Below are 95,352 nucleotides of genomic sequence, written 5' to 3' on the forward strand. Positions count from 1 at the left end.
ACGCCGTCCTGCTCTGCCGCCACCACCACACCCTGATCCACCAGAGCAAGTGGGAAGTCAAGCTGGTCACCGGCATCCCGACGTTCTACCCACCAGCCTGGCTCGACCCGCAACAAAGACCCAGACGCAACCTCATCAACACCGCCTAACCACAACGAGGCGGTGTTGATCAAGGTGCCTGCCCACGACGAGGCGACATCGACGGCTACCGTCGTGGGCAGGGCGAAGCGGCATCAATGACTGGCGCTGTGGTCACCGCTGCCCGGCCATGGCGCGGCACCCTCGCCACCGCCGACGAACCTACGGCGGCATGGGCGGCCGTTTCTTCCCCCCGCGTGACGCTTCTTCCGAGTGGAGACTATTTCGCGAGAATAATCCCGCGAGGTCAATTCAGCGGGCTACGTCCAGTGCGGCCAATCTCGCGAAGCCGACGCCAAACGGCGATGGAGTAGCCGAGCCGAATCGGGCAATGCGAATGCAGGCAAGCGGTAATGACGTGAGCCGACCAACAAACGCAACCACGCACGATTGCGATTGGGGCTTGACTTTGGGTGCGAGGTGCTATGCTGGTTGGATCGGCCGGGCGCTTCTATGCCCGGCTTTTCAAGGCCGATGAGCGCCTCGCAAGGGCCCCGAAGTCAAGCCCCAATCGCAATCGTCGCGAAGCGGCGATGAAATGACCCGGCTCGTCAGGACCCGCGCAACCACCTACGCAAGGCGAGACGACCGCATAGGTGACCACCCCGCTGGAACCCGCGCCGAACCACCCCAAACCGACCCGCACACACCCCAACGCGAGCCCAAGGCGGCCCACAAAGCAGAGCGGGGCACGAACACCGCACCCCGCCCCACCCCAACTCAGAAAGTGCGCTGCACCCGATCCGCCACCAACTTGACGAACCGCGACGGATCCGAAAGCTCCCCACCCTCAGCCAGCAACGCCAGCCCGTAGATCAGCTCCACCGCGTCCTCCAGCGACGAGCGCTCCCCAGAGACGAACGCCGAGTGCAACCCCTCGACCAGCGGATGCGACGGATTGAGCTCCAGAATCCGCTTGATCTTCGGCAGCTCCTGCCCCATCGCCTTGTACATCTTCTCCAGCGTCGGCGTGATGTCGTGCGCATCGCCGACCACGCACGCCGGCGAAGTGGTCAGACGCGAGGACAGCCGCACCTCCTTCACGTCCTCCGACAGCGAGGAGGCCATCCACGACAGCAGGTCCGCGAACTCCGAAGCCTTGGCCGCGGCCGCGGACTTCTCCTCTTCCGTCTCCAGGTCGACCTGACCCTTCGCGACGGACTGGAGCTGCTTGCCGTCGAACGACGGCACCGCGTCGACCCACATCTCGTCGATCGGGTCGGTCAGGATCAGCACCTCGTAACCCTTGGCGCGCAAGGCTTCCATGTGCGGCGAGTTCTCCACGGCCGTGCGTGAGTCGCCGGTCATGAAGTAGATGTGCTCCTGGCCTTCCTTCATCCGCGACACGTAGTCGGCCAGCGTGGTCAGGTCCGAGTCGGAGTGCGTCGAGGCGAACGAGCAGACCTCGAGGATCGCGTCGCGGTTGTCGTGGTCGGAGAGCAGGCCCTCCTTCAGGGCCGCGCCCATCTCGCCCCAGAACTTCTTGTAGTCGTCCGGGCGGGCGCCCATCAACGACTTCAGAGAAGAAAGGACCTTCTTCACCAGGCGGCGGCGCATCAGCTGGATCTGGCGGTCCTGCTGCAGGATCTCGCGCGAGACGTTCAGCGAGAGGTCCGCGGCGTCGACCACGCCCTTCACGAAACGCAGGTACTCCGGCATCAGCTCGGCGCAGTCGTCCATGATGAAGACGCGCTTCACGTAGAGCTGCACGCCGCGCCTGCTGTCGCGCATGAACAGGTCCATCGGGGCCTGCGCCGGCAGGAACAGCAGCGCCTGGTACTCGAACGTGCCCTCCGCCTGCATGCGGATGGTCTCGAGCGGCGCGTTCCAGTCGTGGCTGATGTGCCGGTAGAACTCGGCGTACTCCTCCTCCGTCACCTCGGAGGCCGGGCGTGCCCACAGGGCCTTGCGGGAGTTGATCTCCTCGCCGCCCAGGCGCACGGGCCAGGTGATGAAGTCCGAGTAGCGCTTGACGATCTCGCGGATCTTCGCGGGCTCGGTGTAGTCCGGCAGCCGGTCCTCGTCGTCGGACGGCTTGAGGTGCAACGTGACCGAGGTGCCCTGCGGCGCGTCGTCGACGTCCTCGATCGTGTACGTGCTCTCGCCGGTCGACTCCCAGCGGACGCCCTTCTCGGCGTGCGGGTGCCGGGTCACGAGGGTGACCTTGTCCGCCACCATGAACGACGAGTAGAAGCCGATGCCGAACTGGCCGATCAGGTCGGACGACGACGACTGCTGTTCCTTGAGCTTGCGCAGGAACTCGGCGGTGCCGGACTTCGCGATCGTGCCGATGAGCCCGACGACGTCCTCACGCGTCATGCCGATGCCGTTGTCGCGCACGGTCAACGTGCGCTCAGCGGGATCGGACTCGATCACGATGTGCAGGTCGTCGACGTCGACCTTCATGTCCTTGTCGCGGAAGGACTCCAGCCTCAGCTTGTCCAGTGCGTCGGAGGCGTTCGACACCAGCTCGCGCAGGAACGTGTCCTTGTTCGAGTAGATCGAGTGGATCATCAACTGCAGCAGCTGACGCGCCTCGGACTGGAACTCCAGCGTTTCCATGCATCCCCACCGAAAACAGAAACGGAACGAACAGCCCTACAACTTAGCGACCCACCACGGTGAGTGCGCCTGGGACCGTGTGAACTGACACCGGCAACGCCTCCTGGCGTTCGCCGTCGGCGTAAGCCATCCACCCGTTGCCACCAGACAACGACACCTCACGCGCGCGGAACGTCCGCACGGCCGGATGCTCGGTGTGCGTGCCCGTGCGCAACGTAGGCAGCATGCGCATCAGCATCGCGCGGCTCGCGTGCTCCACGACCGTGACGTCGAACAGGCCGTCATGAGCGTCCGCGCCGGGGCACACGGGGATGCCCCCGCCGTAGTTCGGGGTGTTGCCGACCGCCACGAGCGTCGCGTCCAGCTCGAACGACTCGTCCTCGGTCGTCACGACCAGCGGCGCCGACCTCAGCGAGGCCAGCTCGGCCACGATCGCGAGGTCGTAGCGGCGTGGGCCGGACGGCCAGCGCATCGCGTTCGCCCGCTCGTTCACCGCGGAGTCGAACCCGGCGCACAGCACCGTCGCGAACCACTGGCCGGTCGACAGCCGTCCGAGGTCGAGGGTCTTGCGGGTGCCGTGGACGACGTCCTCGACCGACTGCGACCCGATCGCGGCGGCCAGGTCGTTGCCGGTACCGGCCGGCACGATGCCCAGCGCCGTCGACGTGCCCGCGCACGCCTGGATGCCCAGGTGCGCGGCCCCGTCACCGCCCAGGACGACGAGCAGGTCGACACCGTCGGCGACTGCCTCGCGCGCCATCGCGAGGGCCCCTGAGGCGTCGTGCGCCACCAATTGCGTCAACGACGACACGTGCGGGCGCAGCGCGGCGGCGGTCGACCCGGCCATCCGGGCCGCCCGCCCCTTGCCCGACGCGGGGCAGACCAGCAGGGCCGCCCGCGTCACGTGGCGTCGTCGTAGTTCACGCGCTTCGGGGGTTCCGAAGCGACGGCCTTCTCACCGGGCATGTTGCCGTCGGCATCGGACGGCGTGTAGTCGAACGGCGCAGCTTCGTTGTCGTCGAGCGCGTCCCAGCCCTCGGCCTTGCGCAGCCTGGCCTGGCGCCTGTCGTGCAGGCGCGCGAGCTGGATCGCCATCTCGAACAGCAGCGACAGCGCGAGCGCCAGCGCGACCATCGAGACCGGGTCGGTGCCCGGCGTCGCGATCGCCGCGAACACGAACAGGCCCATCAGCAGGCCACGCCGCCACTTGGACAGCGTGTCGTAGCTGACCACGCCCGCGCGGTTCAGCATCACGACCACCAGCGGCAGCTCGAAGCTCACGCCGAAGATGAACAGCATCGTGATGACGAACGAGACGTACTTCCCACCGGTCAGCGCGGTGATGAACTGGTCGCCACCGAAGCTGATCAGCACCTGCAGGCCCTGCGGCACGACCCAGTAGGCCAGCACCGCACCCGCCGCGAACAGGATCGCGGCGAAGAAGACGAAGGTGCGCGCGAACTTGCGTTCCTTCTGGTACAGGCCGGGCGTGATGAACGCCCAGAACTGGTACAGCCAGAAGGGGCTGAGCAGCACGGCACCCGCCGCGGCACCGACCTGCAACCGGATCATGAAGCTCTCGAACGGCTCCGTCTGCAACAGCCGGCAGCCGGTCTCACCGGGGAACTGGACCCGGTACGGCGCGAGGTCCGGCTGGCAGTAGGGGCCGGTCATGATGTCGCCCAGCGACGGGATCGGGCCCAGCTTCACGGCGAACCAGATCCAGCCGAAGATCGCACCGGCGGTGATGATCAACATCGCCATCGCGAGCCGGTGCCTCAGCTCGTAAAGGTGCTCTTTGAGCGACATGGTGCCGTCGGGGTTGCCCCGACGGCGCTTGCCGCGTTCCCGGCGCTCGGCAAACCACCGGAACGGACTTGCCACCGCGCGAACCGTCCTTACAAGTCAGATGACCGGCAGGTCAGTTGTTGGTAGCTTTGTTCTGCGCGGTCTGCTCGATCGGAGGAGCGACCTGGGGCTGCTGCTGCACCTGCGGCTGGGCCGGCGGGAGCTGCTGCACCGGCTGCTGCACGGGCTGCTGCTGGACGGGCGCGTCGTCCGCGTCCTGCTCGCGCAGGCCCTTCGTCTCGGCCTTGAAGATCTTCGCCGACCGGCCGAGCGAACGAGCCATGTCAGGCAGCTTCTTCGCACCGAACAGCAGAATGATCACCACTGCGATGATGATCAGCTCGGTGGGTCCGAGGTTACCCATTGGTGATCCTCCTGTCTCCCCCGCCACGACGATCGTACGCGGGGTTCGCCCTGGTACGGGCCTGTTCCGGGTGCCGCCGTGCGGCGAAGGCCACCTTCAGCGCAGCGGATCGCGCCTTCAGCAGTCCGACGCCGTCGCCGACCCTGTCCCTCACCAGAGTGCGGGCGCTGGCGAATCGACGCAAGGATCGGATGACTCGGACCGCGATCGCGACCAGCGCGACGAGGCCGAGCGCGATCAGCGCCAAGGTCGGTGTAGACGGCACGAGCACACGTTATACGTCTTGGGTGGACAGCAGGTGATCTGCCCGCATCAATGCTTCGCGAGCTTGGCGCGTCACCTCGTCCGCGAGTTCGGCCGGCTGTTCGACGTACACGTCCCCGCCCAGTCCCAGGAGCAGGCGCACCATCCACGACGGGTCGTCGTACCGCATGAGGACACGCGTGCGGCCGTCCGAGAGCTCTGCGGCGTGGTCGACCGGGTAGTACTCGGCGACCCAGTGCGCGTCCGGTTCGAGCAGAAGGACCGCGATCTTCTGATCGTCCCGCGGCTGGAACAAGCCCTCCGATGTATCCGTGAGCCTCGCGTGGGGCGGAGGCGACGACGGCTCGTCGAGGACCTCCACGTCGTCGATTCGATCGAGCCGGAACAGCCGCACGCCGAGCGCCGACCGGCACCACGCTTCGAGATAGCCGCGGCCTTCCACGAGCAGCAGACGCATCGGATCCACCACTCGGTCGCTCATCGCGTCGTGCGACTGAGAGTAGTAGCGGATGCGCACGGCCCGTTCGCGCTTCACGGCGTCTTGCACCGCGGCACGGACCTCCGCCGTCTCGCCGCGCTCGAACGCACCCAGCCCGACCACCATGCCCGCGGGCTGCGCCTTGCCGACCGCCGACTCGATCTTGGCCAGCGCGCGCTGCACGGCGTCCGTGTCGACCACACCGGGCGTGTCCGCCAGCGCCCTGAGCGCGACCAGCAGCGACGCCGCCTCGGCAGCCGTGAGCCGCAACGGCCGGTTCATGCCCGCGTCGAACGAGACGGTGATCGTCTCGCCCTCGAACGAGAGGTCGATCAGGTCGCCGGGACCGTAGCCGGGCAGGCCGCACATCCACAGCAGCTCGAGGTCCTTGCGCAGCTGCTTGGGCGTGATGCCGAAGTCGGCCGCGGCCTCCTTCACGGTGATCGCGGGCCGGTTGAGCAGGTACGGCACGAGTGCGAGCAGACGCGGCAGCCGTTCGTTCGACGCGGTCACCGCGCTCCTTCCAGTGCACCCTGCAGGCGGTCGCGGACGGACTTGGCCAGCACCTCGGGCTCCAGCACCACGACGTCGGGCCCGAACCCGGCGAGCCACTTGGCCGCGGAGTCGGGGAACTTCAGGTCGATCTCGACGACGTCGCCGCCGTCGCGTTCGTCGACGACCTTCGCGTGCCGGCGCACGCCCTGCGCCCTGCCCTTGGCCACCCAGATCCTGGCGGGCGCGGTCTGGTGCGGATCCGCCTCCGTGCGCGCGATGAGGCTCATCAGGTCGGTGCCCTCGGGCACCTTGAAGGCGCCCGGCTTGCCGACGGTCCGGACGGTGCCCACGACCCTGGACAGCCGGAAGCAGCGCGTGTCGTCGCGGTCGCGGTCCCAGCCCACGAGATACCACTTGCCGCGCCAGGCGACGACGCCCCACGGCTCGACCGTTCGTTCGCTCTGCCCGCCGGGAGGGGGCTTGCGGTAGGAGAACGTGACGACCTGGCCCGCCTGCACGGCCTGCAGCAGCGGCGGGAACGCGGGCTCGTTCGCGCGGACCTTGGGCTCGACGGTCGCGGGCGTGTCCTGGTCGACGTCCACGCCCGCCGCCCTGAGCTTGATCAACGCCCCGTGCACGGCACCCGTGAGCTGCGGCGAGTCCCACAGGCGTGCGGCCAGCGCCACCGCGGCGGCCTCGTCGGGTTCGAGGTCGATGTCGCCCAGCTCGTAGTCGCGCCGCGCGATCCGGTAGCCGTCCTCGGCGCCCTCCACGTTCGACTGCCGGCCGGTCTCGAGCGGCACGCCGAGGTCGCGCAGCTCGGACTTGTCCCTTTCGAACATGCGGAAGAACGCCTCGTCCGTCGGCGCTTCGTGATAGCCGGGGACGATGGCGCGGATGCGCTCCGCTGTCAGGTACTGACGGGTCGACAGCAGGCACAGCACCAGGTTGACAAGGCGTTCGGCACGGGCGATGGCCACGGACAAACCCTAACCCCGTGCGCTTCGAAACCCTGACATCACCTGTGGTGAACGGTCCGTTCAGAGCAGTGTGCGCAGCTCGCGCACCAGTTCCACGGGTGCTTCCTCGGCCATGTGGTGTCCACAGTCGATGGACCGAACCCGCACGTCATCCGCCCACTCGTCCCAGATCCCGGCCAGGTCCTCGTACAACTCGCCGAGGTCGTCCTTGGCCGACCGCAGGGCCAGCACCGGACAGGTGATCCTGCGACCGCGCGCCCGGTCCTCGTCGTCGTGTCCCCGGTCGACCTCCAGCCCGGCGCGGTAGTCGCCGCACATCGCGAGCACGGTCTCGGGGTCGTGGATGGCGCGCTGGTAGTCGGCCCAGTTCTCCACGCCCATCGCGAGCGGCGTGTCGTGGTAGCGCCCGCCGTACCAGAGGTCCGGGTCCTGGTTGATCATCGCTGCCGCGATCTCCTGCTGCGCCAGGAAGAACCAGTGGTACCAGGCCTGCGCGAACCGGGCGTCGCAGCGCTGCAGGTGGGCGCCGATCGGCAACCCGTCCAGCACGGCCAGCGCGGTGACGCGGCCGGGGTGGTCGAGCGCCAGCCGGATCGCCGCGGCCGCACCCCGGTCGTGGCCGGCGACCGCGAACCGCTCGTGGCCGAGCGCGCTCATCAGGTGGACGAAGTCGCGTGCCATGGCGCGTTTCGAGTAGTCGCCGGGTTTGCTGGACTCGCCGTAGCCGCGCAAGTCCGGGCACACGACCGTGTGGTCCTCGGCGAGCAACGGCGCGACGCGGTGCCACGTCGTGTGGGTTCGAGGGTGGCCGTGCAGGAGGAGGACCGGTGGCCCTGCCCCACCGATCCTCACTCGCAGCACGGCCTCGCCGACATCGATGCGGCGCAAGGTGAATCCCTCGAACACCTTCGTCATCTACCCGGCAGGGGCCACGAGGAAACGGCCGGGGCGACGACGATCTCAGAGTGTGGATCGTGCGGGAGTTCGGTCGTGCCGGCCACGACGAAGGTCGCCCTGCGCCACGGCTGTTCCCGGCGCAGGAACGGCAGCTCCTCGGCCAGCCACGCGGCGACGTGCTGCCGTTGGGCGGCGGAGTCACCGTCGCGGGCCACCAACCGGCGTTCCTGCTCGTCCAGATCTCCCTGGATCCAGATCGACGCGTCGATCCACGCCGCGAGCTCCTCGCGGATGATCCCGGTGCCCTCGATCCACACGACGTTCGTCCCGGCGGCGACCCGAATCGCACCGGGACGGTCGTGCTCGGCCCACGCCGGCGGCCGGAACTCCACCGCCTCACCCCGGTACAGCGGCCGCAGGACGTGCTCCAGCATCAGCTCGCCCCAGTCGAAGTAGGCCTGGTTCCACGCGACGTCGTCGGTGTGCACGACGGCCGACGCCGGGACGGCCGCCCGCAGCCGTTCGGCGAGGGCGGACTTCCCGGCGCCGCCACGTCCGTCGATGGCGACGACGAGCGGACGTCCGGCGGGTGCCGCGCCGCACAGCCGCCGGACGATCTCCGACAGCTGCGCGACCCGCCACCCCGAGGCCTCGGGCTCACCCGGGTGCAACCGCATCAGGTGCGACCGACCCGTCCCTTCTCACCGGCGGCCCAGCAGGTGAACCCGGCGCAGTCGACCGTGTCGAAGCTGCCCGTGTCCGCGACCTTCCAGTGCTCGCCGTCCTTGCTGACGTCCGTGCCCGACGGCCCGACCGCCACCAGCCCGTTGCCGCGGTAGGCGATGCCGGACCGGTAGCCGACCGGAGCCTGCTCGCCGGCCTTCCAGCCGCGCGGGTCGTAGGTCGCGAACGCCGGCGTCGGGTCGGTCGGCTTCAGGTAGTCGCCGCCGATCGCGACACCCCGCCACGGCGTCTTGAACGCGACCGCGAACACCCCGGCCGCCGCACCGCTGGGCAGCGGCACCTCGGAGGCCTTCCACGACCTGCCGCCGTCACGCGACTCCAGCACCCGTGCCTTCGCGCCGCCGCCGGTCGCGATCCACGCGTGGTTGCCGCTCGTCGTCACGCACTGCCCGGACGCCGCGAACGCGAACTCGCCCGGCAACGCGTCCGGCATGCCCTTCGTGTCGTTGACGTGCCACGACCGCCCACCGTCCCACGTGCGCAACACGCGGAATTTGCCGTCAACGGGGTCACTCAGCGCGAGCCCGCGGAACCGGTCGAAGAACGCCACACAGTCGTAGAACGCCTTCGGGTCGTTGTTGCGGAACGACTCCTGCCAGGTCTTGCCGCCGTCGGACGTGCGGTAGATCCGTGACGCCTCCCCCTCACCGATGGACAGCGCCACGGCGTTGCGCGCGTCGAACGCCTGGATGTCGCGGAAGTCCAGCGTCGCGGTGTCCGGCGGTGCCACGGACTCCCACGACCGGCCGCCGTTGGTCGTGCGCAGGACCGTGCCTTTCGAGCCGCTGACCCAGGCGACCTGGCCGTTGACGGCGGACAGGCCGCGCAGGCGTGCGTCCGTGCCGGTCGGTTTCAGCTCCCAGAAGGAGTCGGCCGAGGCGACTCCGGGGAGAACCAGGAAAGCGGCGAGTGCCGCCGCGATGATCCTCATGCCGACACTCTGGTCGAGCGGGGTGACCGGTTCCTACCCCCGATCGGACTGAGGCGGCTGAACGGGTGATCTGCTGCGTCGTTGCGGTACTTCCGTTCGGTCGCGGCCGAAGATCTCCGGCATGCAGGAGAACGACCCGCGCCTGGTGATCGGGGCGACGGCGCCTCGACGGTCACTCGCGGAGGTCACCACGCCGCACCCGTGGACGACGGCGGCACGCGAGCACCTCGGCCCGTCGAACACGATGCGCAACGCCTGCGCGGCGGTGGTGTCGGAGCTGGCTGCGTCGTGGACTGGCCACCGCGCGGGCTCGGCGGATGATCCCTGGCTCGACGACGGGTTCGCGGACCGGTTCACGCTGCGGCTGCGCTGGCTGACCCTGAGCGTGCTGCGGCCGGACGAGCTGCGCCTGTCCGACGCCGAGACCGCCCTGCTCGTCACGTTCCCCTACCTGCACCAGGCGTTCTGGGCGAAGCAGGCCGTGACCGTGCTGCGGGGCGCCGATCCCGCGGTCGCGGCCTTCTCCGGGAGCGCCGAGCTGCCGAAGTTCAGCGGGTTCGCGGCCGGGTTCGGCGCCCTGCACCGCCGGGGCGTGCGCGCGCTCTCCTCGGGCGACCCCGCGGCCACCGGCATCGGGTGGTGGCTCTTCCACCAGTGGCTCGTCCGGCAGCCCGAGTGCTACGGCCAGGCGAACATCACCTCGCTGTTGCCGGCCTCGATCCCGCCGCCGTTGAACGCCGTGCTCACCGCGCCGCGGCTGATGGAACTGATGCGCGCGGTCCAGCTCGACCCCGCGTACCTGCGCCGCGTCGACCGTCCGGCGAGGCTGAGGCCGACGGTCCGCGTCGTCGGTGGTACCGAGTTGGAGCAGGACCTGCGCGAGCAACTGCTCGGCTACCTGCTCGTCGTCGCCCACCGCACGGCCATCGACCCCACCGTGCTGCCGCGCGTGATCGCCGACCACCTCGGCATCGACGACGGCATCACGCCCGGCGAGGTGCTGACGTCCATCCGCGAGGCGACGTGGGACGGCAACCGCACCCGAGTCCTCACCACGCGCTGCCTCCACCCGGCGACAGCGCTCGCCCTGCACGACCGTGCCGCCGCGGTCGACGCCGTGCTCACGGAGATCGTGCGCGCCGCCGAGGACTCCCCCACGCTCGCACCGCTGAGGGTCATGCCCGTCCACGCCTCGGCCGACGGCACGAGCCCGACCACCTCCGAGGGCCACCGGTTCCGCCTGGCGGACGACCAGATCCAGGCGTTGCTCATGGGCGAACAGCTCTACGGCACACCGGACCTCGCGATCCGCGAGCTCTACCAGAACGCGCTGGACGCCTGCCGCTACCGCCAGGCCAGGACCTCCTACCTGACCGCGACGGGCACCGCCCTGCCACCGTGGCAGGGCAGGATCGGCTTCCGGCAGGGCGTCGACGAGCAGGGACGGCCGTTCCTCGAGTGCTCCGACAACGGCATCGGCATGGGCGACCGCGAGCTCGTGGACGTGTTCGCCCACGCCGGCGTGCGGTTCACCGACATGCCGGAGTACGTCGAGGAACAGGCCGACTGGGCCTCGGTGGGCATCGAGTCGTTCCCCAACAGCCGGTTCGGCATCGGGGTGCTGAGCTACTTCATGCTCGCCGACGAGATCACCGTGACGACGTGCCGCCTGAGCCGCTCCGGATGTCCGGGGCAGCGGCTGGAGGTGCACATCGCGGGCCCGGACGCGCTGTTCCGCGTGCGCGACCTGGGGCCGGGCGAGGACGCGGGCACGGTCGTGCGCCTTCGGCTGCGGCCGACGGAGAACCCGGTGCGCTGCACGGAACTGCTCCGCCGGATCCTGTGGGTGAGCGACTTCGCCGTGACGTCGGAGGACGACAACAGCTGGCAGACCTGGGAACCTCGCCGGTTGTCGGACACCGCGCCGGTGGGCTCGGACGACCCGTTTCCCCCGCACGCCGCCAGATCCGCAGAGAAACTCGCCCCCGCGGACGGCGGCAGGGTGTGGTGGTGCGACACCGAGGGCGCAGTCCTCGCGGACGGGCTTTGGGCGGGGATCACCACGTTCGGTGCCGTCGTCGACATGTCCGGCAGCGACCAGCCGCGGCTCACCGTGGACCGCAACGAGATCATCGACCTCGACGACGCGCGGGTCGAGGAGCTCATGCGGTCCGCCATCCCGGCGCTGATCGACTCGCCGGACACCCCGCTGTCCCACAGCTGGCTCTCGGAGCTCGCCGAGACGACACCGCGGCTCGCCGACGAGATCTGCGAACGCGCGATCGAGGCCCGGTACCGCCCGTGGCTGGTCGGCGGCGTCGAAGCGCCGATCGAGGTCGTCGGCTGCTACCCGCCCGACGCCGGCGCACTGGCGCACGACGGCAGAACCGCGGCTGTCGAGTGGAACGACGCGGTCAGCAGGTGGCGGCTCGCAGCGTGGCTTCGCGCCGGAGCCGGACCGGATTCCCCGGCGGTCGTGTCGGCTCGTCCGTCGGACGAGATCCTGCTCGAAGACAACCGGAGCACAGTCTTCCCGGGCTACGTGCTGGACGTGGCGATCCGGGCACAGCGTTCGCCGGCCGAGGTCGTGGCGCGACTCGCCGAGCTCGGTCTTCCTGTCCCCGATCCGGTGTCGGTGCCCAACGAGATCGTCGAGTCCGACCGGGATCTACTGGCCGGCCAGTACGAGGCGTCCGGACTCTACCTCTCGCGGGACGAGCCCGTGCCGCATGCTCACGTGCTGGCGGCCGCCGCCGCGACCGGCCTGACGCCATCTGCCGTCGTCGAAAGACTGACGGAACTCGGGTACGACACCTCCAGGACCGGCCGACTTCCCGCCGAGGTCGACGTCAGCGATCAGCGCCTGCTGAAGACCGCGGCCACACCCGCAGCGCTCCCGGTCGAAGAGGTCGTCCCGGTCGCGCACGTGATGGTCGCGGCCGCTGACGAGCACCGGACACCCGCTGAGGCCGCGATGAGGCTCGCCGAGCTCGGTTACGTGACGCCTGACCCCGAAACGTTGCCGTCGGACGTTGATCGCAACGACGCGCAGATCTTCACCACGCAGCAGGGTGAGTCGACGTCGTACGTCCAGAACCCCGTCTCGGCACTGCACGTCGTTCTCGTCGCCCTTGCGACGAACACTCCTCCGGCCGACGTCGCCGCCCGGCTCGCGGCAGCCGGGTTCGAGATCGCCGGGACGCTTCCCGACCAGCTCACGCCGTTCGACGACAAGATCACCCGGAGACGCCACCGGTCCCTCTACGACTCGCGCGACCCGTACATCGGCGCGGTCGCCACCATCGGGCACGTGGTGAATGTGGCTCTGGAGATGGACGAACGACCTGCGACAGTCGCACGAAGGCTGGCCGAGTTCGGCATCAGCACGCCCTCGCCCGACTTCCTCCCGGAGGACGCGGACACCACGGACCTGCCGCTGCTCAGCGCCTCGATCGATGTGGAGAGTCACCTCTACGGCTGGGAACCCGCGTGGCTGAGCACCGGCCAGTCCCTGAGCTTCCAGCACGTCCTGATCGCTGCCGCGAAGACATCACGCAGTCCCCGCTCGATCGCCCGCAGACTGGCCGAGTTCGGCTTCGGCACCCCGCCCGACCAAATGCTCGACTTCGACGTGCGGGTGGAGGACCCGCTGCTGCTGAGCCGCAATCTGGACGGAAAACCGCCGTGGCTGACCGACGAGCGGCTGGTGGTGCCGCTCGGTCACGTGCTCGCCGCGGCTGCCAGGCTCGCCAAGCCACCGGTCGAGATCGCCGCGAGGCTGAGCGATCTCGGTCTGCGCACCGAGGACGCCCCACTGCCGGACAAGGTCGAGCGGTACGACAGCAAGCTGCTCGCCCAGGTGCGGCGAGGCGACCGGTCCGACGAGGCCCGCTGGATCGGTGTGGCGACGCCGGCAGACAGGGTGCACCTGCTCGTTACCGCCGGGACCACCGGGATGACACCTCTCGAAGTGGCCAGACGGTTGTCGGCGCTCGGCGTTCCCGTCGCGAGCCCGCGCGGCCTCCCGCTGTCGATCGACCAGATCGACCTGGTCCTGCTGAACCAGGACCTCCTCGGCGATGCCGGGTACCGCGACCTGGACGCGGAGTTTCCGCGTGAGGACGTCATGCGCGCGGTGGTCGCCACGAAGCTGATGCCGGGTGAGGTGTTCGAGCGGCTCGCCCGGCTCGGCATCACGGTCGGCGAATGACGAAGCGGCGGGCCCCAGACGGGACCCGCCGCTTCGTCAAAAGCCTGGTCAGAGCGATGAGATGAGCCGCTCCACCCGCTCGTCCACCGCGCGGAACGGGTCCTTGCACAGCACGGTGCGCTGCGCCTGGTCGTTCAGCTTCAGGTGCACCCAGTCGACGGTGAAGTCGCGTCCGGCGGCCTGGGCCGCCGCGATGAAGTCACCGCGCAGCTTCGCCCGCGTGGTCTGCGGCGGGGTGTCCTTCGCGGCCTCGATCTCGCCGTCGTCGGTCACGCGTTCGACCTGGCCCTTGCGCTGCAGCAGGTCGAACACGCCTCGGCCGCGCCTGATGTCGTGGTAGGCGAGGTCGAGCTGGGCGATGCGCGGGTTCGACAGGTCCATGTTGTGCTTGGCCATGTACCGCTCCATCAGGCGGTTCTTGATGGCCCAGTCGATCTCGCGGTCGATCTTCGTGAGGTCCTGCGACTCGACGGCGTCGAGCGTGCGGCCCCACAGTTCGATCACGCGCTGCGCCATCGGGTCCGGCGAGCGCTTGGCCGTGTGCTCGACGGCCTTCTCGTAGTACTCGCGCTGGATGTCGAGCGCCGAGGCCTCCTTGCCGCCCGCCAGGCGCACCGTGCGGCGGCCGGTCAGGTCGTGGGAGATCTCGCGGATGGCGCGGATGGGGTTGTCCAGGGAGAAGTCGCGGAACTGGACGCCCTGCTCGATCATCTCCAGCACGAGGTTCGCGCTGCCGACCTTGAGCAGCGTCGTCACCTCGGACATGTTCGAGTCGCCCACGATGACGTGCAGGCGCCGGTAGCGCTCGGCGTCTGCATGAGGCTCGTCGCGGGTGTTGATGATCGGGCGGGAGCGCGTGGTCGCGGACGACACGCCCTCCCAGATGTGCTCGGCGCGCTGCGAGAGGCAGTACACGGCGCCGCGCGGGGTCTGCAGCACCTTGCCGGCGCCGCAGATCAGCTGGCGGGTGACCAGGAACGGCAGCAGCACGTCCGCGATGCGGGAGAACTCGCCGGCCCGTGCGACCAGGTAGTTCTCGTGGCAGCCGTAGGAGTTGCCCGCAGAGTCGGTGTTGTTCTTGAACAGGAAGATGTCGCCGCCGATGCCCTCGTCGGCCAGTCTGCGCTCGGCGTCGACGAGCAGGTCCTCGAGAATCCGCTCACCCGCCTTGTCGTGCGTGACCAGCTGGGCCAGGTCGTCGCACTCGGCCGTGGCGTACTCCGGGTGTGAGCCGACGTCGAGGTAGAGCCGAGAACCGTTGCGCAGGAAGACGTTCGAGGAACGCCCCCACGACACGACCCGGCGGAACAAGTACCGCGCGACCTCGTCCGGGGAGAGACGCCGCTGCCCGTGGAAGGTGCAGGTCACCCCGAACTCTGTCTCAATGCCGAAGATCCGCCGCTGCATCCCTCAACAGTAGGCGACTTCCGGCCGCACGCGGGTGATCCGTTCGGGCGGCACGCCGGTTGCGGTTTAGTGTCGGTGGGGTGTGGAAACGGGTCAGCGCTCTCGACAAGAAGCTCATGAGCTCCTCTGCCGGACTGCCTCCGAGCAGGCTCGACAGGGGTTTGAAGAGGCTTTCCAAAGCCGCCAACCACAGCCTGCTGTGGTTCGTCGTCGCGGCCATTCTGGCAACGGGGAAGGGATCGTTCCGGCGCGGTGCACTGAGGGGTGTCGCGGCCATTGCCGGGGCCTCTGCCAGCGCGAACCTCGTCGGGAAGTCACTTTTTCCGCGACGCAGGCCCGCTGCGGATCTGATCGCGGTGGAACGTCGCCTGTCCAAACGGCCGACCTCGTCGTCATTCCCGTCGGGGCACTCCGCGTCCGCCGCCGCTTTCGCCACGGCGGTCGCCATGGAATCCCCCAAAGCAGGCGCGGTGGTGGCACCGATCGCGGCCGCCGTGGCTTATTCACGCGTCCACACAGGCGTGCATTGGCCGACTGACGTCGCGGCAGGTGCGGCGGTCGGTGTCGGGGCCGCGATGCTGACCCGCCGGTGGTGGCCGCTCGGGTTGAACGAGCCCGCGTCGGCCTACGAGCACGCCGACCTCACGTCGTTGCAGGAGGGCGACGGGCTGGTCGTGGTGGTGAACCCGCACTCGGGGATCGGGCCGGACCCGACGCCGCAGATCGTCGAGGAGTGGCCGAAGGCCCAGGTCGTGCAGATCGAGGAGCTCGACTCGCTGCCGGACGCGAAAGCGCTGGGTGTGGCCGGTGGCGACGGGACGGTGGCCGCGGTGGCCGCCATCGCGGCCGAGCGCGACCTGCCGCTCGTGCTCATCCCGTCCGGCACGTTGAACCACTTCGCGCGCGACGTCGGCATCACCGGCCTGCACGACACGGCCCAGGCGGTGGCGGACGGTGTGGGCGTGCGGGTGGACCTCGCGCAGGTCAACGGCCAGTGGTTCGTGAACACGGCGTCGCTGGGCGGCTACCCCGACATGGTGCGGATCCGCGAGAAGCTGCAGAAGCGCTGGGGCAAGTGGCCGGCCGCGGCGATCGCGCTGGGCCGGGTGTTGCAGCGCGCGCGTCCGTTGGAGATGACCATCGACGGCGACAAGCACCTCGTGTGGTTGTTGTTCGTCGGCAACGGGCCGTATCGGCCCAAGGGGTTCGCACCGACGATGCGTCCGCGTCTGAACGATGGACTGCTCGACGTGCGGTACGTCCGTGCGGATCGCCGCTTCTCACGGACCAGGTTCTTCCTGGGCGCCTTGCTCGGGGCGTTGGAGCACTCACGCACGTACACACACCTCGAGGTCGCGTCGCTGAACGTGAAGGTGCACGGTGCGCCCGTGTCCATCGCAACGGACGGAGAGGTCCGCGAGAGAGACACGCAGTTCCTGTTCCGCTCCCGAGCCGCCGCCCTAGGCATCTACCGCCCTTGATTTCGACACGCGGGGCCCTTTCGTTCACTCCTGGTGCACGAAAGCTCCCCGCGTGCACAACGGTGTTCGACATTGTCGAATGGTTGCAGCTAGGGTGGGGTGCGTGCCCGGACCCATTCAGTCCATCCAGCGCGCGGCGGAGGTCCTCAAGCTGCTCGCCCACGGCGGCGCGCACCAGCTGAGCGTCGGCGAGATCGCCCGCGCCCTCGACCTCGCGAAACCGACGGCGCACGGCATCCTGCGGACGTTGCAGGAGGTCGGGTTCGTCGAGCAGGAGGTGGAGGGCGGCAAGTACCGCCTCGGCGCCGCCCTGTTCCAGATCGGCACCTCCTACCTCGACGGCAACGAGCTGCGCGCGAAGGCGTTGAACTGGTCGGACACGTTGGCGATGCGTGCGCGCGAGGCGGTGCGCATCGGCGTGATGCACGGCAAGCACGTGCTCGTGGTGCATCACGTGTTCCGGCCGGACAACAGCCGGCAGACGCTCGACACCGGCGCGCTGCTGCCGTGGCACGCCACTGCCCTGGGCAAGGCGCTGGTGGCGTTCGGCGAGTGGCCCGACGGTGATCTTCAGCGGTTCACCCGGCACACGCTCAACCCCGACGAGCTGGCCGTCGCCATGAATGAGGTCCGCGACCGCGACTGGGCCTACGACCTGCACGAACTCGTCGAGGGCGAGGCGTCGGTCGCCGCGCCGATCCGCGACAGGCGCGGTGCGGTCGTCGGTGCGATCGGGATCTCCGGGCCCGTCGAGCGGTTGTGCGACTCCCCCGACCAGCCGCCGCGGCTCGAGCTCGTCTCGTACGTACGTGAGGCAGCTCGCAGTGTCTCCAGGGAGCTGGGCGGCCTCTCCTGGTAGTAGTGTGAGACCGTTCGACATTGTCGAATGGTTCACACAGAGGAGTGTGCACGTGGGCTACATCGCGGCGATCGACCAGGGCACGACGTCGTCCCGGTGCATCGTGTTCGACCAGTCCGGCGGGATCGTGTCGGTCGCTCAGCGAGAGCACCGGCAGATCTTCCCCAAGCCCGGCTGGGTGGAGCACGACGCGACCGAGATCTGGACGAACGTGCAGGCCGTCGTTCGCGACGCCCTGGCACAGGCATCCCTCACACACACGGACATCGCCGCGTTCGGCATCACCAACCAGCGCGAGACGACGGTCGTGTGGGACAAGGCGACCGGCGAACCCGTCCACAACGCGATCGTCTGGCAGGACACGCGCACAGACGCGGTGATCAAACAGCTCGGCGACCAGGACAGGTTCCGCGAACGCTCCGGCCTGCCGCTCGCGACGTACTTCTCCGGCCCGAAGCTGCGGTGGCTGCTCGACAACGTCGAGGGCCTGCGCGCACGGGCCGAACGCGGCGAGGTCCTGTTCGGCACCATGGACACCTGGTTGATCTGGAACCTGACCGGCCGCCACGTCACCGACGTGACCAACGCGTCGCGCACCATGCTGATGAACCTGGAGACCCTGGACTGGGACCCGGAGCTGGTGGCCGCGATGGACGTCCCGCGCGAGATGCTCCCCGAGATCCGTTCGTCGTCGGAGGTCTACGGCACCCACGAGGGCGTGCCGGTCGCGTCGGCGCTCGGCGACCAGCAGGCGGCACTGTTCGGCCAGACCTGCTTCGCACCCGGCGAGGGCAAGTGCACGTACGGCACGGGCGCGTTCCTGCTGATCAACACCGGTGACAAGCCGGTGCACTCGCAGAACGGCCTGCTGACCACCGTGGGCTACAAGATCGGCGACGAGCCCGCCGCGTACGCGCTGGAGGGCGCGATCGCGGTGACCGGCGCGCTGGTGCAGTGGTTCCGCGACAAGGTCGGGCTGATCTCGTCGGCGGCGGAGATCGAGACGCTGGCCCGCACGGTCGACGACAACGGCGGAGCGTACTTCGTGCCCGCGTTCTCCGGACTGTTCGCACCGCACTGGCGCAGTGATGCGCGCGGCGTGATCGCCGGCCTGACGGGCTACATCTCGCGCGGACACCTCGCACGGGCCGTGCTGGAGGCATCGGCGTGGCAGACCAAAGAGGTCGTGGACGCGATGAACGCCGACTCCGGTGTGGACCTCACGACGTTGCGGGTCGACGGCGGCATGACCGCGAACAACCTGCTCATGCAGTTCCTGGCGGACGTGCTCGACGTGCCGGTGGTGCGCCCGATCGTCGCCGAGACGACGTGCCTCGGCGCGGCGTACGCGGCCGGTCTGGCGGTGGGCTACTGGCCGGACACGGACGCGTTGAAGGCGAACTGGCACAAGGCGGCCGAGTGGGAGCCGTCGATGGAACCGGCCGCCCGCGACAAGGGCTACCGGAAGTGGAAGAAGGCGGTCGAGCGGACCGTCGGGTGGATGGACGAGGACGATGACTGACCTGACACAGCGGGAACGGGCTCGCGAAGAGCTCCAGCACGGCAAGTTCGACGTCGTCGTGATCGGCGGCGGCATCCTGGGCATCGCGACCACGTGGGCCGCGGCCCGCTCCGGCCTGCGGGTCGCCCTGGTCGAGAGCGGTGACTTCGCGGGCGCCACCTCGTCCGCGTCGTCGAAGCTCGTGCACGGCGGCCTGCGCTACCTCGCGATGGGCCCGTCGGCCGTGCCGATGGTGCACGAGAACCACAAGGAGCGGCGGGCGCTGGGCGACCGCCTGGCCCCGCACCTGGTGCGCCCGCTGCCGTTCCTCGTCCCCGTCTACAAGGGAGGCCCGCACAGCCGTTTCGTGCTCGGTGCGGGCGTGACGCTGTACTCCGCGCTGTCGGGCTTCGGCGACGGCATGGGGAAGGTGCTGTCGGCGCGCAGGGCTGTGGAGTGGGTGCCTGACCTGCGCGCCGACGGTTTGCGCGGTGCCGCGATGTACTACGACCACCAGATGAACGACAGCCGCGTGGCGATCACCGCCGCGCGCGCCGCCGCCGAGGCCGGTGCCGTGCTGCTCAACCACATCTCGGTCGTGGGACTGCGCAAGACCGGTGAGAAGGTGACGGGCGTCGACCTGCGTGACGAGCAGGGCGAGTTCGGCGTGGACGCGCGCGTCGTCGTGAACGCGACCGGCCCGTGGCTGGACGTGCTGCGGCGCATGGAGGATCCCGCCGCCGCGCCGTCGATCCGCCTGTCCAAGGGCTCGCACCTGGTGCTGCGGACGTCGTCGGAGTGGAAGGCCGCGCTGACGATCCCGGTCGACGACGTGCGCGTGTCGTTCGCGATCCCGTGGGAGGGCCACCTGCTGCTCGGCACCACCGACGAGGCGTACGACGACGACCCGGCCAAGGTCGCCTGCACGGACGCCGACGTCGACCAGATCCTGGGCGAGGCGGGCGTCGCGGTGTCCGGCCTGGACCGTTCGCGCATCGCGTACACGTTCGCGGGCCTGCGGGTTCTGCCCGGTGGCCCTGGCGACACCTCGCACGCCAAGCGCGAGACGGTGATCACCGCGGGCTCCGGCGGCATGATCAGCGTGGCCGGCGGCAAGTGGACGACGTTCCGCAAGATCGGCGCCACCGTTCTGGCCCGCGTGAACTCCGAGCTCGGCCGCACGTTCGACGGCCCGCTGGACGGCGTGGCGCTGCCCGGTTCCGCCCAGCCCGCCACCGTCGGCGACGTCCTGCACACCGCCTGGGACGCGCTGCCCGACGACGTGGTGCGCCACCTGGCCACGCACTACGGCACGACGTCGCACGAGGTCGTCGCCCTGGGCCTGGAGAACCCGGCCCTGCTGGAGCGCGTCCACCCGGACGGCCCGGACATCTGGGCACAGGTCGAGCACGCCCGCCGCACCGAGTGGGCGTCCGAAGTGGACGACGTGCTGCGCCGCCGCACCACCGTGGTGGTGCGCGGTCTCGACTCGCCCGAGGTGCGCACGCGGGTGTCGGAGCTGCTGGCTTCCTAGAGGGCCACCGCGCGTTCCACGAGGTACTCGGCCAGTTCGGGTTCCGAGTGGAACGCGCTGCGCACGGCCAGCGTCCCGTCGCAGCCCAGCACGACCTCTTCCCGTGACACCGCGCGGTGTTCCAGGCGCAGCCCTTCCAGGTAGGCGTCGATGATCGCCTCCCGCACCTCGGGGAGATCGCTGACCGCCATCCGCCCGGCCTGCGCGAGCCCGACGAGCAGTTGGCCGAGGTCCGCGCCGACCGGGTTCGGGCACTGCCAGGCCACGTCGATCACCACGAACGACTCGGGCTCGTCGGCGGGCACCAGCAGGTTCTGCGGGCACGCGTCGTTGTGCCCGTTCGCCTGCGGCAAGGTCTCCAGCCGTGACAGCAGTTCCGGCATTCGCGCGGCCAACGGCGAGCAGTCCGGCCGCAGGAACGCGTCCCGCACCAGCCTTCCCTCGTACAGCACCCGCAGCGCCCTGCCCGGCGGGCCGCCGAACCTGCGTCCCGCCCACCGGCCGAGCGCCAGCGCGGCCCGACGGAACCGGGGCAGGTCCCACGACACGTCCGCGACCGAGACGTCCTCCAGCCACAACGCGATCCGGTCGCCGAAGTCGTCCACCCGCACGACCCGCGGCCGGCGCATCCCGGGCGGCAGCTCGAAGTCCGACAGCAGGAAGTCCGCCTCGTCGCGCCACGGGAACTCCCCGACCACCTCCGCCAGGTCGGCGGGAATCCGGGGTTTGCGCAGGACCTTCACGAACACCGACTCCCCCGGCGTCACGACCCGGTAGAGCGCGGCCGTGGTCACGGCGATCGGCCGGAACGCGATCGGGACCACGCGGGTCAGCGGTACGGGTCGGTGATCTCGCCCAGCTTCTCCAGCGCCTCGCGCAGCTGGGTCATGCGGCGCTTGCCGATGTGCCGTTCCCATTCCGCCTCGATTCTCGCGATCTCCGCCTCGGCTACGGGCGCGGCACCCTTCGCCTTCTCGGTGACGCGCACCAGACGCGCCCTGCCGTCGGTCGGGTCCGGCACCCGTTCCACGTAGCCGGCCTTCTCCAGCTGGTCGACCAGGAACCCCGCGGTCTGCTTGGTCACCTGGGCCGCTTCGGCGAGCTCGGTCAGCCGCGTGCCGTCCGGGCCGATCCGTTGCAGGAGGCGGGCCTGGGCGAGGGTGACGTCGTATCCGGCCTCGGTGATCACCGCCATGATCCGGTTCTCCAGATCCCGGTACGGGATGTAGAGCAGCAGCCCGATGTTCACCCGCGACTCCCCTTGTTTTTAGTCAGAGACTCTGATTAAAGTAGTCAGTCTCTCGAACTAAATCAAGGGGATGGTGACGATGGACGAGACCGCGATGTGGCAGACGATCGACTCCGAGCGCGCGGCGACCGCGGACCTGCTCGCCGGGCTCACCGACGTCGAGTGGGCCTACCCGTCGCTGTGCGAGGGCTGGACGGTGCGCGTGGTCGCGGCCCACCTGTCGCTCGGCCCGCGCGTGGGGATCGGCAAGGCCGTGGTCGCCTACGCCAAGGCGCGCGGCAGCTTCAACCGCGTGGTCGACCAGATCTCCCGCGCCGAGGCCCGCAGACCGACCGCCGAGCTCGTCGCGGAACTGCGCGGCATCGTCGGGAGCCGCAGGCTGGCGCCCGGCCAGTCGCTCAAGAACGCTTTGTTGGACATCATGGTCCACACACAGGACATCACCCTGCCGCTCGGCATCGAGCGTCACATGCCGATCGACGCCGCCGTCGTCGCGGCGGAGGACCTGTGGCGGATGGGGTTCCCGTTCCACGCGCGGCGCAGGCTCGCCGGGCACCGGCTCGTCGCCACCGACGCCGACTGGTCCGCCGGCGAGGGCACCGAGGTCAGCGGCCCGATCGAGGCGCTGGTCATGCTGCTGGCCGGACGCACCGCGACCATCCCGCGGCTCACCGGCATCACGGTCTGAGCTCACGCACCACCCGGCGGCACACGTGCACGCGCTCGAACCGTTGGCGCATCTCGGTTTCCCGCTCGATCCTGGCGCGCAGCACCGCCCCGACGGGCTCCAGCCCGTACTTGGCGCTCAGCACCGTGCCCACCTCGGCGGTTGACGCGTGCACCTGCACGTACCGCGACCGCTCCGCAAAACCGTTGCGCGCGAACCACCCCAGCGCTTCCTCGCGGACGCACGCGTCGAGTGACCGCACCCCGCACCGCTCCAGCCGCCGCACGGCTTCCGCGAGCAACGCCGTCGCGATCCCCTTCCGCCGGCAGTCCGGGTGCACCACCACGGTGTCGATGGTCGCCTCCGCTCCGGGCACCGAGACGTCCAGCACTCCCACCACGTCACCGTCGACCGCCACGAGCTCCAGGTCGGCACGACGTTTGTCCGGCCAGACGTCGTCGTAGTGGGTCGTCCTCAGCAACCCGAGAACCCGGCACCGCAGCCACGACGGCTCGTCGGCGGCCTCGTAGTCGCGGACCTCCGCCTGCGCGCCGAGCACTCCTGGCACCTCGGGTCTGCCAGAAGTCCCCAGCAAGCTCAGCCTCCCGGTTCTCCCCCGCACGGCGCCGCTCACGATCCCCCACCTCGCTTCCGCCGCCTCCAGGGTTCCTGATGTCCGGCCTGCTCGCACGCAGGTTCGGGCGTCACCGTTTGCCAGGAACATACTCAGTATGCATACTCGGTAGGCATGTCGGTCAAACACGGTCTGCTCGCGTTGCTCGAGCGCGGACCCATGTACGGCTACCAGCTGCGGGCTGCGTTCGACTCGACCACCGGCGGCACGTGGCCGTTGAACATCGGGCAGGTCTACACGACGTTGTCGCGCCTGGAACGGGACGACCTGGTCGCCGCACTGCCCGAGAACGAGGGCCAGCGCCCCTACGAGATCACCGGCCACGGCCGCGACGAGCTCAAGAAGTGGTTCGCCACGCCCGTCCAGCGCAGTGACCGGCCGCGCGACGAGGTGGCGATCAAGCTCGCGCTCGCGATCACCACCCCCGGCGTCGACGTCGCCAAGGTCGTGATGACCCAGCGCACTGCCACGATGCGCACGCTGCAGGAGTACACGCGGCTCAAGACCCAGCCCGGCGACCTCCCGTGGCTGCTCGTGCTCGACGCGATGATCTTCCAGACCGAGGCGGAGCTGCGCTGGCTCGACCACTGCGAGGCGAGCCTGCTGCGCTACGAGCCGCAGACCCTTCCCCAGCCGGCGGACGTCGAGGTGCCGCGATGACCGTCCTCGAACTGCGCGGCGTGCACCGCGTCCACGGCACCGGCGGGACGGCGGTCAACGCCCTCGACGACGTCTCGCTCACCGTCGAACCCGGCGAGTTCGTCGCCGTGATGGGCCCGTCCGGCTCCGGCAAGTCGACGCTGCTGAACCTCGCCGGCGGCCTCGACAGCCCGACCAGCGGCCAGGTCCTCGTCGACGGCACGAGCCTGCAGTCGTTGTCCCGCAAGCAGCTCGCCGCGTGGCGCCGCAAGCGGATCGGGTACGTCTTCCAGAACCTCAACCTGATCGCGAGCCTCACCGCCGCGGAGAACGTCGCGCTCCCCCTCGACCTCGACGGCGTGCGCCGTTCCCGCAAGCAGGCCGAGCAGGCACTGTCCGAAGTGGACCTCGACGGCTACGCGGACCGCTTCCCCGACGAGATGTCCGGCGGCCAGCAGCAACGCGTCGCCATCGCCCGCGCCCTGATCGGCGAGCGCCGCCTCGTCCTCGCCGACGAACCGACCGGCGCCCTCGACTCCCGCACCGGCGAGACGGTCCTGCGCCTGCTCCGCTCCAAAGTGGACGCCGGAGCCGCCGCCGTCCTCGTGACGCACGACGCCCGGCACGCCGCCTGGGCCGACCGCGTGATCTTCCTGCGCGACGGCGTCGTGGTCGACGTGTCGGAGCGCGACCAGCCAGAACACCTGCTGAGCACGCCGTGAACGGGTGGCGCGCAGCACTGCGCATCGCCTGGCGCGAGGCCCTCAGATCTCGCGGCCGCTCGGCGCTCGTCGTGGCCCTGATCCTCGTCCCGGTGGCCGCTCTCTCGTTCACCGCGGTCGTCTTCGACTCGACCGAGCTGACCCCGTCCGAGGACGCCGCCCGCCGCATGGGCGCCGCGGAAGCGCTGGTCAGCTGGCCCCACCGCGGCCCGGTGATCCAGGAGCCGACGAAGGACCGCGCGATCCCGCAGGGCAACGCCGAGGGCCCCGGCCCGTCCGAGGAACGCCTCCGATCCCTTCTCCCTGGCACCGAGCTCGTCCCGGTGGAACGCGGCGGCGTCAACATCCGCACCACCGCGGGCGTGGGTCGCGCCGGCGTCCGCATGCTCGACCTCGGCAACCCGCTGACCAAAGGCATGATCACGGTCCTGGAAGGCCGCCCGGCCACGACCGCCTCCGAGATCGCGTTGTCCCGCAGGGCGATGACCCGCACCGGCGCCACCCCGGGCGGCACCGTCACCACCGAGGACGGCCGCACGTTCACCGTGGTGGGCGTGATCGAGGACCCGAACCGCCTCGACGACACCACCGTCGTGGCGCTCCCCGGCACCTTCGACCAGGCCGAACGCTCCTGGCTCGTCACCACCCCGATCGACTGGGCGAAGGTCAAGGAGCTCAACAGGTCCGGTATCGCCGTGCTGTCCCGCAGCGTCCTGCACAACCTGCCCTCCGCCGCCGACCGCTACCCGCAGCTGCCCGACTCCAACGAGATCACCGCCGACATCCTCGTCCTGTTCGCGGGCCTGGCCGTGCTGGAGATGTCCCTGCTGGCAGGCTCGGCCATGGCCGTGGGCGCCCGCCGCCGCAAACGCGACCTGGCCCTGATCTCCGCGGTGGGCGGCGCCCCCGGCCACGTCCGCCGAATCGTCCTGGCCGACGGCGTGGTGGTCGGTGTGCTGGCCGCCCTCGGCGGCGTGGCCCTGGGCGTGCTGGCAGCGGTGCTCACCCGCCCGCTCGTCGAGTGGATCGTCGCGGAACGCTTCGGCGCCCAGCGCTTCTTCCCGTCCGCCCTGGCCGCACTGGCCCTGCTGGCCGTCGTCACCGGCGTACTGGCAGCCCTGGTCCCCGCCTGGATCTCCTCCCGCCAGGACGTCGTGACCGCCCTCGCAGGCCGCCGAGGCATCACCCGCTCCCGCCGCCGCTGGCTGGTCCTGGGCCTGGTCCTCATCGCCGCCGGCGCCGTCACCGGCGTCCTCAGCGCGATCAGCATGCAGGTGGTCGGCATCCTCAGCGCCCTGATCCTCACCGAGGTGGGACTGGTCCTCTGCACTCCGGCTCTGCTGGGTCTGCTGGCCAAAGCCGGCCGCTGGCTCCCGGTGGCCCTGCGAATCGCGCTGCGCGACGCCTCCCGCAACCGCACAGCAGCCGCTCCGGCGATCTCCGCGGTGATGGCGGCAGTGATCGGCGCGATGATCGTCAGCGTAATCCTGACCTCCCAAGCAGAACAGGACGCAAACCGGCTCGCGGGCACCATGGGCGACGTCTCCGTCTACCGCCCGGACGACCTCTCGCAGTCCAACACGAACACCACCGTCCCCGCATCCGTCGCCACCGCCATCCGCAACGCCATGCCGGTAGCCGAAACCCACGAGATCAAACTCCTGGCCTGCGACGGCGGCCCCTGCTTCGCCCACATCCGCCCACCAGCGGACCGCGAATGTCCCTACTCCCTCGACGTTCTCCACCGCGAACCCACCGAAGCCGAACAGCAGTCCGCCCTCGCCGACCAGCGCTGCACCGGAGTGAACCAGGCCCACCGCTACTTCGGCACCGTCACCTCACCGAACGGCTTCCTGGCCGTAGCACCCCCAGAAGCCGCGAAGTCCCTGCTACACCTACAACCCGAAGACGTGGCCGCAACCGAAACGGCTCTGCGCCAGGGCAGAATCGTCGTCAACGACCAAAGCCTCGTCTCCGGCGACCAGGTCCTGCTCGCCACCGGCACCCAGGCAACCACCATCCCGGCCCCGGGCCACGCGATCCCGCAACGCCTGAAGGCCCCACTCGCCATGATGACCGAGGAAACCGCCAGATCCCTGGGCTTCAAGGTCAGCGCGTTCACCACGTACGCCACCACAACGCGCATACCCACCGAGTCCGAGCAGGACGCCCTGACCGCAGCCCTGGGCGGCGAGTACGAAGTACAGGTAGTTCGCCCAACGGAGTCCGATGACCAGCAAGCTCTCGGCATCCTGGGCCTGGTAGCAGGCATCATCACCCTCGCGGCGGCCGCTCTGGCCACCGGCCTGGCAGCGGCGGACGGCCGCAAGGACCTGACCACCCTGGCCGCGGTGGGCGCCTCCCCCACCCTGCGCAAACTGCTGTCCCTGAGCCAAGCAGGCGTGATCGCGGGCATCGGCGGCCTCCTGGGCACAGCAGCAGGCGTCGGCTCAGCTCTCGCACTACTGGCGGCTCTCAACGTCGGCTACGCAACCCACTGGCCCCAACCAGAACTGAACCCACTGACAATCCCCTGGCCGAACGTCCTCATCTCACTGCTGGTGGTCCCAACCGTGGCAATGCTGGGCGCGGCCCTCGTCACCCGTTCCCGCCTCCCGATCGAACGCCGCGAATAGGCTGCAAGCCATGACCACCTTCGCGATAGTGCACGGGGCAGGCGACGTGGGTTGGTCGTGGAACCTGGTAGCAGACTCCCTGGAAACCAAGGGCCACACCGTCATCGCCCCGGACCTCCCCACCGAAGACGAGCAGAAGGACCTGACAGCCTGGGCGTCGACAGTGACCGACGCCCTCCCGTCCACTTCAGACGTGGTGGTAGTAGGCCACTCCTTCGGCGGCTTCGTCGCCCCACTGGTAGCAGCAAAGATCAACGCCAAGGCCTTGATCTTCGTAACGGCAATGCTCCCCAAACCAGGCGAGCGCCCAGCCGACTGGTGGGAGAACACCGGCTACACCGACAGCGGCCTGGAAGACCAGTTCTGGCACGACGTCCCGCCACACCTGGCCGAGGAGAGCCAAAAACGGGAACGAGGCATGTCAGAAACCGCCATGGCAAAGCCGTGGCCGCTGGACGCGATGCCCGACATCCCAACCCACTTCATCCTGTGCACAGAGGACCGCTTCTTCACCCCAGAGTTCATGCGCCCACTGGTGGCAGACCGCCTGGGCGTGGAACCGGTAGAGCTGACCGCAGGCCACTGCGCACAACTGAGCAACCCAACAGGCTTGGCAACCCTGCTGAGCAACTACGCGAACTAGGGCCGAGGCCGAAGGCGAGGCGACGCGATGGCGGAGCCGAGCAAGCTCTTCGCGTGGGGAACCGCACGCCCTACGCAACGCGCAGCCGCCCAACGCAACAGGCGTGCCATCAACCCGCCCGCGGCGCTGGCCGGTCTTTGATCAGATTGGCGGGGTAAGGGCAGAGCCCCCAAGCCCTGAACAGGAACGGACCCGCCCAACCCAACCACCTACGAACACGAAACCGGCAGCCGCCAACGCACCGGGGGGACGACCTACGCAACCGCCGCGCACAACCAAGCCCCACCGCAAGGCAAAGGGCCCCCGACCAAAAGCCGAGGGCCCCGCAACACCCAAAATCCTACTTGGACTCGTCCTCAGGCAACGAAACGTCCTCCACCGGCTTACCACCCTTGGTCCCAGCCGGCATCAACGAATCCAACGCCGACCCAGCAATCCGGCGGAACGCCCTCCGAGGCCGAGCCCTCTCCAACACCGCCACCTCCAACTTGGCAGCAGGCAAAACCTCAGGCGACCCGTTCCCAGTGGACGGCGACCCGGCAGACAACGCCTTCACGGCAACCGGAACGGCGTCCGACAACGACAACCCGTCGGAGAACGACTCCTTCAGAGCAGTGTTGGCAGCATCCACAGTCCCACCCATGACGATGTACTGCGGCTCATCCACAATGGACCCGTCGTACGTCAACCGGTACAACGTGTCCGACTCCGCCGAGTCTCCGACCTCAGCCACACAGATCTCCACCTCGAACGGCTTGATCTGCTCGGTGAAGTAGGTACCCAACGTGGTCGCGTAAACGTTGGCGAGCGAACGAGAAGTGACGTCCCGGGGATCGTTCTGATATCCACGCACGTCAGCGAACCGGATACCGGCCTGCCGAAGGTTCTCGAACTCGCTGTACCGCCCGACGGCCGCGAAGCCGATGCGGTCGTAGATCTCCGAGACCTTGTGCAGCGTGCTGGACGGGTTTTCCGCGACGAACAGAATGCCGTCCGCGTACTTCAGCACGATGACGCTGCGACCCCTGGCGATGCCCTTGCGGGCGTACTCCGAGCGGTCGCGCATCACCTGCTCTGCCGATGCGTACAGCGGCATCGTCATGGGTGGTGCTCCTGACGTCGAACCGGTGGGGGACTCAGCCTGCGGGGCGGGACCGGCGGCCTTCGACGACCGCGTCGGCGATCGTCTGGACCTGCGACTCCGGTACCTCGACGGCGCCGTCGGCACCGTTGATCGTGACCACGATCGGGTAAAGGCGCCGGACCGGGTCCGGGCCACCGGTCGCCGAGTCGTCGTCCGCTGCGTCGTAGAGGGCCTCGACGACCGCGCGGATCGCGGTCTCGACGTCGGCGTCCGGGTCGTAGAGCTTCTTGAGCGCCGACTTCGCGAAGAGCGAACCCGAGCCCACGGCCTGGTAGCCCTGCGACTCCTCGTAACGGCCGCCGGTGACGTCGTAGGACACGATGCGGCCCGCGCGTTCGGGATCTGCGGCCGAGGTGTCGTACCCGGCGAACAGAGGCACCACGGCGAGGCCGGCCATGGCCGCGTCGAGGTTGCCCCTGATCATCGCCGAGAGGCGGTTCGCCTTGCCGTCGAGCGACAGCGGAACGCCCTCGATCTTCTCGTAGTGCCGCAGCTCGACCGCGTACAGCCGCACGATCTCGATCGCGATGCCCGCGGTGCCCGCGATGCCGACGGCCGAGTGGTCGTCGGTCACGAAGACCTTCTTCATGTCGCGCTGGGCGATGACGTTGCCCATCGTCGCGCGCCGGTCGCCGGCGATCACGACGCCACCCTTGTACGTGGCCGCGACGATCGTCGTCCCGTGCGGGGCCTGGACGGTCCCCTCCGGGAGCTTCCGGGCGCTAGGCAACATGTCGGGTGCCTGTGCCCGCAGGAAGTCCGTGAACGACGACGAGCCCGGCGTGAGGTACGCCGAAGGCAGCGCCGCGGCCGGGTAACGCCCGGTCGAGCTGTTGTCCATGTGTTGGTTGTTCTCCCGTCCCCGAAATGGTCAACAGGCCCCCGGAGGCCTACTGACCACCCTTCTGCACATATGCGCGGACGAAGTCCTCCGCGTTCTCCTCGAGCACGTCGTCGATCTCGTCGAGGATCGCGTCCACGTCCTCGCCGAGCTTCTCGCGGCGTTCCTGACCGGCACCCGCGGCGTCGTCGGCACCGTCGTCGCCGTCGCCACCGCCCTGGCGCTGCTTCTGTTCCTGGGACATCTCGGCCTCCCGCATAACTCGCCTGACAAGAACACTACCCAGCGGCACCGACAAAAATCCTGAGCCACTCGGGTAGACGATCACCCGCGAGTCAGTGCGTCCACCAGCTGCTCGGCGGTGTCAGAAGCCTCCAACAACGCTCCGACGTGCGCTTTTGTGCCTCGAAGCGGTTCGAGCGTCGGAATTCGCACGAGCGATTCCCGACCGAGATCAAAGATCACCGAGTCCCACGAAGCGGCCGCGACCGAGGTCGGGTAGCGCTCCAGGCACCGGCCGCGGAAGTACGCACGCGTGTCCTCAGGCGGCGTGGTGATGGCCGCGCGGACCTCCTCCTCGCTGACCAGCCGCTTCATCGAGCCGCGCGCGACCAGGCGGTTGTAGAGGCCCTTGTCGAGCCGCACGTCCGAGTACTGCAGGTCGACCAGGTTCAGCCGCGCGGAACCCCAGGCGAGGCCGTCGCGCTGCCGGTAGCCCTCGAGCAGCCGCAGCTTGGCGACCCAGTCGAGCCGGTCCGCGCACTCCGCCGGGTCGCGGGCCAGCGCGTCGAGCACCTCGCCCCAGATCCGCAGGACGTCGCGGTCGCCGACGCCCTCCTTCTCGACGAAGGCGGTCGCGCGCTCGTGGTAGGCGAACTGCACGTCGAGGCCGGTGAACTTGCGGCCGCCGGTCAGCTCGACCTTGGTCTTGAGCGTCGGGTCGTGGCTGATCTGGTGCACCGCGCGCACCGGGTCGACCAGGCGCAGGTCGTCGAAGCGCTGGCCGGCCTCGATCATGTCCAGCACCAGCGACGTCGTGCCGACCTTGAGGTACGTCGAGTACTCGGCCAGGTTCGCGTCGCCGATGATGACGTGCAGGCGGCGGTACTTGTCCGCGTCCGCGTGCGGCTCGTCGCGCGTGTTGATGATGCCGCGCTTGAGCGTCGTCTCCAGGCCGACCTCGACCTCGATGTAGTCGGCGCGCTGTGAGAGCTGGTAGCCCGCCTCCTCGCCGGACGGGCCGATGCCCACGCGGCCGGAACCGGTCACGACCTGGCGCGACACGAAGAACGGCGTGAGGCCCGCGATGACGGCCGTGAACGGCGTCGACCGCTGCATCAGGTAGTTCTCGTGCGTGCCGTACGACGCGCCCTTGCCGTCGACGTTGTTCTTGTACAGCTGCAGGCGGGGCTGGCCGGGCACGGTGGCGGCCTTCAGCGCGGCCTCCTCCATCACCCGCTCCCCCGCCTTGTCCCAGATCACCGCGTCACGCGCGTTGGTGACCTCGGGAGCCGAGTACTCGGGGTGCGCGTGGTCGACGTAGAGCCGCGCGCCGTTGGTGAGGATGACGTTCGCCGCGCCCAGGTCCTCGACGTCGGAGTCGGCGGGGTGACCACCGGGCGAGCCCAGGTCGAACCCTCGCGCGTCGCGCAGCGGCGACTCCACCTCGTAGTCCCACCGGGCACGCCTGGCGCGCGGTATGTCCGCCGCCGCCGCGTACGCGAGCACCACCTGTGTCGAAGTGAGCACCGGGTTCGCGGTCGCGTCGCCCGGCACCGCGATGCCGTACTCGACCTCGGTTCCCATGATCCGCCGCATACGCAACACCCTACGACCTAGGCCCTACGCGTGCGATGAAGGGAACCTTCATCCACTTGAGGTGGATGAAGGTTCCCTTCATCGATCTCAGCTCTACCCGGACGCCAGTCCTGCTGCCGGGCGAATGCGAGAAGCGCCCCGCGAAGGCCCGAACGCGGCGACCACGGCGAGCACCACGACCGCCAGCGCGCCGATGACCAGCGGCAACACCACCGTCGCGCCCGGCAGCGAGAGGTCGAGGCCGGTCGCCAGGATCGCGATTTCCGCGTAACCGAACCCGAGCACGCCACCACCGATCACGCCCACGAGGGCCAACATGACCGCTTCAGCGATGACTCCGCCCTGCAGCCCGCCTTGAGTGACGCCCAAGGCGCGCCTGAGCGCGAGCTCCTTGCGGCGCTCCTGGACCGAGATCGTCAGGGCGGTGCCGATGCCGGTCACGGCGACCGCGACGGACAGCCCGAGCAGCACCATCATCAGCACGGTGCCGAGGTGCATGTACCGGTCCGCGTTCGCCCGCTCGTCCGCGTCCGTCCGCACGATCACGGTCGGGTTGTTGGGCAGCGCGGCCTGCAGGCCCGCCCGGAACTTCGCCGGGTCGACGCCAGGTTTGAGCGCGACCAGCACCTTCTCCGCCGTCCCCGTGGTCAGGCCGCCGAGGATCGTCGTGTAGCCGGTGAGCGTGCCGGGCACCGTGCCCACGACCTTGTACTGCTTCCCGTCGTTCTCGACGAACGAACGGTCCGACCAGTGCTCGGGCACGACCGCTGTCCCGGCGACGAGCTGCTCGGCACCGGCGACGTTCTGCGCCTTCATCCACGCCTTGAACTCGTCCGGGTCCACGCCGGCCCCGTTCTCGGCCTTGTGCAGCACGACGCTCGCCGCCACGCCGTCCTGCGCGGGAATCACCGGCAGCGGCCGCTCCCCCGCGTCCACGACGGTCGCGTCCGGGCGTTCCTCGTTGGCGAACGTGTAGGTCATCTCCTGCGCACTGCCCAGCACGACCAGGAAGAACGTCACCATCGAGCTGGCCAGCAGCAACGGCAGCGCCACCGACGCCGACCGCTGCGGCATCCTGCGCACCTCCGCGCCGGCGAGCTTCCACTGCGTCCAACGAGTACCACCGATCTTGCCGAACAGCCGCGCGATGAACGGCACCGTCACCGGGCCGAGGATCCAGAACAGTCCGGTCACCGCGGCGATCGCGGAGAACGTGACCGCGAGCGGAGCACCCGCGGTGCCCTTGGCGGCGACGGCCAGCAGGGCCAGCATCGCCGCACCACCGGTGAACAGCAGGCCGAACACCAGCCGCAGCCGGCGGACCGAGCGGGGCGGCACCTCGTTCTCCGCGTCACGCAGAGCAGCCAACGGCGACACGCGCGCAGCGTTGATCGCAGGCCGTACAGCCGCCATCACGCTCAACAGCGCGGCAACGACAACTCCGAGAACGACGTACCCGAGCGACGGCAACAGTTCCGGGCTCAGCTGCACCGCGCCGAACAGCGCGGAGATGCCCGTGACGTCGAACGTCCTGGCCAGCACCCACGCCATCGGCCCACCGAGCAGCGCACCACCGACACCGGCCAGCGCACCTGTCACGAACGCCTCGAACAGGCTCCTGCGCACCAACGGCCCGCGCTGGGCACCGATGCACCGCAGCAGCGCCGTCTGCCGTTGACGTTGCGCGTAGACGGCGCGGAACGTGGCCGCGGCGACGAACACCGCCGTCGCCAGCGCGAGCACGCTGAACGGCAGCAGGATGAACTTCAGGTCGTCACCGACCTTGTCCGCGTCCGGCGCCGGGTCCCACACGACGTACGACGCGCCCGCCGCGCTCGCCACGGCGTCGCGAGAGCCGCCGATCACCCACACCGCCAGGGTGTCCGGCTGCGGGTCGAGCTTGCGCGCGAGGTCCGGACCGGCGACCAGGATCGGCCGCGAGTCCATCCCGCCCTTCTTCATGACACCGCTGACCGTGACCTCGATCGGCCGTCCGTCCGCGGCGGCGAGCTTGATCCGGTCGCCCGGCTTGAGGCCGCGCTCGTAGGCGGTCATCTTGTCGACGGCGACCTCACCGTCCGCGGCGGGTGCCTTGCCCTCGGCCAACGGCCAGCGCACGAGGTCCGGTTGCTGGACCTCCACCTCGGCCCGGTGCTCCCCCGCACGGCCGTTGGCGTCGAGCAGGTCCGCGTGCGCCTGCTGCACCGGCACTGCCCTGCCGACCGCCGACAGCTTGGCCAGCAACGCGTCGTCGAGCTTCGGGCGGTTCGCCTCCACGGTGTTCTCGTCGTAGGGCTGTCGTTTGACGTCCACCACGTGGCCCACTGTGGACGGTGTGAGCGGTGCGCCCTCGTCGACCGACCTGGTGAGCGCGTCGCTCAGCACCAGGGCGGCCAGCAGGCAGGCCACACCGACCACGAGCGCGACGCCCGGCAGCAGCGCGCGGCCCGGCCGGGCGCGGAACTCGGCGACGCCGAGCCGCAGGGAAGTGGACACGAATCCTCCTCGGTGACGTCTGACGGTCACGAAGGTAGGAAGGAAGGCGATCAGCGGGCGTCGGACTGCGGTAGCAAGCTCGCGTACGACCACAGGAGGACACGGGGATGATCAACCTCTACGACGAGGAGCGGTTCGTCATCGGCACGGTCTCGCGGGAACGCATGCGCGCGGAAAACCTCTGGCACGGCTGCGCGACCATCGTCGTGCGGTCACTGGACGGCTCCCGTGTCTACGTGCACCGCCGCACCGACACCAAGGACATCTTCCCCGGCCTGTACGACTGCACCGCGGGTGGCGTGATCGACGCGGGCGAGGTTCCGGACACGGCCGCCGAACGCGAGCTGCGCGAAGAACTCGGCGTCGAGGTGCCGCTGAAGAAGTTGTTCATCTCCAAGTACGTCGACGACCACACGCGCTACCACGTGTGGGTGTACGAGGCGCGCACCGACGGGCCGTTCACCCACCAGCCCGAGGAAGTCGCCTGGGGCGGGTGGATGGACCTCGAAGAGCTCAGGGACAAGATCGAGGACCCCGACTGGCCGCTCGTCCCCGACGGCCGGGTGATCGGCCGGGAGTGGTTGCGTTTCAACGACTCCCGCTGAATCACAGCCAGCCGCGTTCGTCGGCGACCCGCAGGGCCTCCATCCGGTTGCGCGTGCCGGTTTTCGTGGTGGCGCCGGAGAGGTAGTTCCGCACGGTGCCCTCGGCGAGGTACAGCCGGGCGGCGATCTCGGCCACGGTCGCGCTGGAGCGGGCGGCGATGAGGACGTCGCGTTCGCGGGCGGTCAACGGCGACTCGCCGGCCGCCGGCGTGGCCGCGGCGAGCACCGGGTCGACCACCGGTTCGCCGGCCGCCACCCGCCGGACGGCGTCGGCGAGCACGTCGGCGGGAGCGTCCTTCACGACGAAGGTCCGCAGACCGTCCAAACCGGACCCGGCCCCGCCGGGCCGCCCAGGCCGTCGTCGCGCACCTCCACCGAGGACGACACCGCGCCGGTGACGATGTCGGGGTTGCCGCTGAACACCACGATCGCCGGCAACGTCAGCACGCCCGCGGCCGCGTAACCGCCGAGCAGAACCTTGGCGATGTGCAGCTTCTCGCGAGCATCAGGATCTGTCTTCGTCATGCCGACAATGCTGGTTGTGCGGAGTTTTCGCTGGTAGCGATGATCTGCACGTCCTCGGCGTGACATCTGTCAGAAACCTGACAACTAGGTCCAGGCCAACCCGGCGCGCGTCTTCCAGTACTGCTCGGCAGGCTCGGCCAGGTCCGGCAGGTCGACGTCGACCCGCAGCGCGTCCACATTGGACCGCAGTTGCTCCGGGCTCGCCGCACCCGACAGCACGACGTCCACCCACGGCTGCCGCGCGATCGCCGCCAGCGCCACGGCGTCCGGTCCGACGCCCAGCGCTTCCGCCTGTGCCGCAACCGCTTGCGGAGGCTCGACGACGAGCCTGCCGTTCGCCACGCCCTCCTTGACGATCACGCGCAGCCCGGCGTCGTGCGCCTCCCGCAGCGCCTCGCCCGCCGAGGTCTCCAGCACGTTCCAGGTGGACTGGACGGACGAGAAGATGCCGAGCTCGAGCGCCTTGCGGATCGCGTCGGCCTGCCGCGGTCCGGACGTGGAGAAGCCCAGCGGCACGCCGATCCCGACCATCGCGTCCAGCAGAGCGCGATCTGAGAACAACGGGCTGTCCGCCGTCAGCGAGTGCACCTGGTAGAGGTCGACGCGCGACAGCAGCGCGCGGGTTTCCTGCCACTGCCGGGTGAAGCGGGCCAGGGAGTGCTCCTTGACCTCGTGCACCTCGGCGTCGGGCCGCCAGTCCGCCGTGTAGGCGTAACCCCACTTGCTGGAGATCGTCACGTCGTCGTGGCCGGGCAGCCACGACGACAGGAACTCCTCCGACAGCCCGTACGAGCGGGCAGCGTCGACCCAGCGAATGCCCAGTTCGTAGGCCGTGTCGAGAACACGGTGGCATTGCGCACGCATCGACTCGACGTCACGCACGGCAGGAAGCGCGTCTTCACGACCGAGGTTGATGTAGGCGGGACGACCGAGTGACGCCAGTCCGAGCGCTAGTTGAGCCATGGTGCAACGGTAAACGGCGGCCCCGCGGGACCGCCGTTCACGTGACCCGCCGGGGTCGATCTAGCGGTTGGCCCTGATGTGGTTGCGCACCCACTTGCCGGCTTCCTTCAGCGGACCCACGCCCGTGAAGCTGTTGCCGGAGCAGGTACCGCCCTTGAACACGGCGCCGGAGCGCTTGTCGTCGGAGAAGTTCCAGTTCGTCCACGAGATCTTCGCGGAGTTCATGAACGTGATGAACTTGTTCGCCATGGTGAAGTCGTTGGGACCGTCACCGGAGGCCTCCTGCGAACCGAACTCGGTGACGAACACCGGCACCTGGCTCGAGACCGTCTTCAGGGCGTTGAGGTAGCTGTCCCTGTGGTCCTTGGCGTAGAAGTGGAACGTGTACATCAGGTTCGAGGCGTTGACCTTGTTGCGGCTCACCTCGTTGATGTCCTTGCCGTCGGACAGGCCGAACGTCGACCAGCCGTGCGTGCCCACGAGCACCAGGCTGTCCGGGTCCTCGGCGCGGATCGTCGGGATGACGGCCTCGGCGTAGGACTTGACCCGCGACCACGACACGCCGTTCGGTTCGTTGGCGATGTCGTAGATGATGTTGGTCTTGTCCTTGTGCCGCTGCGCGATCTCCTTGAAGAACGTCTTGGCGCGCGAGGTGTTGTGGTTCGGGTCGCCCGGCGAGAGCTGGTGCCAGTCCACCAGCGCGTACAGGCCGCGCTTGGTGGCCTCCTCGATGTAGCCGTGCACCATGTCGGTGAACTTCCGGGGGTTCGACTCGTAGCCGCCCTCCTGGATGTACATCGAGATGCGCAGGACGTCGGCCTTCCAGTCGTTCGCGAGCGCGTCCAGGGACGCGGTCTTGACGCACTGGGAGTACCACTGGATGCCGTGGGTGCTCATGCCCCGCAACTGGACCTGCTGGCCCGCCTGGTTGCACAGCTTCACACCGCAGACCTTCAGCTGGCCGTTGACCGCCGCGGGCGAACCCGGTGGCAGAGCGGCAGCGGAGACGTCACCCTCGGCGGCGGCGGAACTTCCCGCCACGACACCGGTCAACGGGAGCACGACTGCCGCGGCGAGCGCCACCACAGACTTCTGCCAAGCCATTCAGCGTCTCCTCTCGGACTGCTGGCGGCGGATTAGTTAGGTAACTTTCCTTACCGTTAAAGGTATAGACGACCTTAGGGCTGCCCCAAGAGCGAGTCAAGCGTCTCGTCGCAGAAGAGTCACCGTTCCGGCACCCAGTGTCACCAGTGCGTAAACGAGCAAACAGGCGACAGCGGCCAGCGGGCCCAGCGGCGGGTCGTTGACGACCCCGGCCACCTCCCACACGAGGTACGGCACCATCACCGCTGATGCGTCCATGTTCCAGGGCTCCGGCAGCATCGGCGTGACGGCCGGCAGACCCCACAGCAGGACGCCCACCACCACGATCGTCACCGCCGTCGAGCGCAGCGCCAGGCCGAGCCCGAGGCCGGTCAGGCCCGTCACCAGGATCGACAACACCGCCGCTCCCGCCCACGGGAGCACGTCACCCAGGCTCTCCCACGGCGCGATCGGAGGCGGCCGGTCCCCCGTGATCAGCCAGCTCGTGCCGATGCTGAGGGTCAGCGCGACGGCTCCGATCACCACAGCCGTGGTGGCGACGAGCGCGCTTTTGGCCGCCAGCAAGCGTTTCCGGTCCGGCACGGCGGTCAGCGCGCCCAGCCGCGGGTCGGACGTCGCCACGAGGGCACCGAGCGCCGCCACGCAGAACTGGACGACCGGCGTGATCACCACGCTCGCGTCGGCGGACCCGAACTTCATCTGTTCGGCGACCGGTGACGTGTCGTAGTCCCGCACCATCAGCCACGAGATGGTCGCGCCGAACGCGATCATCACGCCGATGGCGGCGATCAGGCCGTAGGGCGCCCGGACCGTCCGGAGTTTCAGCCACTCCGCGGCGAGTGCGTTCTTCACAGCCCCCTCCCCGAGGTCAGTTCGAGGTAGGCGTCCTCGAGGGAACCGTTCTGCGTCAACGCCTCCATCGGCGTCTCCTTGACCAGCTGTCCTCTTGCGACGATCACGACGTGGTCGGCGGTCAGCGCCATCTCGCTCATCAGGTGGCTGGAGACGAAGACCGTGCGGCCTTCCTTCGCGAGGCCGCGCATGAGGTCGCGGATCCAGCGCACGCCTTCGGGGTCGAGGCCGTTGACCGGTTCGTCGAACATCAGGACCTCCGGGTCGCCGAGCAGTGCCGCCGCGACGCCCAGCCGTTGCTTCATGCCCAGCGACAGCGCCTTGATCCGCTTGTTCCGCACACCTCCCAGGCCGACCTGCTCCAGCAGCTCGGTGGCGCGTTTCCGGTTGATCCCGTTGCTGGTGGCGATCCAGCGCAGGTGGTCGAGCGCCCTGCGCCCGTGGTGCACGGCGGCCGGGTCGAGCAGCGATCCGACGTGCCGCAGCGGGTGGTCCAGGTCCTGGTAGCGCTTGCCGTTCACGAGCGCCTCGCCGTTCGTCGGCCGGTCCAGCCCGAGAACCATGCGCATCGTCGTGGACTTGCCGGCACCGTTCGGGCCGAGGAAGCCCGTGACCAGTCCTGGTTGGACGGTGAACGACAGGCCGTCGACCGCCGTCGTGTCCCCGTATCTCTTCGTCAGGTTCCGCACCTCGATCATGAGGAAGAGAGTCGGCCTTCGAGGCGTGCGACGGATCGGCCCGCGGTCCGAACCGCGGAATCGGACCGTGGTCCGAGGCGCGGAGTCCCACGGCTCGTTAACGTCGACCGCGTGATGCAGAGACTCCACCTCTACCTGGTCGACGCGACGGCCGCGCTGGTGATCTGGATCCTCGTCGCCTACGCGATGCTCGAGCCCCACCAGCCCCCGTCGCCCTGGGTCGCGGTGCCGATGGCCGGACTGATCGCGGTCCCCGTCGCCGTCCGCAGGGTGTGGCCGGAGATCGCGCTGGGCGTGACCACGGCCGCGATGGTGGTGGCGGTGATCAGCCAGGTGCTTCCGTTGCAGGCCCTGGGTGCTCCGGTGGGGGCGGTCTGCTTCGGGCTCTACACGGTGGCCGTCGAACGCACCCGCACCTGGTCGCTGGCCGCCCTCGCGATCAGCATCATCGCGACCGGAGGGTTGGCCGGTGGCGAGCCGGAGAGCATGCTGGTCGCCTTCGCCGCACTGGGTTCGGTGTGGGCCATCGGGTACACGACCAGGCTGCGGCGGTCGTTCCAGGAGCGCGAGACGACTCAGCGGGCCGAGCAGGCGCTGGCCGACGAACGCCTCCGCATCGCCCGCGAGCTGCACGACGTGGTGGCGCACAACCTGTCCCTGATCGCGGTGCAGGCCGCCAACGCCGCACACGTGCGCTCAGCCGAGCACGCCTACGAAGCCCTGACGGTGATCTCCGAGACGAGCCGCGCCGCGCTGACGGAGATGCGCAGCCTGCTCGGCGTCCTGCGCTCCGACGCCGATCTCGCCCCGTCCCCCGGCCTGGACGGCCTCGCCGAACTGGCCGACCGCGCGTCGCTCGCGGGCGTGCGCGTCTCGTTGGACGTGCGAGGCGACTCCGCCGTACCGGAGGGGGTCGGCCTGTCGGTGTACCGGATCGTGCAGGAGGCTCTGACCAACGTCGTGAAACACGCCGCGCCCGCGTCGTGCACGGTGGTGGTGGACGTGACGCCGTCGTCGGTGCGGGTCGAGGTGACCGACGACGGACCTGGGGTGAAGGAGCTGGGAGTGGGACACGGCCTGATCGGCATGCGCGAACGCGTGGCGATGTACGGCGGCACGTTCAGCGCGGGCCCTGGTGAGACCGGTGGTTTCCGGGTCGTCGCGGAGCTGCCGCACCGATGACGAGCGTGCTGATCGTCGACGACCAGGCGTTGCTGCGCGCGAGCTTCCGCCTGCTGGTCGACAGCGAACCGGACCTGACCGTGGTCGGCGAGGCGGGCACGGGCGCCGAAGCCGTGTCACTCGCTTCTTCTTTGGCACCAGACGTCGTGCTGATGGACATCCGCATGCCGGAGATGGACGGCATCGAAGCCACACGTCTCATGGACGGCCCTCGCGTGCTGGTGCTGACAACGTTCAACCTGGACGAGTACGTGTTCGGCGCGTTGAGGGCAGGAGCCTCGGGCTTCCTGCTGAAGGACACGCCCCCTGGCGAGCTGCTGGCGGCGATCAGGGTGGTGGCGTCCGGCGAGTCGTTGCTGTCGCCGCCGGTGACGCGCCGGCTGATCTCCGAGTTCGTCCGGCAGCCCGCGTCGATGGTGGTGTCGGGGCTGGAACGGCTGACGGAGCGGGAGAAGGAGGTCCTGCTGCTGGTCGCACGAGGGCTGTCCAACTCGGAGATCATGGCGGCGCTGCACGTGAGCACCGGGACGGTGAAGACGCACATCGGGAACCTGCTGTCCAAACTGCACGCACGCGACCGTGCACAGCTTGTTATTGCGGCCTACGAGTCCGGGTTGGTCTGAGCGAGACGGCGTGCCGCACGTCGACGTCCCAACCTGCGTGACCACCGACGTGCGGCAGGCAACGCGCTTCCACCGGCAAGAGCTCCGATGCCCAGCGTCGTGAAGTGGCCTGCTGACACGCAGACGACCACCGCTGCGGCCAGAAGCGTCACGAACACCAGATACAGCCGCCAGAAGTACTTGCCGAGAATCAGCTCCACGATCATCACAGAGCAAGTCTGCACCCCATCTGAACTGCTTCTTTACAAATTCTTACACTTGTGGGATGACACGCAGACCAGGCTGGCGCAGGCCGTCACTTCCCGAGGGCCCGCTACGTGACCTCAACGACGCCCTGCACGGCCTGCACGCCAGGTCAGGCCGTCCGAGCTGCAGAAGGATCGCCGAAACGATCGCGGCCAGATCCGACTGCGATCCCATCTCGCACACAACCGTCCGTGCCACGCTCAGCGATCCGAAACTTCCCAAACTCGCTCACGTCCTGGCGATCGCACAGGTCTTGATCGGTTTCACCGCGGACAAGGATCCTGGTGCTCGGTTGGACCGCTTCGACCACCTGTGGCAGCAAGCTCGCATCGCCGAAGACGAGGTCTTCGGCTTGGGCGATCCGGGGATCGACGCCGCCGCCAGGGCAACGCAGTTGCTGCACGCTCAGCGTCTAGGTCTGTTGGAACAGCAGACGATCGCTCAGCGCGAGTTCATCCGCCGGGTCGCAGTCCTGCTCGACTCCCAGCCTCCTGACTGGTGGCGTCTGCTGGAGGCGTACGACCAGGTGATGGCCTGGAACATCAAGGGCTTCGCGGACTGGAAGGAGATCATCGGGTTCGACCGGCCGACGTTGCGGCGGCTTGCTCACGCCACACCGCGCAACGCGGACGGGATGTGGCGCGGCGACACGGGTTGGGACGGCCTCGACGACACCGTCCTGCCTGTCAGGGGTGCTCACGTCGCATACGCGCTGTTCGACGGCACTGGAAAACCGGTGCACATAGGGATGACCAACCAGTTCAGGGCCCACGTGAAGCGCTTGCACAAAAGTGGCGTTGCGTGGACGGCCTGGCAGGCGTGGCCATGCACTGACAGACAACAGGCCGTCGAGAAACGACGAGACGTGGCGACGCAGTACGGCTACCGCTGACCACGATGTACGGGGTGCACGGTGTGCACCCCTCCCCGAAAGTCCCGTACCCCTCCTGGAAGGGGCACGACACGACCCCAGAACGCGAAACCGCCCCGGCCGAAACGACCGGGGCGGTTCCATGAATCGGTCTTACAGGTACGTGCCGGTGTTCGTGGCCGTGTCGATCGCGCGGCCCGTCTCCTGGTTCTTCCCGGTGACGAGCGTGCGGATGTAGACGATCCGCTCGCCCTTCTTGCCCGAGATGCGTGCCCAGTCGTCCGGGTTCGTCGTGTTCGGCAGGTCCTCGTTCTCGGCGAACTCGTCGACGATGGCGGCCTGCAGGTGCCGGACCGAGAGGCCGGGCTGCTTGGTGTCGAGCAGCGACTTGATCGCCGCCTTCTTGGCCCTGTCGACGATGTTCTGGATCATCGCGCCGGAGTTGAAGTCCCGGAAGTACAGGACCTCCTTGTCACCGTTGGCGTAGGTGACCTCCAGGAAGCGGTTCTCCTCGGACTCCTCGTACATGCGCTCGACGGTGTGCTGAACCATGCCCTCGATGCAGGCCTTCGGGTCTCCGCCGAACTCGGCGAGGTCGTCGGCGTGCAGCGGGAGGTTCGCCGTCAGGTACTTGTTGAAGATGTCCTTCGCGCCCTCGGCGTCCGGTCGCTCGATCTTGATCTTCACGTCGAGGCGGCCGGGGCGGAGGATCGCCGGGTCGATCATGTCCTCGCGGTTGGAGGCGCCGATGACGATGACGTTCTCCAGGCCCTCGACGCCGTCGATCTCGCTGAGGAGCTGGGGGACGATCGTCGTCTCGACGTCGGACGACACGCCGGAACCGCGGGTGCGGAAGATCGAGTCCATCTCGTCGAAGAACACGATCACCGGGGTGCCCTCTGACGCCTTCTCACGAGCCCGCTGGAAGATCAGGCGGATGTGCCGCTCGGTCTCACCGACGAACTTGTTGAGGAGCTCGGGGCCCTTGATGTTGAGGAAGTAGGACTTGGCCTGCTTGTCGGTCTCGCCGCGGATCTCCCGCACCTTCTTGGCCAGGGAGTTCGCCACCGCCTTGGCGATGAGCGTCTTGCCGCAGCCGGGAGGGCCGTAGAGCAGCACGCCCTTGGGCGGGCGCAGCTCGTACTCGCGGAACAGGTCGGCGTGCAGGAACGGCAGCTCCACGGCGTCGCGGATCTGCTCGATCTGCCGGGACAGGCCGCCGATGTCGCTGTAGTCGATGTCCGGGACCTCCTCGAGCACGAGGTCCTCGACCTCGGCCTTGGGGACCCGCTCGTAGGCGAAACCCGCCTTCGAGTCGACCAGCAGCGAGTCGCCGGGCTTGAGCGGCGAGTCGAGCAGCGGCTGGGCGAGCCAGACCACCCTCTCCTCGTCCGCGTGACCGACGACCAGCGCGCGGGCGATCTGGTCCTCCCCCTCTTCGGAGAGCACCTCCCGCAGTGCGCAGACCTCACCCGACCGCTCGAAACCGCCGGCCTCGACGACCGTCAGCGCCTCGTTGAGGCGGACCGACTGCCCGAACGACAGCTTCTCCGGCTCGACCGCGGGGGACACGGCGACCCGCATCCTCCGGCCGGACGTGAAGACGTCCACCGTCCCGTCGTCGAAACGCGCCATGAAGACGCCGTACCCGCTGGGCGGCTGCGCCAGCCGGTCGACCTCCTCACGCAGCGCGAGCAGCTGGCTTCGTGCTTCGCGGAGGGTGTCTATGAGCTTCGTGTTTCGCTCGGTCAGTTGGCTGACCCGCTCCGTCGCCTCCGCCAGCCGCTGCTCGAGCAACCGGACGTGGCGCGGGGACTCGGTCAGCTTGCGGCGCAACGACGCGATCTCGTCCTCGAGGAACCTGATCTGCGCGTTCAGCTCTGCAGAATTGTTGCCCTGGTTCAGCTCGCCACCCTCATCGGGTTGGCTGCCGGGATGACCGTGCTGCATGTCGGCACCCTCCTCCCGTGTTCGTACCGATTACGGTACCGGCGATCACCGACAAAATCGTGTACTCACAACATCATCTTCGCTCGTGTGACGCAACGGTCCGGCCTCCAACAGAGGTCAACTGCTCCATCTCGGTGTCCGGTGGAACCACCTACCCGCTACGGTGCGTCCCAGAAACCCCGGCCGGCGCACAGCCCGGCGACACGCCAGCCGACCTGCGAGAAGTCCGAGGAGAGGGTCATGGGAGCACCTGGGTGGCCGCCCGGCCCCCACGCTCCGCGACCACCCTCGGACGACCGCGAACACGCCTGGTGTGGCCCGCGACCCGGCGACGGGCGCCAACCCGCCGCCGTCCCACCAGGTGGACGATCGGCTGGTCCGATCGGTGGTGACACACCGCAACCCACCCCGTTCGTGCCCGTCGGAGGACCCGCGCGAGCGAGGCTCCGGTGCGACCGGAGGGCGTGCGGCCAACCGGGTGGTCGTGCCGACGCAACCGGCGCACCACTCCGACAGCGCAGTGCATCGCGCTCGATTTCCGGTGGAGTGCCGCAATCGTTATCAGACACGGCCTTGGCGCGGCCAGCTGGCAACAGCACATGGTGTGCATAACCACTCGTGCGTGTCGATAGACCCCATTCCGCCGCGCGCCCGACCACGAAGTACCAGAATGTCCAAGCGATAGATCACCTCATCCGCATCGGGGGAGTTTCGATGACCTACCCGCCGCAGCAGCCCGGTCCCTACGGGCAGCAGCCGCAGCCCGGTGGGCCGTACGGGCAGCAGCCGCCGCAGCAGCCGGGTCACGGCCAGCAGCCGCAGCCCGGTTACGGCCAGCAGCCGCCGCCGGGATACGGCCAGCAGCCGGGGCCGTACGGCCAGCCGCAGCAGGACCCGTTCGGCCAGCAGGGACCCCAGAGCGGCGGCTTCCCGCAGCAGGGTTACGGCCAGCCCCAGCCCGGCTACGGCCAGCCAGGCCCCTACGGCCAGCAGCCGGGCTACGGCGGGTTCGGCGGTCCCCCGCCGCCCAAGAAGAGCAACACCGGCCTGATCATCGGTGTCGTCATCGGCGTGCTGGTGCTCGTCGGCGGCGGCATCACGGCGGCTGTCATCTACTCCGGCAGCAGCTCCAGCAGCAACTCGTCGTCGTCCAACTCGGGCAACGGCTCGGACTCGGGCAACAGCGGCGGTGGTGACGACGCGGCGGAGGTCAAGAAGGTCGCCGAGGAGTACTACGCGGCCGGCACCTCCGGCAACACCAGCAAGGCCAAGTCGATGGCCTGCCAGGAGGTCGTCGACGAGGCCGAGGAGGCCGAGAAGAAGCTCGACAGCCTCACACCGGAGCAGCGCAAGCAGGCCGAGGAACTGGCGAAGACGCTGAAGACCAGCGTGAAGGTCAACGACGTGGCCGTCAGCGGCAACGAGGCGACGGTCAAGATCAACCTCTCCATGAGCATCGGTGGCAAGAACTCGACCGTCGACACCGACGTGAAGTTCAAGAAGATCTCGGGCACCTGGAAGTTCTGCACGCTGCAGAAGGACATCAAGATCCCGACGACGAGGTAGCCGGTGACGCGGCGAGGGGCCCTGCCGAATCGGTGGAACCCCTTTGTGAACTAATGGCACGTCGAGCCAGAAGATCTGCATCGGGGGAATTCGATGACCTACCCGCCTCAGCAGCCCGGGCAGCAGCCCGGTTACGGCCAGCAGCCGCCGCCGGGGTACGGACAGCAGCCGGGGTACGGACAGCCGCCGGGACAACCGGGGTACGGCCAGCAGCCGGGTCCGTACGGCCAGCCGCAGCAGGATCCGTTCGGCCAGCAGGGACCGCAGAGCGGTGGGTTCCCTCCGCAGGGACCGCCGAGCGGCGGCTTCCCGCAGCAGGGTTACGGCCAGCCCCAGCCCGGCTACGGCCAGCCAGGCCCCTACGGCCAGCAGCCGGGCTACGGCGGGTTCGGTGGTCCCCCGCCGAAGAAGAGCAAGACCGGCCTGATCATCGGTGTCGTCATCGGCGTGCTGGTGCTCGTCGGCGGTGGCATCACGGCCGTCCTGCTCACCGGCAACAGCTCGAAGAACAACGACTCGGCGTCGACGAACACGAACTCCCAGCCGACGAACGGCAGCACGAAGCCGACCACGCCGTCGTCGAAGAGCTCGTCGAGCGGCGGCGACTCGGACGCGAAGGAAGTCGCGGAGAAGTTCACCGAGATCGTCCTGAAGGGCGTTCGGGCGGGCAACACCAACCCGAACGACGTCAAGTCCCTCGTGTGCTCGGCGGAGTTCCCCAAGCTGAAGAACCAGTCCGGTCAGGCACAGCCGACCGCGGCGGCCACCGTGACCGACGTCAAGACGTCGGGCAGCAGCGGCACGTTCACGCAGAAGCTCAGCGGGCTCGTCGACCCGTCCAAGCCGGGTCAGACCACCTCGGGCAGCATCATCTACAAGCTGTCCAAGGAAGGCGGCGACTGGAAGGTCTGCGGCATCGACAAGATCGAGTCCAACTGACCCCATGACGCGAAGAGGGGGCCTCACGTGAGGCCCCCTCTTCGCGTTTCTCAGCCCTTGCTGGGACGGCGCTGCGGCTTCGGCGCGGTGACGCCGTCCGCGAGCTTGCGCGTGGTCAGCAGGAACGCGGTGTGCGCGATCATCCGGTGCTCGGGGCGCACCGCGAGACCGACGACGTGCCACGGGCGGACGAGCGTTTCCCACGCGTGGGGCTCCGTCCAGCACGTCATCTCTCGCAGCGCCTCGGTCACGACGGAGAGCTGTGTGGTGGTGGCGACGTACACGACCAGAACGCCACCGGGGATGAGGTTCTTCGAGATCGTGGGCAGCACCTCCCACGGCGAGAGCATGTCGAGGATGACCCGGTCGACCTCGCCCTCGTGGTTCTTCACGTCGTCGACGGTGATCGACCAGTTGCCGGGGCGCTCGCCGAAGAACGTCTCCACGTTGCGGATCGCGTGGACCGCGTGGTCGTCGCGCACCTCGTAGGACTGGACGCTGCCCTTCTCGCCCACCGCACGCAGCAGAGAGCACGACAACGCACCGGAGCCCGCCCCTGCTTCCAGAACGCGCGCGCCGGGGAAGATGTCGCCGTACATGACGATCTGCGCGGCGTCCTTCGGGTAGATCACCTGCGCGCCACGCGGCATCGACAGCACGTAGTCCGGCAGCAGCGGGCGCAGCGCCAGGAAGTTCGTGCCGCCCACGGACGCCACGACCGAGCCCTCGGGCTGCCCGATGAGCGAGTCGTGCGGGATGGCGCCGCGGTGGGTGTGGTACTCCTTGCCGGGTTCGAGGACGACGGTGTAGTGCCGCCCCTTGGGGTCGGTCAGCTGAACCCGGTCGCCCGGACGGAACGGGCCACTTGCGCTAATCACCGCGCAATGGTGTCAAACGCCCTTCTCAATGGCCGCACGCAGGTCCTCCCTGCGCAGCACACCGGCGGGCCGGCCCTCCAGGTCGACGACGAGGAACTGCCACGCCGCGGTGCCCTGGACGCGTTCCACGATCTCCTCGCCGGGCTCGTCGGCGAGCAGCACGGTCTCCGGCAGGATCGGCTCCGCGGCCTGCTCAGCGGGCGCGAACGGGCTCGAGGCGGCCAGCTTCTCGGCGGCCTCGGTGTCGAGCAGGCCCGCCGCCACGCCGTCCGCCCTGACCAGCACCACGCCCCGTCCCGCGGACGTGCTCAGCGCGTCCCTGACGGGACTTTCGGCCGGCAGCTGGAGCACCGGCCGGATGAGGTCGGCGAGGGTGACACCGGCAGGCCACGTACGGCGCCGTTCGCTGGCCAACTCGCTCTTCGCACCAGCGACGACGACCCACGCCGTGAGTACGCACACGCCGAAACGCAGCCAACGGTCCTCCGCGCCCTCCGCCACGCCGTACAGCGCCCACGCCACCAATGCGATGGCAACGGCGAAACCACCCACCACGGCGACACGTGTGCCCGTCGCGCGTTGCCCCGTCACGGCCCACACGCCCGCACGGACGATCCGCCCGCCGTCGAGCGGAAGGCCGGGCAACAGGTTGAAGACGGCGACCGCGACGTTCGCGGCGGCGATCTGGAAGACCAGCACCCACACGACGTCGCCGGGTTCCATCACGAACGCGCCGAGGCCGAAGACCACCGCGAGCACCACGGACACGATCGGACCCGCGCCCGCGACCACGCCCTCGTGGCTGGGTTTGCCGGGCGTGCGCATGATCTCGGACAGTCCACCCAGCAGGTACAGGCGCAGTCTTCTGACCGGAAGACCCAGCCGCAGCGCTGCGACGCAGTGGCCGAGCTCGTGCGCGAGCACGGAAAGCCCCAGGAACACGGCGAACAACGCCGCCAGCAGGAGACCGACGCCCGGTGGCGTGCCGGGGGCGAGGTCGTCGACGAGGGGTGCGTAGAAGGCGACCACGATCGCCGAGCCGACCCACCACGACGGCGCGAGCAGCACCGGGATGCCCGCCACCCGGAACAGCAGCAGGCCGCCCTCTCGTTCACTGATCCGCGCGGCCACGGGTGCACTGTAAGGCCGCCGGTGTGATCTCGCGGTGTACCGCTTCCCCGAAGTCGACGAGGGCGGCTTTCACCGGCGTCGAGGCAGGCCGATGCGGCCCTCGTCGACTTCGGGGAGGGCAATACCTGGTGGTGAACACAGAATTGTCAGACCCCTGTCCTAGGGTTCGACCCATGAGCACCACGTTGCGCAGGCCCGCGCTGTCGCCGTCCCGGGCGGGGGACTTCAAGCAGTGCCCGCTGCTCTACCGGTTCCGCGCGGTCGACCGCCTGCCGGAGAAGCCGACGAAGGCCCAGGTGCGCGGCACGGTGGTGCACGCGGTGCTCGAAGACCTGTTCGCGCTGCCCGCCGCCGAACGCGTGCCGGACCGCGCCCGCACGATGATCGCGCCCGCGTGGGAGCGGGTGAAGGCCGAACGCCCGGAGTTCTCGACGTTGTTCGAGGTTCCCGGCGGCGAGGAGGAAGCGGAGTGGCTGGCGTCCGCGACCAAGCTGCTCGACGGCTACTTCGGCCTGGAGGACCCGCGCCGCCTCGAACCGGAGTCGCGCGAGCTGCTGGTCGAGTCCGAACTGCCCTCCGGCGTCCTGCTGCGCGGCTACATCGACAGGGTCGACGTGGCCCCGACGGGTGAGATCCGCGTGGTGGACTACAAGACCGGCGCCGCGCCCCGCGAGGTGGGCGAGGCGAAGGCGTTGTTCCAGATGAAGTTCTACGCCCTGGTCCTGTGGAAGCTGCGCGGCGTCGTCCCCCGCCAGCTGCGCCTGATGTACCTGGCCGACCGCCAGGCCCTGGCCTACACCCCGGACGAGTCGGAGCTCTCCCGCTTCGAACGCACCCTGGAAGCCATCTGGCAGGCCATCATGCGCGCGGCTCCGACCGGCGACTTCCGCCCGTCCCCGAGCCGCCTGTGCGACTACTGCGACCACAAGGCGTTCTGCCCCGCGTTCGACGGCACCCCGCCGCCCTACCCGGGCTGGCCGGAGCCGGACGACACCGAGCCCCTCCAGGACCGCGACTGATGAGCGCCTTCTACCTGCCCCTGAGCGACAACACGTTCCGCGCGACCGAGCACACCGTCGGCCCGTGGGGCCCGGACAGCCAGCACCTGGGCCCGCCCTCCGCACTGCTGGTGCGCTCGCTGCTGGCCCTCGGCAGGCCTTCGGTGTCCCGCGTGACGTTCGAGGTCCTCGGCCCGGTCCCGGTGGCCGACCTGACCGTGTCCACTTCGGTCGAACGCCCGGGCCGCTCCGTGGAGCTGCTGTCGGCCTCCCTGTCGTTCGAAGGCCGTGTGGTGCTCACCGCGCGTGCGTGGCACATCGTCGGTTCGGACACCACAGCCGTGGCAGGCGGCGAAGTCCCCGCGATGGCACCGCCGACGTCGGCCGTGCCGATGGAGATCCCGGACTTCTGGTCAGGCGGCTACCTGGCCGCCGTCGAATGGCTTTCCGTGTCAGGCGGCATCTTCACCCCGGGCGACGCCCAGGTGTGGGCCCGCCCGCGCGTGGCCGTCGTCGAGGGCTTTGAACCGACCCCGCTGGAACGCCTGTTCTCGGTGGTGGACTCGGCCAGCGGCGTTTCGTCCCGTGTGGACATCCGCAAGTGGTACGCCATCAACACCGACCTGACGGTGCACCTGCACCGGCAACCCGTCGGCGAGTGGGTGGGCATGGACGCCCGCACCACCATCGGCCCGGACGGCGTCGGCCTGGCCACCAGCGTGGTACACGACCTCGAAGGGCCGGTCGGGACAACGGCGCAAGCGCTGTTCGTGCGCGAACGCTCCTGACCGGTGGGAGCGTCCGAACAGGACGCTCCCACACGACATCACAGACCGTGAGCGATCTCGCTCATGGCGGCCCTGAGCGCAACGGCGAAGTCCCGCTCGACACCGACACGCGTCGAGAACTCCCAGTCGTCGACCAGTTCGAGCGCCTCGTTGATCGAGCCGGCGAGGGTGAAGAACTCCTCCTTCGTCAGCGACAGGGTGAGGCCCTCGTCATCGGAATGGATCTTTTCCACGTTGCTCTCCCTCATCACGGGACGTTCAGGAAGTAGTTGTAGCCGTCCCGCGGTGCGAATGCTGTGCCGCCGTCAGCCGCCCTGGGGTTCCTGATGACGATCATGCCGTTGTACCAGTAGGCCAGCCGGTTGCCGTTCAACGGGCGCATTTCGCCCTTCAGGATCGTGGTCTCCACCAGCTGGGCGAACTCGCCGCGCGTGCGCACTCCGGGGAACTCGCCCTGCTCGACGACGTGCTTCTGGAAGGCGTGGCCGTTCGAGATCTCCTGACCCGCGAGCCGGGCGTTGAGGCGCACGCCGTCGACGACGTTGCCGGTGCCGCGGGAGGCGTCGTGCAGGCGCTCGGCCGAGTGCACGGCGTCGGCGCCGTTCATCACCTGCTTGGCGGGGCGCAGCATCGGCACCAGGTTGAGCGCGCGGTCGATACCGCCGAGGCGCTCGCCGGTCATCAGGTCACGGCCGGCGATGGCGTCCGCGATGCCCTTGCCCGTGCCGACGAACGGGATGAAGCCGACCAGCGTGGAGACCTTGCGGTCGGTCGCCTCCCGCTCCTCGCGGGTGGTGCCCTGCGGGAACACCCGGTCGAAGTCGAACTTCAACCCGTTGAGGCTGAAGCCACCGGTCGGCCACCACGTGCCGGAGTTGAACCGCTTCATGGCCGCGTCCATCTCGGCCAGCGTGCGGTTGAAGTCCGCCATGCCCCGGTTGAAGTTGTCCATGGTGCGGTCGAACGCCGCCATGGAGGCGTTCAGCTGGGCCATCGACGCGTTGATGGACTCGCTCATCCGCGTCAGGTCGGCGTTCATCTGGTCCCAGCCGCGGCCCATCTCCTCGAGCGCGGCGAGATCGATGTCGACCTTGAAGTCGGCGGGCAGGGTGAACGGCGGGATCTCGCGGAACGACTGCGCGACGTCGCGGAGCCGCACGATCAGCTTGCGGCCCTCGTCGACGAACACGTCGACGAAGCCGCGGTACTGGTCGATCGTCTGGCGGATCTTCGGCGCGTCGGCGCGCGCCTTCTCCAGCAGGGCGTTGAGCTCCTTGTACTGCGGCAGTTCCAGGCCCTGCGCGGCGGCGAACTTCGCGCGGGCGGCGGTGACGAGGGCCTGCTCCGGGTTCGGTGCGACGAGCAGGGCGTCCAGCTCGGCCTTGGCCTGCTCGACGGCGGGCCAGTTGGCCTGGGCGTAGGCGGCGACCTCGGTGGCCAGCACCCGCATCCTGGCGTTGCTGACGCCGGTCTCCGCGACCACGGCCTTGATCGTCGTGACGATCTCGCCCGCGGTGATCGCGCCGAGGCCGAGCTGCATGAGCTGGTGCACGGGCTTGAGCGGGTTGCGCAACGTGCAGGCGTCCGGTGCGACGGTGAGCTCGCTCAGGCCGGTCCAGCCGGTGCCCACGGTCGTGCCGTCGGCGCGGTCGGTGGTCACCCACTCGCTCTTGGCCGGCACGAACCGCTGCCACACGAGGTCACCGGTGCCGGTCAGCCGGTACAGGGTGTCCGCGCCCGCCGAGACCAGGCGGCCGGTGCCGAGGTCGCGGCCCGTCTTGAGGTGCCGCTGCAGCCACGTCTTCGAGGCGGTGTCGAGGTGGTGGCGGAACACGGCGCCGTCGGCCGTGCGCGTGTAGAGCACGCCGGAACCCGCGGCGACGACGGAGGTGTAGGAGCCCCAGCCGTCGTCGACGATCTCGCCCTCGGACCACCGCGTGCCGTCGAACCTGTGCATCACGAGCAGGCCGCCGTCGAGGCGGAACAGCACGCCGTCCGAGTCGACGGTGATCAGGTCGCGGCCGGCACCGACGGCGTAGCTGCCCCAGCCGGAGCCGGTGACCGTGCCGAGGGCGTCGTCCCAGCCGGTGCCGTTCCAGCGGAACCGCTTGACCGTGCCGTCCGCCTCGATGCGGTGCAGGACACCGCCAGGAGCGGCGAGCACCCGGCCGGACCAGCCGGTGGCGATCCGGGTGGCGGTGCCCCAGGTGTTGCGGCCGGAGCGGGCGCCGGTGTGGGCGGTGAGCCACAGGTCGCCGTTGTCCTTGACCGAGTACACCGGCGCCTGGTCGGCGCACGAGGCGTAGAGAGCTGCCCGCAGGTAGCTGATGTCGGCCGCCGCGGGCCGCGCGAACGTCAACAGGGAGAGCACGACCAGGACCGGTGCGACGATCCGCCGCCAGGTCGAGGCCGCGCGTGGCTGCGCAGAGTGCATGTTCGTCTTTCAGTAGAAACCCCAGAAACGGTACTGATGAGTACCGGAAGTGGGATCGCTCGCGACCGGCGTGTTCGTTACGCCGTTCGGGCGTGACACACCGCACACGCTGACCAGGGCGTACCGTCAACCGGACTGTGAAGAGGTTCGCGAACCGGCAGGAGGCGGGCCGCGCCCTCGCCGCGCGACTCGCGGACCGGCCGTGGCACGACCCGCTGGTCCTCGGCCTCCCCCGCGGCGGCGTCCCGGTCGCGAAAGAGGTCGCGAACCACCTCGACGCCGAGCTCGACGTGGTGGTCGCGCGCAAGATCGGCGCGCCCGGTCACCCCGAGTACGGGGTGGGCGCGGTGACGGCGGACAGCGAGCCGATCTACGACCAGCGGGTGCTCAGGGCGTTGCACCTCACCGAGGAACTGCTCGCCGGCACCTGCGATCGGGAACGCGACGAGGCCGCGCGGCGCACCGCCCTCTACCGCAAGGACAAGCCGCTCACCATCTCCGACCGCGACGTCATCCTCGTGGACGACGGGCTCGCCACCGGCGTCACCGCCAAGGCCGCGCTGCACTGGATCGCCCGGCACGAACCGAGAAGCGTCACGCTCGCCGTGCCCGTGGCCGCCAGGGAATCGCTCAGCACGTTCTCGACGCCCGTGGTGGCCGTGCTGGTCCCGCGACATTTCGGCGCGGTCAGCCGCTGGTACGAGCGGTTCGATCAGACGACGGACGCCGAGGTGCTCAGCGCGCTCGAGTAGTGCTCCACCACCGGGAACGGCGAGTAGAACTCGTGCAGCAGCGACGACCAACGCTCGTAGGACGGACCCTGCCGGAAGCCCACGGTGTGCGCCTCGAGCGACTCCCACCGCACCAGCAGCAGGTAGCGCGACGACGTCTCCAGGCACCGCAGCAGCTCGAGGCCGAGGAAGCCCGGCGAGGCGGAGATCAGCTCCCGCGCCTCGCCGAACGCCCACTCGAACTCGGACTCGCGGCCCGGCACCACGTCCAGGACCGCCTGCTCCAGGATCACAGCCGGCAGAACCTGATGTCCGAGGCCAGCACGGCCTTGGCACCGATCGCGGCCAGCTCGTCCATCACGCGGTTCGCGTCCTTGCGCGACACCATCGCCCGCACGGCCACCCAGTTCTCGTCGGCCAGCGGCGCGACCGTCGGCGACTCCAGACCCGGCGTCAGGGCGACCGCGTCGGCGAGGATCGAGCGTGGGCAGTCGTAGTCGAGCATCAGGTACTGCTGGGCGAACACGACGCCCTGCAGGCGAGCCGTCAGCTGCTTCTTGGCCGCGGTCAGCTCGGAGCCAGCACGGTGCACGAGCACCGCCTCGGACTCGCAGATCGGTTCGCCGAACGGCACCAGGTCGTGCTGGCGCAGGGTCCGGCCGGACCCCACGACGTCGGCGATCAGGTCGGCCACGCCGAGCTGGATCGAGATCTCGACGGCGCCGTCGAGGCGAATCACCTTGGCACTGATGCCCCGCGCCCTCAGGTCGCGGTTCACGAGCTTCGGGTACGCCGTGGCGAGGCGCTTGCCCTCCAGGTCCTCGACCTTCCAGTCCTTGCCCTTGGGCCCGGCGTAGCGGAAGGTCGACCCGCCGAAGCCCAGCGCCAGCAGCTCCTCGACGGACGAGCCGTTGTCGTCGGCGCCGGAGTCCGCGGCGAGGTCGCGGCCGGTGATGCCGAGGTCGAGGTCACCGGACGCCACGTAGATCGCGATGTCCTTGGGACGCAAGAAGAAGAACTCGACGTCGTTGTTGAGGTCCAGCACGGTCAGGTCACGCGACTCGTGCCGCTGGCGGTATCCGGCCTCGGTCAGCATGGCGGAGGCGCGTTCGGTGAGCGCCCCCTTGTTCGGGACTGCTACGCGCAGCATGTGGAAGTCTCCGTCAGAGGTACTTGTAAACGTCTTCGAGGGTCAGGCCGCGGCCCAGCATGATCACCTGGAGGCGGTACAGCAGCTGCGAGATCTCTTCGGCGAGCTTCTCGTCGGACTCGTACTCGGCGGCGATCCAGACCTCGCCCGCCTCCTCCAGGACCTTCTTGCCCTGCGCATGGACGCCGGCCTCGAGCGCTGCGACGGTGCCGGAACCCGCCGGCTTGGTGGCGGCTCGTTCGGTCAGTTCGGCGAACAGGGAGTCGAAGGTCTTCACGACGTGACATCCTCCCATCTCCCGCACCCCCGTCCACACCGCGGTCACATCTGTCCCAGGCCGTGGACGTGATCTGTCCTGCATGGACACCCAGTAGCGTGAACTTCGTGTCGGAGTTCGCCGAAGTGCTCGAAGCGCTGCGCCGGGTGCGCGGAATCAACCCGTTCTTCGCCCTCGACGTGGGCCGCCCGGACCAGACGTGGCTGCCCGGATCGGCACTGCTGGAAGGCCCCGCGCTCAAGACCACCATCGACGCCATCGCCACCCGCTACCGGGCGGAGGAGCCACGCGTCGCGGCGAGCCTGTTCTTCCTCAGCTACACCGCGCGGCTGCTCAGCCCGCTCACGGCGGCGAACATCCCGATCGACGTGCGCCCGGAGAACCTGTGGTGGCACCACGACCCGGCGAACGGCCTGAGCGTCCGCATCGACGAGCCGCGGCTGGGCCCGCCTGCCGCCGAGGCACTCGAACCCGTGGTGGAAGCGATCCAGAGGGTCACGCCCGTGGCGCGCGGATTGTTGTGGGGCAACGCCATGTCGAACATCGCGGGCGCGCTCAAAATGGTTGTGCGCGCACAGATGCTCACGGCCGAAGAAGCGGAACTTCGCGGCGCACGGCTGATGAGCGCGCCGCCGTTCGAACAGGCCGGAGAATTCATCCCCTTCCCCGGCGAGGTCACGTTCCGGCGTCGGAGCTGCTGCCTTTACTACCGGGTAGCCGCAGGTGGGAAGTGTGGAGACTGCCCACTCGTGAAGTGATGAACACGACAACTCTTATGGCCGGTTGTGTTTGTGCCGCCGATCAACTTACGGTGCACGCGCCGCAGTGACGGGAAGCCGGTGAGAATCCGGCGCGGTCCTCGCCACTGTGACCGGGAAGCGATCCCCGCCGAGCACGTCACTGGTTCCACGCAGGAGCTGGGAAGACGCGGGGGCAGCGTTGATCCGGGAGTCAGGAGACCGGCTGCGGCGCCGCAAGGAGAGTTGACCTTCCACGAGGTATGGAGGAGCCCGTCATGACGAGCCCCGCAGCACATCTGTCCGCCGTCCGCGTGCCCAAGTGGGCCTTCGCCGCCGCCCTGCTCGGCCTGATCGTCACGTACCTGGTCCTGCAGGAGAACGGACTCGCGCTCGGTGCGAGCTCGGAGCTGCTGCACGAGTTCTTCCACGACGGCCGGCACGCGCTCGGCGTCCCGTGCCACTGATCTCCTGATCACGCACATGACGACGACGTACAAGTCTCTCGCACTGCGGGGGATCGCGGCGGGCGGCATCGCCGGTGTCGCCTCCGCGCTCGTGCAACTGCTGGTGACCGAGATCCCGATCCGCGCCGCGCTGGCGGTCGAAGAAGCCAGGGAACCGGCAGCCGGCGAGGGCCACTCGCACGGTGGCGAGGAAGCACTGGTCAGCCGCGGCGCCCAGGTCGTGGGCGGCATGCTCGGCGTGGTGATCGTCGGCATCGCCGTGGGCCTGGTGTTCGCCACGGCCTACGCGCTGTCGAAGCGATGGTTCGTCGACCGCACGCCGTTCAGCCGCAGCCTCGCCTTCGGTGCCGCCGTGTTCGGCGCGGTGGCACTGCTGCCGTGGCTGAAGTACCCGGCCAACCCGCCCGCCGTGGGCGACCCGGAGACGGTGAACTACCGGACCGCGCTCTACCTGGGTGTGGTGGTGGCCGGCCTCGTGATCGTGTGGGGAGCGAGCCTGCTGGCCGAACGGCTGCGCGCGCAGCCGCAGCCGGTGCGCGTCACCGCGGTGCTGCTCGCGGTGGCCGCGGCCGTCGCGGTGGTGCTGGTGGCGTTCCCCGCGCCGCCGGACACGATCCCCGCGGACATGCCGGTGAACGTGCTGTGGCAGTTCCGCCTCAGCTCACTCGCCCAGCTCGCCACGCTCTACGTCGGTCTCGGCGTGGTGTTCGGCCTGCTGATCGACCCGGCCACGCGCCGGGCCAGGGCCGCGGAGAAGGCCGCTGTCGCTTGACGGTGCGGGGTGGTCGCCGATGCGGCCACCCCAATCCCGCGCCTCGGGCAGCATGAAGCGCATGACCGATCTTCTGCCGTGGCAACGCATCCGCAACTGGTTGCGCACCAACGCTCCCCGGACGTTCGAGCAGATCTCGGCACCCGAGGACGCGATCGGACGGTGGCGCCTGGCCGGTGCGCCTGACCTGTACCCGACGATGTTCACGCCGCTGTCCGCGCGGGAGGCGGTGCGGGAGCAGGCGAGGCTGCGGCACGACGTCTACCCCGAGCTCGACCGCGATCCCGCCGGCACGATGTCGTCGGCGTTCCTGAAGGAGTTCGTCCCGATCGCGGCCAGCGGCACGGGCGACTACCTGTTCGTCGACGGACGGCCGGGACCGGAGTCCGGCTGCGTCCGCGAGTGGTGCCGTGACGACGGCAATCTCGGATCGACGCTGTGGCAGAGCGTCCACGACATGCTCGCCGACGTCGCCCACTCGCTCGAGACCGGCGAACCGGCGCTGCGCGGACACGTCGAGGCCGCCAGGGCCCGGTTCGCCAGGGTCGCGGTCTACGTGCCTGAGGTGCGCGACGGCCTGCTGAGCTGGCAGTCCGTGCGGGATTGAAGGGCGCGCAGCACGTCCAGGTCCACACCCACCAGCGAGTCGCGGAAGATCCGCCGCTCCCCCGCCGTCACCTCGACGTCGCACGGCACCACCAGAACCGTGCACCCGGCGGCGACGGCGGCGGCCACCCCGGTCGGCGAGTCCTCGATCGCCACGCACCGCGTCGCGTCCACGCCCAGCAGCCGGGCCGCCTTCAGGTACGGCTCCGGCAACGGCTTGTTCAGGCCGTCGACCTCGTCGCCGCACACCGTGACGTCGAACAGGTCCCTGCCGATCGTGTCCAGCGCGACCTCGGTCAGCGAGCGCTCCGTCGACGTCACCAGCGCCATCGGCACGCCCGACGCGCGCACCGCCCGCAACGCCTCGGCAGCGCCCGGTCGCCACGGCAGGCCGGCGCGGAAGACCTCCTCGGTGCGGCGCGAGATCCACGCGGCGCCGTCCACCAGGTCCTCGGGTGAGGGCTCGATGCCCACGTCGGCGAAGAGCAGGCGCATCGTCGTGGGCACGTTGGTGCCGACCATGCTTTCGCGGGTCTCCAGGGAGAGCACCCCGCCGAGCTTCTCCGCGTACTCGTAGAGCGGGATGTCCCACAGCTTCTCGGAGTCCAGCAGGGTGCCGTCCATGTCCCACAGAACGGCAGAGAGGTCAGACATTGAAGTACTTCGCCTCCGGGTGGTGCGCCACGAAGGCGTCGGTGGACTGTTCGGGGTGCAGCTGGAGCTCCTCGGACAGGGTCACGCCGATGCGTTCCGGGTCGAGCAGGTCGACGATGCGCCTGCGGTCTTCCATCTCGGGGCAGGCGCCGTAGCCGAACGAGTAACGCGCGCCGCGGTAGCCGAGCTTGAAGAACTCCTCGACCTCGGTCGGGTCTTCCGCCGCGACGGACTCACCCGACGGCCACACGAGCTCCTCGCGGACCCGCTTGTGCCAGTACTCGGCCAGCGCTTCGGTGAGCTGGACCCCCAGTCCGTGGACTTCCAGGTACTCACGATACGCGTTCTTGCCGAACAGTTCGTTGGCGTAGTCGGCGATGGGCTGGCCCATCGTGACGAGGTGGAACGCGATGACGTCGACCTCGCCGGACTCGCGGGAACGCCAGAAGTCCGCCAGGCAGAGGCGGCGATCCCTTTTCTGGCGCGGAAAAGTGAACCGGAAGCGCTCGGCGGAGTCCGCCGACGGCTCTTCCAGGATGACCAGGTCGTCGCCCTCGGAGACGCACGGGAAGTAGCCGTAGACCACTGCGGCGTGGGCAAGAACACCTTCCGTGGCAAGGCGTTCCATCCAGTAGCGCAGACGCGGGCGGCCCTCGGTCTCGACCAGGTCCTCATAGGACGGTCCGTTGCCACCGCGCGTGCCCTTGAGGCCCCACTGGCCCATGAACGTCGCCCGCTCGTCCAGCAGTGCCGAGTAGTCCGCGACCGGGATGCCCTTCACGACCCTGCTGCCCCAGAACGGTGGCGCCGGGACCGGGTTGTCGGTGGCCACGTCCGAGCGGCCGGCGACCGTCTCCTCCTCGACGGCGGCGGCCTTGCGGGCGGCGGCGATGCGCAGCGAACGTTCGCGGCGCGCCTTGCGTTCCGCTGCCTTGGCCTCGGCTTCGGGATCCACTCGCGGAGCTTCACCGCGCTTGGACGCCATGATCGCGTCCATCAGGCGCAGGCCCTCGAACGCGTCACGGGCGTAGCGGACGTCGCCGAAGTACATCTCCGTCAGGTCGTTCTCGACGTACGCACGCGTCAACGCGGCGCCGCCCAGCAAGACCGGCCAGCGCGCGGCGACACCCCGGGAGTTCATCTCCTCGAGGTTCTCCTTCATGATCACCGTGGACTTGACCAGCAGGCCGGACATGCCGATCGCGTCCGCGCGGTGTTCCTGCGCGGCCTCCAGGATCGCGTTGATCGGCTGCTTGATGCCGATGTTCACGACCTCGTAGCCGTTGTTGGACAGGATGATGTCGACGAGGTTCTTGCCGATGTCGTGGACGTCGCCCTTGACGGTGGCGAGCACGATCCGGCCCTTGCCGCCGTCCTCGGACCGTTCCATGTGCGGTTCGAGGTGCGCGACGGCGGACTTCATGACCTCGGCGGACTGCAGCACGAACGGCAGCTGCATCTGGCCGGAGCCGAAGAGCTCGCCGACGGTCTTCATGCCCGCCAGCAACGTGTCGTTGATGATCTGCAACGCCGGGCGTTGCTCCAAGGCGGAGTCCAGGTCGGCTTCCAGGCCGTTGCGCTCGCCGTCGACGATCCGGCGCTCCAGCCGTTCGAACAACGGCAGCGCGGCCAGTTCCTCGGCGCGGGAGGCGCTGTTCGACTTCGTGGTGACGCCCTCGAACAGCTCCATGAGCTTCTGCAGCGGGTCGTAGCCCTCGCGGCGGCGGTCGTAGACGAGGTCCAGCGCCACCGCGCGCTGCTCGTCGGGGATGCGCGCCATCGGCACGATCTTGGACGCGTGCACGATCGCGGTGTCGAGGCCCGCCTGCACGCACTCGTGCAGGAACACGGAGTTGAGCACCTGGCGCGCGGCCGGGTTGAGTCCGAAGGAGACGTTCGACAGGCCCAGGGTCGTCTGCACGTCCGGATAGCGGCGCTTGAGCTCGCGGATCGCCTCGATCGTCTCGACGGCGTCGCGGCGGACCTCCTCCTGGCCGGTGGAGATCGGGAACGTCAGGCAGTCGACGATGATGTCGTTGACCCGCATGCCCCAGTTCTGCGTCAGGTCCTCGATCAGCCGTACGGCGACGCGGACCTTCCAGTCCCTGGTGCGGGCCTGGCCCTCCTCGTCGATGCACAGCGCCACGACCGCCGCGCCGTGCTCGGTGACCAGCCGCATGATCTTCTGGAAGCGGGACTCCGGGCCGTCGCCGTCCTCGTAGTTGACCGAGTTGACGGCGCAGCGGCCCCCGAGACACTCCAGGCCTGCCTGCAGCACGGCGGGTTCGGTCGAGTCGAGCATGATCGGCAACGTCGACGCGGTGGCCAGGCGCGAGGCCAGCGCGCGCATGTCGGCCTCGCCGTCGCGGCCCACGTAGTCGATGCAGAGGTCGATGAGGTGGGCACCCTCGCGCGTCTGGTCGCGCGCGATCTCGATGCAGTCCTCCCACTTCTCGGCCAGCATCGCCTCGCGGAACGCCTTGGAGCCGTTGGCGTTCGTGCGTTCGCCGATCATCAGCACCGAAGCGTCCTGTTTGAACGGGACGGCCTGGTACAGGGAGGACACGCCGGGCTCCGGCCGCGGCCTGCGTTGCGTCGCACCGAGGTCCTTCACCGCTTCGGCGACCTGGCGCAGGTGCTCGGCCGTCGTGCCGCAGCAGCCGCCGACGAGCCGCGTGCCGAACTCCTGCACGAACCCGGCCAGCGCCTGGGCGAGCTCCTCCGGCGACAACGGGTACACCGCGCCGTTCGGGCCGAGTTCGGGCAGTCCGGCGTTCGGCATCACCGACAACGGGATGCGCGCGTGCTTGGAGAGCGTCCGCAGGTGCTCGCTCATCTCGGCGGGACCGGTGGCGCAGTTGAGGCCGATCAGGTCGATGCCGAGCGGTTCCAGCGCGGTCAGCGCGGCGCCGATCTCCGAGCCGAGCAGCATCGTGCCGGTCGTCTCGACGGTGACCTGGGCGATGATCGGGACGACGCGGCCCTCCGCGGCCATCGCGCGCTTGGCACCGATGATCGACGCCTTGGTCTGCAACAGGTCCTGCGAGGTCTCGACGATGATCGCGTCGACACCGCCGACGAGCAGGCCCTTGCACTGCTCGACGTACGCGTCGCGCAACGTCGCGTACGGCGCGTGACCGAGCGTCGGCAGCTTGGTCCCCGGACCGACGCTTCCCAGCACGAACCGGGGCTGCTCGGACGTGCTGAACTCGTCCGCCACCTCCCGTGCGAGCGCCGCGCCCCGTTCGGACAGGTGGAAGATCTGGTCCGAGATGTCGTACTCGGCCAGGTTCGCGAGGTTCGCGCCGAACGTGTTCGTCTCCACGGCGTCCACACCGACTTCGAGATAACCGCGGTGCACGGCCTTCACGACGTCCGGACGCGTGACGTTCAAGATCTCGTTGCAGCCCTCTAGACCGTTGAAGTCGTCAAGAGAGAGGTCAGCGGCCTGGAGCATGGTGCCCATGGCGCCGTCAGCGACGACGACCCGGTTCACCAGCGCTTCCAGGAACGGCGACTCTCCGCGATCACGCATGGGCCAAGCCTACGATGAGTTGACCTGGGGAGGCCGTAGTCTGGCGCCGTGAACGATCCGTCCCAGGAATCCCCGACCCCCTCGAACCCGCGCAAACCGCTCACGAGTCCGATCATGGTCTGTGCCTTCGAAGGGTGGAACGACGCGGGCGATGCCGCCAGCACCGCCATCGAGCACCTGCAACTCACCTGGGACGCCACCCCGCTCGCCGAGATCGACCCCGACGACTACTACGACTTCCAGGTGACGCGACCCACAGTCCGCATGGTGGACGGTGTCACCCGAAGGGTCGACTGGCCGACGACGCGGCTCTCGGTGTGCAGGCCCCCAGGCTCCCCGGTCGACGTCATCCTCGTGCACGGCATCGAGCCGAACATGCGGTGGCGCAAGTTCGCCGCCGAGCTGCTGGGCCACATCGACGCTCTCGGGGTGACGACCGTGGTGACGCTGGGCGCGCTGCTGATGGACACGCCCCACACCCGACCCGTGCCGGTCACCGGCACCGCCTACGACCCGGACGCCGCCGCGAAGTTCGGGCTGGAGCACTCGAAGTACGAGGGCCCGACCGGCATCGTCGGCGTCTTCCAGGACGCGTGCGTGCAGGCGGGCGTCCCGGCGATCTCGTTCTGGGCCGCCGTGCCGCACTACGTGTCGCAGCCGCCCTCCCCCAAGGCCACGCTCGCACTGCTGCACCGCGTCGAGGAGGTGCTCGACATCGAGGTCCCGCTCGGCGCGCTGCCGGAGCAGGCCGAGGAGTGGGAGCGCACCGTCTCGGAGATGGCCGACGAGGACGAGGACGTGCGCAACTACGTGCGCGCGCTGGAGGAGCGCGGTGATGCTGCCATGCAGATCACCGAGGCCTCCGGGGACGACATCGCCGCGGAGTTCGAACGCTACCTCCGCCGCCGCGGCCGCGGCCCGGGCTGGCCGTCCGGTCCCCGCTAACCGTTTGACCGCACGCGGGGCCCTTTCGTGCCCCCTGAGCGAACGAAAGCTCCCCGCGTGCACTTCGCAGCGGCTGTGCCAGGCGGGCCCGGCAGCGGCTTGTGGCAACAGCGTGATGTGCACGCGGGGAGCTTTCGTACTGCAGGAGAGGACGAAGGGGCCCCGCGTCAGAAAAACTTAGCTCCACTAATCATCTCCGCCGCTCCCCCACTAGGGTGGAGCGGCGGAGGTGTCTGTGGGCCGTTTGGCACGCGCCGGGTTGTACGCCGGCGCCTTGATCGGGCCGTTCGGCGGCGCCGTCACGACGTCGATCCTGCCCGAGATCGGCCACACCTACGGCCGCTCACCCGGTGCGGCGGCGGCGACACTGACGTACTACCTCGTGCCGTTCGCCGTGCTGATGCTCGTGTCCGGCACGCTCGCCCAACGCTGGGGTCCACAACGGACCGTCCGCATCGCCTACGTCGTCTACGCGATCACGTCCGCACTGGCCGCGTCATCGTGGACGTTCGAGGTCCTGCTGACCTCCCGCGCACTCCAAGGCGCGGCCAACAGTTTCACCACCCCGGTGCTGCTGGCCGTGATCGCCGCCTCGACACCCAAGGAGAAGCTCGGCCGCGCGCTGGGACTGTTCGGGTCGATGCAGGCGGCCGGCCAGACGTCGGCGCCGCTCGTCGGCGGGCTCGCCGCCGAGGCCGACTGGCGGCTGGCGTTCGTGGTCATCTCCATCGTCGCCGTAGCACTCGCGGTCCTGGGTGTGCCGCAGACCGACGCCGAGCCCGAGCGCAACGCGAGCCTCAGGAGCGCGTTCGTGCCGAGCACCATCAGGCCCGCGGTCGTGGCGTTCGTGTGCTGGGGGTGTCTCGGCGGGCTGTCGTTCCTCGTCGCGTTCCGGCTGGACGACGTGTTCGGGCTGGGCGCGGGCGAACGCGGTGTGCTGCTCACCGGGTTCGGCATCGTCGGGTTCCTCACCGCTCGGCAGATCGGCAAGGCCATCGACCGGTTCGGTGCGGCCACCACGGTCGTCGTCGGGGCCACGGCGGGGGCTGGGCTCGTCGCGGCGGTCGGGACCACGCCGATCGCGGCGGTCGCGGTCGTCGCGTGGGCGCTGACCGGGGCGGCGGCGCAGGGTGTGCTGGTGAGTCTCAACGCGTTGGTGTTGCAGAGCGAGAACGCCAACCGGGGCGGCAGCGTCAGCGTCGTGCAGTCGCTGCGCTTCATGGGTGCTGCCGCCGCCCCGCTGGCGTTCGTTCCGCTCTACCAGTCCCATCCGCTGCTGGGGTTCGGAGTCCCGGCAGCACTGCTGGTCACGGTGCCCGCGATCGTCACGTGGTCAGGTCGCGGCGCCGGAAACCGGCGAAGCCCGCAGCCAGAAGCACCGCCGCCACCGCGGTGAGCCACGCGAGCGGCCCGAAGGTGATGTCCGGGTACTTCGGGACGTGCGTGAACGGCGCGACGTCGATGATCCACTGGTCGAGCTGCAGGGCCGGGCCGAGCAGGGTGATCACCAGCGACACCGACACCACGGCCCAGCTCACGCCCGTGAACTGCGGGAACAGTCCGAACAACGCCAGCGCCACACCAGCGATCACCCACGCGGCCGGGAGCTGGACGAGCGCGGCGCCGAGCATCTTCGGCAGGACCGTGCCGACGTCGCCGGTCTGCAGGCCGTGCACCAGACCGAGGCCGAGACCCGCGAAGGCCAGCACGACCGCGCCTCCGACCACCGCGAACGCCGCGTGCGACGCGACCCAGCCCCAGCGCGTGACCGGGGTGGCGAGGATCGGCTCGGCGCGGAACGAGGTCTCCTCGGACCGCAGCCGCAGGATCGCCTGCACGAGGTAGATCGACGTGATCAGGCCCAGCAGCTGGGTGATGGTCGCGAAGAACGCGTCCACCATCGCGTCCGCGCCGCCGATCTGCTGCACGATCTGGCCGAGTGTCGGGTTGTCCTCGACCATCTGCCCGACCGCCTGCGCGACGCTGCCGTAGATCATGCCGACCACGAACAGCGCCAGCGACCAGCCGATCAGCGAGCCCTTCTGCAACCGCCAGGCGAGGCCGAACGGCGTGCCGATCCTGCCGTGAGCAGGCCCGAGCCTCGTCGGCAGCAGGCCGAGGCCGACGTCCCTGCGCGTCACGACGCAGGCGGACACACCGACGAGCAGGACCGCGGTGACCAGCGAGATGCCGAGCACCCAGAACCTGTTGTCGCCGAACGACCTCACCTGCTCGGTCCAGCCGATCGGCGAGAACCAGGTCAGCCACTGCGGGCCCGACTCCCCCGCCGCGTCGCCCGCCGCGCGGAGGAGGTAGGTCACGCCGAGGAACCCGCCCGCGATCGCGTTGGACACGCGCGAGTTCTCCGACAGCTGCGCGGTGAACGCGCTGACACCGGTGAACACCAGGCCCACCGAGGCCGTGGACAGGCCGAACGCGAAGGCGCCCGCGGCGGGAAGGTCCTTGCCGATCAGCACCAGCGCCTGCAGCACACCGATCAGCAGGCTCGCCCCACCGGCGACGATCACCGAGGAGGCCAGCGGCGCGTGCCTGCCGACGACGGTCGCGGCGATGAGTTCGGTGCGGCCGGCTTCTTCTTCGGCACGCGTGTGCCTGGTGACGACCAGCAGTGCCATGATCGCGATGAACAGTCCCGCGAAGACGCCCCAGCGCCACGCGACCAGACCGCCGAGCGTCGACCAGTCGTGCAACGGGCCGAGCATCGCGAGGAACGCGGAGTTCGCGTTCGCCGTGGCACCGAGCAGTGCCCTCGACTGCTGCGTCCCGTAGACCTCTTCGAGCGCGGTCGTGGTCGACAGCGTGGTGAACACCAAGAAGAAGATCCAGACCGGCAGCAGGATCCGGTCGCGGCGCAGCGCCAGCCGGACGAGGTGCCAGGTGCCGATCATTTCGCGTCCTCGTAGTGCCGCAGGAACAGCTCCTCCAGCGTCGGCGGCTGCGAGGTCAGCGTGCGCACGCCCGAGGAGACGAGCTGCTTGAGCACGGGGTCGAGCTTGTCCGAGTCGACCTCGAACTTGACGCGGTTGCCCTCGGCCACCAGGTCGTGCACGCCCGCCATCGACGTGAGCCCGTTGGGCGGGCCCGCGAGCTCGGCGGAGATCGACGTGCGGGTCAGGTGCCGCAGCTCGGCGAGCGTGCCGGTCTCGACGATGTGGCCGTTGCGGATGATGCTCACCCGATCGCACAAAGCCTCGACCTCGGCGAGGATGTGGCTCGACAGCAGCACGGTGCGGCCGCGCTCGCGTTCGTCGTTGATGCAGTCCTGGAAGACGGCCTCCATCAACGGGTCGAGGCCGGACGTCGGCTCGTCCAGGATCAGCAGCTCGACGTCCGACGACAGCGCGGCGACCAGCGCGACCTTCTGCCGGTTGCCCTTGGAGTAGGTGCGGCCCTTCTTGCGCGGGTCCAGCTCGAACCGCTCCAGGAGCTCCGCGCGGCGGGCCTTGTTCAGGCCGCCGCGGAGCCGTCCGAGCAGGTCGATGACCTCGCCACCGGTCAGGTTGGGCCAGAGGTTGACGTCGCCGGGGACGTAGGCGAGGCGGCGGTGAAGGGCTGCGGTGTCCTTCCACGGGTCGCCGCCGAGCAGCCGCGCGGTGCCGGAGTCGGCACGCAGCAGGCCGAGAAGAATCCGGATCGTCGTCGACTTGCCGGCACCGTTCGGGCCGAGGAAGCCGTGCACCTCACCGGTCTGGACGTCCAGGTTCAGGTCGTCCAGTGCACGCGTCGGGCCGAAGGTCTTGACCAGGCCCGACACGGATATCGCAGATGTCATGCCCGGTAAGCTACACTTCTTTCACAACTTCGTGAAGGACGTAAATTTTGCCCGATCGGCTGACGAAAGGGGATGATGCCGCCGTGACCAGAGCTACACAGCGTGACACGCAGGCGGTGAGCCAGTTCGTCGAGCGCTTCGGCGGAATTCTGGCGGACACCGGCGTGCCCCGCATGCCGGCTCGCATCCTCGCGGCACTGATGACCACGGACTCAGGACGGCTCACCTCAGCCGAGATCGCCGATCTGCTGCAGATCAGCCCGGCGGCGGTGTCGGGCGCGGTGCGCTACCTGACCACGGTCCAGATCGTCAGCCGCGAGCGCGAACCGGGATCGCGCCGGGACGTCTACCGGATGCGCGACAACGTCTGGTACGAGGCGACGTTCCGCAAGGACCAGATGCTCGGGATGATCGACGAGGTGCTCGGCGAGGGCGTCGACGCGCTCGGCCCGGAGACGGACGCCGGAGTGCGGCTCGACGAGACGCGCGAGTTCTTCCGGTTCTGCCACGCCGAGCTCGGCTCGATGCTGGACCGGTGGCGCGCGCACCGCGAGAAGTGGCTCAAAAATCGCGAAGCCTGAAAACGATGAACGGCGCATTTGTCCACTTGAGGTGGACAAATGCGCCGTTCATCGATTGCTGCGTCAGCCTGTGATCAAGGTCAGGCCGTACGCCGAGAGGATCTCGTTGACCGGCTGGAAGTAGGTCGTGCCGCCGCTGGTGCAGTTGCCAGAGCCACCGGAGGTGACGCCCTGCGCCTGCGTGCCGCTGACCCACGAGCCGCCCGAGTCACCGGGCTCCGCGCACACGTTCGTGCGCGTCAGACCGCTGACCGAGCCCTCCTGGTAGTTCACCGTCTGGCTCTTGGCCTGGACCTCACCGCAGTGCCAGCCCGTGGTCGAGCCTGACCGGCAGATCGACGAGCCGACCGCGGCCTCGGTGTGACCGGAGACGATGACGTCCGCACCGCCGTAGTGGTTCACCTTGGCCGTGGGCGTCCACGCCGAGTTGGCCTTGACCCACCCGTAGTCGTTGCCGGGGAAGGACGAGCCCTCGAACGCTCCCAGCGCGGAGCGGTCGACGCCCGCCACCGTGTCGCCCTTGCTGCCGCAGTGCCCGGCGGTGACGAACCCGCCCTGCACCGCGAAGCCGACCGAGCAACGGCCCGCGTTGTTGATGTAGTAGGCGTCGCCGCCGCGGATGTCCTTCAGCAGACGGGGCGCCTCGTCGGTCTCGACGACCTTCGCGAGCGTGCCCGCCTTGTCCGCGAACGACTTCACCGCCTCGGTCTGGCCGCGCTTGACGGTGATCGTCACGGCGTTCGCGCGGGTGTCGACGAACCAGCCGGTGACCTCGGCGGGAGCCTTCTCGGCGTCCAGCTCGGCCTTGGCCGACTCGAGGGCGCCCGCGGAGTTCGTGACCACCTTCGGTTCCGCGCCGAGCCTGCGGAGGCGGTCGGCCTTCGCCGCGTCGGTCACGCCCACGACGAGCTTGCCGGCGGACGCGTCGAACCACGCGCCACCGAAGCTGTCACCGGCGAAGCCCTCCACGACGCGCTGCAGGATCGCGGCCGCGTTCTCCTGACGGAGACGTTCGGCCGCCTGCTGAGCGTTGAGCCCCAGGTCGCGCTGCATCGCGGCGAGCAGGTCAGCTGACGGTTGCGGCGCGGCGACGGCGGCAGGGGAGACCGTCGTCGCGAGTGCACCCGCCAGCACGGCGACTGCCGCGACAGCCATGCGCTTCATAGGCATTTCTCCTTGATCTTCGGTTCTGCAGGGCCGGTGTAACGCCGGACCGGGCAACCGCGATGAGGAGATCGGCTGTGCTGCAACACAGCCCGCACGACACCGGATGCATGGCGTCCCCAGGCGGCGAACTGCCCGATCAGTTCGTTCCTCCGTCTGGGGGACGCTATGTCGTGCTGCCTACCGGCCGGTAGGGCCGATCGAGGGTGGACCTCTCGGCGTTCGGCTTGGTATAGGGAAACCAAATGCCTTCTCTTGGCCGATTTCCGTGACTGTCCGCAATCATTGCGATTGACACGAAACGTCAAATCTGTCAACAGTTCGCACTCTCCGGCGTATCCCTCTGACCTGCGGTTTAGGTCTAGCGTGCAGATCACCCTGTTCCCTGCACGAGGGAGAACCCTGCTATGCGAAGAGTCTTGGGTACGGGACTCGCCGCCGCCGCTGCCTTATCGCTGGCCGCCGCTGTGGCACCCGCCGCATCTGCTCAAGAAAATCTGGGGACGATTCTCGGCGCCGACCGCGCCGGGGTCGTGAAGGACAGTTACATCGTCTCGCTCAGGGCCGGCACGGCGTCGAGGGCCGCCGCACCGGAACTGGCGGGCAAGTACGGCGGCCAGGTCGGCAAGGTCTGGCAGCACGCGCTCAACGGCTTCTCGGTGAAGATGACGGCCAAGCAGGCGCAGCGTCTCGCCGCGGACCCGAAGGTCGCGTTCGTCGAGCAGGACGCCGAGGTCAGGATGTTCGACGTCCAGCAGAACCCGCCGTCGTGGGGTCTGGACCGCGTCGACCAGCGGGACCTGCCGCTGAGCAACAGCTACCAGTACGACACGACCGCGTCGAACGTGACGGCGTACATCATCGACACCGGTGTGCGCACCACGCACGCGACGTTCGGCGGCCGCGCCACCTGGGGCACCAACACCTCCGGTGACGGCAACAACAGCGACTGCAACGGCCACGGCACACACGTGGCGGGCACGGTCGCGGGCGCGGAGTACGGTCTCGCGAAGGCCGCGAAGGTCGTCGCGGTGAAGGTGCTGAACTGCCAGGGTTCCGGCACCATCCAGGGCGTCGTCGACGGCGTCAACTGGGTGACCCAGAACGCGGTGAAGCCCGCGGTCGCCAACATGTCCCTCGGCGGTGGCGCTGCCGCTGCCCTGGACACGGCGGTCCAGAACTCCATCGCGTCCGGCGTGACCTACGCGGTCGCGTCCGGCAACTCGAACACCGATGCGTGCTCGACGTCGCCCGCCCGTGTCGCTGAGGCGATCACGGTCAACGCGTCGACCAACACCGACGCGCGTGCCTCGTTCTCCAACTACGGCACCTGCACGGACATCTTCGCGCCGGGCCAGAACATCGTGTCGGCGTGGAACACCAACGACACCGCGACGAACAACATCTCCGGCACGTCGATGGCGACCCCGCACGTCGCGGGCGCCGCGGCGCTGTGGCTCGCCACGCACCCGAGTGACAACCCGGCCGCGGTCTGGGCGGGCCTGAACGGCGCGTCGACCCCCAACAAGATCACGAGCCCCGGCACCGGTTCCCCGAACAAGCTGCTCTACACCCTCTTCGGTGGCGGGCAGCCGGGCAACCCGTCGGTGACGAACCCCGGCAACCAGACCTCCACGGTCGGCACGGCGGTCTCGCTGCAGCTCGCGGCGTCCGGCGGCACCTCGCCGTACACCTGGTCCGTCTCCGGTCTCCCGGCCGGTCTGTCGGCGTCCGCCTCCGGCGCGATCTCCGGCACGCCGACCACGGCCGGCACCTCCACGGTGACCGCCACGGTGACCGACTCGGCGGGCAAGACCGGTTCCGCGACCTTCACGTGGACGGTCAACCCCGTTGGTGGCGGCTGTGACGCCAAGACCAACTCCACCCCGGTCACCGTCGGCGACCTCTCGACCGTGACCAGCACGATCGCCATTTCGGGCTGCGCGGGCAACGCGTCGGCCACGTCGTCGATCAAGGTCTCGATCACGCACACCTACAAGGGCGACCTCGTGGTGGACCTGGTCGCGCCCGACGGCTCGGTCTACAACCTGCACAACCGGTCCGGCGGCTCGACCGACAACATCAACGAGACCTACACCCGCGACCTGTCGGGTGAGGTTGCCAACGGCACCTGGACGCTGCGCGTGCGCGACGCGGCGTTCCTGGACAGCGGCACGTTGAACAGCTGGACGCTCGACGTCTGATCGTTTCTCCGCTGAACGAACCGCCCCCGGTGCTTCCGCCTCGGGGGCGGTTCCTCGTTCAGGCCTCGAACCACTCCTCGAGACCATCGTCGAGGTGCGCGCGGCTGCGTGACCACCTGGGCCGGAGAGGCGTTGGCGCACGACGCTTCTGGACGTGGAGATCTAGAGCGCTTTTGTTGCGGGGCGCGGGCTCGACGCCCCGCGACGAAGGATCAAGTCTCCCAGCGGAGGCCGTAACCGTGACCGGCGAGCAGATCGGCGAACGCCACCTGGACCTCGCCGACGCCGTTCACCGGCAGGTGGTCGCGTTCGATGTCGATCTCGTCGGCGTCGCGGTGGAACACGTGGTCGACCTTCCACACCGCGGACGGGACGGCCTGCTCCCCGAACCTCGCGATGAGCTGGAACTTCTCGCACCGCCGCTCCGGCCAGTACACGTACCGCGGACTCATCCGCCGACCCGGAGGGAGGGTGACCTGGAGCGCGAAGTCGTGCACCTCACCCGCCTTCAGCTTCCTGGGCAGTCCCAGCACGAGCAGGATCCGGCGTGGTGACGGACGTTCCCGCGAGAGCTCCAAGGCCCCGTGCAGCACCTCCACCTCCATGTCAGGCGGTGAGCCGTCTTCGTGCTCCGGCAGGGTGAGCGACCACGTGACGCGGTCGATGCCGTCGCGGTCCGCGACGATCGTCCGGCTTTCGGTGCAGCGCGGAGTGTCGCCGTGGAGGTTGAGAATCGCCTCGAACTCCCGGACGTGCCAGGTGTGTTCCCGTGAGACCGGTGTGGTGGTCTGTCCCGGAGTCAACGCGACTTCGACCAGTCTTCTCATCGCCTCGCCGATCCGGCGCCTGCACGTTCCGGGGCTGCGTTGCTGTTTCGCCGCCAGCCAGCTGACTCGCTGGTGCAGGAAACGGAACTGCGCGTCCGGGTTGAGTCCCAGCGGCGTCGTGACCGTGAGGCGCAGGTGGTGCGGCAGCAGCTCGGTCGTGCCGTGCACCCAGTCGCTGACCTTCTGGCGAACGGTCTCGGGGCCGTCCAGGGCGGTGAGGTCGCAGACCTGGCGCAGCGCGGGACCGACGCGGTCGCCGACGTCCGGATCGTGCACACCACGCCCCTTGCTCAGCCTGCGCAGGTCGTCGAACAGCGCGTCAGGCCCCGACATCGCCACGGGCGGGCCGGTCGACGGCTGCGGGGAGAACCCCTTCGAGCCGGCGGCACGATCATGCGCCCTCACCCACCGTTCCCGGTCTCGCATCTGCACGTCGCAGGCGTTGAGAATCGCGTGCAGGCTGTCCGAACGCAGCGGCTTCGGCTCCGTCAGCCACCGATGTGCCGACGTCGGCGGAATCGAGTGGCCGGCCGCCTCGGCGGCGTCGCAGAGGGCCTTCGGCGTGAAGAGCCCTGCCTGATGCGTCAGAAGGACGAGCTCGCGATGCAGGTCCTGCCACGTGTTCACGTCGTTGGGCTGCGCCCGCCTGGTGGATCCCCTGCTCCGGGCCGTCTCCCTCCTCCACACGTGCCGGGCTTCCACCACCGCGTCGCCGCGGCCGCATTCGCGCATGAACGCCTCGATCAGACCCAGGGACGGCATCCTCCGGCCGCTCAGCGCCTCGGACAACGCGGCCTGGGAGTAGCGGGTGCGGGACGCGAGCTGGACCAGGGTCAGGTCGACGTCCGCGTGGACCGCGCGCAGGTAGCTCGCCACGACCGCGGCGGGACTGCCGGCGTCTACGATCGGCTTGAGCCGTTTCTTGGCCATGATCGCTCAGTCCACCCTCCCCTTCCGCGGCGGAACCAGGCCTGTCGGCAGGAACACGGTCGCCACCGCGACGACCGCGCCGAGCAGCAGGAAGGCCAGCAGGATGCGCAGCTCGGCCTCGCGGCCGGTCGCCGGCAGTGGATCGCCGGTCGGCGGTGTGGCCAGAGCACGTACCCGTAAAAGCGCGGATTGCAACGACGCATGCGCCGCGAGGAGGATGGGGTTCACCATTTTGGCTCTCTGGTTGCGGTCCGGACGAATCTGCAGAACGGGCCTCGGGAGCTGCCGTTCCCGTGATGGAGTGTTCTGCTGTCCGGGTTAGTTAGCGGTTGGCGAGAGCGCGGGTCAAGGCATTCGGGCTGTGCGCCGAAGAACTGGACAGAGATGGCCTTCATCTTCAGTCCAGAACCCATGTGGGGTGCGAGATCTTCACCTCGTCGTCCACGCGATGGCGATGCCCACCAGATGTGTGACAACCGCCCAGGTCAGGAGCAACTCCGCCGTGACCTTGATCTGTCGAGCTGTTGGCCAGCTTAGTTCCTGAATTCAGGAGCTGCTTCCAGGCAATATTGAGAGGCCTTCTCGGGAGAAGGCACCCGATGCTCGCTGCGGTCCAGACGAGTTCGGTGAGGCAGGCCCCTTGCTGCCGCTTGTGGGAACTGCCGACGTGTTTGACGGGGTGTCCGGGAAGAACGGGCACCCCGCACGTCACGCACGTGATTCCGGGCGTGGAGGAATTATTTCGCCGGGAGTGGCTCGGTGACAGCCGACTGGTCCTCCTGCCGGGGCTGTGCCTCCGGGTCGATGGCCAGCACCAGCTGGTACTGGATGTGGCCGAGCGCCTGGAAGTGCATCGGTGTCGCCTTGCGGGCCAGCAGGTGCAGAGCACGGATCTGCCCGATCACCACGAGCCAGTCCTCTGCCTCGTCCAGCGTCAGCGTGAGAGGGTCGGCGTTGATCCACTGCTCCCACACGCGGTCGACGAGCGCACGGTCGGCGAGCGTCTTCCGATGCCGCCGGCGGAACAACGCCGACTGCCATCGCGACGCGGAGACGTCCGGGAACATCTTGCGCAGTACCGCCCGCCGCATCCTGATCGGCCGCGGGAAGCGGAGCCCGTACACGTAGGAGTTGCGACGGTAGAGGGTCTCCAGCGTCTGGAACGCCGGCTCCCAGCCGCGCGCGAACTGCTCGGCGACCTTCACCCGCACGCCACCGTCGACCCGTTGTGCGGAGAAGATCTCCGCGTTCTCGAGCACGTCCTTTCGCAGCGTGGCGCGCACCCCTGTGCGCACGAGCCGCAGCACGACGGACTCCGCCGTTGCGCGGTCGTAGCTGCCGATGCACGCGCTACCGCTCTGGTGGATCAACGTCGTCATGCCGAGCGCATCGTCCGTGTCGAGGCCGCAAGCCGTGCGCAGCAGGTGGTGGACGACGGCGAACGGGGTGTGGTCGTCGTTGTGCACGACGACGCCCCATCTCTCCCCAGAATTCACCGGCAGAGTATGAGTCACGGCCACAATGGACAGATGAAGGCTTGGCAACGGTTGCGGTACGAGCGCGCACAGGACGGCGAGGACGCGAACGAGGCGGCCCGCGGTGAGGTGCTCCACGACGAACGCACGCGCGACGACCTGCCGCTGCTGCGGTTCCTGGTCGAGCAGGAAGCGTTGTGCCGCGCGAACTCCCAGGGCCTGGGGGAGCAGGCCGCGCTCGCCGGATTCCTGCTGGCCGAGCACCGGCAGGTCGAGGACGTCTGGCGGCACCACGCGATCAAGCGCGCCAACTTCGACGCCGGCTGCGCCTACGACGTGGAGCACCTGTTCGCGGCGGGCGTCCAGGCCACCCTCGACCACGTGCGCGCGAGCGACCACCCCGACCGGGACGACGTCCTGGAGCTCCTGCTGCGCCAGCACCTCGACGAGGACGACGTCGAGGAGTGGTTCGAGCACCGTCGCGAGTGGTTCGAGGCCTGAACGAGGACCCCGAGACGGAAGGGCGGTTTGGCGGCGAACCCCGAGATGCCGCGCACGGTTGGCCCATTCCTCACTGAGAACGAATCGCTTTCCATTTGCATTGCGATTCGACTGCCGTCACGTTGAAGATCCTTGCAATTCCTTTTACTGGTGATCACTACTCGATGGGCGCGTCGTCTGCCCACCGATAAACGGGCGGCACGTAATCGGCGAAACGGTCGAGCAACCGTTCGAGGTCGTCGTCCACCAACACCATCTCGCGGTACGCCGGCTTCAGGAACCCCTCGGACACCATGTGGTCGATCATCGCGATCAGGTGGCCGTAGTAGCCGTCGACGTTGAGCAGGCCGATCGGCTTGGCGTGCAGCTCGAGCTGCGCCCACGTCCAGATCTCGAACAGCTCGTCCAGGGTGCCCGCACCGCCCGGCAGCGCGACGAAGGCGTCCGACAGGTCCGCCATCAGCGCTTTCCGCTGGTGCATGGTGTCGACGACGTGCAGTTCCGTGAGGCCGTCGTGCGCGATCTCCCACTCGACCACGTGGTGCGGGATCACCCCGATGACCGATCCTCCGGCGTTCAGCGCACCGTCGGCCACGGCACCCATCGTGCCGACCCGACCGCCGCCGTAGACGACCTCGATCCCACGCCGCGCGAGCAGCCGGCCCGCCTCGGTCGCGGCCCGCACGTGCCGCACCCGCCCTGCCGACGAACCGCAGAAGACACAAATTCGCATGGGGTCACCATATAACCGAATCGCGCGGGCAACAGGGAAGAAACGGACATCCTCCACTAATTCCGCCGTGATGCTGAACGATTTCTGAAGGTCACTGGCGGCCAGTGAAATCCCGCCGAAGCGAGGTGAAAGTGTGCCGTCGGCGATCATCCGCGCGGCCCGCGTGCGCAGCCGGTTGAGGTGCGCGCGTTCGTCGACGAGGGGCAGCACGGTGGCCGTGAGCCGGAACGGGAACCGCCCGCGGCAGTCGGCGAACCTTGCTCGACGAGATCGCGAAGGCGTGGCAGCACCAGGGGCAGCGATCGTTCGTCGCGTCGGTCAACGGGCCGGAGGCCGTGCTGCACTGGTGCATCAGAACAGGCCTCGACCCCGAACCAGGTCTTCACCACGCTGTTCGGCTGGAACCACGACTGATCGGATGCAGGCGCGCGCTGCGGGACAGCGCGCGCCAGCTGACCGTTAGAGGTCCACGCCCAGAAGCGCGTCCACCGCCGTACGGATCTGCGACGGCCCGTGCGTGTCCGAACCGCCGTGCGACAGCGCCTCGTCGGCCCACGCGTCGATGGCTGCCAACGCGCGCGGGGTGTCCAGGTCGTTGCCCAGGTGGTCACGCAGCCGTGTCACGGTGTCCACAGCGGACGGACCGGACGACAGGTCCGCGGCCCGGCGCCACTTGTCCAGGCGGACCAGCGCCTCGTCCAGCAGGGCCTGGGTCCACGGGCGGTCCTCGCGGTAGTGGCCCGCGAGCAGCGCGAGGCGGACGGCGTTCGGGTCGACCTTCTGGGCCCGCAGCTTCGAGACGAAGACCAGGTTGCCGCGCGACTTCGACATCTTCTCGCCGTCGAGGCCGATCATGCCCGCGTGCACGTAGTGGCGGGCGAACGGGTGCTGGCCGGTCTGGGCCTCGGCGTGCGCGGCCGAGTACTCGTGGTGCGGGTAGATCAGGTCGGAGCCGCCGCCCTGGACGTCGAAGCCCATGCCGAGGCGGTTGTGGGCGATGGCGCTGCACTCGATGTGCCAGCCGGGGCGGCCCTCGCCGAGCTCGGACGGCCACGACGGCTCACCGGGACGCTTCATCCGCCACAGCAGGGCGTCCAGCGGGTGGCGCTTGCCGGGGCGGTCGGGGTCGCCGCCGCGTTCGGCGAAGAGCTCCAGCATCTTCTCCTGCGAGTAGTTCGACTCGTAGCCGAAACGGCCCGTGGCGTCGTGCGAGTAGTAGATGTCCGGGTACTCGGAGTCGTCCACGCGGTAGGCGTGGCCGTCGGCCACCAGCTTGGCGACCACCTCGACGATCTCCGGGATCGCCTCGACGATGCCGACGAAGTCCTGGGGCGGCAGGACGCGCAGGGCCTCCATGTCCTCGCGGAACAACGCGGTCTCGCGCATGGCGAGCACGACCCAGTCGTCCTGGTCGCGCTCGGCGCGCTCCAGCAGCGGGTCGTCGACGTCGGTGACGTTCTGGACGTAGTGCACGTTGTGGCCGTTGTCGAGCCACACGCGCTGCACGAGGTCGAACGTCAGGTAGGTGGCGGCGTGGCCGAGGTGCGTCGCGTCGTACGGCGTGATGCCGCACACGTACAACCTGGCGGTGTCTCCTGGAGCCGTCGGGCGCACCTCGCCCGTAGCCGTGTCGAACAGCCGCAGCGGGCGGGGGTCCCCCGGAACCCGCGGCACAGGAATCGATGACCAGGTCTGCATGCTTCCGACACTAACGCGTGCCGCCGAGTGGAGTGCACTTTCCGGCTGTTGGGACGACCACCCCGGACCGACCAGGACAGAAAGATCGGACATTCGTTGACGACGTTGTCATCGCGTCCCTAGCGTCCAAGGGCATGCTTCGTGTCGTCGTAGCCACGGTGGTAGCGCTCTCACTGTCCCCCGCAACCGCACAAGCCGAGCCGCTGGACGCGTTGGCGTACCTGGAGAACCCGCGCATGACGGGCGAGAACCAGGAGCCTCCGCACCCCGATCTCAAGCCCGAACGGCGCCTGAGCCTCAACGGCGAGTGGCGCATCCGGATGTTCGACAGGCCCGAGGATGTCAGAGACACCGCCGAGGGCTGGCGCACGGTCCAGGTGCCGCACACGTGGCAGACGGACTTCCTCGACCACCCGATGTTCCGCAACATCCCCACCGAGATGTACCCGGACGACCCTCCCAAGATCCCGCACGACGTCAACCCCACCGGCGTCTACGAGAAGACGTTCGACGTGCCGCGGAACTGGGACCGCACGCTCGTCCGGTTCGAGGGCGTGACCAGCGGCTACTTCGTCTGGCTCAACGGCACGTACGTCGGCTACGACCAGGGCGGCTACACGCCCGCCGAGTTCGACCTCACCAGCAAGCTCAAGCCCGGCCGCAACACCCTGAAGGTCCAGGTCCACCGCTGGGGCTCCGGCTCCCACCTCGAGGACTACGACCAGTGGCGGTTCTCCGGCATCTTCCGCGAGGTCTGGCTCTACTCGACGCCCAGGACCTACCTCAGCGACGTCACCATCAGGACCGACCTGGACGCCGAGTACCGCGACGCCACGATCAGCGCGGACGTCAAGATCGGCGGGCCTGCCGCCGGCCACACCGTCCGGACCAGGTTGTTCGACCCGCGGGGCCGTGAGGTTCCCATCACGAACGGCAAGGTCGCGAACCCGCTGAAGTGGACCGACGAGACCCCGAACGTCCACGAGCTGCGAGTCGAGCTGATCAAGGACGGCCGCGTGATCCAGACCGGCCGGCAGCCCGTCGGCTTCCGCGAGATCGAGATCGCCGACACGCAGCTGAAGATCAACGGCAAGCGCGTCCTGTTCCGCGGGACCAACCGGGCGGAGACGAGCGTGCGCGGCAGCCGGCACGTCACCCGCGCCGAGCAGGAAAAAGACGTCCAGCTGATGAAGCGGTTCAACATCAACGCGGTCCGCACCTCGCACTACCCGAGCGACCCGTACTTCTACGAGCTGGCCGACCGCAACGGCCTGATGATCGCCGACGAGGTGGACATCGAGACCCACCACCACGACGGCTGCCCGTCCAACTGCCTCGCTGAACGGCCGGAGTGGCAGGACGCGTTCCAGGACCGGTTCGCCGCCATGATGCAGCGCGACAAGAACCACCCGAGCGTGATCATGTGGGACACCGGCAACGAGGCCGGTCTCGGCAAGGCGCACTACACGATGGCCGAGCACGCGCGGAAGAACGACACCCGCCCGCTGTACCACCAGCCGAACGTCCCCGACGGCGACGCGCCGTTCGCCGACGTCTCCGGCCCGCGCTACCCCTCGCCCGCGAGCCTCGAAGCCAAGGCGAAGACCACCACCAAGCCGATCATCATGGGCGAGTACGCGCACGCGATGGGCAACAGCCTCGGCAACTTCAAGGAGTTCTGGGACGTCGTGCGCGCCTACCCGCAGGTGCAGGGCGGCTTCATCTGGGACTGGGCCGAGCAGAACATCGCCCTGCCGTTGTTCACCACCCCCGACGACGCCGGCGGCATCATGAGCTGGCTCTCCGGCAAACCGTCCCAGGTGGACGGGCCACACGGGAAAGCCTTGAAGCTCAGCGGACTCGACGACTTCGTGGAGGTCTACCGCGACCGCAAGCTCGACGAGGTGAGCAACGGACTCACCCTCGACGCGTGGATCAAGCCGGACACGTGGACCGGTGACTTCACAGTCATCTCCAAGGGCGACCACCAGTACGCGCTGAAGATGGCGAACCAGAACACGCTGCAGTTCTTCATCCACAGCGGTACGTGGCGCACGGCCGAAGCGCAGGTTCCCGCCGACTTCTACGGCAACTGGCACCGCGTCACCGGCACGTTCGACGGCACGAAGCTCCGGCTGCTGATCGACGGCCGTGAGGTCGCGGCGACGAACTACACCGGCACGATCGACTGGTCGCACTGGCCGGTCAACATCGGTCGCAACGCCGAGACCATGCAGGAGAACGTGCAGACCCGCATGGCGCACGGCAGCGTCGACCAGGTCCGGATCTACCACCGGGCGCTGACCGACGCCGAACTCGCCCAGGACCCGAAGAAGACCGCGGCGCTGGCGCTCGACTTCGAGAAGCTGGAGGACAAGGGCCGCAAGGAGTCCTACGGCGCGGGCACCGGTGGTGTCGACGGCGTGGTGTGGGCGGACCGCAGGCCGCAGCCGGAGACCACCGAGCTGATGGCGGTCCACTCCCCCATCAGGTTCTCCTACGACGACAACAAACTCACGGTCGTGAGCGAACGTCAGTTCACCGGCACCGACGACCTCGAACTGCGCTGGCAGGTGCAGGACAACGGCCGCACGATCGCCCAGCACCGCGGCAGGCTCCAGCCGGGCACGATCACGTTGCCGGACTTCACCGCCGACACCGACCGGTGGCTGACCGTCCGGGCGACCGACCGGCAGGGCGACGACGTCGGCATCGCACAGTTCCCGCTCGGCGGCACGCAGATCGCCGGACTGCACACGCCCGGCCCGGCAGGTGAGCTCACCACCACGCAGAACGACGACGAGGTCGTGGTGTCCGGCAAGGACTTCCGTTACGTCGTCAGCAAGCGCTCCGGCACGCTCACGTCGATGCGGGTGCACGGCACCGAGCTGCTCGAGGCGGGTCCGGAGCTGGACGCGTGGCGGGCGCCGCTGTCCAACGAGTTCATGAGCGAGGACAACTCGTGGTACCGCAACGGTCTCGACCGGCTCAGGACCACGCCGTCGAGCGTCACGGTCACGCGGAGCGGCAAGGACACCGTCATCACGGCCAGGTCCACCGCCCAGGCCGTGGCCACGGCGTCGTTCGGCCAGACCTTCACCTACCGGATCACCGGTGACGGCGAGATCCACGTCGGCCACCGGGTCGCCGCGAAGGACAGGATGCGCGACCTGAGCTACCTGCCCGGCATCGGTTTCACGCTCAAGGTTCCCTCGGACTACCAGAAGTTCACCTGGTACGGCCGTGGTCCGGGCGAGAACTACGACGACCGCAAGTCCGGCAACCCGGTCGGCGTCTACCAGTCCACTGTGGACCGCGAGTTCAACGACTACTACAAGCCGCAGGACTTCGGCAACCACGCGGACACGCGCTGGGCGACGCTGTCCGACGGCCGCGCGGGCCTGCTCGTCGCGGGTGACCTCGACGTGCGGGTCTCACGGTACGACGACCTGGACCGGGCGGCGTACCCGTTCGCGCTGAAGAAGAACGACGGCTGGACGACCCTGCACGCGGCGCATCGCGTCACGGGGGTCAGCGAGACGTTCCACGAGCCGTTGCCTCAGTACCAGGTGGAGGCGGGCAACGAGTACGCGTACTCCGTGCTGCTGCGCCCGCTCACGCCCGTGGAAGCCGCCACGGGCAAACTCGGCCAACGAGTGGACTGCGCGCCCACCGTCGAGCTGAGGGCCACCGACACCGCTCTCGAACCGGGCGAGCAGGTGGAGGCCGAACTGGTGGTCACGAAGCCGTGTCCCGGCACCACGACGGCCAGGCTGACGGCTCCGGAGAGCTGGTCGGTCACCCCGGACACCGTCGACGTGACGGCGGGTTCCGCGAAGGTGACGGTCAAGCGTGACGGTGGGGAGACCGGCACCCGCCCGGTGTTCGCCGAGGTCACCACGGGGAAGGCGACGACGACCCTGAACAGGGACTTCACCGCCACGCCCCGTGCACCGCAGGGTGAGGCGCCGGTGTCCTCGCTGGAGTTCCTCGCCGAACGCAACGGCTGGGGCCCGATCGAACGCGACCGCAGCAACGGTGAGAACTCCGGCGGTGACGGCAACCCGATCAGCATCCGGGGTGCGAAGTTCGATCGGGGCGTCGGCGCGCACGCCGAGTCGGAGTTCCAGGTCTACACCGGCGGGAAGTGCAGCCGGCTCACCGCGACCCTGGGCGTGGACGACGAGACGAACGGCAGCGGCAGCGTCCGGTTCGAGGTCCTGAAGGACGACCAGCCGGTCTACCAGAGCCCCGTGCTGACCGGGCAGAGCGCAGCGCTGCCCATCTCGGTCGACACGAGTGGAGCAACGGTGCTGACGTTCCGCGTGACGGACGGAGGTGACGGCAACGCCTGGGACCACGCTGACTGGGCGACGCCTACGTTGACCTGCGCTTAAAGGCGTACCGTTGCAGATCAAGGGCATTCGCCGGTGAAGGGCGGGTCTCATGATCGTGGAAATCCTCGGCGGGCTGGTCGCGCTCGGAGGTCTCGGCATCGCGATGAGCGCCAGAGTGATCAAACAGTTCGAACAGGGACTCGTGTTCCGGTTCGGCAAGCTCCAGCAGGCCGTGCGCGGGCCGGGGCTGACGATGATCGTTCCGGGCGTGGACACGCTGCGGAAGGTCAACATGCAGATCGTCACCCTGCCCGTGCCGGCGCAGGACGGCATCACGCGCGACAACGTGACCGTGCGCGTGGACGCCGTCGTGTACTTCAAGGTGCACGACCCGGCGAAGGCCGTCATCAACGTCGAGGACTACCGGTTCGCGATGTTGCAGGTGGCGCAGACGTCGTTGCGGTCCATCATCGGCAAGAGCGAGCTCGACGACCTGCTGTCGAACCGCGAGCACCTCAACCAGGGCCTGGAGCTGATGATCGACACGCCCGCGCTGGCGTGGGGCATCGACATCGACCGCGTCGAGATCAAGGACGTGGCGCTGCCGGAGAGCATGAAGCGCTCGATGTCGCGGCAGGCGGAGGCCGAACGCGAGCGCAGGGCCCGCATCATCACCGCCGACGGCGAGCTCCAGGCGTCCAAGAAGCTCTCCGAGGCCGCGGGCACGATGGAACAGACGCCCGCGGCGCTCCAGCTGCGGCTCCTGCAGACCATCGTCGAGGTGGCGGCGGAGAAGAACTCGACGCTGGTGCTGCCGTTCCCGGTGGAGCTGCTGAGGTTCCTGGAGAAGAACACCAGCGTCGAACTACCGAAGGGTGATTCGTCCGAGTGAGTTAACCGCAGTAACCACCCACTCCCCCGGAACGACGTCCGGACAGGGGGTAGTGACGCATGCAGGAGAGGGCCAGGAACAGGTTCGTCGGCATCGGCATCGGCTCGTACGAGCGGGTGCAGCCGCTGCAGCACGCCGTGAGCGACGTGCGGGAGCTCCGTGCGCTGCTCAAGGGCTACGAGGGCGAACCACTGGTCGATCCGTGCGAGAACGAGATCCGCACGCACATGCAGACGTTGATCAACGACCCGCAGGACGGTGGCTCGCTGGTCGCGTTGTGGAGCGGTCACGCCGTCCCGGTCACGGGCAAGCTCAGGCTGCTGGCCAGGGACAACAGCGGCAAGGCCGACGGCATCGCCATCGAGGACTTCGTCCTGTGGTGCGCGGCGTCGGGCGCGCACCAGGTGCTGGTGATCGTCGACGCGTGCTACTCGGGCCAGCAGCTGGACGACGCTCTGGGCACGATCGCGAACATGCAGGAGGAGCTGCTCGCCGGGCAGATGCACTGGGCGGGTGTGCTGGTGTCGTGCTCCGGCGTCGAGACGGCCCGCGACGGCCTGTTCGGCGGCAAGCTCCGCAACCTCCTGCGCACCGGGCCGATCGCGGACGCGGACGTGCTGCGCTGGAGCGACCGCACACCGCTGGTCGACGGCGGCATCATCGGCACGGCGCTGCTGAACGCGTGGGACAGCGACGTGCAACGACCGCGCTTCATGCAGTACGGCTCACCTGGGCCGATGCTGCCGAACCCGCTCTATGCACCGCACACGGTCGTGAAGCACCTTCTGCTCGCGGCGCGTGGTGGCGACTCGCCGGACAACCGGTCGTGGTTCACCGGCCGCACCGCCGAGGTCGACCAGGTCGTGGGCTGGATCCGGTCCGCCACGCCCGGCCTGCGCGTGGTGACCGGCGCGCCCGGCACCGGCAAGTCGGCCATCGTCGGCCGCGTCGTGAGCCTGTCCAACCAGGCGGAACGGGATCTGCTGCTGACCTCCGGGCCGCCGTTCCAGCACGCCGACCCCGGCCAGGACTCGGTGGCGGCGGCCGTGCACGCCCGCGCGATGGACGCCGACCGGGTCGCCGACCTGATCAGCCGCCAGCTGGTCGCCGCAGGCCTCGTGCCGCCGCCCGACGGGCCGCGCCGGGGCGCCGCCGAGCTGGTCGGCGTGGTCAGCACGCTCGCCGAGCCGCCGGTGATCGTGGTCGACGGCCTCGACGAGGCACGCGGTGAGTCGTTCTCGATCGCCACCTCGCTGCTGACCAAGCTCGCGAACCACGCCGTCGTGATCGTCTCCACGCGGCAGGCGCACCGGGTCGCGGGCGGTGCGCCGCTGCTGACCGAGCTCTCGCCCGTCGAGGTGCTGAACCTCGACAAGAGCGACAGCGCCTCCTGCGTGCGCGACTACGCGGTGGCACGGCTGGGTCCCCGCGTCGCGCCGTCCACTGTGGAGGAGATCGCGCGGATGCCGTTCCTGGCCGCGTGGATGATCACCGACCAGCTCCTCACCGACGGCGGGGCGGACTTCGAGCCGTCGCTGGGGGCCGCGTTCGACCACGAGCTCGACAAGGTGCCCGCGGCACGGCCGTTGCTGACCGCGCTGACGTGGAGCTACGGCGCGGGGTTCCCCGAGGCCGAGTGGATCGCGGTCGCGCAGGCGCTGTCGGGCGAGGAGTTCGGCCGTGACGACATCACGGCCGTGCTCACCGAACTGGGCCGTCACGTCGTCCAGGACGGTGAGGAGGGCACGGCGGTCTTCAAGCTGACGCACCAGACGTTCGCGGACCTCCTGCGGCCGCCGTTCGCGCCGAGCAGGGACGCGGTGTTCGCGCCGGGCGCGGAGAAGGTGGCGTGCGCGTTGATCCGCCTGTACCGGCAGCGGATCACCGCGGGCGTGCCGCCGGACGTGCCGGGCTACCTGTGGAAGTACGCGTGGCGGCACTGCGGGCACGCGGGCACGCAGGCGTTGGACGGCCTGCGCGAGCTCGCGATGATGAACAGGATGCTCTTGCCGGACATCGCTCTCGCGGCGACCACGGCGGCGAGCGAGCTGACGCACTGGGGCCGCGGCGACGAGGCGATCGCACCGCTGGAGGAGGCCGCCGAGCACTTCCGCGCGCTGGTGCCGGACATCCGGATGTACCTCGCGGACCTCGCGCACGTGCTGAACCGGCTCGGCCAGCGGTTCCGCGAGGCAGGCCGGCTCCAGCAGGCGGTGGCACCGGCGGAAGAGGCCGTGGTCCGCTATCGCGAGCTGGTCGCGTCCACGCCGACGACCGCGGAGACCCTGACGCACAAACGACTCGCGCAACGCATCGCCAAGACGACCTCGCACGGCGGCGACAACCCGACGTACGCGTCGCACCTCAGCGGCGCGCTGGTCGACCTGAGCGAGGTCTACGCGATGGTCGGGCGCCGGCACGAGGCGTTGTCGACGGCCAAGGATGCCGTGGCCGCGGTCGGCACCGGTGCGCCGCTCGCCCGCGCGCTGACGTGCCTGTCGGCGCGGTGCTGCGAGACCGGGCGGCGCTACGAGGCCATGCAGCGCTCGCGTCAGGCCGTCGACGAGTACTTCAAGCTCGCGCAGACGAACCCGGTGTTCCTCGCCGACCTCGTGTCCGCGCAGGTCGAGCTGAGCCGCGACTACCTGACGCTGGGCAGGCTCGCCGAGGCCGACCAGGTCACGCAGCAGGCCGCGGAGATCAGCGGCACGCTCGGCAGGCACGCCCCGTTCGGGCCGCAGCTCGCGGACGCGGCGCTGAGCCTGAGCGTCGCGTACAGCATGGTCAACCGCAGGAGCGAGGCCCTCGACACCGCCAGGCAGGCCGCCGACCTCGCCGACGGCCTGCGGATCCACGGCCAGGCGCTGCACAACCTGATGCGCCGCCAGCGCGACGCGGGCAAGCTGGAGGACGCCCTGGTCACCGGGCAGCGGACCGTCGAGGTGTGCCTGCTGCCCGAGCACGAGCACCGGCTGTCGACGCTCGCGGCGGCGCTGTTCACGCTCGACACGATCTGCGCGGGCCTGGGCCGGCCGGAGATCGTCGACAGGACGTGGGACCACGTGCTGGAGCGGTTCACCGGGCCGCACCACGCGACGCTGCTGACGCTGCGGGCCGCGGCGACGGCGGCGGGTGACCCGGTGGCGGCGAAGTGGCTGTGCCAGGCGCTCACCCACGTCGGGCAGTCCCGCCAGGCGCTGCACGACGTGCACGACATCGCGCGCCGCCACTTCGACTCCGGCCGGCCGTGGCCGTGGGACACGACGCCGGACTGGCTGACGGTCGACCGTGTGTTGTTGAAGACCGCACGCGCGTGGGTGTTCGCGCGTTCGTATGCCGAGGAGCGAGCGATCCTGCTCGAACACCCGGAACTTCTCTCGACGGACGCGGACGTCGCCGTCACCGAGGCGTTGTACGGCACGAGCCTGCTGGAGGCGCAGGTCATCCAGTCCCGCCGCACGACCGCGCAGGCGCAGGGCGTCGAGCACGCCTACCGGCCGTGGTTGCTCGCGAGCCTCGCGGACGAGTTCGTGGACGCCACGACCGCGCGCCGCCGCGAGTTGCTCGCAACGCGCCGTGAGGAGCTTCTGGACAAGGAAGTCCTCAAGAACGTGCGGGACAACCGGCCCGTGCACGCGTTGCTGCTGCTGGCAGACGAGGACACCGACGTGCTCGATCTCGTCCTGGACGCTCAGGACGATTCCTCACTGGTCGCCGAGGTCCTGCGAGGACTCGCCGCGAGCGCGTCACCGCAGGCGCTCACCCAGGCCGTGACGGCGTTGGAGCCACACGCGTTGGCAGCGCTCTACAAGGCGGTAGCGCGCGCTCGGGCCGGTGACGGGCGTCTGGCGTTGCCTCCTGCCGACCAGCGTCTGGCGTGGATCCACGAGCTGACGTACCTGGTGCCCGCGAACCCCGAACTGCTGTCCCTCATCCGCAAGCTGGCCGAGGAGTCGTAGATGAGCGATCTGGTCGTCGTCCTGCCCGGCATTCTCGGCAGCACGTTGCGCGACGAGGACGGCATGGTCTGGGAGGTCTCGGCCAAGGCCGCGGTGCGCGCCGTGCTGACGCTCGGCCGCCACCTGCACGGGCTCAAGCTCCCCGACGGCATCGGCGACGAGCACCCCGGTGACGGCATCCAGCCCGTGGCGTTGATGGCGGACCTGCACGTCATCCCCGGCATCTGGACGCCGTTGAAGGGCTACGACCGGGTGACCAGGCGGATGAACTCCCTCGGCTACACCGTCGAGAAGGGCAACCTGCTGCTGTTCGCGTACGACTGGCGGCTGTCCAACAGGTACAACGGCGCCCTGCTGGCCCGCCGCGTCGACGAGGCGCTGGACAAGCTCGGACCGAATGCCAAGGTCAGCTTCGTGTGCCACTCGATGGGCGGGCTGGTGGCGCGGTGGTGCATCGAGCAGTGCGGGATGGCCGAGCGCACCGACAAGCTGATCACGATGGGCACGCCGTACCGCGGTGCGGCGGCGGCGTTGGAGCAGCTGGTCAACGGCGTGAGGAAGGGCCTCGGGCCGTTGGCGATCGACCTGACCGAGTTCGCGCGCTCGATGCCGTCGCTGCACCAGCTGCTGCCGGAGTACGCGTGCATCGAGAGCGCTTCGGGACTCGTGAAGACGACCGAGACCACGTTGCCCGAGCTCGACACGAAGATGGTCGAGGACGCGATGGCGTTCCACGGCTCGTTGAGCGACTCGTTCGCCGACCGCACGTACGCGATCATCGGCGGTAAGCAGCCCACGGCGACGACCGCGCGCATCGCCGACGGCAAGGTGACCTGCTTGCGCACGTACGAGGGCGACGAGCTGTACGGCGACGCGACCGTGCCGATGGTCGGGGCCGCACGCCGTGGGCTCGCGTTGTCGTCGAACACGCTGCACCGCGTGACGGAGCAGCACACGTCGTTGCAGGACAACGCGGCGGTGCTGGACGCCGTCGAGTCGTTCCTGACCTCGAAGGAGATCGTCCCGAGGAACGTCACAGCGACGGAACCGCAGGTCAGCGTGCCGGACCTGGTGCTGGCCGGGGAGGACCTGGCCGTCACCGTCGAGCTGAAGGACACCACTCCGCGTGCGCTCAAGGTGGCGGTGCTCGACGAAAACGGCAGACAGGTCGAATCACGCAGTCCGGCGATCTCCGAGACCATGGCGATCAAATTCGACGGATTGACCCCTGGCGCCTACTACGTGCAGGTCAGCGGCATTTCGGTGGGTGCTCCGGTGGTCCCGGTGACCTCGGCGGTGCTCGTCATGGATTGCCCCTCGCCCTGACCGGGAGGACGATGTTCCGGTACGCGAGGAGGCGAGATGACCACGATCAAGCCGACGCCGGTGGTACCTCATCCCGGGGCTGCGCGCGCCCGGCCGAAGGGGTCGTACTTCCTCTCGCTGTTCAAGACCACAGATCCCAAACAGATCGGGATCATGTACCTGACCACGTCGTTCGCGTTCTTCATGGCCGGCGGTGTGATGGCGCTGCTGATGCGCGGCGAGCTGGCGCGGCCGGGCATGCAGTTCCTGTCGAACGAGCAGTACAACCAGCTGTTCACCATGCACGGCACGATCATGCTGCTGCTGTACGCGACACCGATCCTGTTCGGGTTCGCGAACTTCATCCTGCCGTTGCAGATCGGCTCGCCGGACGTCGCGTTCCCGCGCCTGAACGCCTTCTCGTACTGGCTGTACCTGTTCGGCGGCCTGATCGTGATGGCCGCGTTCGTGACGCCCGGTGGCGCGCCCGACTTCGGCTGGTTCGCCTACACCCCGCTGTCCTCCGCCGCGCACTCGCCGGGCGTCGGCGCCGACATGTGGATCATGGGTCTGGCCGTCTCCGGTCTCGGCACGATCCTCGGCGCGGTCAACATGACGACCACGGTCATCACGCTGCGGGCGCCGGGCATGACGATGTTCCGGATGCCGATCTTCACCTGGAACATCCTGGTGACGTCGGTCCTGATCCTGATCGTGTTCCCGATCCTGACCGCGGCGCTGATGGGCCTGGCTGCGGACCGGCACCTCGGCGCGCACGTCTTCGACCCGGCCAACGGCGGCGTGATCCTGTGGCAACACCTGTTCTGGTTCTTCGGCCACCCCGAGGTGTACATCGTCGCGTTGCCGTTCTTCGGCATCATCACCGAGGTCCTGCCGGTGTTCAGCCGCAAACCGTTGTTCGGCTACAAGGGCCTGGTGTTCGCGACGCTGGCGATCGCGATGCTGTCCGTGGCCGTGTGGGCGCACCACATGTACGCGACCGGCGCGATTCTGCTGCCGTTCTTCGCGCTGATGACGTTCCTGATCGCGGTGCCCACGGGCATCAAGTTCTTCAACTGGGCCGGCACGATGTGGCGCGGCCAGCTCACCTTCGAGTCGCCGATGCTGTTCAGCGTCGGGTTCCTCGTGACGTTCCTGTTCGGCGGGCTGACCGGCGTGCTGCTGGCGTCGCCGCCGCTCGACTTCCACGTGTCGGACACGTACTTCGTGGTGGCGCACTTCCACTACGTGCTGTTCGGCACGATCGTCTTCGCGACCTACGCGGGCATCTACTTCTGGTTCCCGAAGATGACCGGGCGGATGCTCAACGAACCGCTGGGCAAGCTGCACTTCTGGACGACGTTCTTCGGCTTCCACGGCACATTCCTGGTGCAGCACTGGCTGGGCAACGAGGGCATGCCGCGCCGCTACGCCGACTACCTCGCCTCCGACGGCTTCACCACGCTGAACATGATCTCGACGATCAGCTCGTTCGTGCTCGGCCTGTCTGTGCTGCCGTTCGTGTGGAACGTGTTCAGGTCGTACCGCTACGGCGACCCGGCCCCACAGGACGACCCGTGGGGCTACGGCAACTCGCTGGAGTGGGCGACGACGTCTCCGCCGCCGCGGCACAACTTCAAGGAGCTGCCGCGGATCCGCTCGGAGCGGCCGGCGTTCGAGCTGCACTACCCGCACATGGTCGAGCGGATGCGCGAGGAGTCGCACTTCTCGTTGACACGTCCCGGAAAGCACCGGGTGGGCAAGGACGAAGCGACCGAGAAGGCGCTCGCCTCGACGGATCGGGACATGAAGACCGACTAGGCGGCTTGCACCTTCCGCAACGGCATGTGGTCCAGTGGACCCGTGCACTCGTCCTTCATGCCACCCCGCCAGGTCAAGATCGGTGACGCGGCGGCCTTCGCCGGAACCACACCGCGGGCGATTCGCCATTACCACGAGATCGGCCTGCTCCCCGAGCCCGAGCGGGGCGGTGATGACCGCCGCCGCTACGGGTACGAGGACATGATCCGCCTGCTGTGGATTCGCAGGATGGCCGACGCCGGGATCGCCCTGGACGACATCCGTGACGCCTTCACCACCAGCACGGACAGCGGAGACGGTGTCGCGGGCATTCTGGAACGGCTGGAGGAAGCGCTTTCCGAGCAGGAGGCGGAACTGCGGCGGCAACGGACCGCCTTGCAGCGGATGCGCGCCGAAGGCAGCCGGATGGGCCTGCTCTCCGACTTCGTCACCGCACGCCTCAAGAGCCTGCCGGAAGGCTCCCTGCGTCAGGCGGACCTGGACAGCCTGCTGGTCACCGAGTGGATCCTCGGCCCGCTCGGCGCGGCCGTCCAGGCCACCCGCTTCATCGTGCTGGCCACGCATCCCGCTCTGCGCGAGGAGTCCGACCGCATCGACGCCGCCGAGGAGGCACTCGACGACAGCGTCGCCGTCGACGATCCGCGGGTGGCCCAGGTGGCCGCCGAGCGGCACGCCTTCGAAAGCGCACTGAACGCGGTCATCGAGGAGTCCGGCCTGGATGAGGACGACGACGCCCTCTTCGACGCCTGGGACCGTCTTACCGCTGATGACGAGGAGGTCCGCACCATGAGCGCGGTGGAAGCCATCAGCAAGATGCCCTACGACTTCTCCCCGGCCCGTCTGCGCTGTGCGGAACTCGTCCTGGAGCTGTCCGCCACCTGAACCACGGCCCGGGTCAGCGGCCGGGAAGCAGACCTCCGGCTACCACGGCCTTGCTCAGCGGCGCGGCCAGCTCGACGAACCGCTGCTTCTCCTGGTCCGACAACACGTCGTAGGCCGGCGCGGCCATGCGGTCGGTGTCGTCCTCGATGCCCTGCCGGAACTCGCGACCTTTCTCGGTCAGCAGCTGGTCCTCGCCGACGAGACCGCGGCTGCGCAGGTCGTCGACCGTCGCCGCCCACTGCTCCTCGGACCACACCCGCGTCCGGCGCAGCACCTCGGCCGGGTAGTCGCCCGTGGCGGCGTGCAGCACGAGCGCCTCGATGCCCGTGATGTTGTGCCGCAGCAAGGCCGCGAGGTGCCCGTCGCCGCGGAACTCGCGCAGCAACGTCTGGGCGTGGAAGAGCTGCAGGCGCGTCTCGTCCGGCCACGGCAGCCCGGCGTGCGCGGCGAACAACGGGCGCCCCTGCGGCATCTCTTTGGCCCGCTCGGCAGCCCGCCTGGCGAGCTCGGTGATCTCCTTGAGGTCCTCCGGCAACACCTTGCCCAGCGCCTCGTCGGCCGCCTCCAGCCGAAGCTCGATCATGCGCTGCGGAGTGACCTTCTCCCACGCCTGCGGAATGCGCGCCCGCACGATCTCGGGGTTGAAGTTGTAGAACGTCGCGATCACGACGTCGGCCCCCACCGCCCCCAACGCCGCCGCCCGTGACGCGAAGTACCCACCGGGCCGGTCGAGCCCGACACTCGCGTACCGGGTCTCCGCCTCGGGGACGAAGTAGATCATTCCGTGCACGGCCTCGAGTGAGCGAAACAGAGTCCTGATCATGTCTTCCAACCTAGATCTTCCCGGCTGGTTCGTCAGGCGCCAAAAATTGTCAGACCCCTCTGTCAAGCTCCCTCACGTGGACCCGAACACCTTCTGGAACCTGATAGCCGAAGCCCGCTCAGCCGACTGCTGTGACGTGGCCGCCGCAGCCACCTCGCAGCTGGCTACCCTGCCCCCAGCCGAGATCGTGGCCGCGCAACAGGTCCTGTGGGACCTGATGGCGGAGTCGTACCAGAACCCGTTGTGGGCAGCGGCCTACCTCATCAACGGCGGCTGCTCGGACGACGGCTTCGACTACTTCCGCGGCTGGCTTCTGACCCAGGGCCAAGCGGTCTTCACGGCCGCCGTGGCGTCCCCGGACTCGCTGGCATCCTTACCGGCCGTAGTGACCGCGGCGGAGTCCGGCGAGGAGTTCGAGTGCGAGGCCGCGCTCTCCATCGCCTGGGACGCCCACATCAAGGCCACCGGCATGCAGCTGCCGCAGGACGCCTTCAGGATCCGCTACCCGGAGCTCGACCCGGACTGGGACTTCGACTTCGACGACGAGGAGGAGCTGAGGGCCCGCCTGCCGCGGCTGGCGGAGCTGTACCTGCGTTGAGCGACGCGGTGGGTGGAGGCGTCGCGGCGACGAGCGCTCCGCTGCCTGCGGTTGCTGACGACGGCTTACCTCTCACCCGCGCCGACCGGCGACGAGCACTCCGAACGCCACGTGATCCAGCCACTGCGGAACCCTTGGCAGGGCACGGATCTCCGGGTTGTGCCGCCCGATGACCTCGATGTCCAGGGCCGCGATCAGCAACCCGGCGATGGCGCCCCGGATCACGCCCCGCACCCGCAGCCGTGTCAGCACGAACGTCCAGAACGCCGACACGGCCAGATGCACCACCACGCCCGCACCAACACCGCCACGCACCAACGATCCGGCAGCGCGCGTGGCACGCAACGGCGAGTCACCGACCGCGAGCGCGTACGCAGTCGACGGCAGGCCGCTCAACACAACAGCGAGCAGGTACCGGCGCATCACCGCGCCACCTCAACCGCCGACGGCACACGCCCAAACCACAGCATCACCGCCGCCGTCGCCGCGACCTCAAGTAGTCACTCACCACAGCCGCCCCAAGCCCGTCCTCATCCGGCGACACCACCCGTCCCCCACCCCGCCGAGCCACGATGTCCACGAACGCAGCCAACCGAGGATCATCCCCCAGCTTGAACACCGAGATCGTCGCCCCAAGACGAGCCAACGCATCAACCTCGTTCAACGTCTTCGTCAACGTCCGAGGCAACGGCGGGTAGTTGAACTCCGCATCCCCATCCGGCTCCAGGTGCGCCGTGGGCTCCCCATCGGTCACCACCAGCACCACGGGCTGCGCATCAGGATGACGCCGCACGTGCCGACCAGCCAGCAACAACGCGTGGTGGAGGTTCGTTCCCTGCTCCCACACACCTTCCAGCCCCGTCAGCTGACCGATGTCCACAGCCTCGGCATAGCGCCCGAACGTCACCAGCTGCAACGCATCCGTGCGGAAACGGGTACGCACGAGGTGATGCAGCGCCAACGCCGTGCGTTTCATCGGCACCCAACGGCCGTCCTGCACCATCGACCACGACGTGTCCACGCACAACGCCACCGCGGCACGGGTGCGGTGTTCGGTCTCGGACACTTCCAGGTCCACGACGTCCAGCGACATCGAACCCGACCGCAGCACGGCGTTGCGCAGGGTTCGCGGCACGTCCCACGGTTCCGTGTCGCCGAACTGCCACGGCCTGGTCGAGCCCATCAGCTCGCCCGCGGCACCGGCCGACGTGGTTTCGCGCGAGCCCTGCGACGAGCGCAGTTGGTCGACGACGCCGCGCAGGGCCGTCTCGCCCAGGCGCCGCAACGCTTTCGGCGTCAGGCGCAGCGAGCCGTCCGGGGCGCGTTCCAGGATGTTCTGCTGCTTCAACGCACGCTCAAGATCCGCCAACCGGCGGGCGTCGACCGCGGCCGAGCCTCCCAGCTGGCGTTCCAGAGCTTCCAGGTCGATGTCTTCCAGGCGCGCGCCCGGATACGACTGGGAGAGCTGCTCGGCCAGTGCGTCCAGCTCGGCCAGGTCCGCCATCGCCTGCGCGCCCTCGCCCAGGCCCAAGGGGTCCTGGCCGCGGAAGCGGGCGGAGGAGGTCCAGTCGAGGCCGGGGCGCAGCTGTTGCAGCAATGAGTCCAGAGTGGACAGTGAGGAACCGATGCCACCGAAGGCCTGCTGGGACAACGCGGCCAGCTCGGCGCGCTGGGCGTCGGTCATCGAGTTCATCATGCGTTGCGCGGCGGCCGAGCGAGCGGCGAGAGCGTCGATGAGCTCGTCGACGTTGCGGGGCTTCTCCGGGAAGAACTCGCCGTGCTTGCGCATGAACTCGTCGAACAGGCGCGGCGTGTCCGGCGAGCCGGACGCGTGCGCCTCCAGCAGCGAGTTCAGGTCGCGCAGCATGCGCTGGATGCGGCGGACGTCCTCGGAGTCCACGTTGGACAGTGCTTCCTTCATGCCCTGGAAGCGCTGGTCCAGCATCTCGCGGCCGAGCAACTCGCGGATCTGTTCGAACGCGGAACGAGCCTCTTCGGAACGCCAGTCGTACGAAGACAGCTCCTGAACGGCCGCGGCCGTGCCGGGTGGCAGCGCGTCGAGCTGGGCCTCGCGGAAGCGCGCGTCGTCGGACGGGTCGGGGAACAACGCGCGGCGCTCGGCCTCCACCGCCTTGTCCAGCAGCTGGCGGACCTCGGACAGCGTGCCGTCGAGACGGTGCCGGCGCTGGATCGACGCACGGCGCTGCCACAACCGCGAGGTCAGGTCGTCGAGACCGCGCGTGCCGTCGACACCCCGGCGCAGCAGTTCGCGCAGGGCGGACGACGGTGACGCGCCCTCCATGATCTCGCGGCCGAGCTCGTCGACGGCCGCGCGCAGGTCGACCGGCGGCGCCAGCGGGTCCGCGCCACCACCCCAGCGTCCGTAGCGATATCTCATCCGTACACCGATCGGTCGTCGTCGGAGGAGGTGTCCTTCGACAGGTGGCGAGTCAGGTACAGCGACTCCAGCGCCAGCTCCACGGCCGAGGCGATCCGGCCGACGGGGTCCTTCGGGCCCGCGCCAATCCGTGCCGCCACCTCGTGCAGGATCGGGAGCTCCGGCAGGGCCGCCAGCAGGTCACCGGCGTGCACGCGGTCACCGGTCGCGACCGGGTGGCCGTCCGAGACGACCTCGGCCAGCGCACGAAGGTTCAGCCCCGCCAGGCGGGCACGGGCCGTGTCGGCGATCGAGCGGCGCAGCAGGTGCACGAGGACCTCGTCCTCGCGGCCCTCCTCCCCCGCCTCGAACTCGAGCTTGCCGCGCAGCACGTCCGGCACCGACTCGAGGTCGACCGGGCGGGCGATGGCCGGGGTCTCACCGATCAGCGCAGACCGGCGGAGTGCCGACGCCGCAACGGTTTCGGCCGCCGCGACCGCGAACCGGGCGGACACGCCAGAACGCTGGTCGATCGACGACGACTCGCGCAGGTGCCGGACGAACCGGGCGATGATCTCCAGCAGGTGGTCGCCGACTTCCGCCACCAGTGAGGCCTCCTGGCGGACCAGGTCCACCTCGGCGTCGACCTCCAACGGGTAGTGCGTGCGCACCTCCGCGCCGAAGCGGTCCTTCAACGGCGTGATGATCCGGCCGCGGTTGGTGTAGTCCTCGGGGTTCGCGGTCGCCACGAGCAGCACGTCCAGCGGCAGCCGCAGCGTGTAGCCGCGGACCTGGATGTCGCGCTCCTCCATGACGTTGAGCAGCGCGACCTGGATGCGTTCTGCCAGGTCAGGCAGCTCGTTGATGGCGATGATGCCGCGGTGGGCGCGCGGGAGCAGGCCGTAGTGGATCGTCTCGGGGTCGCCGAGCGAGCGCCCCTCGGCGACCTTCACCGGGTCGACGTCGCCGACCAGGTCACCGACGGACGTGTCCGGGGTCGCGAGCTTCTCCGCGTAACGCTCGTCGCGGTGCCGCCACACCACCGGCAGGTCGTCGCCGAGTTCCAAAGCCCGGCGGCGGGACTCCGGGGTGATCGGGTCGAGCGGGTGTTCGCCCAGCTCGGAGCCCTCGATCACGGGTGTCCACTCGTCGAGCAACGTCACCAAGGTGCGCAAGAGCCGCGTCTTGCCCTGCCCGCGCTCGCCGAGCAGGACGACGTCGTGGCCTGCCAGCAGCGCGCGTTCCAGCTGCGGGAGCACCGTGCGGTCGAACCCGACGATGCCGGGCCACGGGTTTCTGCCCTCGCGCAACGCCGCGAGGAGGTTCTCCCTGATCTCGGTCTTGACGCCGCGCGGCAGGTGCCCGGCGGCGCGCAGTTCGCCCGCCGTGCGGGCCAGGTTCTGGGTCACGCGAACGACGCTACGCACCGAATCCGGACTCGTCGATGTGGAGCAACTCCAGGCGGCGGCGCTTCTCGTACAGCAGAATGCGGGACGCTATGAGTGACAGTGTTGATTTCAAATGGGCTCCCTCACCTGCCGACTGGCGGGCCAGCCTGCGCGCGATGGTGCCGATGTTCCGGTGGGCGCCGTGGTTCGCCCTGGCGCTGGGCGTGTTCTCGCTGGTCCTGCTGTTCGGCTTCGACGACATGGCGCCGGTGGCCGTCTTCGGCCTGGTGTTCGCGCTGATCATCGGATTCATGGAACCGGTGGCGGTGTGGTGGCGCTTCTCGTCGGACGAGATGATCAGCCGGACCGTCGTCGGCAGCGCGGACGACCAGTCGTTCCGGATGGCCGTGGGCACCTCGGTGCGCGAGGAGATCGTCTGGGAGGAGCTGCCGGGCTGGACGGAGACACGGCAGGGCTTCGTGCTGGAGACGCTCGACGAGGGCGCGGCGTCGCTTTCGGTGCCGCACCGGGCATTTGCGTCCGATGAGGACGTCGCGTCGTTCCGCACGTTGCTGGAAGAGCACATCGGTCCGTCGAACTAAGGCCTGTATCGAAGAAGAGCGCCTCAGGCCTACCGGACATATTTTTTGGCGGG

The 95,352-nt window shown here is 69.1% G+C and carries 84 protein-coding genes and 1 riboswitch; of the genes, 36 read left to right on the forward strand and 48 right to left on the reverse strand.

The features are described from left to right. Positions 1 to 858: 858 nt before the first annotated feature. The 10 genes from htpG to ACFOWZ_RS34220 all read right to left on the reverse strand — a co-directional run bounded on the left by htpG (position 859) and on the right by ACFOWZ_RS34220 (position 9,701). Complete coding sequence (htpG, locus tag ACFOWZ_RS34175; RefSeq protein ID WP_382378090.1) at positions 859 to 2,700, reverse strand: molecular chaperone HtpG; 1,842 nt, start codon at positions 2,698 to 2,700, stop codon at positions 859 to 861. A gap of 43 nt (positions 2,701 to 2,743) precedes the next feature. Further along, positions 2,744 to 3,604: a diacylglycerol/lipid kinase family protein gene (locus ACFOWZ_RS34180; protein ID WP_382378091.1), complete on the reverse strand. Its 861-nt coding sequence runs from the start codon at positions 3,602 to 3,604 to the stop codon at positions 2,744 to 2,746. Then, positions 3,601 to 4,509: a twin-arginine translocase subunit TatC gene (gene tatC / locus ACFOWZ_RS34185; RefSeq protein ID WP_382378333.1), complete on the reverse strand. Its 909-nt coding sequence runs from the start codon at positions 4,507 to 4,509 to the stop codon at positions 3,601 to 3,603. Before tatC ends, ACFOWZ_RS34180 begins: the two co-directional genes overlap by 4 nt. A 112-nt stretch (positions 4,510 to 4,621) precedes the next feature. Continuing rightward, positions 4,622 to 4,912: a Sec-independent protein translocase subunit TatA gene (gene tatA / locus ACFOWZ_RS34190; protein ID WP_030471551.1), complete on the reverse strand. Its 291-nt coding sequence runs from the start codon at positions 4,910 to 4,912 to the stop codon at positions 4,622 to 4,624. Further along, positions 4,905 to 5,183: a bacteriophage holin gene (locus ACFOWZ_RS34195; RefSeq protein WP_063757144.1), complete on the reverse strand. Its 279-nt coding sequence runs from the start codon at positions 5,181 to 5,183 to the stop codon at positions 4,905 to 4,907. Before ACFOWZ_RS34195 ends, tatA begins: the two co-directional genes overlap by 8 nt. A 3-nt stretch (positions 5,184 to 5,186) precedes the next feature. Next, the gene (locus ACFOWZ_RS34200; protein ID WP_382378092.1) at positions 5,187 to 6,167 is read right to left on the reverse strand and encodes a helix-turn-helix transcriptional regulator; all 981 of its coding nucleotides are present in this window, start codon (positions 6,165 to 6,167) and stop codon (positions 5,187 to 5,189) included. Then, positions 6,164 to 7,129 (reverse strand): helix-turn-helix transcriptional regulator, encoded by a 966-nt coding sequence (locus ACFOWZ_RS34205; protein WP_382378093.1) that lies wholly within the window; start codon positions 7,127 to 7,129, stop codon positions 6,164 to 6,166. Before ACFOWZ_RS34205 ends, ACFOWZ_RS34200 begins: the two co-directional genes overlap by 4 nt. 60 nt (positions 7,130 to 7,189) lie before the next feature. Continuing rightward, positions 7,190 to 8,017 carry an alpha/beta hydrolase gene (locus ACFOWZ_RS34210; protein WP_382378094.1) on the reverse strand — a complete coding sequence of 276 codons (828 nt, stop codon included), beginning with the start codon at positions 8,015 to 8,017 and terminating at the stop codon, positions 7,190 to 7,192. A gap of 23 nt (positions 8,018 to 8,040) precedes the next feature. Continuing rightward, entirely contained in the window at positions 8,041 to 8,703 is a 663-nt protein-coding gene (locus ACFOWZ_RS34215) for a uridine kinase family protein (RefSeq protein ID WP_382378095.1), read from the reverse strand. After that, positions 8,703 to 9,701, reverse strand: a complete 999-nt coding sequence (locus tag ACFOWZ_RS34220) for a WD40/YVTN/BNR-like repeat-containing protein (protein WP_382378096.1) — start codon at positions 9,699 to 9,701, stop codon at positions 8,703 to 8,705. The genes ACFOWZ_RS34215 and ACFOWZ_RS34220 overlap by 1 nt, the downstream gene beginning before the upstream one ends. Positions 9,702 to 9,822: 121 nt before the next feature. Here ACFOWZ_RS34220 and ACFOWZ_RS34225 point away from each other — a divergent pair, with 121 nt between their 5' ends. After that, positions 9,823 to 13,911: a wHTH domain-containing protein gene (locus tag ACFOWZ_RS34225; RefSeq protein ID WP_382378097.1), complete on the forward strand. Its 4,089-nt coding sequence runs from the start codon at positions 9,823 to 9,825 to the stop codon at positions 13,909 to 13,911. 48 nt (positions 13,912 to 13,959) lie between these two features. On the opposite strand, the gene pafA is transcribed toward ACFOWZ_RS34225, so the two are convergent. After that, positions 13,960 to 15,318, reverse strand: a complete 1,359-nt coding sequence (pafA, locus tag ACFOWZ_RS34230) for a Pup--protein ligase (RefSeq protein WP_030471544.1) — start codon at positions 15,316 to 15,318, stop codon at positions 13,960 to 13,962. Positions 15,319 to 15,434: 116 nt separating this feature from the next. On the opposite strand from pafA, the gene ACFOWZ_RS34235 reads away from it, so the two are divergent. The 4 genes from ACFOWZ_RS34235 (at position 15,435) to ACFOWZ_RS34250 (ending at position 20,693) form a co-directional block, all read left to right on the forward strand. Next, positions 15,435 to 16,799: a bifunctional phosphatase PAP2/diacylglycerol kinase family protein gene (locus ACFOWZ_RS34235; protein WP_382378334.1), complete on the forward strand. Its 1,365-nt coding sequence runs from the start codon at positions 15,435 to 15,437 to the stop codon at positions 16,797 to 16,799. A gap of 103 nt (positions 16,800 to 16,902) precedes the next feature. Beyond that, positions 16,903 to 17,658: an IclR family transcriptional regulator gene (locus ACFOWZ_RS34240; RefSeq protein ID WP_382378098.1), complete on the forward strand. Its 756-nt coding sequence runs from the start codon at positions 16,903 to 16,905 to the stop codon at positions 17,656 to 17,658. A gap of 52 nt (positions 17,659 to 17,710) precedes the next feature. Next, the gene (gene glpK, locus ACFOWZ_RS34245; RefSeq protein ID WP_382378099.1) at positions 17,711 to 19,180 is read left to right on the forward strand and encodes a glycerol kinase GlpK; all 1,470 of its coding nucleotides are present in this window, start codon (positions 17,711 to 17,713) and stop codon (positions 19,178 to 19,180) included. Next, complete coding sequence (locus tag ACFOWZ_RS34250; RefSeq protein WP_382378100.1) at positions 19,173 to 20,693, forward strand: glycerol-3-phosphate dehydrogenase/oxidase; 1,521 nt, start codon at positions 19,173 to 19,175, stop codon at positions 20,691 to 20,693. The genes glpK and ACFOWZ_RS34250 overlap by 8 nt, the downstream gene beginning before the upstream one ends. Here ACFOWZ_RS34250 and ACFOWZ_RS34255 read toward each other — a convergent pair. Together ACFOWZ_RS34255 and ACFOWZ_RS34260 are read right to left on the reverse strand one after the other, a co-directional pair. Further along, on the reverse strand, positions 20,690 to 21,517 hold the full coding sequence (locus tag ACFOWZ_RS34255; protein ID WP_382378101.1) for a hypothetical protein: 828 nt from the start codon (positions 21,515 to 21,517) through the stop codon (positions 20,690 to 20,692). The genes ACFOWZ_RS34250 and ACFOWZ_RS34255 overlap by 4 nt on opposite strands. Before the next feature lie 5 nt (positions 21,518 to 21,522). Beyond that, the gene (locus ACFOWZ_RS34260; RefSeq protein WP_382378102.1) at positions 21,523 to 21,942 is read right to left on the reverse strand and encodes a MarR family winged helix-turn-helix transcriptional regulator; all 420 of its coding nucleotides are present in this window, start codon (positions 21,940 to 21,942) and stop codon (positions 21,523 to 21,525) included. A gap of 79 nt (positions 21,943 to 22,021) precedes the next feature. Here ACFOWZ_RS34260 and ACFOWZ_RS34265 point away from each other — a divergent pair, with 79 nt between their 5' ends. Then, entirely contained in the window at positions 22,022 to 22,630 is a 609-nt protein-coding gene (locus ACFOWZ_RS34265) for a maleylpyruvate isomerase family mycothiol-dependent enzyme (RefSeq protein ID WP_382378103.1), read from the forward strand. Here the strand turns inward: ACFOWZ_RS34265 and ACFOWZ_RS34270 are convergent. Continuing rightward, on the reverse strand, positions 22,620 to 23,204 hold the full coding sequence (locus ACFOWZ_RS34270) for a GNAT family N-acetyltransferase (RefSeq protein ID WP_382378104.1): 585 nt from the start codon (positions 23,202 to 23,204) through the stop codon (positions 22,620 to 22,622). The genes ACFOWZ_RS34265 and ACFOWZ_RS34270 overlap by 11 nt on opposite strands. A gap of 153 nt (positions 23,205 to 23,357) precedes the next feature. Between ACFOWZ_RS34270 and ACFOWZ_RS34275 the strand changes: the two genes are divergently transcribed. Genes ACFOWZ_RS34275 through ACFOWZ_RS34290 form a run of 4 tightly spaced genes read left to right on the forward strand, consistent with a single transcriptional unit; the run spans position 23,358 to position 27,883 of the window. After that, the gene (locus tag ACFOWZ_RS34275; protein ID WP_382378105.1) at positions 23,358 to 23,903 is read left to right on the forward strand and encodes a PadR family transcriptional regulator; all 546 of its coding nucleotides are present in this window, start codon (positions 23,358 to 23,360) and stop codon (positions 23,901 to 23,903) included. After that, a complete protein-coding gene (locus ACFOWZ_RS34280; protein WP_382378106.1) occupies positions 23,900 to 24,604 on the forward strand; it encodes an ABC transporter ATP-binding protein in 705 nt (234 codons plus the stop codon). The genes ACFOWZ_RS34275 and ACFOWZ_RS34280 overlap by 4 nt, the downstream gene beginning before the upstream one ends. Continuing rightward, a complete protein-coding gene (locus tag ACFOWZ_RS34285) occupies positions 24,601 to 27,240 on the forward strand; it encodes an FtsX-like permease family protein (protein ID WP_382378107.1) in 2,640 nt (879 codons plus the stop codon). Before ACFOWZ_RS34280 ends, ACFOWZ_RS34285 begins: the two co-directional genes overlap by 4 nt. A gap of 10 nt (positions 27,241 to 27,250) precedes the next feature. Beyond that, positions 27,251 to 27,883: an alpha/beta fold hydrolase gene (locus ACFOWZ_RS34290; protein WP_382378108.1), complete on the forward strand. Its 633-nt coding sequence runs from the start codon at positions 27,251 to 27,253 to the stop codon at positions 27,881 to 27,883. A gap of 340 nt (positions 27,884 to 28,223) precedes the next feature. On the opposite strand, the gene prcA is transcribed toward ACFOWZ_RS34290, so the two are convergent. The 5 genes from prcA to ACFOWZ_RS34315 form a co-directional block, all read right to left on the reverse strand. Then, positions 28,224 to 28,985 (reverse strand): proteasome subunit alpha, encoded by a 762-nt coding sequence (gene prcA, locus ACFOWZ_RS34295; protein ID WP_382378109.1) that lies wholly within the window; start codon positions 28,983 to 28,985, stop codon positions 28,224 to 28,226. Positions 28,986 to 29,019: 34 nt separating this feature from the next. Continuing rightward, positions 29,020 to 29,868 carry a proteasome subunit beta gene (prcB, locus tag ACFOWZ_RS34300; protein ID WP_382378110.1) on the reverse strand — a complete coding sequence of 283 codons (849 nt, stop codon included), beginning with the start codon at positions 29,866 to 29,868 and terminating at the stop codon, positions 29,020 to 29,022. Between the two features lie 49 nt (positions 29,869 to 29,917). Further along, a complete protein-coding gene (locus ACFOWZ_RS34305; RefSeq protein ID WP_030471529.1) occupies positions 29,918 to 30,112 on the reverse strand; it encodes a ubiquitin-like protein Pup in 195 nt (64 codons plus the stop codon). 80 nt (positions 30,113 to 30,192) lie between these two features. Continuing rightward, on the reverse strand, positions 30,193 to 31,686 hold the full coding sequence (dop, locus tag ACFOWZ_RS34310; protein WP_030471528.1) for a depupylase/deamidase Dop: 1,494 nt from the start codon (positions 31,684 to 31,686) through the stop codon (positions 30,193 to 30,195). Between the two features lie 93 nt (positions 31,687 to 31,779). Then, positions 31,780 to 34,182 (reverse strand): FtsX-like permease family protein, encoded by a 2,403-nt coding sequence (locus ACFOWZ_RS34315; protein WP_382378111.1) that lies wholly within the window; start codon positions 34,180 to 34,182, stop codon positions 31,780 to 31,782. A gap of 107 nt (positions 34,183 to 34,289) precedes the next feature. Here ACFOWZ_RS34315 and ACFOWZ_RS34320 point away from each other — a divergent pair, with 107 nt between their 5' ends. Further along, the gene (locus tag ACFOWZ_RS34320) at positions 34,290 to 34,787 is read left to right on the forward strand and encodes an NUDIX hydrolase (RefSeq protein ID WP_382378112.1); all 498 of its coding nucleotides are present in this window, start codon (positions 34,290 to 34,292) and stop codon (positions 34,785 to 34,787) included. 1 nt (position 34,788) lies between these two features. On the opposite strand, the gene ACFOWZ_RS34325 is transcribed toward ACFOWZ_RS34320, so the two are convergent. The 6 genes from ACFOWZ_RS34325 to ACFOWZ_RS34350 all read right to left on the reverse strand — a co-directional run bounded on the left by ACFOWZ_RS34325 (position 34,789) and on the right by ACFOWZ_RS34350 (position 38,929). Beyond that, positions 34,789 to 35,088 carry a response regulator transcription factor gene (locus tag ACFOWZ_RS34325; RefSeq protein ID WP_382378113.1) on the reverse strand — a complete coding sequence of 100 codons (300 nt, stop codon included), beginning with the start codon at positions 35,086 to 35,088 and terminating at the stop codon, positions 34,789 to 34,791. Continuing rightward, positions 35,085 to 35,312, reverse strand: coding sequence for a hypothetical protein (locus tag ACFOWZ_RS34330; protein WP_382378114.1), 228 nt, complete (start codon positions 35,310 to 35,312; stop codon positions 35,085 to 35,087). The genes ACFOWZ_RS34325 and ACFOWZ_RS34330 overlap by 4 nt, the downstream gene beginning before the upstream one ends. A gap of 84 nt (positions 35,313 to 35,396) precedes the next feature. Beyond that, a complete protein-coding gene (locus ACFOWZ_RS34335) occupies positions 35,397 to 36,275 on the reverse strand; it encodes an aldo/keto reductase (protein WP_382378115.1) in 879 nt (292 codons plus the stop codon). A gap of 60 nt (positions 36,276 to 36,335) precedes the next feature. Further along, complete coding sequence (locus ACFOWZ_RS34340) at positions 36,336 to 37,379, reverse strand: glycoside hydrolase family 5 protein (protein WP_382378116.1); 1,044 nt, start codon at positions 37,377 to 37,379, stop codon at positions 36,336 to 36,338. 96 nt (positions 37,380 to 37,475) lie between these two features. Further along, complete coding sequence (locus tag ACFOWZ_RS34345) at positions 37,476 to 38,231, reverse strand: ABC transporter permease (protein WP_382378117.1); 756 nt, start codon at positions 38,229 to 38,231, stop codon at positions 37,476 to 37,478. Next, positions 38,228 to 38,929, reverse strand: coding sequence for an ABC transporter ATP-binding protein (locus tag ACFOWZ_RS34350; RefSeq protein WP_382378118.1), 702 nt, complete (start codon positions 38,927 to 38,929; stop codon positions 38,228 to 38,230). The genes ACFOWZ_RS34345 and ACFOWZ_RS34350 overlap by 4 nt, the downstream gene beginning before the upstream one ends. Before the next feature lie 114 nt (positions 38,930 to 39,043). On the opposite strand from ACFOWZ_RS34350, the gene ACFOWZ_RS34355 reads away from it, so the two are divergent. After that, a complete protein-coding gene (locus tag ACFOWZ_RS34355; protein WP_382378335.1) occupies positions 39,044 to 40,111 on the forward strand; it encodes a sensor histidine kinase in 1,068 nt (355 codons plus the stop codon). Beyond that, on the forward strand, positions 40,108 to 40,734 hold the full coding sequence (locus tag ACFOWZ_RS34360) for a response regulator (RefSeq protein WP_382378119.1): 627 nt from the start codon (positions 40,108 to 40,110) through the stop codon (positions 40,732 to 40,734). The genes ACFOWZ_RS34355 and ACFOWZ_RS34360 overlap by 4 nt, the downstream gene beginning before the upstream one ends. On the opposite strand, the gene ACFOWZ_RS34365 is transcribed toward ACFOWZ_RS34360, so the two are convergent. Beyond that, entirely contained in the window at positions 40,713 to 40,943 is a 231-nt protein-coding gene (locus ACFOWZ_RS34365) for a hypothetical protein (RefSeq protein WP_382378120.1), read from the reverse strand. The two genes, ACFOWZ_RS34360 and ACFOWZ_RS34365, sit on opposite strands and share 22 nt — an antisense overlap. A 56-nt stretch (positions 40,944 to 40,999) precedes the next feature. Here ACFOWZ_RS34365 and ACFOWZ_RS34370 point away from each other — a divergent pair, with 56 nt between their 5' ends. Next, entirely contained in the window at positions 41,000 to 41,872 is an 873-nt protein-coding gene (locus ACFOWZ_RS34370) for a hypothetical protein (RefSeq protein ID WP_382378121.1), read from the forward strand. Positions 41,873 to 42,004: 132 nt separating this feature from the next. Here the strand turns inward: ACFOWZ_RS34370 and arc are convergent, their stop codons facing one another. Further along, the gene (gene arc, locus ACFOWZ_RS34375; RefSeq protein ID WP_030471512.1) at positions 42,005 to 43,801 is read right to left on the reverse strand and encodes a proteasome ATPase; all 1,797 of its coding nucleotides are present in this window, start codon (positions 43,799 to 43,801) and stop codon (positions 42,005 to 42,007) included. Between the two features lie 714 nt (positions 43,802 to 44,515). Between arc and ACFOWZ_RS34380 the strand changes: the two genes are divergently transcribed. Beyond that, the gene (locus tag ACFOWZ_RS34380) at positions 44,516 to 45,367 is read left to right on the forward strand and encodes an Rv0361 family membrane protein (protein WP_382378122.1); all 852 of its coding nucleotides are present in this window, start codon (positions 44,516 to 44,518) and stop codon (positions 45,365 to 45,367) included. Positions 45,368 to 45,460: 93 nt separating this feature from the next. Continuing rightward, positions 45,461 to 46,306, forward strand: coding sequence for a hypothetical protein (locus tag ACFOWZ_RS34385; protein WP_382378123.1), 846 nt, complete (start codon positions 45,461 to 45,463; stop codon positions 46,304 to 46,306). A gap of 50 nt (positions 46,307 to 46,356) precedes the next feature. Here the strand turns inward: ACFOWZ_RS34385 and ACFOWZ_RS34390 are convergent, their stop codons facing one another. Next, on the reverse strand, positions 46,357 to 47,181 hold the full coding sequence (locus ACFOWZ_RS34390) for a tRNA (adenine-N1)-methyltransferase (protein ID WP_382378336.1): 825 nt from the start codon (positions 47,179 to 47,181) through the stop codon (positions 46,357 to 46,359). Between the two features lie 15 nt (positions 47,182 to 47,196). Next, entirely contained in the window at positions 47,197 to 48,315 is a 1,119-nt protein-coding gene (locus ACFOWZ_RS34395; protein ID WP_382378124.1) for a site-2 protease family protein, read from the reverse strand. A 173-nt stretch (positions 48,316 to 48,488) separates the two neighbouring features. On the opposite strand from ACFOWZ_RS34395, the gene ACFOWZ_RS34400 reads away from it, so the two are divergent. After that, positions 48,489 to 49,334, forward strand: coding sequence for a RecB family exonuclease (locus ACFOWZ_RS34400; protein WP_030471507.1), 846 nt, complete (start codon positions 48,489 to 48,491; stop codon positions 49,332 to 49,334). Next, positions 49,331 to 50,101 (forward strand): thioesterase family protein, encoded by a 771-nt coding sequence (locus ACFOWZ_RS34405; RefSeq protein ID WP_382378337.1) that lies wholly within the window; start codon positions 49,331 to 49,333, stop codon positions 50,099 to 50,101. Before ACFOWZ_RS34400 ends, ACFOWZ_RS34405 begins: the two co-directional genes overlap by 4 nt. Positions 50,102 to 50,139: 38 nt before the next feature. Here ACFOWZ_RS34405 and ACFOWZ_RS34410 read toward each other — a convergent pair whose 3' ends face one another. Further along, on the reverse strand, positions 50,140 to 50,334 hold the full coding sequence (locus tag ACFOWZ_RS34410) for a hypothetical protein (protein ID WP_382378125.1): 195 nt from the start codon (positions 50,332 to 50,334) through the stop codon (positions 50,140 to 50,142). Between the two features lie 14 nt (positions 50,335 to 50,348). Further along, positions 50,349 to 52,535, reverse strand: coding sequence for a tachylectin-related carbohydrate-binding protein (locus ACFOWZ_RS34415; RefSeq protein WP_382378126.1), 2,187 nt, complete (start codon positions 52,533 to 52,535; stop codon positions 50,349 to 50,351). A gap of 137 nt (positions 52,536 to 52,672) precedes the next feature. Here ACFOWZ_RS34415 and ACFOWZ_RS34420 point away from each other — a divergent pair, with 137 nt between their 5' ends. Then, positions 52,673 to 53,287, forward strand: coding sequence for a phosphoribosyltransferase (locus ACFOWZ_RS34420; RefSeq protein ID WP_382378127.1), 615 nt, complete (start codon positions 52,673 to 52,675; stop codon positions 53,285 to 53,287). Here the strand turns inward: ACFOWZ_RS34420 and ACFOWZ_RS34425 are convergent. From ACFOWZ_RS34425 to ACFOWZ_RS34435, 3 genes are read right to left on the reverse strand one after another with little or no spacing between them, the layout of a single operon-like run. After that, positions 53,248 to 53,559, reverse strand: a complete 312-nt coding sequence (locus ACFOWZ_RS34425; protein ID WP_382378128.1) for an antibiotic biosynthesis monooxygenase family protein — start codon at positions 53,557 to 53,559, stop codon at positions 53,248 to 53,250. The two genes, ACFOWZ_RS34420 and ACFOWZ_RS34425, sit on opposite strands and share 40 nt — an antisense overlap. After that, positions 53,556 to 54,416, reverse strand: a complete 861-nt coding sequence (hisG, locus tag ACFOWZ_RS34430; RefSeq protein ID WP_382378129.1) for an ATP phosphoribosyltransferase — start codon at positions 54,414 to 54,416, stop codon at positions 53,556 to 53,558. The genes ACFOWZ_RS34425 and hisG overlap by 4 nt, the downstream gene beginning before the upstream one ends. Before the next feature lie 13 nt (positions 54,417 to 54,429). After that, positions 54,430 to 54,693 (reverse strand): phosphoribosyl-ATP diphosphatase, encoded by a 264-nt coding sequence (locus tag ACFOWZ_RS34435; protein WP_030471498.1) that lies wholly within the window; start codon positions 54,691 to 54,693, stop codon positions 54,430 to 54,432. Between the two features lie 107 nt (positions 54,694 to 54,800). On the opposite strand from ACFOWZ_RS34435, the gene ACFOWZ_RS34440 reads away from it, so the two are divergent. From ACFOWZ_RS34440 to ACFOWZ_RS34455, 4 genes are all read left to right on the forward strand, one after another. Then, positions 54,801 to 55,451, forward strand: coding sequence for a (2Fe-2S)-binding protein (locus ACFOWZ_RS34440; RefSeq protein WP_382378130.1), 651 nt, complete (start codon positions 54,801 to 54,803; stop codon positions 55,449 to 55,451). A gap of 48 nt (positions 55,452 to 55,499) precedes the next feature. Further along, a riboswitch (cobalamin riboswitch) is annotated at positions 55,500 to 55,675 on the forward strand. Positions 55,676 to 55,708: 33 nt separating this feature from the next. Further along, positions 55,709 to 55,897 (forward strand): CbtB domain-containing protein, encoded by a 189-nt coding sequence (locus tag ACFOWZ_RS34445; protein WP_030471496.1) that lies wholly within the window; start codon positions 55,709 to 55,711, stop codon positions 55,895 to 55,897. Between the two features lie 16 nt (positions 55,898 to 55,913). After that, positions 55,914 to 56,669 (forward strand): CbtA family protein, encoded by a 756-nt coding sequence (locus ACFOWZ_RS34450; RefSeq protein WP_382378131.1) that lies wholly within the window; start codon positions 55,914 to 55,916, stop codon positions 56,667 to 56,669. Positions 56,670 to 56,730: 61 nt separating this feature from the next. After that, positions 56,731 to 57,276, forward strand: a complete 546-nt coding sequence (locus ACFOWZ_RS34455) for a hypothetical protein (protein WP_382378132.1) — start codon at positions 56,731 to 56,733, stop codon at positions 57,274 to 57,276. Here ACFOWZ_RS34455 and ACFOWZ_RS34460 read toward each other — a convergent pair. After that, positions 57,222 to 57,929: an HAD family hydrolase gene (locus ACFOWZ_RS34460; RefSeq protein WP_382378133.1), complete on the reverse strand. Its 708-nt coding sequence runs from the start codon at positions 57,927 to 57,929 to the stop codon at positions 57,222 to 57,224. The genes ACFOWZ_RS34455 and ACFOWZ_RS34460 overlap by 55 nt on opposite strands. Beyond that, on the reverse strand, positions 57,922 to 61,464 hold the full coding sequence (gene metH / locus ACFOWZ_RS34465; RefSeq protein WP_382378134.1) for a methionine synthase: 3,543 nt from the start codon (positions 61,462 to 61,464) through the stop codon (positions 57,922 to 57,924). Before metH ends, ACFOWZ_RS34460 begins: the two co-directional genes overlap by 8 nt. A 114-nt stretch (positions 61,465 to 61,578) precedes the next feature. Between metH and ACFOWZ_RS34470 the strand changes: the two genes are divergently transcribed. Together ACFOWZ_RS34470 and ACFOWZ_RS34475 are read left to right on the forward strand one after the other, a co-directional pair. Then, complete coding sequence (locus tag ACFOWZ_RS34470; protein ID WP_382378338.1) at positions 61,579 to 62,409, forward strand: PAC2 family protein; 831 nt, start codon at positions 61,579 to 61,581, stop codon at positions 62,407 to 62,409. A gap of 235 nt (positions 62,410 to 62,644) precedes the next feature. Then, entirely contained in the window at positions 62,645 to 63,805 is a 1,161-nt protein-coding gene (locus tag ACFOWZ_RS34475; protein ID WP_382378135.1) for an MFS transporter, read from the forward strand. On the opposite strand, the gene ACFOWZ_RS34480 is transcribed toward ACFOWZ_RS34475, so the two are convergent. Together ACFOWZ_RS34480 and ACFOWZ_RS34485 are read right to left on the reverse strand one after the other, a co-directional pair. Beyond that, positions 63,735 to 65,318, reverse strand: a complete 1,584-nt coding sequence (locus ACFOWZ_RS34480) for an ABC transporter permease (RefSeq protein WP_382378136.1) — start codon at positions 65,316 to 65,318, stop codon at positions 63,735 to 63,737. The genes ACFOWZ_RS34475 and ACFOWZ_RS34480 overlap by 71 nt on opposite strands. Further along, positions 65,315 to 66,202, reverse strand: coding sequence for an ABC transporter ATP-binding protein (locus ACFOWZ_RS34485; protein ID WP_382378137.1), 888 nt, complete (start codon positions 66,200 to 66,202; stop codon positions 65,315 to 65,317). Before ACFOWZ_RS34485 ends, ACFOWZ_RS34480 begins: the two co-directional genes overlap by 4 nt. Before the next feature lie 83 nt (positions 66,203 to 66,285). On the opposite strand from ACFOWZ_RS34485, the gene ACFOWZ_RS34490 reads away from it, so the two are divergent. Then, positions 66,286 to 66,783 (forward strand): GbsR/MarR family transcriptional regulator, encoded by a 498-nt coding sequence (locus tag ACFOWZ_RS34490; protein ID WP_382378138.1) that lies wholly within the window; start codon positions 66,286 to 66,288, stop codon positions 66,781 to 66,783. A 63-nt stretch (positions 66,784 to 66,846) separates the two neighbouring features. Here ACFOWZ_RS34490 and ACFOWZ_RS34495 read toward each other — a convergent pair whose 3' ends face one another. Next, positions 66,847 to 67,947 carry a S1 family peptidase gene (locus tag ACFOWZ_RS34495; RefSeq protein WP_382378139.1) on the reverse strand — a complete coding sequence of 367 codons (1,101 nt, stop codon included), beginning with the start codon at positions 67,945 to 67,947 and terminating at the stop codon, positions 66,847 to 66,849. A 407-nt stretch (positions 67,948 to 68,354) separates the two neighbouring features. On the opposite strand from ACFOWZ_RS34495, the gene ACFOWZ_RS34500 reads away from it, so the two are divergent. Next, the gene (locus ACFOWZ_RS34500; protein WP_382378140.1) at positions 68,355 to 70,151 is read left to right on the forward strand and encodes a S8 family serine peptidase; all 1,797 of its coding nucleotides are present in this window, start codon (positions 68,355 to 68,357) and stop codon (positions 70,149 to 70,151) included. Between the two features lie 212 nt (positions 70,152 to 70,363). On the opposite strand, the gene ACFOWZ_RS34505 is transcribed toward ACFOWZ_RS34500, so the two are convergent. From ACFOWZ_RS34505 to ACFOWZ_RS34515, 3 genes are all read right to left on the reverse strand, one after another. After that, a complete protein-coding gene (locus tag ACFOWZ_RS34505) occupies positions 70,364 to 71,908 on the reverse strand; it encodes a helix-turn-helix domain-containing protein (protein ID WP_382378141.1) in 1,545 nt (514 codons plus the stop codon). A 6-nt stretch (positions 71,909 to 71,914) separates the two neighbouring features. Next, entirely contained in the window at positions 71,915 to 72,139 is a 225-nt protein-coding gene (locus ACFOWZ_RS34510) for a hypothetical protein (RefSeq protein ID WP_382378142.1), read from the reverse strand. A 506-nt stretch (positions 72,140 to 72,645) separates the two neighbouring features. Continuing rightward, positions 72,646 to 73,404, reverse strand: a complete 759-nt coding sequence (locus ACFOWZ_RS34515) for an ATP-dependent Clp protease adaptor ClpS (protein WP_382378143.1) — start codon at positions 73,402 to 73,404, stop codon at positions 72,646 to 72,648. Positions 73,405 to 73,437: 33 nt separating this feature from the next. On the opposite strand from ACFOWZ_RS34515, the gene ACFOWZ_RS34520 reads away from it, so the two are divergent. Further along, positions 73,438 to 73,884 (forward strand): hypothetical protein, encoded by a 447-nt coding sequence (locus ACFOWZ_RS34520; protein WP_382378144.1) that lies wholly within the window; start codon positions 73,438 to 73,440, stop codon positions 73,882 to 73,884. 157 nt (positions 73,885 to 74,041) lie between these two features. On the opposite strand, the gene ACFOWZ_RS34525 is transcribed toward ACFOWZ_RS34520, so the two are convergent. After that, positions 74,042 to 74,617: an LOG family protein gene (locus ACFOWZ_RS34525; protein ID WP_382378145.1), complete on the reverse strand. Its 576-nt coding sequence runs from the start codon at positions 74,615 to 74,617 to the stop codon at positions 74,042 to 74,044. Between the two features lie 459 nt (positions 74,618 to 75,076). Then, positions 75,077 to 76,315, reverse strand: a complete 1,239-nt coding sequence (gene mshC, locus ACFOWZ_RS34530) for a cysteine--1-D-myo-inosityl 2-amino-2-deoxy-alpha-D-glucopyranoside ligase (RefSeq protein WP_382378146.1) — start codon at positions 76,313 to 76,315, stop codon at positions 75,077 to 75,079. A gap of 134 nt (positions 76,316 to 76,449) precedes the next feature. Here mshC and ACFOWZ_RS34535 point away from each other — a divergent pair, with 134 nt between their 5' ends. Genes ACFOWZ_RS34535 through ACFOWZ_RS34560 form a run of 6 tightly spaced genes read left to right on the forward strand, consistent with a single transcriptional unit; the run spans position 76,450 to position 89,511 of the window. Continuing rightward, positions 76,450 to 80,712, forward strand: coding sequence for a glycoside hydrolase family 2 TIM barrel-domain containing protein (locus ACFOWZ_RS34535; RefSeq protein ID WP_382378147.1), 4,263 nt, complete (start codon positions 76,450 to 76,452; stop codon positions 80,710 to 80,712). Positions 80,713 to 80,761: 49 nt separating this feature from the next. Then, positions 80,762 to 81,544 carry a slipin family protein gene (locus tag ACFOWZ_RS34540; RefSeq protein ID WP_382378148.1) on the forward strand — a complete coding sequence of 261 codons (783 nt, stop codon included), beginning with the start codon at positions 80,762 to 80,764 and terminating at the stop codon, positions 81,542 to 81,544. Between the two features lie 59 nt (positions 81,545 to 81,603). Next, positions 81,604 to 85,503: an AAA family ATPase gene (locus tag ACFOWZ_RS34545; RefSeq protein ID WP_382378149.1), complete on the forward strand. Its 3,900-nt coding sequence runs from the start codon at positions 81,604 to 81,606 to the stop codon at positions 85,501 to 85,503. Then, positions 85,504 to 86,829, forward strand: coding sequence for an esterase/lipase family protein (locus tag ACFOWZ_RS34550; RefSeq protein WP_382378150.1), 1,326 nt, complete (start codon positions 85,504 to 85,506; stop codon positions 86,827 to 86,829). 36 nt (positions 86,830 to 86,865) lie between these two features. Further along, complete coding sequence (gene ctaD, locus ACFOWZ_RS34555; RefSeq protein ID WP_382378151.1) at positions 86,866 to 88,629, forward strand: aa3-type cytochrome oxidase subunit I; 1,764 nt, start codon at positions 86,866 to 86,868, stop codon at positions 88,627 to 88,629. A 42-nt stretch (positions 88,630 to 88,671) separates the two neighbouring features. After that, on the forward strand, positions 88,672 to 89,511 hold the full coding sequence (locus tag ACFOWZ_RS34560) for a MerR family transcriptional regulator (RefSeq protein WP_382378152.1): 840 nt from the start codon (positions 88,672 to 88,674) through the stop codon (positions 89,509 to 89,511). A 13-nt stretch (positions 89,512 to 89,524) separates the two neighbouring features. On the opposite strand, the gene ACFOWZ_RS34565 is transcribed toward ACFOWZ_RS34560, so the two are convergent. Further along, a complete protein-coding gene (locus ACFOWZ_RS34565; RefSeq protein WP_382378153.1) occupies positions 89,525 to 90,334 on the reverse strand; it encodes an SCO6745 family protein in 810 nt (269 codons plus the stop codon). A gap of 76 nt (positions 90,335 to 90,410) precedes the next feature. Between ACFOWZ_RS34565 and ACFOWZ_RS34570 the strand changes: the two genes are divergently transcribed. Beyond that, positions 90,411 to 90,932, forward strand: a complete 522-nt coding sequence (locus ACFOWZ_RS34570) for a DUF4240 domain-containing protein (protein WP_382378154.1) — start codon at positions 90,411 to 90,413, stop codon at positions 90,930 to 90,932. A 72-nt stretch (positions 90,933 to 91,004) separates the two neighbouring features. Here ACFOWZ_RS34570 and ACFOWZ_RS34575 read toward each other — a convergent pair whose 3' ends face one another. Genes ACFOWZ_RS34575 through ACFOWZ_RS34585 form a run of 3 tightly spaced genes read right to left on the reverse strand, consistent with a single transcriptional unit; the run spans position 91,005 to position 94,718 of the window. Next, entirely contained in the window at positions 91,005 to 91,355 is a 351-nt protein-coding gene (locus ACFOWZ_RS34575; RefSeq protein ID WP_382378155.1) for a hypothetical protein, read from the reverse strand. A 46-nt stretch (positions 91,356 to 91,401) separates the two neighbouring features. Continuing rightward, a complete protein-coding gene (locus ACFOWZ_RS34580) occupies positions 91,402 to 93,330 on the reverse strand; it encodes a vWA domain-containing protein (RefSeq protein ID WP_382378156.1) in 1,929 nt (642 codons plus the stop codon). After that, positions 93,327 to 94,718 (reverse strand): sigma 54-interacting transcriptional regulator, encoded by a 1,392-nt coding sequence (locus tag ACFOWZ_RS34585; protein ID WP_382378157.1) that lies wholly within the window; start codon positions 94,716 to 94,718, stop codon positions 93,327 to 93,329. Before ACFOWZ_RS34585 ends, ACFOWZ_RS34580 begins: the two co-directional genes overlap by 4 nt. Positions 94,719 to 94,873: 155 nt before the next feature. On the opposite strand from ACFOWZ_RS34585, the gene ACFOWZ_RS34590 reads away from it, so the two are divergent. After that, positions 94,874 to 95,299: a hypothetical protein gene (locus ACFOWZ_RS34590; RefSeq protein WP_382378158.1), complete on the forward strand. Its 426-nt coding sequence runs from the start codon at positions 94,874 to 94,876 to the stop codon at positions 95,297 to 95,299. Positions 95,300 to 95,352: the final 53 nt, after the last annotated feature.

The sequence above is a fragment of the Lentzea rhizosphaerae genome (assembly GCF_042649515.1).
In the GTDB taxonomy this organism is placed as follows: Bacteria; Actinomycetota; Actinomycetes; order Mycobacteriales; family Pseudonocardiaceae; genus Lentzea; species Lentzea aerocolonigenes.

What these genes read in the sequence shown, in the direction of transcription:
- htpG (WP_382378090.1), bottom strand. Translation starts at nt 2,700, where the DNA reads ATGGAAACGCTGGAGTTCCAGTCCGAGGCGCGTCAGCTGCTGCAGTTG.
- ctaD (WP_382378151.1), top strand. Translation starts at nt 86,866, where the DNA reads ATGACCACGATCAAGCCGACGCCGGTGGTACCTCATCCCGGGGCTGCG.
- ACFOWZ_RS34450 (WP_382378131.1), top strand. Translation starts at nt 55,914, where the DNA reads ATGACGACGACGTACAAGTCTCTCGCACTGCGGGGGATCGCGGCGGGC.
- ACFOWZ_RS34485 (WP_382378137.1), bottom strand. Translation starts at nt 66,202, where the DNA reads ATGACATCTGCGATATCCGTGTCGGGCCTGGTCAAGACCTTCGGCCCG.
- ACFOWZ_RS34305 (WP_030471529.1), bottom strand. Translation starts at nt 30,112, where the DNA reads ATGTCCCAGGAACAGAAGCAGCGCCAGGGCGGTGGCGACGGCGACGAC.
- ACFOWZ_RS34500 (WP_382378140.1), top strand. Translation starts at nt 68,355, where the DNA reads ATGCGAAGAGTCTTGGGTACGGGACTCGCCGCCGCCGCTGCCTTATCG.
- ACFOWZ_RS34545 (WP_382378149.1), top strand. Translation starts at nt 81,604, where the DNA reads ATGCAGGAGAGGGCCAGGAACAGGTTCGTCGGCATCGGCATCGGCTCG.
- ACFOWZ_RS34525 (WP_382378145.1), bottom strand. Translation starts at nt 74,617, where the DNA reads ATGCGAATTTGTGTCTTCTGCGGTTCGTCGGCAGGGCGGGTGCGGCAC.
- ACFOWZ_RS34350 (WP_382378118.1), bottom strand. Translation starts at nt 38,929, where the DNA reads ATGATCGAGGTGCGGAACCTGACGAAGAGATACGGGGACACGACGGCG.
- ACFOWZ_RS34275 (WP_382378105.1), top strand. Translation starts at nt 23,358, where the DNA reads ATGTCGGTCAAACACGGTCTGCTCGCGTTGCTCGAGCGCGGACCCATG.
- ACFOWZ_RS34505 (WP_382378141.1), bottom strand. Translation starts at nt 71,908, where the DNA reads ATGGCCAAGAAACGGCTCAAGCCGATCGTAGACGCCGGCAGTCCCGCC.
- ACFOWZ_RS34385 (WP_382378123.1), top strand. Translation starts at nt 45,461, where the DNA reads ATGACCTACCCGCCTCAGCAGCCCGGGCAGCAGCCCGGTTACGGCCAG.
- arc (WP_030471512.1), bottom strand. Translation starts at nt 43,801, where the DNA reads ATGCAGCACGGTCATCCCGGCAGCCAACCCGATGAGGGTGGCGAGCTG.
- ACFOWZ_RS34280 (WP_382378106.1), top strand. Translation starts at nt 23,900, where the DNA reads ATGACCGTCCTCGAACTGCGCGGCGTGCACCGCGTCCACGGCACCGGC.
- ACFOWZ_RS34535 (WP_382378147.1), top strand. Translation starts at nt 76,450, where the DNA reads ATGCTTCGTGTCGTCGTAGCCACGGTGGTAGCGCTCTCACTGTCCCCC.
- ACFOWZ_RS34575 (WP_382378155.1), bottom strand. Translation starts at nt 91,355, where the DNA reads ATGCGCCGGTACCTGCTCGCTGTTGTGTTGAGCGGCCTGCCGTCGACT.
- ACFOWZ_RS34480 (WP_382378136.1), bottom strand. Translation starts at nt 65,318, where the DNA reads ATGATCGGCACCTGGCACCTCGTCCGGCTGGCGCTGCGCCGCGACCGG.
- prcA (WP_382378109.1), bottom strand. Translation starts at nt 28,985, where the DNA reads ATGACGATGCCGCTGTACGCATCGGCAGAGCAGGTGATGCGCGACCGC.
- ACFOWZ_RS34235 (WP_382378334.1), top strand. Translation starts at nt 15,435, where the DNA reads ATGAGCTCCTCTGCCGGACTGCCTCCGAGCAGGCTCGACAGGGGTTTG.
- ACFOWZ_RS34590 (WP_382378158.1), top strand. Translation starts at nt 94,874, where the DNA reads ATGGTGCCGATGTTCCGGTGGGCGCCGTGGTTCGCCCTGGCGCTGGGC.
- ACFOWZ_RS34320 (WP_382378112.1), top strand. Translation starts at nt 34,290, where the DNA reads ATGATCAACCTCTACGACGAGGAGCGGTTCGTCATCGGCACGGTCTCG.
- ACFOWZ_RS34265 (WP_382378103.1), top strand. Translation starts at nt 22,022, where the DNA reads ATGGACGAGACCGCGATGTGGCAGACGATCGACTCCGAGCGCGCGGCG.
- hisG (WP_382378129.1), bottom strand. Translation starts at nt 54,416, where the DNA reads ATGCTGCGCGTAGCAGTCCCGAACAAGGGGGCGCTCACCGAACGCGCC.
- ACFOWZ_RS34290 (WP_382378108.1), top strand. Translation starts at nt 27,251, where the DNA reads ATGACCACCTTCGCGATAGTGCACGGGGCAGGCGACGTGGGTTGGTCG.
- ACFOWZ_RS34340 (WP_382378116.1), bottom strand. Translation starts at nt 37,379, where the DNA reads ATGGCTTGGCAGAAGTCTGTGGTGGCGCTCGCCGCGGCAGTCGTGCTC.
- ACFOWZ_RS34330 (WP_382378114.1), bottom strand. Translation starts at nt 35,312, where the DNA reads ATGACGAAGACAGATCCTGATGCTCGCGAGAAGCTGCACATCGCCAAG.
- ACFOWZ_RS34370 (WP_382378121.1), top strand. Translation starts at nt 41,000, where the DNA reads ATGACACGCAGACCAGGCTGGCGCAGGCCGTCACTTCCCGAGGGCCCG.
- pafA (WP_030471544.1), bottom strand. Translation starts at nt 15,318, where the DNA reads ATGCAGCGGCGGATCTTCGGCATTGAGACAGAGTTCGGGGTGACCTGC.
- metH (WP_382378134.1), bottom strand. Translation starts at nt 61,464, where the DNA reads ATGCGTGATCGCGGAGAGTCGCCGTTCCTGGAAGCGCTGGTGAACCGG.
- ACFOWZ_RS34470 (WP_382378338.1), top strand. Translation starts at nt 61,579, where the DNA reads ATGGTCTGTGCCTTCGAAGGGTGGAACGACGCGGGCGATGCCGCCAGC.
- tatA (WP_030471551.1), bottom strand. Translation starts at nt 4,912, where the DNA reads ATGGGTAACCTCGGACCCACCGAGCTGATCATCATCGCAGTGGTGATC.
- ACFOWZ_RS34250 (WP_382378100.1), top strand. Translation starts at nt 19,173, where the DNA reads ATGACTGACCTGACACAGCGGGAACGGGCTCGCGAAGAGCTCCAGCAC.
- mshC (WP_382378146.1), bottom strand. Translation starts at nt 76,315, where the DNA reads ATGCAGACCTGGTCATCGATTCCTGTGCCGCGGGTTCCGGGGGACCCC.
- ACFOWZ_RS34455 (WP_382378132.1), top strand. Translation starts at nt 56,731, where the DNA reads ATGACCGATCTTCTGCCGTGGCAACGCATCCGCAACTGGTTGCGCACC.
- ACFOWZ_RS34550 (WP_382378150.1), top strand. Translation starts at nt 85,504, where the DNA reads ATGAGCGATCTGGTCGTCGTCCTGCCCGGCATTCTCGGCAGCACGTTG.
- tatC (WP_382378333.1), bottom strand. Translation starts at nt 4,509, where the DNA reads ATGTCGCTCAAAGAGCACCTTTACGAGCTGAGGCACCGGCTCGCGATG.
- ACFOWZ_RS34400 (WP_030471507.1), top strand. Translation starts at nt 48,489, where the DNA reads ATGAGCACCACGTTGCGCAGGCCCGCGCTGTCGCCGTCCCGGGCGGGG.
- ACFOWZ_RS34415 (WP_382378126.1), bottom strand. Translation starts at nt 52,535, where the DNA reads ATGCACTCTGCGCAGCCACGCGCGGCCTCGACCTGGCGGCGGATCGTC.
- ACFOWZ_RS34495 (WP_382378139.1), bottom strand. Translation starts at nt 67,947, where the DNA reads ATGAAGCGCATGGCTGTCGCGGCAGTCGCCGTGCTGGCGGGTGCACTC.
- ACFOWZ_RS34215 (WP_382378095.1), bottom strand. Translation starts at nt 8,703, where the DNA reads ATGCGGTTGCACCCGGGTGAGCCCGAGGCCTCGGGGTGGCGGGTCGCG.
- prcB (WP_382378110.1), bottom strand. Translation starts at nt 29,868, where the DNA reads ATGGACAACAGCTCGACCGGGCGTTACCCGGCCGCGGCGCTGCCTTCG.
- ACFOWZ_RS34220 (WP_382378096.1), bottom strand. Translation starts at nt 9,701, where the DNA reads ATGAGGATCATCGCGGCGGCACTCGCCGCTTTCCTGGTTCTCCCCGGA.
- dop (WP_030471528.1), bottom strand. Translation starts at nt 31,686, where the DNA reads ATGCGGCGGATCATGGGAACCGAGGTCGAGTACGGCATCGCGGTGCCG.
- ACFOWZ_RS34445 (WP_030471496.1), top strand. Translation starts at nt 55,709, where the DNA reads ATGACGAGCCCCGCAGCACATCTGTCCGCCGTCCGCGTGCCCAAGTGG.
- ACFOWZ_RS34335 (WP_382378115.1), bottom strand. Translation starts at nt 36,275, where the DNA reads ATGGCTCAACTAGCGCTCGGACTGGCGTCACTCGGTCGTCCCGCCTAC.
- ACFOWZ_RS34580 (WP_382378156.1), bottom strand. Translation starts at nt 93,330, where the DNA reads ATGAGATATCGCTACGGACGCTGGGGTGGTGGCGCGGACCCGCTGGCG.
- ACFOWZ_RS34510 (WP_382378142.1), bottom strand. Translation starts at nt 72,139, where the DNA reads ATGGTGAACCCCATCCTCCTCGCGGCGCATGCGTCGTTGCAATCCGCG.
- ACFOWZ_RS34360 (WP_382378119.1), top strand. Translation starts at nt 40,108, where the DNA reads ATGACGAGCGTGCTGATCGTCGACGACCAGGCGTTGCTGCGCGCGAGC.
- ACFOWZ_RS34520 (WP_382378144.1), top strand. Translation starts at nt 73,438, where the DNA reads ATGAAGGCTTGGCAACGGTTGCGGTACGAGCGCGCACAGGACGGCGAG.
- ACFOWZ_RS34565 (WP_382378153.1), bottom strand. Translation starts at nt 90,334, where the DNA reads ATGATCAGGACTCTGTTTCGCTCACTCGAGGCCGTGCACGGAATGATC.
- ACFOWZ_RS34380 (WP_382378122.1), top strand. Translation starts at nt 44,516, where the DNA reads ATGACCTACCCGCCGCAGCAGCCCGGTCCCTACGGGCAGCAGCCGCAG.
- ACFOWZ_RS34460 (WP_382378133.1), bottom strand. Translation starts at nt 57,929, where the DNA reads ATGTCTGACCTCTCTGCCGTTCTGTGGGACATGGACGGCACCCTGCTG.
- ACFOWZ_RS34225 (WP_382378097.1), top strand. Translation starts at nt 9,823, where the DNA reads ATGCAGGAGAACGACCCGCGCCTGGTGATCGGGGCGACGGCGCCTCGA.
- ACFOWZ_RS34540 (WP_382378148.1), top strand. Translation starts at nt 80,762, where the DNA reads ATGATCGTGGAAATCCTCGGCGGGCTGGTCGCGCTCGGAGGTCTCGGC.
- ACFOWZ_RS34355 (WP_382378335.1), top strand. Translation starts at nt 39,044, where the DNA reads ATGCAGAGACTCCACCTCTACCTGGTCGACGCGACGGCCGCGCTGGTG.